Raw genomic sequence first — 89,049 nt, 5'->3', positions numbered from 1 at the left:
GTAATCCGCGGAAGACGGGCCGTAGCGATAGGCGATGGCCGCATCGGTACCCATCTTCTGCGCCATGGCCTGGTATTCGGCGTTGGAGACGGCACCGTTGACCATCACGTCGCCGGCGACGGCCAGCACGTTGGCATTGGTATTGACAGTGGGGGCCGGTGCTGCAGGTGCTGCCGGTGCAGTGACGATGGGCGTCGTCACGGCGGGTGCCGCCGCGACGGTCGTCGAGAAATAGCACTGTTTGTTGACGCCCGGAGCCGGGTCGCCGAAGAGCTGGTCGCCGCAGTTGTAGGTGCCCGCAGCGAGCAGTTTCTCGACCAGCTTCGTGCCGGTGCCGTAGACGATGTTCGCTGCCGAAGTGAGTGTGAAGGTGCCGGTCTGGCCGGTCAGCATCGAGAGTTGGGCCGTTGTCGTCACCGCGGCAGCGGGCTTGGCCACGGGTGTCGTGACGGTGGCGGTTGCGGCGCTGGTCGAGTAGCAGGCCTTCGGCTTGCCCGGAGCGGGATCTCCGAAGAGCTGGTCACCGCAGGTGTAAGTGCCGCTTGCGAGCGACTTCGTGGTCATCAGGACGCCGGAACCGTACGCAACTGCGGACGTCGACGTCAGCTTGAAGGAACCGCTCTGGCCCGTCAGCAGCGTCATGACCGTCGATGTGGAGGTCGTCGTCGTCGCGGCAGGGGCGGCAGTCGTCGCGCTCGCGGCCGGGCTCACTGGTTCCGGCACATAACAGGATTTAGGAATGCCTCGCGCCGGGTCGCCGAACAATTGATCACCGCAAACATAAGTTCCTGCGGCCAGCGTCTTGCTATTGAAAGCACCGCTGGCGCCGTAACTCACGGTAGTGGCAACCGCCAATGTGAATGATCCGCTTTGCCCGGTTAATTCTTTTGTTTGTGCGCTGGCTTCTATTGGCGCACCAATAGCCATTGCAATCAAAGCACCCAGGCCAGAGCTAATTAATACTTTTGACACAGGAAATCTCACCAAGTAAAAAGTTTAAAAAATTACGCGCAGGGCGCAGCCACGAGCTGATCCAAGCCGTTTACGTGAAACCCGGCTTTCAGGCCGGGCTTGAGGGGAGAAACGCGGGGAAAGCGCGGTCAGGTGGACCCTGACGCAGCCCCGTGATACAGAGGGCGTCTATGCGACTGCAGACGCCCTTTTTGATATTTCCGCGACAGCCAAATGACAGTATTGGTCATTTGAATCCAAATTCGTTACATGCAGAGCAACTAACGAATATTTTCTTAGTACAGACATTAGCAAACTCCTCCTATTGACAAGCCGATTCTGAGCCCAATCAATTTTCAGAGCAATAAACATTGCAGATCTTTTTAAAACTTTTTCTGCGACAACTGATTTACGTGCCTATTTAGTACTATTAAGAATGGATTTGTATTAACGCAATCAAACAACAGTTTGCGCAATCGAGAGGCTTTCTCGACACTTCAGACGAAGAACGCCCTCGACCGCGTCCGCGCTCGGTCACGCTGCCGCTGCGATCAAGGAGCCGGGAGGAACAGCAAAGAAAATGATGACGAAGTCATCTGCAGACACGAAGCGCCGAATCGCCCAAGTGAGCGCACGCTGCGTCAATAGTGGGCGGGAAAGTGAGTTCAGGCAGCAGGGGTGGCGCTGGCCCCGATCTGCTTCTGGGCATGGACTGCTTCGAAGAAGACCCGCTGGACGAAAAATCCTTCTGGCTGGGCCTGCCGAACACGGTGATGACACCCCCATCGGCGGCACCACCAACTGCGGGCTGCGAGGAATGGCCGTGGGCGCTGCGGAAAACATCCTCCGGATCACCGGCAACCGGCACTAATCCAGGTGCCCTCGCGCAGCGCATGCGAGCAGTTCATCGACGACGTAGCGCACACGGGGGCTGAGATGCGCGCGCTTCGGCCACAGCACATGCACATCGACACCTGCAGGCGCACAGGTCTGAAGCACAGCCCGCAATCGCCCTTCGGCAAGCGGCGTGCGCACCAGCGACAACGGAAACTGCGCAATGCCGAGGCCGCTGACGACGGCATCGAGCATCGCTTCGGCATCGCTCAGCTGATGGGTTGCCGGCGGGGTGATCTGGCGCTCCACGCCCTGGTCTCTGACGAACCACACCAGCGGCGGTCCCCGGGTCGCACCCATCACGCACCGATGTGCAGGAATGTCGGCAAGCGTCAGTGGTTCGCCATACGCGCTCAGGTAGGCCGGCGATGCGCAGATGACGCGCGCCTGCGTCGCGAGATGGCGAGCGACCAGATGGTGCGTGTCCTTCAGCTCTCCGAACCGGATCGCGATGTCCACATCGTCCTGCAGCAGGTCGCTGGTCGCATCGGTGAATGTCAGGTTGAGGCGCAAGTCGGGATGCGGTCGCGCGATGTCGATCAGTGCCGGGAGCAGAACGCGTCGACCGAAGGCCACCGGCATGTCGATGTGCACCAGGCCGCTCAACACGCGATTACCCGAAGAAAGCGCTGCCTGTGCAGCCTTGATCTCATCGATGGCGGTGGTGCAGGACACGAGATAAGCCTCCCCGTCCGACGTCAGACGCGTCAGGCGTGTCGTTCGATGAAACAGCTTTACGCCCATGCGCGCTTCCAGGCGAGCGATGGTTTTTCCGACGGACGACTTCGTCAGGCCCAGACGCTCGGCGGCCTGCGTGAAGTTTTCCGCTCGCGCCGCCGCGACGAAGACCGTGACTCCCGAAAATGGATCAGCTTCAGACATCGTCGAATCTTATTCAACTATCTTACGATTTTTTGTCTTCTTTGCGCCTTTATTTCTACATTAGCATCACGCTTCGGCAGCCAGCCGCCGGCCGATCCTGGCTGGTGAAAGCTGCCTTCAAGGAGCCAGGAAATGCCAGTTGTTCGAGTCAGTTGGTTCGAGGGCAAGGACCATGCGCAAAAGCAGAAGGTCGCCGCCGACATCACCGAAAGCATCGTGCGTCATACCGCCACCGACCCCGAGTACATCTACGTGATCTTCGAAGACGTCAAGCCGGCCGACTGGGCCGGCGCCGGCAAGCTCTTCGGTTCGCCACCCGAAATCAGCGCAGGCTGAGCCGGCTACTTCGCAGCCATTGCTGTCAACACCGCAACGCTCATCGCCTTGACACCCGTCTTGATCGACGGCTCCGGAACAGGCGCGAAGAACGGCGAATGATTGAAAGGAAGCGGCTTGCCTCCTGGCTTCCTGGCATCCGCGACTTCCTGAGGCGACGAGACGCCCACGAAGAAGAACATCGACGGGATTCCGGCGTTCACGAATTCCGAGAAATCTTCGCTGGCCGTAATCGGTGGCGCCGCCACGACCTGCGCATCGCCCAGCACACCCTTGAGCGCAGACACCGTACGGCCGACGAGTGCGCCGTCGTTCATGATCGCCATTCCTCCGGGCACCAGCGCCACCGACGGCTCCGCCGCGCCGCCCATCATCGCGGCGGCGGCAGCGGTGCGCCGGATGCCGGCAAGAAACCGTAAGGCGATGGCGACGTATGCAGTGCGAAGGCATAGTCCGGCATCGGGAAACGCTTGAAGAGCCCGTCGGCGATCATCGCCTTCGCTCCGCTCGTTCCCTCCTCGGCCGGCTGCGCGACGAACATCAGAGTGCCTTTCCACTGGTCTTTCACGGCCAGCAGCGCACGCGCGGTGCCGACCCAGCTCGCCATGTGGATGTCGTGGCCGCAACTGTGGGCAACGAAAGTCTCGCGGCCGTTGAATTGCGTCTTTTCCTTGCTGGCGTAGGGCAGCCCCGTCTTTTCTTCCATGGGCAACGCGTCGAGCTCGGTGCGGACCATCACGGTCGGTCCGGCGCCGTTCCTGTACAGAGCGACGACGCCGGTGCCGCCGATCTTCTCTGTCACCTCGAAACCGAGCTTGCGCATCTCGTCGGCCATCCTGGCGGCGGTCCGCACCTCCTGGAAAGCGATTTCAGGATGCGAATGCAGATCCTTGTAGAGCATTTCGAGCGAGGGATACATCCCGTTCACGACGGGTGCGAGTTGTGCCGAAAGAGGAGACGCGGTTTGCGCCAGGACACAGGTGGCGGCCGTCATTGCCAAACCAGCGAAAACCGCTCGGCACGTTGAGTCGAATCGCATGGGCATTCCTTCTTTGAATGGGTGGTCAAAGGTCATTTGACAGATTTGAAGACAATAACGGTCCCGCGGCCCGGAGTTTGACCGGTTCCCCGCCTTTTGCGCCCCCGTGGGGGCCCATAGCCCATGACCGAACCACAATCCCTTCCCTTCTTCTCCCGCCTGTCCATGGCCTTCGGCAGCTTTTTCGCGCTGCTGGGCGACGGCCAGCTGGCCGCGCGCGTTCAGACCCTCCGCAACGGCGCTCCGTTGGCCAGTGAAGTGCCGCCGCCCCAGCCTGCGCCAGCGCCGGCGCCAGCACCCGTGCCGCCGCCGCCCGTCCGCGCGACCGCCAATGTCGACGCTGCCCTCCAGTTGCTGGCCTTGCTGCAGCGCGAGTCCCGCTTCGTCGACTTCCTGCAGGAGGACATCGCGGCCTATTCCGATGCGGATGTCGGCGGTGCCGCGCGGCTGCTGCACGGCGGCGCACGCAAAGTGCTCAAGGACACCTTCGACCTCGAAGCCGTACGCTCCGAAGCCGAAGGCAGCCGCCTGACACTGCCGGCAGGCTTCGACGCCGCTGCCGTGCGCGTGACCGGCAACGTGGTCGGACAGCCGCCTTTCACGGGCACGCTGCAGCACAAGGGCTGGCGCGCCACGGCCGTGCGGCTGCCGACGCTGACGGCGGGGCACGACACGCGCGTGATCGCACCGGCGGAGGTGGAGTTTTGAGCAGCCAGAAATACGCCATCGGCATCGACCTGGGCACCACGCACAGCGCGCTGTCCTGGATCGACCTGCAGAGCGAAGACGCAGCGCCCGAGATCTTGCCGATCGCACAGCAGAGCGGCCCCGGCGCCGTGCAGGATTTCGCCCTGCTTCCCTCGTTCCTGTACCTGCCGCATACCAGCGAATTCGCCGCTGGCGACCTGGCCCTGCCGTGGAACGCGGCGCCCGATCGCATCACCGGGGAATGGGCGCGCAGCCATGGCGCGCCGACGCCGATCCGCCTGGTTTCCAGCGCCAAGAGCTGGCTCGGCCATGCGGGCGTGGACCGGCGCGCCGGCATCCTGCCGGCCGATGCACCGGCCGAGGTCGAGCGCATTTCGCCGCTGGCCGCAAGCACGCATTACCTGCAACACCTGCGCGACGCCTGGAATCACAGCCATCCCGAAGCGCCGTTCGACGAGCAGGCCGTCACCGTCACCATTCCGGCATCGTTCGACCCGGCCGCGCGCGAACTGACGGCCGAAGCCGCCAAAGCAGCCGGCTACCGGGGCATCACGCTGCTGGAAGAACCGCAGGCCGCGCTCTACAGCTGGATCGCCGGCAGTGCCGGAGACTGGCGCAAGCAGGTGCAGGTCGGCGATGTGATCCTGGTCATCGACGTGGGCGGCGGTACCAGCGACTTCTCGCTGATCGCCGTGACCGAAGAGGCCGGCAACCTGCAGCTGAACCGTGTGGCCGTCGGCGAGCACATCCTGCTGGGCGGCGACAACATGGATCTCGCGCTGGCCCACGGCGTCGCGCGCGGTCTGGCCGCCGAAGGCAAGCTACTCGACCCGTGGCAGATGCGCGCGCTGACCTACGCCTGCCGCCTTGCCAAGGAGCAGCTGCTCGGCGACGCCGATCTGCAGAGCGTGCCGCTGGTCGTGCCCAGCCGCGGCTCCAGGCTGATCGGCGGCTCGATCAAGACGGAGCTGAAGCGCGAACTGCTGACCGCCCTCCTGCTCGAAGGCTTTTTCCCGGCCGTGGAAAGCAATGCGCGGCCAGTCAGCCGCCCGCGCGCCGGCCTCACGCAGATCGGCCTGCCGTATGCGCAGGACGCTGCCGTGACGCGCCATCTGGCCGCACTGCTGGGACGCCAGGTCGGCGCGACGGCGCAGCTGGCGGGCTTCGCGCAGCCCGAAGGCGCGAGCTTCCTGCATCCCACGGCGGTGCTGTTCAACGGTGGCGTGTTCAAGTCCGAGCTTCTGGCCGAACGCGTGCTGTCCACACTGAACGCCTGGCTTGCCGCAGACGGCGCGCCCGCCGCACGATTGCTGCAGGGCGCCGACATGGACCATGCCGTGGCGCGCGGCGCCGCCTATTACGGTCTGGTGCGTCAGGGCCAGGGCATCCGCATCCGTGGCGGCACGGCGCAGGCCTACTACGTAGGCATCGAGTCGAGCATGCCGGCGGTACCAGGACTGGAGCCGCCCGTACAAGCGCTGTGCGTCGCGCCTTTCGGCATGGAGGAAGGCTCGGAAGCGACGCTGCCGCCGCAGCAGCTGGGCCTGGTGGTCGGCGAATCGGTGCGCTTCCGCTTCTTCGGTTCGTCCGTTCGGCGAGAAGACCGGCCCGGCACGCTGCTTGACTTCTGGTCGCAGGACGAACTGCAGGAACTTGCGCAGATCGAGGCCACGCTGCCGGCCGAAGGCCGTGCCGCCGGCGAGGTCGTGCCCGTGCAGCTGCGCGCCCGCGTGACCGACATCGGCACGCTGGAACTGGTTGCCGAAGCGGCGGGCGGCGCGCACTGGAAGGTGGAGTTCGACGTCCGCGACACGTGATGGTCGCAACGACCGCGATGACGCCCGTTTTCCGCATCGGCATCGACCTGGGCACGACCCACACCGTGCTGGCATTCGCGCCGGTCGGTGTGGACGAGATCCGGGTTTTCGAGGTGCCGCAGAGCATCGCGGCCGGCGAGGTCGCGCCGCGGCCGCTGCTGCCTTCGTTGCGTTTCCATGCGGCCGAAGGCGCACTGGCTACGGCCGACCTGCCCCTGCCATGGCCGTCGGACGAGCCGGCCATCCTCGGCGCGTTCGCGCGCGAACTCGGCCAGCAGACGCCGGGCCGGCTGGTGGCCAGCGCCAAGAGCTGGCTGTCCCACGCTTCTGTCGACCGCACCGCTGCCATCCTGCCCTGGGGCGCGCCGGACGAAGTGCCGAAGGTGTCCCCGCTGGAGGCCAGCGCCAGCTACCTGCGTCACCTGCGTCAGGCCTGGGACCAGGCCCACCCCGAATCGCCGCTCGCACAGCAACCCACCGTGCTCACGGTGCCGGCCTCGTTCGACGACGGTGCGCGCCAGCTGACCCTGCAGGCTGCCGCGCTGGCCGGCCTGGGCGCAATCCATCTGATCGAGGAGCCGCAGGCCGCGTTCTACGACTGGGTTTTTACTCACCGCGCCGACCTGGCACGACAGCTGGCCTGCACGCGTCGTCTGCTCGTGGTCGACGTGGGCGGCGGCACCACCGACCTGACACTGATCGATGTCACGCTCGACGCGGCCGGCCAGCCGTGGCTCGCACGCACAGGTGTCGGCGATCACCTGGTGCTGGGCGGCGACAACATGGACCTGGCGCTCGCGCGATGGATCGAGCCGCGACTGTCGGGCGGGCAGCGCGAAGGCACGCCGCTGTCGGCAGTCCAGCTGGCGCAACTCACCCAGCGATGCCGCAGCGCCAAGGAACGACTGCTCGCTCCGAACGGACCGCCGGAAACCACGGTCACGTTGCAGGGCAGCGGCAGCCGGCTGATCGGCGGTGCGCGCTCGGCGACCCTCACACGGAACGACGTGGATCAGCTGCTGGTCGACGGCTTCTTCCCGCAGGTCGCAGCCGACGCCAAACCCCAGCGCGGTCGCGGCGCCCTGGTTGAATTCGGCCTGCCCTATGCCAGCGATGCCGCCATCACGCGCCACATCGCAGCCTTCCTGCAGCGCCAGGGCGGCGACCTGCCCGACACGGTGCTGCTCAACGGCGGCGTGTTCCATGCACCGGTGCTGCGCGAGCGCCTGCTGACCGTGTTGCGCAACTGGCAGCCGGCAGGCGCACCGCCGATCCGCCTGCTGGATGCGCCCAGACTCGACGCCGCCGTCGCGCGCGGCGCAGTCGCCTATGCCATGGCCCGCGCCGGCAGCGCGCCGCGCATCCGCAGCGGTGCCGCGCGCGCCTACTACCTCGCGCTCGGGGAAGGCCAGGGCGTCTGCGTGCTGCCGCACGGCACACCCGAGGGCGAAACCGTGAGGCTCGGCTCCCGCCGTTTCAGCTTGCGTCTCGGCCGCCCGGTGCACTTCAATCTGGCCACGAGTGCCGTCGACCTGCAGCACCGCGCCGGCGACCTGGTGGCGCTGCAGGACGGAATGCAGCGTCTGCCTCCGATCGCCACCGTGCTGGAGCCCAAGGCCGGCGCGGCCGGCGAAGTGCAGGTGCTGCTCGATGCCCGGATCACCGAAGTCGGCACGCTGGAGATGCACTGCGTGGCCGTGGACGCGAACGACGCGCGCCACCAGCGCTGGAAACTGGAATTCCAGTTGCGCGGCGATGCGCTCGCGCAAGATTCCGACACCCCCGTCGTCGCCCATCCACGCTTGCCCGAGGCGCTTGCCGCCATCGGCCGTGTCTACGGCGGCAAGAAGCAGGACGTGGACGCGAAAGAAGTCCGCCAGCTTCGCGCCAGGCTGGAGCGTCTGCTGGGAGAACGCACCACCTGGCCTGCCGCATTGCTGCGCACGCTGTTCGGCGCACTGCTGCAGGGCGCCAGACGCCGGCGCCGTTCGCTGCAGCACGAGCGCAGCTGGTTCAATCTGATCGGCTTCACTCTGCGGCCAGGTTTCGGCGATCCGCTCGACGGCTGGCGCATGGAACGGATGTGGGAACTGTTCGGCCCCGGCATTGCGCACAGCGACGACAGCCAGCAATGGTCGGAATGGTGGACGCTGTGGCGCCGCATCGCGGGCGGCCTGGATGCCGCGCAGCAGCAGATGGTCTACGACGTTATTGCCTATTACCTTCAGCCACCCGGCGGCACCGACATCGCCAGGCCCGAGGGTCCGTCCATGCAGGCACTCGACGAGCTGCTGCGCATGGCGGCCTCGTTCGAACGCATTCATCTGACCGACAAAAACCAGTTCGGCAGCTGGCTGCTGCAGCGGCTGCAGCGGCTGCACCAACCACAGCAGCAAGGCGCCACGGCAGAACTCTGGTGGGCGCTGGGGCGGATTGGCGCGCGCCAGCCGCTTTACGCCAGCCTGCACCATGTGCTGCCGCCCGCCATCGCGCAGGACTGGCTCGCGCAGATCGCCACCATCGCGCCGGACTGGGCACATCACGAGGCTGCGGCCTTCGCCGTGGCGCAGATTGCGCGGGCCACAGGCGACCGCGCGCGCGATCTGCCGGAAAACCTGCGCCTGCAGATCGCAGAGCAGCTTGAAGCCGCAGATGCGGCGCCGAGCTGGGTTGCAATGGTGCGCGAAGTGACGGTACTGGATGAAGCCGACCAACGCCGGGTGTTCGGCGAGGCACTGCCGCCCGGCCTGGTGCTGCTGCGCGATTAGGACATCGCGAGCGACTGTCGCGTCGAAGTCGTCGGCGGTTCGGTCGTGGCGGCGCACGGACCGATCTGTCTACATCGGTACGCTCAATGAGTTGTCGGCCTTGAACGTCCTGGATCGGCCTGGCTTGATCCCGGCCGTGGATGTGCCCTGGACCGCCGGCAGCAGCACAGACACGACAGTGCCCCGGCCAGGCTGCGACCGGAGGCGGACCGTGGCGCCTTGCAGGTCGGCCAGCCGCTGTACCGTCGCCAGTCCGATCCCCAATCCATCGCTCTGCGCGACTGGCCCGGCCGACTCGACCCTGTAGAACTCATTGAAGACGCGCGCATGGTGCTGAGGCGCAATGCCGATGCCGGTGTCGCAGACGTCGATCCGGACACCACCCTTCTGATTGCGCGTGCCGACGATGACGCCTCCGCTGTGCGTGTGGCGCAGCGCATTGCTTACCAGGTTGTTGAGGATGCGCGTAAGCATCATGCCGTCGCCATGAACACAGGCCTGCGTGTGCCGCACCACCAGCTTCAAGCCTTTCGCCTCGGCCATTGCCTGGAAGCTTTGCCGCACTTCATCGAACAGCGGATCGAGCGGGAGATCACGGCACTTGGGCAGAATCCGGCCCTCGTCGAGTTGTGTCAGATCCAGCAGCCCGGTGAACAGCCGGTCGAGCAAGTCGATCGACTGGCGGATCTGGTTGATACGCTGCAGCCGGGTCGGGTCGACCTCGTCACCCGACAACGCATCCGAAAACAGCATCAGCGCCTGCAGCGGTTGCCTCAGATCGTGAATGGCAGCCGCGAAAAGGCGTGTCTTGGCCATGCTCGTGGCTTCGATCTGCCGGTTTTTTTGAGTGAGCGACGCGATGCGCGTCCTGAGCGCAGAACGACTCCCCGACATTCCGTACAGGTCGTCTTCGAAGGCATGAGCGGGTTCATGCGTCCAGGCCAGAGTGCCGTCTGTGGCAGCGACCGGAACACCAATCGACCGAAGCAATTGCGCAAGCGAAATCATTCGAACATCTCCGTTCTCCTAAAGCCTTCAAACCGAAATTTATTGGACTTTCTTTGGACTGATTCTGCTGCATTTTTTCACATATGTGAACTTTTGTTTGATCTCTCGGAACGCTCCTTTATGCTGGCAACTTCATCTACCGCCGGACTTCGACATGACGTCACTCGACCACCTCGGACTGATCGCCACGTGTTTCACGACTTCGTCCTTCGTGCCACAGGTCTGGCGTACCTGGAAGACGCGCGACGTCAGCGGCATTTCGCTCGCCAGCTATGCGGTGATCACCGTCGGGTTGGCGCTCTGGCTGGTCTACGGACTGCTGCGGGGTGACCTGCCGCTGGTCGTGGCGAACTCCGTGATGGTGGTGCTGACGGCTGCGATTACGCTCATGAAGATCGTCTACGGCCGGCGTCCGTCGATCGCCTAGGACGACGATGACGCGGCCGCGTATCGCCATCCTTGGAAGTTTCATGCAGGCGGTCTGCTGGCAACTCGAGCGCTTGCCACTGCCCGGAGAGACACTGGCCGCAACAGGTTTCTCGTCGGAACTTGCCGGCAAGGGCCTGGCTGTAGCCGTCGGATGCCGACGCCTGGGTGCCGAGGTCGATCTGCTGCTTTCGGTCGGCGACGATGCAGCCGGCGACGCGGTTCTGTCGCGCCTTGGGCAGGAAGGTCTACCGACGCGGCATGTCACCCGTCATCCCGGAGATTCGGGCCATGGCGCTGGCTGGCTGGCTGCCGACGGAAGCAGCGCGATCGCTGTGTTCCCCGGCGCCAACGCACGACTCGACGCATCGCAAGTTGCCCGCGCCGATGAGACTCTGGCAGCGGTGACGCTGGTTTATGCCCAGCTCGAGAGCCCCATCGAGGCCGCCCGCGAAGCCTTCGCGCGTGCGTCTCGGTACGGTGCCATTACGGTGCTCAATCCCTCGCCGTGGCAGGTTCTGGATCGCGGACTTCTGGCTTCCACGCAGGTGCTCGTCGTGAACGAATCGGAATCGGCGCTCCTGATGCCGGGCTGGCAATACGACCCGCGATCCGCACGACATACGCTCGTCGAGGCTGCCCTAGGCCAGCTGTGGGCTGCGTGGCCCGGCGGTCCGGAAAGACAGTTGGTGGTCACGCTCGGCGCCATTGGCAGTGTCTCCTTTTCCCCGGTCGCCGATGCAGTGTTCGCACCTGCCAATGCGGTAAACAATACCGGCAGCATCGGCGCCGGCGATGCCTTTTCGGCCGGCTTATGCACCGCCCTGAGCAAGGGGTACGGCGTGACGCGATCGCTGACCCTCGGCAATGCATGCGGCGCGTTCGCCGTGTCGCATTCGGGCATCCTCGACGCGTTGCCCTTCGCTGACGACGTCGCCGTCTGAAGAACGCTTTTCAGCTCTGCAACCGGAGCCGGTAGCGGTACGCATCGCCGCGAAATGTGCCTTCGGCATATTCCACGAGCTGTTTGGCTTCGGTATACGACATGCGTTTGAGCAGCAGACAGGGTCCGGGTGCGGCAAACGTGAACATGGCCGTTTCGATCTCGGAACTGGTGACCGCTTCGACCGACTGGTCGGCCCAGGACAGCACGATGCCACAATGCTCGCGCAAGAACGCGTAAGCCGATCCTTCGCCCTGCCACTCTTCCAGAGCCGGTGCCAGGGTCAGGTCGTACCAGGCAACTTCACGAGACATCGGCGTACCGTCGGCAAGGCGCAGCCGCACCAGGCGCAGGAAATTGGTGGTGAGCGGCTTGCTGCATGCCAGGGCTACCCTGCGGTCTACCCCCACCGTCCGCTCCAGCACCCTCGAGGATGGCGTCAACCCGAGTTCACGCATCTCGTCGGTGAAGCCCTTGAGCTCGCGCAGCACAGGCGAAACGTAGGGGGTGCCGTTCACCGCCGTACCGCCACGGCTGCCCTTGCTGAGCAGCAATTGCGCGCTACGCAGCTCGTCGTAGGTCCGTTTGACTGTTGCCCGACTGACCTTCAGCGCGTCGGCAAGATGCCGCTCGGACGGCATGCTGCTGCCGGCAGGAAGTTCGCCAGACTGAACAAGCGCCTTGATCTGGCGCTGCAGTTGCAGGTAATAGGGCTCGGAAATGTGATCTTCCAGACGCAACCGGCTTTGCAGCTGAGCGGTCGCGGCAGCGTTTGGCAGCTCATGGGAGCGGCGTGGCTTGTGAGGTGTACGCATGGAAGGTCGATTCGTTCGAATTTTATGTTCCAACGCCCAACTGGACAGCTCCGTACACACTTCGGCTAGCAGACGGCGGTGTGTGACACGTCATATGGCCGACAGCCTCACTCGCCGGCTTCAAAGAGCATGGGATTCTTAAATCTGAACACGTGTTCCCAGCTCGACTACGCGGTTATGCGGCAGTTGCAGAAACTCTCCCACATTCCCCGCATTGCGCGACATCATGGCGAACAGGGTTTCACGCCAATGCGTCATCCCTGCACCGCGCGTTGGAATGACGATCTCGCGAGATAGAAAATAAGAGACCGTGTCTGGTTCAATCATCAGACCTTTGTCGAGACAAAGGCGAAGTGCACTCGGTACGTCCGGGACGTCCTTGAATCCATAGTTCACCACCACTCGCCAGAACCCACTTACCAGCGGCTCAACCGTCAATCGCGCGCTGTCGGGCACCCACGGCACATCTTCGAACCGGACAGTCAGGATGATATTTTTGTCGTGGAGCACCTGATAGTGCTTGAGGTTGTGCAGCAAAGCCTGTGGAACCGTTCCGGCATTGGCCACCGCATAGACGGCGGTCCTGGATACTCGGCGGACCTCGGGGTCATTCGTCAGCGCTTCGATGAAGGGCAGGAGGTCCGGGTCGTCTCGTTGGATGTGCTGTATCAGCAGCTCGCGCCCACGCCGCCATGTCGCCATGACCGCAAAGATCACGCTGCCCATCGCGATGGGGAACCAGCCGCCCTGCCAGAATTTCAGCGAGCACGCGACGACCAGCACAAGATCGACAACGAGGAATGCGCCCGTGGCTGCCCAGGCAAGCGGCAACGGATATCCCCATGCGTGTCGAACGACGAAGAATGTCAGAAGGGTCGTGATCAGCATGGTGAGCGTGACTGCGATGCCGTAGGCTGAGGCCAGGGCCGAAGAAGAGCCGAATCCCACCATGGCGAGCAGCACCGCGACCATGATCAACCAGTTGACGAGCGGCACGTAGATTTGCCCGACCTCCTCCTCCGAGGTCTGCAGAATCCGCATTCTCGGCAGAAGACCCAGCTGGATGGCTTGCTTGGTCAGCGAGTAGGCACCTGAGATGGTTGCCTGCGAGGCGATGACGGACGCCAAGGTGGCCAGCGCCACCGCCGGAATCAGCCATGCCGTCGGAAAGAGCCGGAAGAACGGATTTGCCAGTGCGCCCGGGTCGGTCATGAGCAGTGCGCCCTGCCCCATGTAGTTGAGCGCCAAGGCAGGCAGCACAAACGAGCTCCAGGCCAGTCGTATCGGCTTTTTCCCGAAATGGCCCATGTCTGCATAAAGGGCCTCGGCACCCGTGAGCGCAAGAACGATGGAACCCATCACCAGGAACAGATGCCATCCCCGCGCCTGCAGAAACTCGACCGCGCGGAGCGGGTTCAGTGCGGCAAGGATGGCAGGGTGCGCCACGATCTGAACGACCCCGGTCAACGCAAGAACCGCGAACCATACGATCACGATCGGCCCGAAGAGCTTGCCCACCACGGCGGTACCGAAGCGCTGCCCCAGAAAAAGGCCGACGATGACGGCCATGGACAGAGGCATTACATACGGCGTCAGTGCCGGCGTGATGGTCTCCAGTCCTTCCATGGCGCTGAGGACTGAAATGGCAGGTGTGATGACTGCATCCCCGTAGAACATGGAAGCGCCCAACACTCCAACCAGAAGCAACACAGTGTGGCGTCGCGGCGTACCCCCGGCAGCCTTGGCTGCCAGTGCCGTCAGGGCCATGATGCCGCCCTCGCCACGGTTGTTCGCCCGCAGGATCAGCACCACGTACTTCAAGGTGACGACGACCATCAGCGCCCACAGGATGGTCGACACGACACCCACGATGTTGGCTGCGTCCATCGGCAGCGAGTGTGCCGGGTTGAACACTTCCTTCATGGTGTAAAGCGGGCTGGTGCCGATATCGCCGTAGACGACGCCGAGGGCACTCAGGGTCAGGACGCCCAGGTTTTTCCGGGATGGCGACATGTTTTCTTTCGGTGTTGGATTCGATGATTGGTGGAAAGACAGGCGTGGCTCAGGGCTTAAGGCCCGTCTCGAGAAGTACTTCGTTATGGTCTGAAAAGCGCTGCCGAAACTTTCCGCGCCTCCCACCCATTCCAAGTCATCAACTCTTGCCGCTCATTGCGAGAAATCACCATGTTCAAAACCACATCCTTGCGTTCCGCAGCTGCTGCAGTCATCGTCATCTCCACTGCAGCCATGACCCTACCGACCCTGGCCCATGCCAAGCGGTTCGGCAGCAAGCCAAGTGCAGCCCGACCAGCAAGCACGGCTGCGAAGCCGCCTGCCACGACGCCGGCCACCCCTGCAACCCCTGCGCCGGTTGCTGCAGCGCCAGCAGCTGCAGTCCCGCCAGCCGCTCCGGCTGCCGCGGGCTCAGGGCTGATGGGCACCATGGGTGCGGTTGCCGTGGGCGGAGTTGTAGGTTCTTTGGCTGGCAATGCGATCGCCGGCGGCATGTCGTCGGACAAGGAGGGCAAAGCCAAGGAGGCGGAAGCGCAAAAGGCCGAGAAGGAAGCGAAGGATTTGCAAAAGAAGGCCGACGAAGCAAAGGCCAAGGCGGACGCTGCTCGCGCAGCTGCAAAGTAGCAGGGGGCACGCAACGCATCGATACATCGTCCGCTCGTCGCATTCGGCATCTCGCGTGGCTTTTCGAAGAAGTTCGTCAGGCGCCAGGGATCGGACCAGAAACGCCAGCTGGCGGAGCCGTCGGACTGCTACCAGTCGACCTGGTCGTCGGTCCCGCCGAGACTGGCTGGGAAGCCAACGAAGTGAGGAAGATCGTCGTTCACGGGCGCTAGCGCGTCCTTGCACATGATGTGCAGCTTCGGCTTGAACACGCCATCCGGCAGAAGATAAGCGCTGATGCCATGTATACCCATGCCTGCCGGATCGCCGAACAGATAGGTGCCACACGTGGCGCAGCGCGTGCGCTGGTTGTCCTTCAGCGCCCACCGGAATGTCTTGCCTTCGGTCACTTCGACAGCGGCGTGCGGGTAGATGGAGTACGGCACATAGCCGCCACCGGCAATGCGCTGGCAATCGCGACAATGGCAATACAGATCGGCCACGGGTTCGCCAGTCAGCTTGATCTTCACCTGGCCGCATTGGCACGCAATGTTCATGTCGGGCATCGTTGTCTTTCTAAAGCAGGAATTATTGTCGGTTGTTGTGCTGGGCACGGTCGATCGCGCAGGCGGGCTGGTGGAGCGCCAGGTCAATCCAGCGTCGCTCCCGACTCCTTGACGATGCGTGCCCATTTCGGCAGGTCATCGCGAATGAGCATCGCGAAGTCGGCCGACGATCCTTTCAGGATCTCGCAACCCTGAACCGCCAGTTGCGCTTGAACCTCCGGGCTGTCGAGCGCCTGCGCCACGGCCGCTTGCAGCTTGTCGATCACCGGCTGCGGTGTCCCGGCCGGGGCCAGCAGACCGTACCAGGGGGTGGTGCCGAAGCCGGGGAACGATTCTCCGATCGTCGGAACGCCTGGGAGCGCCGCGATGCGTTTTTCGTTCGCTACCCCCAGCACCTTGAGCTTGCCGCCCTTGATGAAGGCGATCGACGAAGGAAGACTCTGCACCGACAGCGGCAGCTGGCCGCCGACGACGTCCGTCACAGCGGCCGCCGAAGTCTTGTACGGAACATGAACCAGGTCGAGATTGGCCGACTTCTTGAACATTTCGCCGATCAGGTGGTTCAACGTTCCGTTGCCTGCGGAAGCATAGGACAGAGAACCGGGCGGCACCGTCTTGGCGTATGCCAGGAGCTCCTTGACGTTGTTCGGTGGGAAGGCTGGATTGGCGACCAGCACGTAGCCCGCCGTGGCCACGGTGGCGATCGGCACGAAGCCCTTGACCGGATCGAAGCCGGTGTTCTTGTAGAGCGCCGGATTGATCACGTGCGCGCTGTTTGTCGTCAGCAGCAGTGTGTAACCGTCCGGCTTGGCCTTGGCGACCAACGCAGTGCCGATGTTGCCGCCGGCGCCGGGACGGTTGTCGACCAGCATGCCCTGTCCGAGGATGGACGAGAGTTTCTGCACGATGATGCGAGCGATCGCGTCGTTGGCTCCGCCGGCACCCTGCGGAACGACCACGTTCACAATCTTGTCGGGATAGCCGGTCTGGGCAAGAACGGGCGATGCGACGCACGACAGGGTGGCGGCGCAGATCATTACGTTGAAGAGTCGTTTCGAGTAATTCACAGATGTCTTTCTTAGGCTCGGATCGGGAAACGGCAGCGGGGGTCAGTCGAAAAGCCAAGGCTCGATCGCCCTGCGCTTTTCCTCATAGGTCACGATGCGATGGGTGTCGGCCAGAGTCATCGAGATATCGTCTAGGCCATTGAGCAACCGATGCTTCAGCTGACCGTCGACCCCGAACTCCAGCACCGTGCCGTCCGCGTTCGTGACGGACTGACGTTCCAGGTCGATCTCCAGCGTCAGGCCTTCCGCTGACTGGGCGCATGCGAAAAGATCGTCGATTTCGGAATGTGCGAGCACGATCGGCAGGATGCCGTTCTTGAAGCAGTTGCCGTGGAAGATGTCCGCGAAGCTCGGCGCGATCAAGGCCCGGAATCCGAAATCCCACAGGGCCCAGGGCGCATGCTCGCGACTCGATCCGCAGCCGAAGTTCTCGCGTGTGAGCAGCACCTGCGCACCCGCGTACCGGGGTTGATTCAGGGCGAAGTCGCGGTTAAGCGGTCGTGTCGAGTTATCCATGCCTGGCTCGCCGTGGTCGAGGTAGCGCCACTGGTCGAACAGGTTCTCGCCGTACCCGGTTCGACGGATCGACTTCATGAACTGCTTGGAGATGATGGCGTCGGTGTCGATATTGGCGCGGTCGATCGGCACGACCCGCGACTTCAGGTGCCTGAACGCCCTCATGCCGACACCTCATCGATGCGAACGTCGACGAAATGACCGGCGATGGCTGCGGCGGCGGCCATTGCCGGACTGACCAGATGGCTGCGCCCGCCCGCGCCCTGGCGTCCCTCGAAGTTCCGGTTCGACGTCGAAGCGCAGCGCTCGCCAGCCGCCAGACGGTCGTCGTTCATGCCCAGGCACATCGAGCAGCCGGGCTCGCGCCATTCGAAGCCCGCGGCCCTGAAGATGCGGTCCAGGCCTTCCGCCTCGGCCTGGGCCTTGACCAGCCCGGACCCCGGAACCACCAGTGCCTGCCGGATGGAGGACGCGATGCGCTGTCCCTGCACGACAGCCGCAGCCGCGCGCAGGTCTTCGATGCGGGCATTGGTGCAAGAGCCGATGAACACCTTATCGGGCCGGATGTCGACGATGCGGGTGCCGGGCGCAAGGCCCATGTAGGCCAGGGCCTGTGCCATTCCCGCGCGCCGCACCGGATCGGTTTCGACCGCCGGATCCGGGATCGAACCGTCGATGGCGACGACCATGTCCGGCGACGTGCCCCAGGTGACCATGGGCCGAAGCGCAGATGCGTCGATGTCCAGGCGGGCGTCGTAAGTCGCGCCGGCGTCGCTGACGAGCGTGCGCCAGTGCGAGACCGCCTGTTGCCAGCGCGCGTTGCGCGGCGCCATGGGCCGTCCCTGGAGATAGTCGATGGTGATGTCATCCACCGCGATCAGGCCGACGCGCGCACCACCCTCGATCGCCATGTTGCACAGCGTCATGCGGCCTTCCATCGACATGCCGCGGATCGCATCGCCGGTGAACTCGATCGCATAGCCTGCCGCGCCGCCTGCGCCGAGGCGCTGGATGATGCCCAGGATCAGGTCCTTGGGCGTCACGCCTGCATCCAGCCGACCCGACACGTGCACCTGCATGCAACGCATGCGGCGGATCGCCAGGCATTGCGTGGCCAGCACATGCTCGACCTCCGATGTCCCCACGCCGAAGGCCAATGCGGCGAACGCGCCGTGCGTGCTGGTGTGGGAGTCGCCCGCGACCACCGTCATGCCGGGCAGCGTGGCCCCTTGCTCGGGTCCGATGACATGGATGATTCCTTGCCGCGGGTCGCCAAGGCCGAACTCTCGAACGCCGAAGTCGGCACAGTTGATCGACAACTGCTCGACCTGCCGTCGTGCCAGTACATCCTTGATCCCGTCGTTGCCGCTCTCGCGATCGGTTGTGGGAACGTTGTGGTCGGCCGTGGCCAGTACCGTTTCCTTGCGCCACAGCGTGCGGCCGGCTTCGCGCAGGCCCTCGAAGGCCTGCGGGCTCGTGACCTCGTAGACAAGTTGCCGGTCGACGTACAGCAGGGCCGTGCCGTCGCCGTAGTCTTCGACGACGTGGCTGTCCCAGAGCTTGTCGAGCAATGTGCGTGGCTGAACGACGGCAGCTTCGGGCTGAGCGATGGAGGGCATGTGCATGCTTCTTCAGCGCGAAAGTGCGCGTTCCCGGATGGCGGCGAAATCGTCCGGCATTCGATGCAGGTCGAGGCGTCGACCGGCCTTGACGATCTGGCTCGGAATGTCGTGGCCGATAAGGCCCGGCAGGCGTCGGGATGCATCGAGCAGACGGTCCAGATCGACGCCGGTGTCGTAGCCGCTCAGCTGCAGCGCATGCACGATCTCCTCGCTGCACACGTTGCCGGTGGCACCGGGTGCGTAAGGGCAGCCACCGATCCCGCCGAGCGAGGCATCGAAGCGGTCGGCGCCTTCGGAGATGCCGGCGAAGACGTTCGCCAGGCCCATGCCGCGCGTGTTGTGGAAGTGCAGGGTCAGCTCGACATCCGGCCAGCGAGCGCGAAACGCGCGCGTCAGGGCCGAGACTTGGCCGGGATAAGCCATGCCCGTGGTGTCGCAGAGGGTGACGCCATGAGCGCCGAATTCGGCGATGTAGCGGTCGCACCAGTCCATTACCGTGGCTTCCGGCACGTCGCCTTCCATCGGACAGCCGAAGGCACACGACAGCGACACGTTCACCGCCACACCCGCCTCCCGCGCCAGCGCATTGACCTGGGCCAGCCCGGCAAAGGACTGATCGCGCGTCATGCGCAGGTTGGACAGGTTGTGAGATTCGCTGGCCGACATCACCAGGTTCATCTCGTCGGTGCGGGCATCGATGGCGCGTTCGGCGCCACGCAGGTTGGGTACCAGTGCGCTGTAAACCACGCCGGGATGGCGCTCGATCTCGCGCATCACGACCTCGCCATCGCGCAGCGCCGGAATGGCCTTGGGCGAGGTGAACGAGGTGACCTCGATCTTTGCCAGACCGGTGCGCGAGAGCGCGTCGACCAGGGCGATCTTGTCGGCGGTCGGCACGAAGACCGCTTCGACCTGAAGGCCGTCGCGGGTGCCGACTTCCTGCATGTGGATTCGCCGGCCGGTACCGGTCCAGAGGTTCGCGTTCATGCGATCACCTTCCTGTCGCGCAACGCGGCGATGTCCTGTGTCGAGAACCCGATCTCGGCCAGTACCGCATCGGTGTCGTCGCCGAGATGGGGCGCCGACGAACGGATGGTGCCGGGAGTGCCGAGCAGTTTGGGTACCACGCCGGGCACCTCGATCACATGGCCGTCGCGCGTGGTCTGCGCAAGGATCATGTCGCGCGCCCGATAGTGCGGGTCCTCGGCGATGTCCCTGGCGGTGAACACCTTGCCGGCCGGCACCTTCGCTTCGTTCAGGACGGCGAGCACGTCGACGATGGCACGCGTCTGTGTCCAGCCATCGATCGCTTCGTCGAGTTCCGCGACACGCGCTACCCGGCCTGCGTTGTCGGCGAGGCCGGCGTCGTTGCTCAGGTCGTCCCGCCCAATGGCCTTCATTAGGCGAGCGAAGATGCTGTCGCCGTTGCCAGCGATCAGCACGTAGCCGTCTGTGCAGCGGTACGCATTGGAAGGTGCGATGCCAGGCAGCGCACTGCCGGCGGCTTCGCGGACGGCACCGAAGGCGCTGTATTCGGGCACCAGACTCTCCATGACGTTGAACACCGCTTCGTGAAGCGCCACGTCGATCACCTGCCCCTGGCCGCCGTTGACCTTGCGGTGGTAGAGCGCGGTGAGGATGCCGATCGTGCCGTGCAGGGCAGCCAGCGTGTCGCCGATCGAGATGCCGCAGCGCACCGGCACGCGGTCCGGCTCGCCGGTCAGATGGCGCAATCCGCCCATCGCTTCGCCGATGGCGCCGAAGCCTGGCAGGTCGCGGTACGGGCCGGTCTGGCCGTAACCCGAGATCCGCAGCATCACCAGACCGGGGTTCAGCGAGCGGAGCACGTCGTAGCCCATGCCCCACCCCTCCAGCGTGCCCGGTCGAAAGTTCTCGATCAGCACGTCGGCTTCGGCGATCAGCTTGCGGGCGATGTCCTGTCCCTCAGGGCTGCGCAGGTCGAGCGCAAGCGAGCGCTTGTTGCGCGACTGCACCTGCCACCACACGGAGGTGCCGTCCTGAATCATCCGCCAGTTGCGCAAGGGATCGCCCGAACCAGGTGCCTCGATCTTGACGACGTCGGCGCCGAATTCGCCGAGCGTCTTCCCCGTGAAAGGGCCGGCGATGAGTTGACCCATTTCGACCACGCGAACGCCGTGCAGAGCGCCTTGTGCCGGGGTTGTTGCATTAGTGCTGTCCATGAACCAATTATGGAAACACGGCCGCACCGGCGAAAGATCGCAGTGGCGAGCCCAGCTTTCTCCGATCACGAAAGCAGGCACGGGATTACCCTCGCTTCATGCCGACGGTTCGGCGCCGGCGTGCCTCAAGGAGGAGATCGATGAACAGGCGACGGGACCGCCATACCCAACCCTGCGGCACGACGACGACCGTGCCATCGTCGCGGAAGTTCAAACCACTGGAAATCGAACAGACTTGCCAGCCTTTTCAAGGACTCCGGCCCTGACGTTTTCTGTGGTTCGGCCGATTCAAGTGAGCGAATCGCGGTCCTCGCAAATTTCAAACCTCGATGAACTGCTCCCAGTCGCGACGACGAAATCAGCGCAGAGGGCACGTTGGAAACTTGGCGTAGCCCTGTGTCATCAACCAGGAACACGTGATAGACCCAACATTGGCGTTCAGAGTCGTAGACGCATCGAACCTTGATCTGGAAATCCATGAAATCCGCTTCAGCGAGGACCTCATGTCCACGGTCGATCAGCTGCAGGTTTCGGACATGTTGATGCATGCAGGACTCCCTGTTTGAGTCCAAAGTATCGCTTTGCAGAACCTCACATAAGCGTCGAAACTTTTGGCCTAGGCCATATGCTTGAGAGGCGTTACCGAGGCAAGAAAGCGGTCACCTAGGCAGCCAGTCTTGCCATCTCTTCCGGACTCTCGATCACGAGCATCAACGACGGCTGCTTCACACCGAGAAGGTGATTTACAGCGTACGTCATCCCCATGTTGGCAGCGCCGATGCGTGAAGCTGTCCGAAGTTGCGACGGGTCAGGGCTGAGACGTGTCGTGGCCTTTCCTTCTTCGACGAGAAATACGTTGTATGTCCAGCACCATTGATGCTGGACATACGTGCAACGCACGCGAATGCGGTGCTGCATGAAATCGGCTTCGGCCACCAGGTCCTCGCCCAACTCGACCATGCATAAATTTTGAACTGCTGAGTTCATCCAGCTTCCTTTGTGTAGTGCTGGAGTATTCACATGACCGTAGACAAAAGGTTTCAATTTTGGTCGGCGTTTGCTGAAAGACTCGCGTTGCGGCGACTCCTTCACGAAATCTGAAAGGTCACGTAGGAGTACACCGATTGCCCGTGAAGATGCGCACCGAGGTCATGGTCGACGGCCTGGAACACGCAATCAGCCTGCACGGAATCAGGCGGATCGCAGCTCTGGCGAATGCGCAGTCCACACTCTCGAGCTAGTTGGTCCTGGCTCCAAGTCCGAAACTTCAGCGGAGTAGCTGGAAGAGCACAAAGCCGGTCACGATGACGAATGACACGGCAAGAAATCGCGGGTTCAGCAGAACACCAAGAATTTGCCGAACCCGGTCTTGCGAATGTTTGGCGCCGTTTTGACGGCGCAACTCAGCCGATTCGGTTCTCGTCTTGCCCGCGATTCGCTCGAGATCGTCGTTGTCTTCCATTGCTTTTCTCTGTTTGACAGCGCGTTGGCGTATGCGCAGCAGATCATCCATGCATCTACAGCCCGAGCTGATATAGGAATTCTGGTGCTCGGCAATCGCTGGATCAACTGAAGTTACCAACTTTGTAATGACTGTTGTCGAACGACCTACAAGTCATCGAGACGTCACCCGAAGTTCCTAGGGTGCGTGCAATCTCTTCAAAGGAATCGACATGAGCAGGCCTTGGAAAACCGCGGCACTTGCCAGCACTGTGGCTTTGCTCGCGCTCGCCGGATGCGGTGGCGGACATGGGGACGACGTCGCCTCGACGCCGCCCGCGGTGCCACCGACGACGACACCGACGACGACACCGATGCCGGTTCCTGCGGTGATGTCGATAAAACTCATCGCATTCAACGATCTGCACGGCAATCTCGAACCGCCAAAGACATCGATCTCCGCGCCCCTTGCAGCAGGTGGAACCGTCTCGGTCCCGGCGGGTGGTGCTGCGTACATGGCCTCGGCGATCGCGACCCTGAAAGCCCGAAATCCGAACTACGCCGTGGTCTCGGCAGGAGACATGATCGGAGCGTCGCCGCTCGTTTCGGCGCTGTTTCTGGACGAGCCGACCATCGAGACCGTCAATGCGATGAAGATCGATTTCAATGCCGTCGGCAATCACGAATTCGACAAGGGGCAGACCGAATTGCTCCGGATGAAGAACGGAGGCTGCGCCAAGAACACGGCGCTCGAGCCATGCCAAGTGAACAAGACCTTTCCGGGAGCCAACTTCGGCTTCCTCGCTGCGAACACGCTGAAAGCGGACGGCACGACCTTGTTTCCCGCGACCGGCATCAAGACGTTCACTCAGGATGGCGCGACCGTCAAGGTCGGATTCATCGGCATGACACTCAAGGGCACGCCCAGCATCGTGACCCCTGCCGGCGTGGCAGGGCTGACGTTCAAGGACGAAGCCGACACGGCTAACGCATTGATTCCCGCCCTGCGAGCGCAAGGTGCCGATGTGATCGTGGTGGTCGTGCACGAGGGAGGCACGACGACGGCGGGCTACAACGACAAGAGCTGTGCGGGCCTCAGTGGCGATGTGCTTCCCATCCTCAACCGTCTCGACGCCGGCGTGGACGTCGTGGTGTCCGGACATACGCACCGTGCCTACGTGTGCGACTACGCGAAGACCAACGCGAGCAAGCCGTTCCTGCTCACAAGCGCAGGGCAGTACGGCACCATCGTCACCGACATCAACCTCTCCGTGAACACGAGCACCCGCAAGGTCGTAGCGAAGTCTGCCGACAACGTGATCGTCCAGAGCGAGGCTTACGGAAGCGGTGCCGCAACAGTCGCACTGACCGATCAGTACCCGAGATTCGAGAAGAACGCCGAAATCGGCGCCCTCATCGGTCGCTACCGAGCCGTTGCGGAGCCTCTGGTCGCCCGCATCGTCGGGCAGGTCACCGCGCCCGCAACGCGTACCAACGCACTCTCGCGCGAGAACGTGATGGGCAATCTGATCGCGGACGCCCAACTTGCGGCAACAGCACCCGTTGCGAAAGGTGGTGCCCAGATCGCCTTCATGAACCCGGGCGGCGTGCGTGCCGACCTGATCCCGGGAACCAACGGCGACGTGACTTACGGACAGCTCTTCAGCGTGCAACCGTTCGGCAACAGCCTGGTGGTCAAGACCATGACCGGGGCCCAGCTTCGCGCGCTGCTCGAGCAGCAGTTCAACAGCGGCGCGAACACCACGGGCGCACCGCGCGTGCTGCTTGCGTCGACTGGCTTCAGCTACACCTACAACCTTGCAGCGGCTGCCGGATCCCGGATCACCGCGATGAAGCTGGCTGGCACGCCCGTGCTCGATGCCACCACCTACCGAGTGACGATGAACAGCTTCCTGGCAACGGGTGGAGACAACTTCACCGTGTTCAACGAAGGTACCCAGACGATCGGAGGGGATCAGGACATCGATGCACTGGAGGCCTACATCAAGGCCAACAAGCCTTTGATGCCGCCCACGCCGACACGCATCGTCAACGCGACGCCTTCCTGAGGTTGATGCGCGCCTCGGAGAACCCGTCTGCGCGTCGCTGCCGATGCCGGCCTAGAGATGCAACATGGCTGCGACACCGACGACAAGTCCAGCGCCGGCCAACACGAACATGCCGTACTCCACCCATTTCTTGCGTGTGAGCAGCGCAATGGCGGCAAGTGCGATCGACACTTGTAAAACCGTGGTGGCTTGCGCCCAGCGATGGTGTTGATGCATCTGCGCTTCAGACTGGTGGTCCCAGTCGGTGGCTTCGGATTCGAGCTTTTGTGCTGCCGCCTGGATCTCGGTTTTTTCTTTTTCGTAGCGATCGACCTTGGCTTGAAGCCCGGCTTTGCGATCCTCAGGTCCCAGATCGCGAGCGAACTCGGCCAGCGACTGCTTCGTGCTCTTCGACTGGAAGTAGTTCCACTGATTCGAAGCTTCGGTCTTCTTGATGGCGGCGTTGTTCTTGTACAGACCCGCATTGGCCTGCGTGGCACCCCCCATGTACGAGAACACCGCGCCGACCGTGGCAATGATCGCGGTGCAGACGGCAATCTGGTTGATCATGCTCTTGGTGCCAGCCCCGGCATGCGTGCTGTCGCCGTGATCCCCACTCGCAGCGTGTTCGAGTTCGTGTTCGTGCGGGCCATGCACGTGAAAGCCTTGTCCAGACATTTTTACTTTTTCTCTAGTTTTTGTAGTGGCGAAAAGTACCGCCGCGTCGCTTACTCGCAGCAGGGCATCATGACTTCGTCGCAGCAATCGCTGTCGCAGCAAGGTGAAGCCGCAAAGGCGGTGACGGACGCAAGCGCGAAAATCAGAACGGCAAAAAGTTTCTTCATACAGGTTCTCAAGGTGAGGAAGCAGGTAATTCAGCCAGTGGCATCGCTGCGATTGTCGATGACGCTGTCAGATGCCGTGCGGGTTGATCCGTTTTGACAGGGCTTCCGCGCTCTCGCATCGCTCGCTGTAGCGTTCGACCAGATAGTCCGCGCAGTCTCGCGTGAGCAACGTGAACTTCACCAGTTCTTCCATCACGTCGACCACCCGCTCGTAGTACGACGAAGGCTTCATACGCCCGTCGTCGTCGAACTCCAGGAACGCCTTGGCCACGGACGACTGGTTTGGGATCGTGATCATGCGCATCCAGCGCCCGAGCACGCGCATCTGGTTGACGGCATTGAAGGACTGCGAACCGCCCGACACTTCCATCAACGCCAGCGTCTTGCCCTGCGTCGGCCGCACCGACCCGATGGCCAATGGAATCCAGTCGATCTGTGCCTTCAGGATCGCGGTCATCGCGCCATGACGTTCCGGGGAGGTCCACACCATGCCTTCGGACCACTGCGCGAGGTCGCGCAGCTCTTGCACCTTCGGATGGCCGTCCGGTGCACCGTCCGGCAACGGCAGGTCGCGCGGATCGTAGATGCGTGTCTCGCAGCCCAGTGCCTGCAGCAGGCGAGCCGCTTCCTCGGTCAATAACCGGCTGTAGCTACGCTCGCGCAACGAGCCGTAGAGCAGCAGGATGCGTGGCGCATGCGTCGCCCGCGTCGTGGGATGAATGCGCTGAAGATCGGGCCGGTGGAACAAGCCGGAATCGATATTTGGCAGGTTCGGCGAATCAGGACCTGACGACATGCTGTCCCTTGCCATCGACGACAACTTCGCCGTCTTCCTTCGAAAACCCGCCTCGCTGCGGCGCCGGCAGGATCTCGAGAACAGCTTCCGAGGGCCGGCACAGCCGGGTCGCGAGCGGCGTGACGACGATGGGCCGATTCATGAGGATCGGATGCTGCAGCACAAAGTCGATCAGCTGGTCATCGGTCCATTTCGGGTCATTCAGGCCGAGTTCGTCGTAGGGCGTGCCCTTTTGTCGCAGCACATCGCGCACTGGCATGCCCATGGCGGCAATCAGTCGCTCCAGGGCCGCGCGATCGGGCGGGGTCTTCAGGTATTCGACGACGGTGGGTTCCTCGCCGGTGTTGCGGATCAGCGCAAGCACGTTGCGCGAAGTGCCGCAGTCGGGGTTGTGATAGATCGTGATGTAGCTCATGGATCATGGCTTCTTCGACTGGACAGGTCTCGCCCATGGCATCGATGGAGAGCACACCGATCGCGCGCGGCGGGCATCTCCGAAACGATAAGGTGGTAGGCCGTGATGGGCTTGAACCATCGACCAACGGATTATGAGTCCGCTGCTCTAACCAACTGAGCTAACGGCCCACGCGGCATTATTCTAGCGGCGCGGCTACTTGCGATGATTCAGCGCGTTGGTCAGCAGGCGCGAGGTGATGTCGACGATCTGGATCATCCGGTCGTACGGCATGCGCGTCGGGCCGATGACCCCCAGCGTGCCGACCACCTGCCCGTCGACCTCGTAGTTCGCGCTCACGATCGACAGCTCCTCGAACGGCACGACCTTGCTTTCGCCGCCGATGAAGATGCGCACACCCTCCGCCTTGCTCGACACATCCAGCAGCCGCATCAGCTGCGCTTTCTGCTCGAACAAATCGAATGCACGGCGCAGCTGGCCCATATCGCTCGAAAAATCGCTCACAGCCAGCAGATTGCGTTCGCCGGAAATCACCACCTCGTCCTGCGTCTCCGACATCGCCTCGGTGCTCGCCTGCACGGCGGCCTGCATCAGCGACGCGATCTCGCCGCGCAGCTTCTCGACCTCGGACTGCAGCCGGTCGCGCACCTGCTCGATCGACAGGCCGGCGTAGTGCGCGTTAATGTAGTTGGCAGCCTCGACGAGCTGCGACTGCGAATAGTCGGTGTCCGGAAAGATCACCCGGTTCTGCACATCGCCGTCGGGCGATACGATGATCACCAACAGGCGCCGGTCCGACAGCCGGAGAAACTCGATCTGCCGGAACACCGACGCCCGTCGCGGCGCCATCACGACGCCGACGAACTGCGACAGGCTGGACAGCAGATGCGCCGCGTTGGCAATGACCTTCTGCGGCTGGTCGGGTGCCAGGCTGGGCGTCGCGAACTGTTCACGCTCGTTCGTCGTCAACATCGTGTCGACAAAGAGCCGGTAGCCGCGTGCGGTCGGAATGCGGCCTGCGGAGGTGTGCGGGCTGGTGATCAACCCCAGCGATTCGAGGTCCGACATCACGTTGCGGATGGTCGCCGGCGACAGTTCAAGCCCCGACGCCTGGGAGAGCGTGCGCGATCCCACGGGTTGCCCCTCGGCGATGTAGCGCTCGACAAGCGTCTTGAGCAGCAACTTGGCGCGGTCATCCAGCATCGAAAGATTTTAGTGTTGTAATTTGTTGAATATGAATTCGCGCTTCCGGCATGTCGCTCTCATCGGCAAATACCAGGCGTCCGGCCACCGGGCGCAGGCCGGACCGCAGGACGGCGTGATGGCCGAAATCGGCGCTTTCCTCGAAGCCCAGGGTTGCGAAGTGGTGGTCGAGCGATCGACGGCCGACGACCCGGAAGTCAGCCGCTACGAATCGCTTACGGCCAGCGAAATCGGACAGCGCTGCGACCTCGGCCTCGTCGTCGGCGGCGACGGCACCATGCTCGGCATCGGACGCCAGCTCGCGCCGTACGGCGTTCCGCTGATCGGCATCAACCGCGGCCGCCTCGGCTTCGTGACCGACATCCCGATCGACAACTACCAGTCGACGCTGGTGCCGATGCTGGCCGGCGAATTCGAGGAAGACCACCGCAGCCTGATGCATGCGCACGTAATGCGCGACGGCGTTTGCGTGTTCGACGCGCTGGCGATGAACGACGTGGTGGTCAACCGCGGCGCGACCTCCGGCATGGTCGAACTGCGGGTGTCGGTCGGCAAGCATTTCGTGGCAAGCCAGCGCGCGGACGGCCTGATCATCGCGTCGCCGACCGGCTCCACCGCCTATGCGCTGTCTGCAGGCGGCCCTTTGATGCATCCGTCGATTCCGGGCTGGGTTCTGGTGCCCATCGCGCCACACACGCTGTCGAACCGGCCAATCCTGCTGCCCGATGTCGACGAAATAGTGATCGAACTGGTTTCCGGTCGCGGCGCGAGCGCGAATTTCGACATGCAGTCGCTGGCATCGGTGGAGATCGGAGATCGCGTCGTGGTGCGGCGCTCCGAATTCCGGGTGCGGTTCCTGCATCCGAAAGGCTGGAGCTACTTCGACACGCTGCGCAAGAAACTGCACTGGAACGAGGGAGGCTCCTGACCATGCACCATCGCTGCTCTTTCAACCTGCAGGAACGCTGATGGCTTTGCGACGTATTGCGCTGCGCGACTTCGTGATCGTGCGCGCGCTCGACATCGATCTCTCGTCCGGCTTCACCGTACTCACGGGCGAGACCGGCGCGGGCAAGTCGATCCTGATCGACGCGCTCCAGATCGCCTTGGGCAGCCGCGCCGACGCCGGCGCAGTGCGCGAAGGCGCCGAACGTCTGGACGTGAGCGCCGAATTCGACGCCGATCCGCAGTTCGCCGCCTGGCTCGATGCCGGCGGTTTCGAGACATCCGATTCCCTGCTCCTTCGCCGCACGGTCGACCTGCAGGGCCGGAGCCGCGGCTGGATCAACGGCAGCCCGGCCACTGCGACGCAGCTGCGCGAAATCGGCGACCGGCTGCTCGACATCCACGGCCAGCATGCCTGGCAGAGCCTGACCCGCCCCGATGCCATTCGCGGCCTGCTCGACGCCTACGCCGGCATCGACACCGCCGCGCTCGACGGCGCCTGGACCGGCTGGCGCCAGGCGCTCGGCGCGCTCGACCGTGCGCGGCTGGCGCAGGACACGCTGCAGCGCGAACGCGAACGGCTGCAGTGGCAGATCGGCGAAGTCGCCAAGCTCGCGCCGCTGGCCGACGAGTGGGAAGAGCTTTCGGCGAACCACACTCGGGCTTCCAATGCACAGGCGCTGATCGACGCGGCCGAGGGCGCCCGCACAGCGCTCGAGGACGACGACGCCGGCGCATTGCCGGCGCTCAACCGTGCGCTGGCGTTGCTTCAGGACGTCGAACACATCGAGCCCGAATTCAAGGCGCTTGCCGAAGTGCTGGCATCCAGCGTCGCACAGGCGTCGGATGCTGCGCATTCGCTGCACGGCTATTTGCGGCATTCGGAAGTCGATCCGCAGAGCCTCGCCGAACTCGACGAGCGCATGGGCACCTGGATGTCGCTGGCGCGCCGCTACAAGCGCCAGCCGACCGACCTTCCCGCTTTGCTCGCCAGCTGGCGGGACGAGCTCCGGGCGCTCGACGCGCAGAGCGATCTGGATGCGCTGGAGCGCGCCGAGCAGAACGCGCAGCAGTCTTATATGAAGGAAGCGAAAGCCCTGGGCAAATCTCGCAAGCTCGCGGCGCCGCGCCTGTCTCAGGCCGTCACGCAGGCGATGCAGGGGCTCGGCATGCAGGGCGGCCGCTTCGAGGTAGCGCTGCAGCCGCTGGCGCAGCCGGGTCGCGCAGGGCTGGAAGAGATTTCGTTCCTGGTCGCCGGACACACCGGTAGCACGCCGAGGCCGATCGGCAAGGTGGCGTCGGGCGGCGAGCTCTCGCGCGTGGCGCTGGCGATCGCCGTGACGACCAGCGAACTCGGCGCTGCGCAGACGCTGATCTTCGACGAGGTCGATGCCGGCGTCGGCGGTGCGGTTGCGGAGACCGTCGGGCGGTTGATGCAGCAGCTCGGACGCGACCGGCAGGTACTGGCCGTCACGCATCTGCCGCAAGTCGCGGCTTGCGCAGACCACCATTTGCTCGTCGCGAAACGCCCGACGACCGCGACCGACGCCAAAGACAGTCAGCGCACCGAAAGCAGCGTCGCTGCGCTCGACGACGAGGCACGCACTCGCGAGGTCGCGCGCATGCTCGGCGGCGAACGCGTTTCCGCGACCTCGCTGGCGCACGCGCGCGAAATGCTTGGCAACCAGAGCAACGACACGACAGCGGGAGCAACGTCATGAGCACCACGACCGCTACGACCGCAACGACCGCGGTCGGCGACGGCCGACTCGAACTGGTGCTGATCACAGGCATGTCCGGCTCCGGCAAATCGGTTGCCCTGCACGCGCTCGAAGACGCCGGCTACTACTGCGTCGACAACCTGCCGCCCGAACTGCTGGCACCGTTCATCGCGTTGCAGCGCGAGCAACAGGCGACGCGTGTCGCCATCGCAATGGACGTTCGCAGCGGCGTGTCGCTGCCACTGGTGCCGCAGCAGCTCGAAGGATTGCGGCGGGACGGCGTCGTGCTGCGCTCCCTTTTCCTCGACGCCACGACCGATGCGCTGGTGCGGCGGTTTTCCGAAACGCGCCGCCGCCATCCGCTGTCGCGCCAGGAAGGTCGCACCGACGTACCCGAGCAGCAGCGCGTGCTGGTGCATTCGATCGATCTGGAGCGCGAATTGCTGGCCGACCTGCGCGATGGCGCCGATGTGATCGACACCAGCATCATCCGGCCGTCGCAACTGCAGAGCTATGTGAAAGCGTTGATCTCGGCGCCGGAGAGTTCGCTGACGCTGGTGTTCGAATCCTTCGCGTTCAAGCGCGGTGTGCCGCTCGACGCGGATTACGTTTTCGACGTCCGCATGTTGCCGAATCCGCATTACGTTCCGGCGCTGCGGGCACTGACCGGCCGGGATGCGCCGGTCGTCGAATGGCTGCGCGAGCACGAGGACGTTGCCAAGATGTACGGCGACATCGAGCAATTCCTGAGCCGGTGGCTCGACGCGCTGGCGAGCGACCACCGCGCCTACGTGACGGTCGCCATCGGCTGCACCGGCGGGCAGCACCGGTCGGTGTTCCTGGTCGAACAGCTCGCGCATCGTTTCGGCGCGCGCTGGGCTGCGCTCAAGCGGCATCGGGAGCTGGACGGCGCCTGACCGCGGCTCGGCTCGGCTTGGCTCGCTCAGTCGAACTGAAGCAGACGCTTGCGAACCGGCGCCGGCAAGCCCAGCGGCTCCCATTCGCTGCGCGCCAGCCAACGCCCGTTGTCGGTCAACGCACGTGGCGCAAGGCCGACAAGCGCGACCGGATGCAAGTGCAGGTCCTTGTGCGTCAGCACGTGCACGAATGTGGCTTCGTCGGTCGTCCGGTTGCGCTCATCAGCAGGTATTGCGTCCAGCAGCATTTCACGGCTGTCAAATACCGGCAGCGAATGGAGGCCCGCCCAGATGCCGCGCGCCGGGCGCTTCTCGAGCCAGATCCGCCCCTGCTCGTCCTGCGCCAGCAGCATCCAGAGCGATTGCGCACTGCGCTTGAGCTTCCGGGTCTTGACCGGATAGCGTTCCGGCTGACCTTCGCGGCGACCGACGCAGACATCGGCCATCGGACAGATGATGCAGCTGGGTTTGCGCGGTAGGCAGACGGTGGCGCCGAGGTCCATCACGCCCTGCGTGTAGCGCGCGATGTCGGCGCGCTGGTCGGCGGGCGGCAGAAGGTCGGTCGCCAGATTCCACAGCGTGCGCTCCTGCGCCGTCGACGACATGTCACCGCCGAATCCCAGAACGCGCGTCAGCACCCGCTTGACGTTGCCGTCCAGGATGGCAACGCGCTCGCCGAAGCAGAACGCCGCGATCGCCGATGCGGTAGACCGACCGATGCCGGGCAGCGTCACCAGTTCGGCTGCAGTACGAGGAAAAACGCCACCGAAGCGCATCACGACATCTTGTGCGCACCGATGCATGTTGCGCGCACGGCTGTAGTAGCCGAGGCCGCTCCACAAGCCGAAAACCTCGTCCTCGGTGCCGGCAGCCAGGGCCGCGACATCCGGAAAACGCGCGAGGAAGCGCTCGAAGTAACCGAGCACCGTGCTGACCTGCGTCTGCTGGAGCATGACTTCGGACAGCCAGACACGGTAAGGGTCTTGCGTGTTCTGCCACGGCAGCGTGCTGCGCCCATGACTGCGTTGCCAGTCGACAAGGCGTTTCGCGAAATCAGGCGGGCCGACCGATTGCGAAACCGCGACTTCAGTGGACACCGGCCGCGCCGAATGTCGCAGGCGCCGACGCGGGGGTGTTCGCCCATGCATCGGGCGAGTCGTCCGACACGACCCAATCGATCGGCTCTTCGTGATCGACGGTGTACAGATGTGCAATCTGCTCGCTCAGCTGCTCATTCAGTCCGGCGATACCGCCTTCCTGCTCGGCAATTTCCGTCAGCCGTTCTTCCAGACTTCCGGCTGCGCCCTGAATGCGCTCAACCGACTCGATCCGCCGACCGAAATTACGGCGACGCTCCTTCAGCTGGGCGTCGAGCTGGGCTGCCGCGCCCTTGCTCCAGCGCTCGACCTCGGTCATCGCGGCCTCGTTCACTACCCGCAACCGGCTGGCCAGCGCCCGCACCAGCTTGTCGCAGAAGTCGGCCTGGGCAAGCTTCAGCATGTTGCCCACGCCAAGGTAATGGATGTGACTCTTCTCGATATCGCTCAGCTGCTGCTGGAAACCAACCAGATCCGGCTCGGCCGGCGCCTTGAGCGTGAAGCCGTGCTCGGCATTGAGCTGGCGGAAGGTGGCGTGCAGCATCGCCTGGATTTCGGCGGTCGTCTGCTGCACTTCGCGCAGGTTGTTGCGAAGCGCGTCGAAGGTTTCGCCGTAGATCTTGCGCACGCTCAGCTTGATGCCGGGACGCTTGAGCGCCGAAGCGAGCTTCCCCATGTCGGAACGCAACGCCGTCGTGCCGAGCACCGAATACACCTCGCGCAGGAGCTTGCCCTGCACCGAGCGGAGCGCGAGGATGCGCACGTTGCTGTTCTCGAACTCGTCCTGTTCCTGCTCGATGCGCACCCGCATGTGCTTGATGACCGACACGTTCTTGCCGCGCAGCCCCTGCAGCTCGAGCGCCTGCTCCGACAGGTCGCGCTGGCGCACGCCCAGAATCCGCGAAGCCTCGGCCCGCAACGCGTCGACGCCGGCGTCGACCGCGAGCCTGAGCATCATCTCGCGTTTGCCGAGCAGTCCCGTCCCCAGTACCGATTCCAGCGCCGACAGCCGGCTGGCCTCCAGCAAAGGCGCATCGCGACGGATCTTGGCCTGCAAGCCCTTCTGCGCCGACACCGGCAGCACATGGGCCAGCGGCACGCCGAGCAGCTTTGCGGCGCCCTTGCACTGGCGCTCGATCTGCGCATCGGTCTGCGCAGGCGTGTTGAGGGTGTCCCACATCGTGTCGATCTTGTTCAGCACGACGATGCGCGTGTCGCTGCGCCGCGCCGGATCGCCCTCGGTGATCAGGTGCTCGCGCCAGATCGAGAGATCGGAGCGCGTCACGCCTGTATCGGCACCGAGGATGAAGACGACCGCGTGCGCCTGCGGAATCAGGCTGACGGTGAGTTCGGGCTCGGCACCGATGGCGTTCAGTCCGGGCGTGTCGAGGATGACCAACCCCTGCTCGAGCAGCGGGTGCGGCATGTTCAGCACCGCATGGCGCCAACGGGGAATCTCGACGCGTCCTTCGGCGTCGGGCAGCGGATTTTCTTCAGGTGCGCCGTCGTTCCAGAAGCCCAGCGCGCGCGCCTGTTCCAGCGGCACCCAGGAAACCTCGGCGACCTTGCCCATCGCTCGCGACAGTTGCTCGGCGTCGGAGACGTCGATCGGCACATGCGTCCAGCGATCGGGCTCGTTGCGCCAGTGCACGAGCGAGCGCGGCTCGAGCCGGGTCTCGATCGGCAGCAGTTGCAGGCTCGGCGCCTTGCCAGCGTCGTAACTGAGCTCCGTCGGACACATCGTCGTGCGACCCGCGCTCGCCGGCATGATGCGGCGTCCGTAACCGGCGAAGAAGATCGCGTTGATCAGCTCGGACTTCCCGCGCGAGAACTCCGCAACGAAGGCGACCATGACCTTGCTGGTTCGCAGTTGCGATTCGAGCTCGCTCAGGCGTTCGGCGACGGCCTGGTCGAGCAGGTCGTTCGACTGCAGCCAGCCGGAAAGGCCGTTGAGGCGTTTCGCGAAACTGAGACGCCAGGCGCCGTGCTGGTCGAATTGCTGGTTGAAAGAGCTGCTCAATTGGATGTGTAAAAAAAGTTACAAAAATATAGCATTGGGTCGGCGCCTCTCGACCTTGGATGGTGCTCTTTCTTGCCAACTCTTTCAGTATTTTTGGCAATTCAGACAGAAAAATGTCGACCTCTGGCCTTGCCTGATCTGCCGTATCGGGGTCGCACACACGCGGCAAGGTTCCCCGGTACGACCGTAAACCGTAGCCTCCAGCTGAAAATAGCCGCTCTGGCCGTCGATGTTGGAGAAGTCGCGCAATGTGCTGCCGCCCCGCTCCACCGCCCGCGCCAGAATCTCCCGGATCGCCGCATGCAGCCGCAACATGCGCGGTCGGCTGAGGCGCGATGCAGCCAGTGTCGGCCGGATTCCAGCCAGAAACAACGCTTCCGATGCGTAGATGTTGCCGACGCCGACCACGATGTCGCCCGCAAGCAGCACCTGCTTGATCGGTGCCCGCCGTTGCTGCAAGCCGGCGCGGAAAGCCTCGAAATCAAAGCTGTCTTCCAGCGGCTCCATGCCCAGGCGCCCCAGCAGCTTCAGCGCCAGGGGCGAGCCTTCGTCTTCCACATAGACCACGGCCCCGAAGCGGCGCGGGTCGTTCAGGCGCAGCGTGCCGAGCGTGGTCACAAGATCGAAATGGTCGTGCGTGCCCGGCGACGGCAGCGCAGTGTCGAAACGCAGGCTGCCCGACATTCCCAGATGCATCAGCAGAACGCCTCTGTCGAGCTCGACCAGCAGGTACTTGCCGCGCCGACGCACGGTTTTCACGGTGCGCCCGATCAGTGTCTCGGGTTCGATCTCGAGCGCCCAGCGCAACGGCTTGCCGACGCGGACAGCGTCGATGCGTGCACCTGTGATGCGATCCACGAAGCCACGGCGGGTGACTTCGACTTCCGGAAGTTCTGGCATGTCTGATTGTTGGGGGTTATCGGCGGGTCGACTGGCGGCTTTGGCCTGCATGAGAACGCGCGGGGAACCCGCAACGGCGCCAACGCTCATACAAAGGCCTCGATTATTATGAGTTCGATGACCCCTATGCCCCGCCGCCTTCGCCTTGCAGCAGCCATTTCCATCATGCTGGTCGCTGCGGCGGCACAGGGGCAGACCAGCCCGAGTGCCGATCCACCGGCCGTAGCGCCAGCCGCCGAGCCGACCAGCCCCGCACCCATCGTCGATCCTGCCGCTAAGCCGCTGGTCGCGAAGGATGCGAAAGAATCCAAGGATTCGCCCCAGTCGTCCGCGTTGACCGCAACGCTTTTCTACGAAGTCCTGATCGGTGAACTGACCGCACGCGGCGGCGATCCGGGTGCCGGGTATGCGCTGGTTCTCGACGCCGCACGTCGCACGAAGGACAGCGCACTGTTCGAGCGCGCGATCGAGATCGCATTGCAGTCGCGCTCGGGCGATGCGGCATTGGCTGCGGCCCGAGCGTGGCAACAGGCCGTGCCCGACAGCCGCGACGGACGCCGCTTCGAATTGCAGATACTCGTCGCGCTCAATCGCATTGAGGAAACCGCCGAACCGCTGCGCGCCGAGATCGCCGCGACACCGCTGCCCGAGCGTCCGCTCCTGATGACGGTGATTGCGCGCAACTACAGTCGTGCCACCGATAAGAAACTGGCTGCAGCCGTCGTAGAGAAGGCACTCGTCGACGACATCGCCAACCCGCTGACCGCAGGACTCGCGTGGACGACGATCGGTCGGCTGCGCCTGATCGCTGGAGATTCATCGGGTGCGCTCGAAGCCGCCTTGAAAGCCCAGGCTGCCGATCCGAAGTTCGACGGGCCTTCCCTCATCGCGCTCGATCTGATGGGCCCCGACCAGCCGCTGGCCGAGCCCATCGTCAAGCGGTATCTGTCCGATCCGGCAGCGCTGCCCGAAATCCGCATCGCCTATGCGCGTTCGCTGATGGAAGCGCAGCGCTATGCCGAAGCCACCGTCGAATTGAACACGCTCACCACGACCCAGCCCGCCCTGCCGGGTCCGTGGATCCTGCTCGGCATTCTTCAGGTCCAGATGAAGCAGGATACGGCCGGCGAAAAGTCGGTCCTGCAGTATGTGAAGCTGGCAGAGGCTCGCGCGGAGAACGACGAGGCCCGTCGTGGGCTGCCCCAGGCCTATCTGCTGCTGTCGCAGATTGCCGAACGCCGCAAGGACTTTTCCGCAGCCGACAAGTGGTTGGCGCGCATCGACAGTTCGGAGGAACCGGCGCTGGGCCAGATACGCAGGGCGGGGCTTCTGGGACGGCAGGGAAAAATCCAGCAGGCGCGTGAAATTCTTCGGGCCTTGCCCCAGACGACGCCCGCTGAAATAAAGCAGAGGCAGTCGGCCGAACTCCAGATCCTGCGCGATGCCAAGGAATATCAGTCTGCCTATGACCTGCTGGTTCAGGCAAACATGGCAACCCCCGAAGATGCCGACCTGATCTACGACCAGGCCATGATGGCCGAGAAGCTGAGCAAGCTCGACGAGATGGAACGTCTGCTGCGTCAGATCATTGCCTTGCGGCCCGAAAACCAGAATGCCTACAACGCGCTGGGCTATTCGTTCGCCGATCGCAACATCCGCCTCGATGAAGCGCGCACGCTGATACGGAAGGCGGCTTCGCTGGCACCTCAAGACCCGTTCATCGCCGACAGCCTCGGCTGGGTCGAATTCCGGCTCGGCAACGCAGCCGAGGCTCGCAAGATTCTCGAAAGTGCCTACCAGCGCCGTCCCGATGCGGAGATCGGTGCTCACCTGGGCGAAGTTCTCTGGAATGCCGGCGACCGGGAACAGGCACTGAAGATCTGGCGCGAGTCGTCACTGGTCGATGCCGAGAACGAAACGCTGCAGGAAACCCTCAAGCGTCTGCGCATAAAGCTCTGAGATGCGTTCCAGACGCAACATCCTGGCCATGGCCGGCGCGGCTCTCGGCCTTCTTGTCGCCGGTTGCGCAACGCCCCGGCAGTCGGTAGACACCACGACGTCGATCCGCGAAAGCTGGAGCGGCCGGTTGTCGCTTCGCGTGGAGGGCGAAGCGTCGCAGAGCTTTGCCGCACTTTTCGATCTTCGCGGTGCGCCCGAGCGCGGCACGCTTACGCTCACCAGCCCGATCGGCAGCACCCTTGCCGAGTTGCGCTGGACGCCTACCGAAGCACTGCTGCTCAACGGCAGCCAGACGCGGCGCTTCGAATCTGTCGACGCACTGGTATTGGCGGCAACGGGCGCTGCGGTGCCGGTGCGCGCGCTGTTCGCGTGGCTCGATGGCCGTGACGAAGGCGTTTCAGGCTGGCGCGCAGACCTGTCGCAGCTTGCAAGCGGCAGGTTGAATGCAGTGCGCGAGACGCCGTCTCCGCGCGCCGAACTCCGCGTCATCTTCGATCGCCAATGAAAGCGCTCTACGACCTGCCTGCGCCGGCAAAACTCAACCTTTTCCTGCACATCACCGGGAGACGCAACGACGGCTACCACCTGCTCCAGTCCGTCTTCATGCTGATCGACTGGAGCGACACGCTGCACATGGAACTGCGCCATGACGGCATCGTTTCTCGAGAAGACCTCACCACGGCGCTACCGGCTGACGATCTGATCGTTCGCGCCGCGCGCGCACTCAAGGCACATGCGACGACGGACCTGGGCGTGCATATCGGCGTCGAGAAGCGCGTTCCGGCGCAGGCTGGCATGGGCGGAGGCTCATCCGATGCGGCAACCTGCCTGCTCGCGCTGAATCGGCTATGGAAACTGAACCTGCCGATTTCCACACTGGCGAAGATCGGGCTCTCGCTCGGCGCAGACGTGCCGTTTTTCCTCTGTGGACATAACGCATGGGTCGAGGGAATCGGCGAATCGATCACACCTGTCACATTGCCGCCAGCGCGCTTCGCCGTGGTCAAGCCGGAAGCCGGTCTGGACACCTCGTTAATTTTTTCTGCGCCTGATCTCGAACGCTCCACGCCGGCTGCTATAATTTCTGGCTTTGCTGCACACAGCGTAGCTGATGTAGAAGGTATCGCGAAAGCGATGGACGTGAACAAGCCCTATGGCTTCGGACACAACGACCTGCAGCCTGTTGCCCAGCGGCTTTGTCCCGCAGTGACCGACGCCATCGATTGGCTGGGTCGCGAAGGACTGAAAGCCCGGATGACCGGTTCGGGAAGTGCGGTTTTTTCGGTTCTGCCGACAATGCCGAGTTCATCCAGCAACCTTCTGCTTGCCGAGATCCCCAGGGGCTGGCAAGTTCGCGAGTGCAGCAATCTGGCTGTTCATCCTCTCGCAGGTTGGGCAGTTCAGTAGACCGATATCGGTTCGAGGCGCAAGCTTCGGACCCGTGTAGGGGAGTCGCCAAGCTGGTTAAGGCACTGGATTTTGATTCCAGCATGCAAAGGTTCGAATCCTTTCTCCCCTGCCAAAATTTCAGGTACAGCCTTCGGGCCGTACCTCCGGCTTCGCCGAACGTACCGGGCGTAGCGAAGACCACGAAAATACTGTCGACTCCCTGAAGGGTCTTTCCCATGCTGGACGCACACATGCAGGCCCAACACCCTGATTTCATGGTTTTCACCGGGAACGCCAATCCGGGTCTGGCGGCGGAGATTGCTCAAAATTTGGGCACCACGCTCGGCGCGGCCCGCGTGGGTCGTTTCTCCGATGGCGAAGTGACCGTCGAAATCAATCAGAACGTCCGGGCCCGCGATGTGTTCGTCGTCCAGTCGACCTGCGCGCCGACCAACGAAAATCTGATGGAACTGCTGATCATGGTCGATGCGCTCAAGCGCGCTTCGGCCGAGCGGATCAGCGCGGTCATCCCCTATTACGGTTACGCCCGTCAAGATCGTCGTCCGCGTTCGAGCCGCGTGCCGATTTCGGCCAAGGTCGTCGCCAACCTGCTGCAGACCGTCGGTGTTTCGCGCGTCCTCACGATGGACCTGCATGCCGACCAGATCCAGGGCTTCTTCGACATCCCGGTAGACAACATCTATGCATCGCCAGTCTTGCTCGGCGACCTCCGGGCGAAGAATTACGAAGACCTGATCGTGGTTTCGCCGGACGTCGGCGGCGTGGTTCGTGCCCGTGCACTGGCCAAGCAGCTCGGCACCGACCTCGCCATCATCGACAAGCGTCGTCCGAAAGCGAACGTGAGTGAAGTGATGAACGTGATCGGCGAGATCGACGGCCGCAACTGCGTGATCATGGACGACATGATCGACACCGCCGGCACGCTGGTGAAGGCGGCAGAAGTGCTCAAGGAGCGCGGCGCCAAGAAGGTCTACGCGTACTGCACGCACGCCATCTTCTCGGGTCCGGCCATCGAGCGCATCGCGCAGGGTCCGGCACTCGACGAAGTCGTCGTGACCAACACCATTCCCCTTTCCGACAGCGCGATGGCCTGCGGAAAGATCCGCCAGCTCTCCGTGGCACCGCTGATCGCCGAAACGATCCAGCGCATTGCCAAGGGCGAGTCGGTGATGAGTTTGTTCTCGGATCAGGACAACCTGTTCTGAGCAAAAAGCCAGCCTCTCAGCGCTCGAATGCGTGACGGGGCTATTTTGAAACCGGCGCCGCACTGGTCGCGGTCGGCGCTCAAGAAGCGATACGGCAGATCCGCCATCGCTCCAAGGAGTTAACTATGAAATTCGTCGCTTTTGAGCGCGCCAAGCAGGGCACGGGTGCGAGCCGCCGTCTCCGCATCTCGGGCAAGACCCCCGGCATCGTCTACGGTGGCGAAGCCGCACCGCAACTGATCGAAATCGATCACAACGCGCTGTGGCATGCCCTCAAGAAGGAAGCTTTCCACGCATCCGTCCTCGAGATGGACGTCGACGGCACCGTGAGCAAGGTTCTGCTGCGCGATGTGCAGTATCACCCGTTCCGCCAGCTGGTCCAGCACATCGATTTCCAGCGCGTCGATGCCCGCACCCGCATGACCATGAAGGTTCCGCTTCACTACAAGGGTGAAGAAGAGTCCGACGCCGTGAAGCTCGAACTGAACCTCGTCACGCACGTGATGACCGAACTCGAAGTGAACTGCCTGCCGTCCGAACTGCCTGAGTTCATCGAAGTCGATCTGTCCGGTCTCAAGAAGAACGGCACCGTGACGCTGAAGGACATCAAGCTGCCGCGCGGCGTGCGCTGGGTCAGCCACGGCAAGCAGAACCCGGTGCTCGCATCGGCAACGCCGCCAGCTGCCGAAGAAGTCGATCCGGCCGTCGAAGCTGCAGAAGCGGCTGCAGCTGCTGCTGCCGCACCGGCTGGCAAGGGTGGCAAGGGCGCTGCCGCGAAGACGCCAGCGGCCAAGACGCCTGCTGCCAAGACCCCGGCTGCGAAGAAGTAATTCTTCCCTCCGGTTTCTTGAACGGCCCGCCTCGTGCGGGCCGTTTTCATTGGTGCCGATAATTATTCCCATGATCAAGCTGTTTGTCGGGCTCGGTAATCCGGGCCCTGAATATGAGGCCACGCGGCATAACGCCGGTTTCTGGTGGATCGATGCGCTAGCCCGCGACCTCAAGGTTTCGCTCGTGCCCGAGCGGGCCTATCACGGCCTCGTGGCGCGCACGCAAATCGCCGGTCGCCCGGTCTGGCTGCTGGAACCGCAGACTTTCATGAATCTGTCTGGCAAGTCCGTGGCTGCGCTGGCGCGCTTCTTCAAGCTCGAACCGAGCGAGATTCTTGTCGTGCACGACGAACTCGATGTGGTGCCGGGCCAGGTCAAGCTCAAGTTCGGCGGTAGCCACGCCGGCCACAATGGCCTGCGCGATATTCACGCACAACTCGGTACGGCCGATTACTGGCGGCTGCGCGTCGGCATCGGACACCCAGGCGTCAAGTCCGAGGTCATCCATTGGGTTCTGAAGAAACCTCTCAAGGAACAGCGCGAGGCGATCGACGATGCCATCATCCGCACCCTGCACGCCGTGCCGGCGCTGCTGGCCGGCGAGATGGAGAAGGCAACGCTGCTGATCCACACGAGCAAACCGCCGAGGCCGAAACCGCCACGCCGGGAAACCGACGGTGGCGAAACACCACCGGCTGCAACATAGCCCTTCGCGACGCGACGGGGGAAAAAGAAGAATGAACCCGTCACCTCGCCTCCGCGCCGCGCTTGCCGCCTTTGTCTCCCTTGTCGCCACGACCCTGATTGCATCTCTCTGCGCTGCTTCGGCAAATGCTGCTTCCTCCAAGGAAGCTGCAAGGACCTGGCGTTGCGGCAATGCCTATTCTGATCAACCTTGCGAAGGCGGCAGACGGATCGACACTGCCGACCCGCGCAGCGCAGAGAACCAGCGCGCCGCCGAAGCAGCGACATTGCGCATCGAGCGCAAGGCAGACGCCATGGCACGCGAACGGATGCAGCTGGAGAATTCGGCGGCCGGACGCGGCAGCGTCAGCATCATTGCCGACCCGCGTGTCGCGGCACGCAAGGAGCGCCTCGCGCTGCAAGCGGCACAAAGAAAAATCGATCGGGAAGACGAAGCCCGGCGCAAGCCCCGCACCGTTCACGACAAACGAGTAAAGGTCAAGCCGGCGAGCTAGTCGCGTCGTGCGCGACGGTTTTTTCTGCCTTGAGGCGCAGGTACTTCTCGTACAGCGTCTCGCGCGTTTCCACATGGTCAGGGCTTACCGGAATACACGCCACCGGACATATCTGAACGCACTGCGGCTCATCGAAATGGCCAACGCATTCGGTGCACTTCTTCGGGTCGATCTCGTAGATTTCGACACCCATGTAGATCGCGTCGTTCGGGCATTCGGGCTCGCACACGTCGCAGTTGATGCATTCGTCGGTGATCATGAGGGCCATGCCCGATTATCGGTCCTGGGCACGGATGCTGCTTCTTCCCGGGTTATGCTGCGCTTCGCCCCATGAGCCTCTTCATTTTCAAGCGCTTTGCGACGCTGATCGGCACCCTGATTGGCGCTTCGATCATCGTTTTCCTGGTCCTCGAAATCCTGCCCGGCAATGCTGCGCAGTTGATGCTGGGGCCCGATGCCGCACCCGATGCCGTCGCCGCGCTCGCCGTCAAGCTCGGCCTCGACCAGCCGGCCTGGACGCGCTACTGGCACTGGGTCGGCGGCATGCTGACCGGCAATCTCGGCGACAGCTATGCGTACAGCTCGCCGGTGCTCGACCTGATCCTCGAGCGCCTCGCGCTCACCGTGCCGCTGGCGCTGATGGCGATGGCGCTGACCACCGTGCTGGCGCTTCTCGTCGGCGTGACGGCTGCGGCACGCCACAACAAGCTCGGTGACGTCGGACTGATGAGCATGACGCAGGTAGGCATCGCGATCCCGAATTTCTGGTTCGCGATCCTGCTGATCCTGGTGTTCTCGGTGCAGCTCAAATGGTTCTCTGCCGGCGGTTTCGATGGCTGGGGCGAAGGCATATTCGCCGGCCTCAAATCGCTGCTGCTGCCGGCGCTCTCGCTGGCAGTCGTGCAGGCGGCGATCCTCGCGCGCATCACGCGCTCTGCGGTGCTCGAGGTGATGCGAGAAGAATTCGTCCGCACTGCGCGAGCCAAGGGCGTTTCGCGGCGCGCCGTTCTGTGGACGCACGTGCTGCGCAACGCGATGATCCCGGTCATCACGGTGATGGGCATGCAGTTCTCCGAGCTGCTCGCCGGAACGATCGTGGTGGAAAACGTGTTCTATCTGCCGGGACTCGGCCGGCTGATCTTTCAGGCGATCAGCAACCGCGATCTGGTCGTGGTGCGCAATTGCGTGATGCTGCTGGCGGCAATGGTTGTCATCGTCAATTTCATCGTGGACGTGCTTTATGCCGTCATAGACCCTCGCATCAAGGCGTCCGACATATGAGCGCCCTCCCCGTCTTGGCGCCGAGCGGCGCCGCGCTCAAACTCCCTGGCTTCTGGCACCGCGCACTGCGCCACCGCAGCTTCGCCATCGGCGCCGTGCTCACGCTGTTGCTGGTGCTCGCCGCGACCGTGTCTCTGATCTGGACGCCGTGGTCGCCTTACGAAATGGACATGCCGAGCAAGATGCAGCCGCCAAGCTGGTCGCACTGGCTCGGGACCGACAGCTTCGGGCGAGATGTCGCTTCGCTGTTGCTGGTTGGCGCGCGGGCGTCGATCCTGGTCGGCGTGATCGCGGTCGGCATAGGACTGGTCGTCGGTACAGGGCTCGGCCTGCTGGCTGCGGCGCGGCGCGGCTGGGTCGAGGAAGCGATCATGCGGCTCTCGGACTTCTCGCTCGCGTTCCCGGCGATCCTGTCGGCCATCATGATGACGGCGGTCTTCGGGCCGGGCATCGTGAACGCGATCGTCGCGATCGGCATCTACAACATCCCGACCTTCGCGCGCATCACCCGCGCATCGGCCAACGCGATCTGGTCGCGCGAGTACATCGCCGCGGCGCGCGCCTGCGGCAAGGGCGCGTTCTCGATCACTTTCCAGCATGTGCTGCCGAACATTTCCGCAGTGCTGATCGTGCAGATCACGATCCGCTTCGCCATTGCTATCCTGGCCGAGGCGGCGCTGTCATACCTCGGGCTCGGCACGCAGCCGCCGCAACCGTCGTGGGGACGCATGCTGAGCGAGGCGCAGACGCTGATGTTCCAGGCGCCGCTGCTTGCCGTGTTTCCGGGCGTGGCGATCGCGCTCGCGGTGCTCGGGCTGAACCTGCTCGGCGACGGTCTGCGCGACCTGCTCGACCCGCGCCTGGCAAGGGCACGCTGAACCATGCCACTCCTCCAAGTCGAAGACCTCCACATCCGCCTGCAGACGCAGCGCGGCCCGGCCGATGCGGTGCGCGACATCGGCTTCGCGCTGGAGCGCGGCGAGACGCTGGGCATCGTCGGCGAATCGGGCTGCGGCAAGTCGATCACGGTGCAGTCGCTGATGGGGCTGCTGCCTTCGAGCGCTCAGGTGGGCGGCAGCATCCGTTTCGACGGCACAGAACTGGTCGGCCTGGACGAGCGCGCGATGTGCAAAATTCGCGGCAACCGCATCGGCATGATTTTTCAGGAGCCGATGACGGCGCTGAACCCGGTCCACACGGTGGCGCGACAGGTCGGCGAACCGCTGCGGCTGCATCGCGGGCTGACCGGCGCTGCTGCGCGCAAGGAAGTGCTGGCGCTGCTGGAGCGGGTCGGCATTCCGGATGCCGCTTCGCGCCTGGACGCCTATCCGCACCAGTTCTCCGGCGGGCAGCGGCAGCGCATCGGCATCGCGATGGCGCTGGCCTGCGGACCCGACCTGCTGATCGCAGACGAACCGACGACCGCGCTCGACGTCACGATCCAGAAGCAGATCCTCGACCTCATCAAGAACTTGGTCGCCGAGCGCGGCATGGCGCTGATCCTGATCTCGCACGACCTGGGCGTGATCGCCAACACGGTGTCGCGGATGCTGGTGATGTACGGCGGCACGGTGGTCGAGAGCGGTCCGACCGCAACGGTTTTCGCAGAGCGCGCACATCCGTACACGCAAGGGCTTTTCGCGGCCCGGCCGGTGCTGGGCGCGCCGCGCGGTGGGCGGCTCGCGACGATCCGTGGCAGCGTGCCGGAACTGATGGACATGCCGCCGGGCTGCCCGTTCGCAGGACGTTGCGCCTTCACCATCGACGCTTGCGAAACCACGCGACCGCCGGCCGTCTTGCTGCCGAACGACCACGTCGTGCGCTGCATCCGGCTCGACGACGTCGCCGCAGCGCAGAGGTCGTCAGCATGACCGCGAACATCGCGCCGCTGCTGCAGGTCACCGACCTGGTCCGCCACTATCCGATGCCTCGCGAATCGCTGTTAGGCCCGGTGAATACCGTGAAGGCGCTGAACGGCGTGAGCTTCACCGTCGAGGCAGGTCGCAGTCTGGGCATCGTCGGCGAATCGGGTTCGGGCAAATCGACCATCGCGCGCCTCGTGATGGCGCTCGACAAACCGACTTCCGGCAGTGTGCAAATGCTCGGGCGCAATCTGCACAAGATTTCGACTTCCGAACTGCGTACCGCGCGACGCGATTTCCAGATGGTGTTCCAGGACCCGTACGGCTCGCTCGATCCGCGGCAGACGGTGGCGCGCATCGTTGCCGAGCCGCTCGAAGCGCTGGCCGGAAGCAGTCGCTCCGAACAGCGCGAGCGCGCCTCCGAGTCGCTATCGGCCGTCGGGCTGCGCACCACCGATCTCGACAAATACCCGCACGAATTCTCCGGCGGCCAGCGCCAGCGCATCGCCATCGCGCGGGCATTGATCACGCGACCCAAACTGATCGTCGCCGACGAACCGGTCAGCGCACTCGACGTGTCGGTCCAGGCGCAGGTGCTCAACCTGATGCAGGATCTGCAGCAGCAGTTCGGCATCAGCTATCTTCTGATCAGCCACGATCTCGCCGTGGTGAACCATCTGTGCGACGACGTGGCCGTGGTGCTGAAGGGCAAGATCGTCGAACAAGGCCCGCCGGAGCGGCTGTTCCGAGACGCGCAGCACCCATACACGCGAAGCCTGCTCGACGCCGTGCCGCACATGCCGACGACATCGAAAACGCTGGCAATGGCGCGAACCTGAATTCCAACCTGGAGATTTTTCGAATGCTGAATCGCCGCACCCTCCTCGCCACCGGCAGCGCCGCCGTGGCGCTGGCCTCGCCGCTCGCCGCCCTGGCGCAGAACCGCAAAGACGCCATCGTGCTGGGCATGACGCTGGAGCCGACCGGGCTCGACCCTACGACCAGCGCTGCAGCGTCGATCTCCGAAGTCACGCTCTACAACATCTACGAGACGCTCACCAAGATCAACGAGAACGGCAGCGTGACGCCGCTGCTGGCCGAGAGCTGGGACGTGTCGCCCGACCTCAAGACCTACACCTTCCGCCTGCGCAAGGGGGTGAAGTTCCAGAACGGCGAGCCGTTCAATGCGCAGACCGTGAAGTTCAGCTTCGAGCGCGCCGGCAGCGACAAGAGCACCAACAAGGACAAGCGCACCTTCGCCAGCATCGGCGTGCAGGTGATCGACGACTACACCGTGGTCCTGCTGACCAAGGAAATCGACCCGGACTTCCCGTTCGCGCTCGGTCAGGCGACGGCCGTCATCGTCGAGCCCAAGAGCGCCGACACCAACGCCGCCAAGCCGGTCGGTACCGGTCCGTACAAGCTGGATGCTTACAACAAGGGCGCGTCGCTGGTGCTCGGCAAGTGGGCCGAATACCGCAACCCGGGCCAGGCGAAGATCGCCAAGGTCACCTTCCGCTTCATCTCGGACGCCGCTGCGCAGGCCGCGTCGCTGATGGCCGGCGACGTCGACGTATTCCCGCGCGCCGGCACGCGCATCGTGGCGCAGTTCAAGGGCAATCCGCAGTTCCAGGTGATCCTGGCCGGCTCGCGCGCCAAGACGATCCTGGCGATCAACAACGCGAAGAAGCCGCTCGACGACGTGCGCGTGCGCCGTGCCATCCTCGCAGCCATCGACCGCAAGGCGATCGTCGAAGGTGCGGCGGACGGCTTCGGCACGCCGATCGGCAGCCATTACGTGCCGGGCGCGGCGGGTTTCATCGACACGACCGCGATCAATCCGTTCGACGTCGAGAAGGCGAAGAAGCTTCTGGCCGAAGCCGGCGTCAAGTTGCCGCTCGAACTCACGCTGACGCTGCCGCCGCCGCCGTATGCGCGCCAGGGCGGCGAGATGATCGTCGCGCAGCTCGCCAAGATCGGCATCGTGGTGAAGGTGCAGAACGTCGAGTGGGCACAGTGGCTGAGCGGCACCTACGGCGCGAAGAATTACGACCTGTCGCTGATCTCGCACGTCGAGCCCTTCGACATCGGCAACTACGCGAAGTCCGATTACTACTGGGGCTACCAGTCGAAACCCTTCGTCGCGCTGTACGACAAGATCAAGAACACGTCGAACGCCACCGAGCGCAACAAGCTGCTCGGCGATGCGCAGAAGATGCTGGCGGAGGATGCGGCCAACGGCTTCCTGTACCAGCCTCAATTCCCGACCATCGCGAAGAAGAATGTGAAAGGTCTCTGGAAGGAGCTGCCGATCTTCGCGAACGATCTCTCGGCGCTGTCCTGGTCCTGAGCGTGGCTGGCTGACACCATGACGATCGACGCACTCGGCAATCCGGTCACGCTGGTCGATCCGGCTGCGCTGGCCGCCGTCGACGCATTTGTCGGAGGGTTCATTTCCTGCGAAGCGCGGGCCGCCGATGTGCTTGCAGCCGCCGAAGATCGCAGTCCGCTAGTGCAAGCGTACTGCGCCGCGCTGCACATGTTCTCCGAGTCGCGCGAGGGTGCGCCCGAAGCGCGACGCTTCATCGACCGCGCGCAGGTCGGCGCGTTCCGCACGACCACACGAGAACAGCGTTTCATCGCCGCCGTCTCCGCATGGATCGACGGCGACGTTGCCGGCGCCATCGCGCTGCATCAGGAACAGGCACGCGAACATCCGCGCGACCTCGTCTCGGTCAAGCTCGGCCAGTACCACTGCTTCAACACCGGCGACTGTCCCGGCATGCTGCGGCTTGCGCTGTCTGCGCTGCCCGCCGCTGCCGACGTGCCCTACATGCACGGTATGGCCGCGTTCGGCTACGAGCAATGCCACCTGATGCGCGACGCCGAGGCCAGCGCGCGCAATGCGGTCGGCATGTGCCGGAAGGAGCCGTGGGCGCATCACGCCCTGGGCCACGTGATGCTGACCGAAGGCCGGCTCGCCGAGGGCCTGGATTTCATGCGCGGCGTGAGCGACACATGGACCGGCCTGAACTCGTTCATGGTCACGCACAACTGGTGGCATGTGGCGCTGTTCCTGATCGACCTCGGCCGCGACGACGAGGCGCTCGCCGTGTACGACGACCACGTGTGGGGCGTTGCCAAGGACTATTCGCAGGACCAGATCGGCGCGGTGTCGTTGCTGGCGCGCTTCGAGCTGTCGGGCATCGATGTCGGTACGCGCTGGGACGATGTGGCGCAGCGGCTGACGAATCGGCTGGACGACCATGTGCTGCCGTTCCTCGACCTGCAATATCTCTACGGACTCGCGCGCGCCGGCCGACCCGAAGCCGACACGCTGCTGCGGAACATCGAAACCTTCGCCGCGCAGGCGCCTGCCGCGACGCGCCCCGCGTGGGAGCGCGTCTGCGTGCCGGCAGCGAACGGCCTGCTAGCACATGCGCGCGGCGATTTCGTTGCTGCCGTCGAAGGGCTCGGCACGGCGCTTCCCAGACTGATCGAAATCGGCGGCAGCCATGCGCAGCGCGATCTGTTCGATCAGGTGTATCTCGATGCGCTCGTGCGTGCCGGCACTGAGCGCACGCTGGCGGCGGCGCAGGGAATTCTTCAGCAGCAGCTCAACGGGCAGCCGGAGTCGCTGCGGTTGCGCCGGCAGACCGGGGCTGTGTACGGCGCGTTGGGGCTGGATGCACTGGCTTGAGATGCCAGGCACGACCGCACGGTGCCGCCTCTACTTCTTCTCGAGATGCCGCCGCTGGTCGTACACCGGCTGCGGCGGCAGGTCGGCCAGATGGCGCGTGTCGGCCCAATAAAGAATTTCGATCTCCGTCGGCTTTTCCGAATTCGCCAGCCGGATGCGGTTGATGCCCGCATTCGGAATGTCGCTCTGCCGCGGCCCGTTCAGGCCCAGCCCGTGCGCGGTGCGCCAGACCATGTCCAGCACGCCGCCGTGCGTGACGACCAGCAGGTTCTTCCCGGCATGCGCGGCCGCAATCGCGCCCAGCGCGCCGATCACGCGCGCATGGAACTGCCGCGCCGACTCGCCTTCGGGCATCGCGTGGTCTTCCCGAAATTCCAGCCAGTCTTCCCAGGCGCGCGGATGCAACTGCCGGATGTCCTCGGCCCGCAATCCCTCGACGACACCGAAATGCTGCTCGCGCAGTCCGGCCTGCGTCACCACCTTCAGCCCGAGCTGCTGCGCCGCCGGGGCTGCGGTCTGCTGCGCGCGCATCAGGTCGCTGCTGAACGCATGGTCGACCGCTTCGCCGGCCAGCCGGAGACCGACCCGACGCGCCTGCTCGTGGCCGGCATCGTTGAGCGGAATGTCGACGTGGCCCTGGAAGCGCAGTTCGCGGTTCCAGGCGGTTTCGCCGTGCCGGACAAGAATGATTTCAGTTGCGTTCGGTATGGACATGCTTCGGGATTGTCCTCGCTGAAAATGTAAATATGTCTTCAACGCCCCAACTCGTCTTTCTGCCCGGTCTCGCCTGCGACGCACGCATCTGGCAATCGCAGCTGGCCGCCGTCGCCGGCCTTCCCTTTCCGCTGAAAACAAGCGTCACCGACGCCCACACGCGCCACGACCGCGCCGAAGCAATGGCGACCGCCGTATTGGCCGAACACGATGGGCCACTGATCCTCTGCGGCGCGTCGATGGGCGGCATGGTCGCGATGGAAGCGGCGCGACAAGCGCCGGATCGCATCGTCGGGCTGGGCCTGTTCGGCACCAATCCGCGGCCGGAGACACCGGAGATGTTCAAGCTGCGCGAATCGGCCATCGGCCTGTTCGAGCGCGGCGACGCGCGCGAGCTGATCGAATTCAACGCCGTGTTCGCCTTTCATCCCGCGCAGGCCGCCGACAAGGCGCTGCTGCGTCGCTATGTGGAACTGGTGCTGGACGCAGGCGTCGAGCAGTTGATACGCCAGAACCGCGCCGTGATGCACCGGCCCGACGCGCGCAAGCATCTGCCGTCGCTGCGCTGTCCGGTGCTGGTCCTGTGCGGCGACGGCGACCGGCTGACGGCGCCCGACTGCTCGCAGGACATCGCCGATCTCGTGCCGCAGGCGGAACTGCACTTCCTGCCGCAATGCGGTCACATGCTGACGATGGAAAAGCCGGCGCTGGTGAACGCGGCGCTGGTCGACTGGCTGAGCCGCCTGGATGCGCTGAAGCGTTAGGCCCCGGTCGCCATGATGGCGATGCCTTCGCGCTCCAGCGTCTCGCGGATGCGGCGCGCAAAAGCCAGCGCATGGGCACCGTCGCCGTGCAGACACACGCTCTGCGCATTGACCGAAACCACGCTGCCGTCGACGGCAGTGACCCGGTGGTCGCGCACCAGCGACAGCGTCTGCGCCAGCGATTGGTCCTCGTCGACGATCAGCGCATTCGGCTGGCTGCGCGGCACCAGACTGCCGTCGGGCATGTAGCCGCGGTCGGCGAAGACTTCCTCGACCGGTTTGAGCCCAGCGCGCTCGGCGGCGCCGATCATGCCGCTGCCGGCCAGCCCGAAGAAGCGCAGGCCCGGGTCGAAACGCCGCACCGCTTCGCACAGCGCCTCGGCAAGCTCGGGCTCCTTCACCGCCTGGTTGTAGAGCGCACCGTGCGGCTTGACGTGCGCCAGCGTACCGCCCTCGGACCTGACGATGGCCGCCAGCGCGCCGATCTGATAAAGCATGCCGTCGATGACTTCCTGCACCGGCAGGTTCATGGTGCTGCGGCCGAAATTGGCGCGGTCGGGGAAACTCGGATGCGCGCCGATGGCGACGTGGTTGTCGATGGCCCAGCGCACGCACTGGCGCATGGTCGACGCGTCGCCGGCATGCCAGCCGCAGGCGATGTTGGCCGAGCTGACGAGCCCGAGCAGCGCTTCGTCGCTGCCGGCGCCTTCGCCGAGGTCGGCGTTCAGGTCAATCTGCATGGGTTGCTCCTTCGATGATCGGCCAGCCGGCCGCTTTCAAGCCTTGCAGGACTTGCGCCAGGTAGCGCTGCTGCGCTTCCCATGCCGCGAGCGCAGCGGTCGTATCGACCCGCACCATCCGCAACTGTCCGCCGAGCGGCGCCTGCGCCAGCTTCCAGAGATCGGCCCGGATCACCACGCCGATGCGCGGATAGCCGCCCGTCGTCTGCGCATCGCCCATCAGGATGATCGGCTGGCCCGACGGCGGCACCTGCACCGTGCCGGGAATGACGCCCGACGAGAGCATGTCGACCTTGTTCGTGCGCTGCAGCGAAACGCCCATGTCGACCGCCTCCAGCCGGCTTCCCATGCGGTTGCTCTGCGGCGTGATGCGCCAGGGCGCCGAATACCACGCGGTCTGCGCCTCGGGCGTGAACTGATGGAATTCCGGGCCGGGCATCACGCGCAGCGGGATTGCGTCGCCGAAGTCTTCGCCATCGTCGCCGGCACCGAACAGCGAGTCGCTTTTCTTCCTGCCCTCGATGTCCCATTCGGGTCCGCGCAGGCCGAATGCGCGGCGCGCGCGCTGCGTTGCGTCGAGCGTCGTTGCGCCCAACGGCAACCTGTCGCCTTTCTTCAGCGCGCGACCCTGATGTCCGCCGAAGCCGGCCTTCAGATCGGTACTGCGCGAGCCGAGCATCGGCGGCACGTCGATGCCGCCGGCCACGGCCAGCCAGGTGCGCAGCGAGCGTTTGTCTGCGGCAGCGCCGGCGAGCGTCAGCGTCTGGCCGGCGGAAACTGGAACGCTCCAGTTCGGGAACAGCGGCAAGCCGTCCAGCCGCGCGCCGAAATCGCCGCCGGTCAGCGCGATCCGCGTCGCGGTCTCGAAGCGCAGCGTGCAGCCGCCCATCGTGAGTTCGAGCCCTGCGGCGGACTCGGCATTGCCGACCAGCCGGTTGGCCAGCGACATCGCCAGCGCGTCCAGCGCACCGCCAGGACAGATACCGCGCTGGCGAAGTCCGTGGCGACCGAGGTCCTGCACCGAGGCCAGCAGGCCGGGTTTGGCGACGACGATCATGCGTCGATGCTCTCGATGACGAATCGCACCCGGTCGCCCGGTCGCAGCAGGGTCGGTTCAGCCGCCTGCGGATCGAACATCGCGAGCGGCGTGCGGCCGATCAGCTGCCAGCCGCCCGGCGACACCAGCGGATAGACGCCGGTCTGCGAACCGCCGATGCCGACCGAGCGCGCGGGCACCGCCGAACGCGGCTCCGCGCGGCGCGGCGTCGCGAGTTCCGGCGGCAATCCACCGAGGAAGCCGAAACCGGGCAGGAAACCGAGCAGGTAGACGACGTATTCGGCGTCCGAATGGCGACGCACAACTTCTTCGGCAGAAAGACCCGTGTGCGCGGCGACATCCGCCAGATCGGGACCGTCGACGCCGCCATAGGCGACCGGAATCTCGATGGTGCGGGCATCGCGCTCGTCCTCCGGCACTGCGAGTTGCGGCCAGGCGGTCAGCACCTGGATTTCGAGTTCGGTCGCATCGATCAGCCGCGGGTCGTACATCAGCGTGAGGTTGTTCATGCCGGGCAGGACTTCATGCACGGCCGGCCATTGCAGCGCCTCGGTGGCAAGCGCCCAGATCTGCCGCTGCTGCGCCAGCGTGGCGGGCGGCGGCAACTCGCACATCAGCGCGGCGTCGCCCAGCGAATGCAGCCGAGGTAAAAGTGCGGAAGGTGTAGAAGGTGCGCGGGGCACTATTCGCGTCCCAGGCTGCGCACCTTGGCAACTAGCTTTTCCTGCACGTAGGGCGAGACGAACTTGTCGATCTCGCCGCCGAGCATCGCGATCTCGCGCACGAAGGTGCTGGAGATGAACTGGTATTTGTCGCTCGGCGTGAGAAACACGGTCTCGACATCGGGCATCAGCGAGCGGTTCATGCCTGCGAGCTGGAATTCGTAGTCGAAGTCGGTGACCGCGCGCAGGCCGCGCACCATCGCCTTGCCGCCGCGCGACACGACGAAGTCGCGCAGCAGGCCGGAAAAGCTTTCGACAGTCACGCTCGCGCTGTAGGGCTTGACGGCCTGATTGACCATGTCGATGCGCTCGTGCAGCGGAAACAGCGCCTTTTTGTGATGACCCGCAGCCACCGCGACGATCACATGCGAGAAAAGCTGCGTTGCGCGCCGGACCACGTCTTCGTGGCCGAGCGTCATGGGATCGAATGTGCCGGGGTAAACCGCGATCACGTTGGACATCGTTCGGACTCCTCGTTGGGCCATCGCGGCCGTGCTGATTCGAATCTGTCCAATTATGCAGTTGGGCTGTCCGGCGCCGGAGCAGCTTCAGCAGCTTCGGCCGGAAGCGCCGGTGCTGCCGGTGCATCGAGCGGCCGCAGCAGATGCGCGTGCACTGCGCCGGCCTTCAGGTAACGGTAGACCTGCAGGCCCAGCGGCGCGAGTTCCTCGTCGGTCCAGACGCGCGGCGCTTCGAGATAGACGGCGCCGTCCGGATGCAGAGCGCGGGCGGCGGCACGCAATGCGGGTTCGTAGATGGCGGGCGATTCGAACGGCGGATCGAGCAGCACCAGATGCACGCTGCCTGACACCGCGCGCTCGACCGCCGTGACGCCGTTGCCGCGCTCGATGCGCACCATCTCGGCCTTGAGCTTTGTCTTGGCCTTGTGCAGTTGCACGACCAGATCGCTCTCCTGCTCGCAGAGCAGCACCGATGTCGCACCGCGCGACGCCGCTTCGAGCCCCAGCGCGCCGGTGCCGGCGAATGCATCGATGACCTGCCATCCGGGAAGTTCGCCGCCGCCGACGCCGGCGATGCTGGCAAGCCAGTTGAACAGCGTCTCGCGGACGCGGTCGGGTGTCGGGCGGAGACCGGGTTTGTCGGCGACGGCGAGGCGCGTGCGCTTCCACTGGCCACCGATGATGCGCACTTCGTGCGGGCGCTTGTCCTTGTGGGACGGCTGCTTGGCTTTGGGGGGAGAAACCTTCTTCATGCGCCCGAGCTTAGCCTGCAAGCTCAGGGCTTTCCGCCCACCACCACCGTCACCATGCGTTCGGGCTGCAGCTTGCGCGCGAAAGCCGCCTTGATGTCCGCCGCCGTGACGGCATTCATGCGCGCCGTCCAGGTGTCGAGATAGTCCAGCGGCAGGTCGTTCCAGGCGATGTTCGCGACGTTGCCCAGCAGCTTGGCATTGCTGTCGAGCAGCAGCGGAAAGCCGCCGATCAGGTTGTCCTTGGCCGCCTTGAGCTCCGCTGGCGTCGGTCCTTCGGCGACGAATTTCGCCAGCACTTCGCGCGAAACCTTCACCGCCGCCGCAGCCTGGTCGGGCCGGGTCTGAAAAGCAACGCGGAAGGCGCCGGCCTGCAACCCCGGCGAGAACCCGCTGTAGACGCTGTAGGCCAGGCCGCGCTTCTCGCGCACCTCGTTCATCAGCCGCGACACGAAACCGCCGCCGCCGAGAACGTAGTTGCCCAGCGTCATCGCGAAATGATCCGGGTCGCGCCGCACATAGCCGGGCTGGCCGACGATGACATGCGCCTGCGCCGAATCGAACGGCACGTTTTCTTCAGCCGGTGCGGTGAGCGCGGCGACTTCCGGCACGGCGGGCAACGGCTCGCAAGCGGTCGTTGCGGGCAGGCGCGACAGCAGCTGCGTGGCGATCGCCTCGGCCTGCGCCCGCGTCACGGCGCCGACGATGCTGAGCTTGGCGCGGCACGGCTGGATCAGACGCTCGTAACGCGTGCGCATCGCGGCGACGTCGATGGCCGCCAATGTCGCTTCGGTGGTTTCCTGGCCGAGCGGCTGGCTGCCGTAGACCAGCTTGGCGAATGTGCGGCCGGCGACCGTCGCAGGCCTGGTGTTCGCTTCCTTGATCGCAGCGTTGATCTGCTGGCGCTCGCGTTCCCAGATGTCGGCCGGGAACGACGGCTCGCCGATTTCGCGCGAAGCGAGCGCGACGGCCTTGCCGAGCAGCGCCGGGTCGGCCAGCGAACGCAGCGAGAAGCTGATGCGCTCCGAACCCGCCCCGGCATTGAAGCTGGCGCCGAGATCGGCCCAGGCTTCGCCGAGCGCGTTCTCGTCGAGCGCCGGCTCGCCGCCGCTGGCGCGAACGCCCTTCTCGACCATCGACGCGCTCACGCCGGCCAGACCGGCCTGCGCGGCCGGATCGCGACGGCTGCCGGCGTCGAAGTCGACCTGCACATCGACGATGGGCAGCGCATCGGTCGCTGCAAGGTAGATCCTGGCGCCGTTGGCGAGCGTCCAGTGCTGGATCGGAATGGCTGCGTGGGCGCCGAGGCCCGTCAACAAGGCCGCGCAGGCGGCGAAAGCGAGGCCGGTTTTCTTCAGGGACAACATGATGGGTCGGTTCTTTCGGTCAGCGCATGGCGCCGGCTGCGCCTTCGGACGGCGGCGGGCGGCGTTTCTTGGTCGGGTCGAGCGGAAGCGGACGAAGCGTGGCGACGGTGAGCTGGTCGTCGCCGAAATACTTGCCGGCCACCGACTTCACCTGTTCGGCCGTCACGGCTTGCAGTTTGGCGATCAGCCGCGCGCTGGCATCCAGCGGCAGGCCCTGAATCCAGTTCGCCCCCAACTCGCGCGCCTGCGACATCACCGAATCGAGCTTGTAGGTCTGGCTTGCCACCCATTGCGTCTTGACGCGCGCCAGCTCGGCAGCGCCGACGCCGTCCTTTGCCACACGGGCGACTTCCGCGCGCAATGCAGCTTCGACCGCTTCGGCCGTCTTGCCGGCAGCAGGCACGCCTTCGAGCTCGAACAGCTGAAGACCGCGCGATGCGAGACCGCCGTACGAACCGGCGGAATCGGCGACGCGATCCGGCCCCTGCGTCAGCGCGCGGTCGAGCCGGGCGCCAGGATAGCCGTCGAGCAACGCCGACAGCACGACCAGCGCGAGCGCATCGTCGCTCTCCGTATTGCCGGTGCCCGCCGCTGCGGAAAGGCTGGCCGGATCGAACTTCGGCGCGCGGAACGCCAGCGCCACATAGGCCTGCTCGGCCGGCGCCTTGAACTCGATGCGCCGGATGCCGCGCTGCTCCGGCTCCTCGCGCGGCTTGCGCGCCGGCACGGCGCCCGACGGTATGCGCCCGTAGGTCGATTCGGCCAGCGCGCGCACCTTGTCGACATCGACATCGCCGGCCACCACGACCACCGCGTTGGCGGGAACGTACCAGCGGCGATGGAAATCGCGCACGTCGTCGGGCGTCATGGCGTCGAGATCGCTCATCCAGCCGACGATCGGCCGGTGGTATGGCGAAGCGATGAACACGGCCGCGTTCTGTTGCTCGCCGAGCAGCGCGCGCGGCTGGTCTTCGGTGCGCAGGCGGCGCTCTTCCTTGATGACCTCGATCTCGCGCTTGAATTCGTCGTCCGGCCACTGGTTGTTGGCGAAACGGTCGGATTCCAGCTTCATGACGTCGGGCAGTTTCGCCGACGGAATCTGCTGGTAATAGCCGGTGTAGTCGCGGGTGGTGAAGGCGTTTTCCTGACCGCCGAGCGCCGCCACCTGGCGCGAGAACTCACCCGGCTTTAGCCGCTTGCTGCCCTTGAACATCATGTGTTCGAGCGCGTGCGCGACGCCGGAAGTGCCGTCGACCTCGTCGATCGAGCCGACGCGCACCCAGACCATGTTGACTGCGGTCGGCGAACGGCGGTCGGGCTGCACGATCAACGTCATGCCGTTGGCGAGCGTGAACTGCTGCGCACGGACCGGGCTGGCAGTGCCGGGCGGCGTAACGGCCATGGACGCCGTGGAAGGCGATGTCGGCGTCGGGGAAGTTTGCGAGAAAGCGGGCGATGCACAGAACGCCAGAAGCGCAATGGCCGTCGCTACGCCGGACGCCGTACGGCGATGCAGGGGGTGTTTCATAGAATGGGTCGGATTGTAAAAAAGCACCGATGTTCAGTTTCTTCAAGAAAAAACCACAGCCCGATACGACAGCAGCCCCGCCGGCACCGGCTGCGGATTCTGCTTCACCGGTTGTAGCCCCTGTCGCATCCCCGGCAACTCCGCCCGCCGAGCCGGCGCGGTCGAAGTTCTCGCCTGCCAGCTGGTTCCAGACGCCGGAGGTTCCACCGACACCGGTCGCGCCTGTGGCGCGCCCTCCCGCGTCGACCGTCGCCTCGACCGAGCTGGAACGCAAAGGCTGGATGGACAAGCTCAAGACCGGCCTGCGCAAGACCGGCACCGGCATCCAGGCCGTGTTCGTCAACGCGCAGATCGACGACGCGCTGTACGAAGAGCTGGAAACCGCACTGCTGATGGCCGACACCGGCGTCAAGGCAACCGAATTCCTGCTCGAGGACCTCCGCCGCCGCGTCAAGTCCCAGATGCCGCGCGATGCGCAGCAGGTGCGCGTGCTGTTGGCGGACGCCGTCGCAGATTTGCTGAAGCCGCTGGAAAAGCCGCTGGTCATCGGCAAATTCATGCCGACCGTGATCATGGTCGCGGGCGTCAACGGCGCCGGCAAGACCACCTCCATCGGCAAGCTGACCAAGCATCTGGCGACCGAAGGCGCATCGGTGCTGCTGGCCGCCGCCGACACATTCCGTGCTGCAGCCCGCGAACAGTTGCTGATCTGGGCCGACCGCAACACGGTGGAAATCGTCAGCAACGCAGGCGGCGACCCGTCCGCCGTCAGCTTCGACGCGGTGCAGGCCGGCAAGGCACGCCGCAAGGACGTGGTGCTGGTAGACACCGCCGGCCGCCTGCCGACGCAGCTGCATCTCATGGACGAGCTCAAGAAGATCAAGCGCACGGTGACCAAGGCGGACGCCACGGCGCCGCACGAGGTGCTGCTGGTGATCGACGGCAACACCGGACAAAACGCGCTGTCGCAGGTGAAGTCCTTCGACGAAGCACTCGGCCTGACCGGGCTGATCGTCACCAAGCTCGACGGCACCGCCAAGGGCGGCGTGCTCTGCGCCATCGCCCGCGAACGGCCGATTCCGGTGTATTTCATCGGCGTCGGCGAAAAGCTGGAAGATCTGGAAACCTTCAATGCGCGCGAGTTCGCGCAGGCGCTGCTGGGCTGATAGCTGGACTGTTATCTGGAGAACTTCATGTCGATCGATGCATCCCTGATTTCCGTCTTCGCGCCGACCGGCACGCTGCGCGCTTCCATCAATCGTGGCAATCCGATCCTGGTGAACAAGGATTCGGCCGGCGGTGAACCGACCGGCGTGTCGATCGACCTGGCCCGCGGTTTCGCGGAGCGTCTGGGCGTGCCGATGGAGCTGGTTGTCTTCGACTCTGCCGGCAAGTCGGTGGACGCCGTCACCGATGAAAAGGCCGACATCGGCTTCTTCGCGATCGATCCGCTGCGAGGCGCGGGCATCGCTTTCACCGCGCCCTATGTGCTCATCGAGGGCGCGTATCTGGTCCGGCAGGATTCGCCGTTGCAGGACAACGCCGAAGTCGACCGCGCAGGGCGCCGCATCGTGGTCGGCAAGGGCAGTGCGTATGACCTGTATCTGAGCCGGGAGCTGAAGAACGCGGAAATCGTGCGTGCGCCGACCTCGCCGACCGTGGTTTCGACATTCGTCGAGCAAGGCGTCGAAGTGGCCGCAGGCGTACGCCAGCAACTCGAAGCGGACATCCGCGATCTGCCCGGCATGCGACTCCTGCCGGGACGCTTCATGGTGATCCAGCAGGCGATGGGCGTGCCGAAAGGCCGTGGCGAGGCAGCTGCCCGCGCGCTGCACGCTTATGTCGAGGAAATGAAGTCCACCGGCTTCGTGTCCGACGCTCTCCGACGTCATGGCATCGAAGGCGCTGCGGTCGCACCGGCCGACACTCCGTAACAGCTTCGGGGTCTCGTCGTACGAACCGACGAACGCATATCGCGTCAATATCAGTCGATGCCATCGGGGTTTTACCCGTTGCGCGTCTCGAGGGATGCTCTTTGAGAGGGAACCCTTGGCTTAGCACTCGCTCTAACCGAGTGCTAATATGTTGAATTACGAAGGAGTTTTCCCAATGACAACGCTGTCTGGAGCCTCTACGACCCATCAGCTCGCCGTCGCCAATCCATGGTCGATGGTTCCGCCGCTCGGCAATCTCGACGCCTACATCTCGGCAGCCAATCGCCTGCCGATGCTGACGCTCGAGGAAGAACAAGGTTTTGCGCGCAAGCTGCGCAGCGATAACGATCTCGAATCGGCCGGTGCGCTGGTTCTGTCGCATCTGCGCCTCGTGGTCTCGATTTCGCGCCAGTACCTCGGCTACGGCTTGCCGCATGGCGACCTGATCCAGGAGGGCAACATCGGCCTGATGAAGGCTGTGAAGCGCTTCGATCCTGACCAGGGCGTCCGGCTGGTGAGCTACGCCATGCACTGGATCAAGGCCGAAATCCACGAGTACATCCTGAAGAACTGGCGCATGGTCAAGGTCGCGACGACCAAGGCCCAGCGCAAGCTGTTCTTCAACCTGCGCTCGATGAAGCAGGGCTTCAAGGCCGACGCGGCCGCTGCCGATGCGAGCACCCACCGCGAGACGCTGAGCCCGTCCGAAGTGAGTGCGATGGCCACGCGCCTGAACGTCAAGCGCGAGGAAGTCCTCGAGATGGAAACGCGCCTCTCGGGCGGCGACGTCATGCTCGACCCTAGCCCGTCCGACGATGGCGAAGAAGGTTTCGGCCCGATCGCCTATCTTGCCGACGCTACCCAGGAGCCGACCGCGCAGCTCGAATCGCAGCGCCACGATCGGCTGTCGAGCGAAGGCATTTCCACTGCGCTCGAAGCGCTGGACGACCGCAGCCGCCGCATCGTCGAAGAGCGCTGGCTCAAAGTGAACGACGACGGTTCGGGCGGCATGACGCTGCACGACCTGGCGGCTGTCTACGGCGTTTCGGCGGAGCGCATTCGCCAGATCGAAGTGGCGGCGATGAAGAAGATGAAGAAGGCGCTGGCGGACTTCTGATCGAGTCGCCTGTCGCCCTTTAAAAAGCCCGGCCTGTGCCGGGCTTTTTGCTTATTGACGCAGTGGAGCGTCACGCCCAATCGTCGCTTGCAGCGCAGCGATCTCGCCGGAACTCAGGGCTTGAAGTTCCTTGAGTCGAACCGGGATGTTCATTCGCTCGTGAAAGAGGCCGGCAACTATTACAGATGCATGGTCACGACGAATAAAGCACACGTAATGGTGCTCGACCAGATGCAGAGAAAAATCTGTGCCTTGTGCGATCGCTTGCCGACGTGAAGGACGCGAAGCCAGGTTGTCTTTGGCAATTCCATCAAAGCCGGCGAGCAAAGCATCTCGGTAGCTTTCAGCCTGCCGCCATCCCCATCGACGCGCCGTTTCGCGAATCACCTCTTCAAAATGGGAAAGTGCCGTTCGGGTCAAGCAATACGTTGGCTGAATCATTCCCGCGATTCGGTCTTCAGGTCCTGCAGCACCCGGTCTGAAAGATCCCTGACGGCGTTAGCCAAATGCAGCCGGCCGGCATCGATATCCGCTGCCGACTTCAACAACTCATGATGCACATGATTGCGCTCCGCTTCCTTCTCCATATCGTCACGTATCAAGGCGCGGACATATTCGCTGGGCGTAGAAAAGCGCTGTGTTCCGTCGGCACGATGATCGACGAACCGGCGCATATCGTCGGGCAGGCTGACGTGCAAGCTGCTGGTCATTGAAGTTCTCTCTCGGTGGACAGTGCTTCACAATGGGTCTTGCCGCCATCGATGTCAATAGATGACATGATTTCACGCCCACATTGCACGCCTTCATGACTGCCCTCACCACACGCCGCTCGTTTAACGCACTGACTGCTGCTCTCATCCTTTCGACGGCATCCGGCACATTCGCCGCCGCTCCGCTCGATGGCTGGCCGAGCCGCCCGCTGCGCATCGTCGTCGGCTTTCCCGGCGGATCGACGCCCGACCTGACGGCGCGCATGATCGCCGAGCCGCTCTCGAAGGCACTCGGACAACCTGTGATCGTCGAGAACCGCGTCGGCGCGGGCGGCAACATTGCCGGCGAAGTGGTGGCGCACGCGACCGACAACCACACCATCAGCGTGATGATCAACGGCAACATGACGATCGCGAAGCTGCTCAACAGCCGCCTGCCGTACGACCCGCTGGCCGACCTGCAGCCGATCACGCTGGTCGGCGTGGCGCCGCTGGTGCTGGCAGCGCCAGCGAACGCACCCGGTGCGACGGCCGGCGACTTTCTCGCGGCCGCCCGCGCTTCCGGCTCGGCCTGGAGCTACGGCACGCCGGGCGTCGGCACGGTCGGTCATCTGGGGATGGAGTTGCTCAACGGGCAGCTCAGGGCGCAATCGGTGCATGTGCCCTATCCCGGTTACCCGCAGGTCATCAACGGGATCATCGGCGGCCAGTTGCAGTGGGCGCTTCTGCCGCCGGCACTGGCGATGGCACAGGTGCGAGCCAGCAAGCTGCGGGCCATCGGCGTGACATCGGCTGTGCGAAGCACGCTGGTTCCGGAGTTGCCGAGCCTCGCCGAACTCGGTGTGCCGGGCTTTCAGCTGGAGATCTGGAATGCCGTCGCGGCGCCGAAATCGATGCCGAAACCCATTGTCGACAAGCTGGCCACGTTGATCGGCGAGATCGTCCGCAAGCCGGATGCGCGCAGCAAACTGTTCATGCAGGGCTGGCAGGCGGTCGGCTCGTCGCCGGAGGGATTGGCGAACCGGATTAAGGCCGACACCGCACTGCTCGGCGGTGTGATCAAGGCGCGCGGCATCACCGCCGACTGACGCCGGACGTCCGGTCGGTCGGTCTACGCCTGGCCGATCAGCGTCTTCACGTCCGCCACCATCGGCGCAACGCCGGCACCGTAACGCGCATACAGACGCAGCCGGCCCTGCGTGTCGTAGACGTAGCTGGCGGCGGAATGGTCCATCGTGTAGCTGGTGGGCGTGGTGCCGTCGACCTTCTTGTAATAGAACTTGAAGTCCTTGGCCATGGCGGCAAGCTGCTCGGGCGTAGGAATCAGCGCGATGAAGCTGGGGTCGAAGGCGTTGGTGTAGGCCTTCATGACCGTGGGCGTGTCCCGTGCCGGATCGACGGTGACGAACACGACCTGCAGCTTGTCGCCGTCGGCGCCCAGCTGCTGTCTGACCTGCGCCATCTCGACCATGGTCGTCGGACAGACATCCGGGCACTGCGCGTAGCCGAAGAACAGCACCACGACCTTGCCTTTGAAATCGGCCAGCGTGCGCGGCTTGCCGTCGGCATCGCTGAGCGCGAAGTCCTTGGCATAGTCGGCGCCGGTCATGTCGACCGCATTGAACGACGCTTTCGGTGGCGCCTCGGCCGAATCCTTGCATCCGGCCAAGCCAGCGCCCAGCAATGACGCGGCGCCTGTCCAGACAACGGCGCCGCCGATGCGTTTCAGAAAATATCGCTTGTCCATGAATCGGGCCCAGCTGTCGAACGGAATCAGAAAAGGTAATGATCGACCAGCAGCGCCGCGAAAAGCACGCTCAGGTGGATCAGCGAGAAACGGAAGGTCTTGCGAGCCAGCGCGTCCGAATAATTGCGCCACAGTGCGAACGCGTAGCCGCAGAAGCCGAAGCTCACGACAACCGCCACAGCCAGATAAAGCCAGCCGCTCATGCCGTAGATGAACGGCATCAGGCAGGCTGCGAACAGGATGAAGGTGTAGAGCAGCACCTGCAGCCGCGTGAATTCATTGCCGTGCGTCACCGGGAGCATCGGCAGACCGGCCTTCCGGTAATCCTCGACCCGGTAGAGCGCCAGCGCCCAGAAATGCGGCGGCGTCCACAGGAAGATGATGAGGAACAGGATCAGCGCTTCGGGGCCGACGTCGCCAGTCATCGCGGCCCAGCCCAGCACCGGCGGCATCGCGCCCGACGCGCCGCCGATCACGATGTTCTGCGGCGTCAGCGGCTTCAGGATGACGGTGTAGACCACCGCGTATCCGACGAAAGTCGCGAAGGTCAGCCACATGGTCAGCGGGTTGACCGTGAACCAGAGCAACACCGAACCGACCGTGCACAGCGCCGCCGAGAACAGCAGCGCCTGCCGGTCGCTCAGCTGGCCGCGCGCGGTCGGCCGCCAGGCGGTGCGCTTCATCTTGGCATCGATACCTTTCTCGACCAGGCAGTTGAAGGCCGCCGCGGCGCCCGCGACCAGCCAGATGCCGATGCACGCCAGCAGGCCGCGCTGCAGGTCGGCGAGCGACGGAATGCCCGGAACGGCGAGCACCATGCCGATCAGCGCGCAGAACACGATCAGCTGGACGACGCGCGGCTTGGTGAGCGCGTAGAACTGGCGCATCACGGAAGCCGTGGTTTCGACCTGCGGCGCGGGCGTGGGCAATGGCGTGCTCATGCGGCGCCTCCAGCTTGCCGGGCGAGCCGGCTCTCGCAAAGCGCCCAGACCAGCACGATCGCCAGCGCCGCGGCACCGCCGGTGTGAAGCACCGCGGCGGCGAGCGGCCAGTCAAGCAGTACGTTGCCGAGGCCGGTCGCGAGCTGTAGCAGCGCCAGTCCGGCCAGCCAGCGAGCCTGCGGACGCAGCGCCGGCACCTGACGATTCAATCGCCAGGCCAGCAAGCCGATCGCGACGAAGACGACGTAGGCCATCAGCCGGTGAACATAGTGAATGGCGGTCAGCGCCGAGAAATCGATCGGCGTTCCGCCTGCATCCACTCCGAGCTCGCGCCAGATCTGGAAGCCCTGCGCGAAGTTCATCGGCGGCCAGAAGCTGTCCTGGCAGGTCGGGAACTGGGTGCATGCGAGCACGGCGTAATTGGTGCTGACCCAGCCGCCGAGCGCGATCTGCCATACGAGCAGCCCTGTCGTGACGATCAGCAGCGTACGCAGCGACGATGCGATCACCGTCGGCAACCGACCGGTTGCAACCTGCGGATAGCGAACCGCCTGAATGCACAGCAACGCAAGCAGCACGATCGCGCCGAGCAAGTGGAGCGTGACGATGGCCGGGAACAGCTTGAGCGTTACGGTCAGCGCACCGAAGGCGCCCTGCAGGCAGACCCAGACCAGCGTCGCTGCCGGCCACCATGCGCTGAGTACGGCGCGACTGCCGCTTTGGCCGGCAGTCACCGGCAGCCGACGCTGACGGCGCCGCTCGATCCATGTCGCCACGGCAAGAACGAGGATCAGCACGCCGACGCCGGTCGCGAGATAGCGGTGGACCATCTCGACCCAGGCCTTGCCGTGCGTGACGGGGCCGGTGGGTTGCGCGGCCTGCGCCATCGCGATCTCATGACGGGCACCGACCGGGCTGGCGTTGCCGTAGCAGCCGGGCCAGTCGGGGCAGCCGAGCCCCGAATCGGTCAGTCGCGTGAAGGCGCCGAACATCGTCAGGTCGAATGTGAGGAAAAGCGTGAGTACGGTGAGCGCGTGAAGCCGTCGCGCCTGACCGGCACCTGCATTGCGGCTCCAGACCCAGATCAGCGGCCCCAGCGCGAGCAGGATGCCGACGACCATCAGCCAGGCGACCGGCTTCAGGTCGTACAGGGAAAGAGCGGAGTTCGTGTCCATGGTGTCGTTCGGCGACTGCGTCAGCGGCCGGGTTCGTCCCAGGACGACGAGGCGCGCAGCAGGCGGTCGAGGTCGCGCTTGGCCTGTCCGGCGCCGGTCGTGTCCATGCGCGCCGGAAAACGCATCATCCAGTTGCCGAGCGGATCGACGACGAAGAAATGTTCGGCCAGCGTGTGCCCGGCGGCCGGCGCCAGCCACTGCGCCAGCTCGGCCGGCGACACCCGCAGCACCGTCGCGCCATGCAGTCCGTTGGCCAGCCGCTCGGGCACCGGCGCGGCATCGCTGACCAGCCAGACGCGCTCCATGCGGTCTTTTTCGCGGCCCAGGCTTTCGCGCAGCTGGCGCTGCAGATACAGCTGCTGCTCGCACAGTGCGTCGCAAGCCGCATCGGCCACCGTGATCAGCAACCACTGCCCTTTGAGCGAGGTCAACGTGGTATTTTTGCCGTCAGGCGACAGCGCCACGGTCGCGGGCAGCGGACGTTGCGGATCGATCAGTTCGCCGTAGACGCGACGGCCTTCGGGACGAATCACGTAATAAGTGAAGTACGAGGCGATCACCGGCGCCGCGCAGCATGCCAGCACGATCAGCATCTTCCAGCGGCCGCTGACCGTGCGGCGGACGTTCTCGCTGTCGAGCGCCTGGTTCGGCGACGGCATCGAGTGCACCGTCAGGCCGAGGGGTTCGTCAGCAGGGTTCATCGGGGGTCGTTGGGCTGGGTGAAATAGACGGTTGCGCGTTCGCGGCGCCTTCTGAGCCACGGGGAGATCAGCTGGAACCACACATAAAGCACGGCTAAGAGCGCCGAGAGGCCGAACCACTGGAAGGCATAGCCGTAATGCTTCTCCACTCCCAGCGCCGGTGCCGGCCAGTTCCGCTGCAGACCTTCGGAAGCTCCGCCGGTCTGCTGCAACGACAGATCCGTGCGCAGCGGCAACCGGGTCTCGGTGCGAAATGCCTGCAGACTCAGATTCTGCCGGATGGGGTAAGACCCCACTGGGACCGCCGGGACGGTGTCGGGCGAAGACGCGGCGGCGGCGCTCGTGGATACGGTACTGGTCGGCGCGCTGGCCGTGATTTCCGACGCGGGAACGGCCGCTCCGGCAGGTCCAGCCGATGCGGCCGCCGATGCTGCGCCGCTTGCCGACTCTGCCTTACCCAGTTCCAGCAGATGTGCAGGCGGGGGCGCGATCAGTCCGGTTACCTCGACCAGCCCAGCCGGCGTGTCGATAGGCGCCAGCTGCGTGCGGTCGCTGAAATTGCGCTGTACCCAGCCACGCTGGACCATCACCGTCTGCTCGCTGCCCTCGATCGCGAACGGCGTCAGCACATAGAAACCCTGCAGGCCGTTCATCTGGCGGTTGTCGAGATAGACGGTCTGCGGCGCAAGCCACAGGCCGCGCAACTTGACCGGGCGGTACATCAGGTCGTTCAGTCCCGGGCCATCGGGCGGCGCGCGTTTCACATCGCCGAGCGCGAGGAACGCGTCCTGATCGATCGGCGGCAGAAGCTTCTGCGCATCGATTCCTGCCTGCAGCGCTTCTTTTTGCGCGGCGCGCGACAGCTGCCAGCGGCCGAGCGAAACCGTCGCATAGATCGCCAGGATCATCGCCAGCGTGATCACGGCGAAGCTGCCGCGGCGACGCCGGCGCGGGAGAGGCTGCGTCAATGCCGGGGACGGAGCTGCCGCCCGATAATCCGGAGCATGAAATACCTCATCGGCCTTGCGTTCATCGGCATCCTGGGAAGCCTCGGATGGGCCCTGTACTTCATGCTGAAGGACGGGCGCGATGGGCGGGCCAAAAGCGGCGGCATGGCGCGCGCGCTGACTGTCCGTATCGGCCTTTCGGTGCTGCTGTTTCTCTGCCTTCTGCTCGCGTGGCGGCTGGGCTACATCCAGCCCGGCGGCATCCCCGTCGGCAAGTAGGTCGTGCTCGTTCCAGGTCCAGCCGCGAGGCCATGAAAAAAGCGCCTTGCGGCGCTTTTCGACGGTGCCGTTCTCGACGCTCAAAGCCAGTACACCAGAACGTACAGACCCAGCCACACCACGTCCACGAAGTGCCAGTACCAGGCGGCACCTTCGAAGCCGAAATGGCGCTCCGCAGTGAAGTGTCCCTTCTGCAGGCGCAGCGTGATGAAGAACAGCATCAGCGTGCCGATGAACACGTGCAGGCCGTGGAAGCCGGTCAGCATGAAGAAGGTCGAACCGTAGGCGCCCGAATTCAGCTTGAGGTTCAGCTCGGTGTACAGGTGGTAGTACTCATAGCCCTGCACGCACAGGAAGATGCTGCCGAGCAGCACAGTGGCCCACATGAAGCGCACGCACTGCGCACGGTGGTCGGCGCGCAATGCGTGATGCGCGATGGTCAGCGTCACGCCGGAACTCAGCAGCAGCGCGGTATTTATCGTCGGCAGCCAGAACGGCCCGACGGTCTGGAAAGGCTCGACGGTGTCGGCCGGCGAGCCGGTGACACCGGCAGCAACGCTCGGCCACACGGCCTTGAAGTTGGGCCACAGGAGCGCGTTGTCGAGGCTGCCTAGCGCGGGCAGCGCATGGGTGCGCGCCCACCACAGCGCAGTGAAGAATGCACCGAAGAACATCACCTCCGAGAAGATGAACCAGCTCATGCTCCAGCGGAACGACAGGTCGATCTTGTTGCCGTACTTGCCGCTCTCGCTCTCCCCGATGGCTTCGCGGAACCACTGGAACAGCACGACCCACCACCACAAGAGCCCGAGCGCCAGCGAATATGCGCCCCACTCGTGGCCGTTGACCCACTGCCCTGCCCCCAGGATCACGAAGAACAGGCCGATGGCGGCCATGATCGGGTGGCGCGACGGCCCCGGCACGAAATAGTAGGGCGCGGTGCCGTGGGTGGTTGAACTCATATCAGCTCCTGGCTTTCTTCTCTCGTTGTCGTTTCTTCGGTGCAATGCTTCATGCCGTTGATCGGTGATCAGGTCGCAACCACGAACTTGACCAGCATGATCAAGCCGATCACAAACAGAATTCCACCGACCAGACCGACCGCCACGATATGCAGCGGCGTCAGCCTTGCGATGTCTTCGGCGTAGGCGCTCTCTTTGCGCACCCCGAAAAATCCCCATGCGACGGCCTTGATCGTGCGCAGCAGCGAACCCTTGCGTGGAGGCGTCGCGAAACCGTCGTCCTTCACGAGCGCTGCTCCGCCGGCGTGACCTGCGCCGCATCGGCTGTCGGGGCCGGAGGCGTCTTGCCACCGACCTCGAAGAAGGTGTACGACAGCGTGATCGTCTTCACGTCCCTGGAAATCTTCGGATCGATCACGAAGGCGACCGGCCATTGCTTCTTCTCGCCGGCTTCCAGCGTGTACTGGTTGAAGCAAAAACATTCGAGCTTGTTGAAGTACGGCGCGGCCTGCTGCGGCGCGTAGCTCGGAATCGCCTGTGCAGCCATGCGCCGGTTCTGAACGTTCTGGAACTCGTACATCACCGTGTTCAGCTGACCGGGATGCACCTGCATCGACCGCTGCGCCGGCTTGAAATCCCAAAGCCCGCGAACGTTGGCGTCGAATTCGACCGTGATCGTCCGTGTCATGTCGACCTGCGTGTTGCCAGGGACACGTACGTCCGAGCCGCCCGAAGCACCACCCGGCACCTGCAGCTCCGAGCGCGCAAGCACGTTGATGCCGGTCATCTCGCAGATCGCGCGGTACAGCGGCACCAGCCCGTAGCCGAAGGCGAACATGCCGGCCGCGACCACGACCAGCTTGCCGACCATGCGGACGTTCTCGCGACGGATGCGCATACCCAGGGCCATCTAGCGTCCGATCACGACCATGCGGACCATGAAACCGATGAAGAACAGCACGGCGATGGAAGCGAGCGTGAGCCCCATCCGTCGATTGCGCTTCTTCTGCTCGGGCGTGGTTGCCATGTCAGGTCAACCGATGATCTTCGACGCGGTCGCATCGAGGCGCGGAGGCGTCTCGAAGGTGTGGAACGGCGCCGGCGACGGCACTTCCCACTCCAGGCCTTCCGCACCTTCCCAAGGCTTCTGCGGTGCTTTTTCGCCCTTGCCGCGCATCGCAGGCAACACGACGAACAGGAAGAAGTAGACCTGCGCGAAACCGAAGAAGAACGCACCGACGCTGGCAACCGCATTGAAGTCCGCGAACTGCATCGGATAGTCGGCGTAGCGACGCGGCATGCCGGCAAGACCCAGGAAGTGCATCGGGAAGAAAGTGACGTTGAACGAGATCAGCGACCACCAGAAGTGGATCTTGCCGCGCGTTTCGCTGTACATCACACCGGTCCACTTGGGCAACCAGTAATAGACGCCGGCGAACATCGCGTAGAGCGAGCCGGCGACCAGCACGTAATGGAAGTGAGCCACCACGTAATAGGTGTCCTGCAGCTGGATGTCGATCGGTGCGACGGCCAGGATCAGGCCGGTGAAGCCGCCCATCGTGAACACGAAGATGAACCCGACGGCGAACAGCATCGGCGTCTCGAAGGTCATCGAGCCCTGCCACATCGTGGCGACCCAGTTGAAGATCTTCACGGCGGTAGGCACGGCGATCAGCATCGTCGCATACATGAAGAACAGCTGGCCCGTCACCGGCATGCCGGTGGTGAACATGTGGTGCGCCCAGACGATGAATGACAGGATCGCGATCGACGAGGTGGCGTACACCATCGACGCATAGCCGAACAGCCGCTTGCGTGCGAAGGCCGGCACGATCTGGCTGATGATGCCGAAGGCCGGCAAGATCATGATGTAGACCTCGGGATGACCGAAGAACCAGAAGATGTGCTGGTACATCACCGGGTCGCCGCCGCCGGCGGGGTTGAAGAAGCTGGTGCCGAAGTGGCGGTCGGTCAGCGTCATGGTGATGGCACCGGCAAGCACCGGCATCACGGCGATCAGCAGATAGGCGGTGATGAGCCAGGTCCAGCAGAACATCGGCATCTTCATCAGCGTCATGCCGGGCGCGCGCATGTTGAGGATGGTCACGATGATGTTGATCGAACCCATGATCGACGAGGCGCCCAGCAGGTGCATCGCGAAGATGCCGGCGTCCATCGAAGGACCCATCTGCAGCGTCAGAGGCGCATAGAGCGTCCAGCCGGCAGCCGGCGCGCCGCCGGGCATGAAGAACGATGCCACCAGCGTGACTGCGGCCGGGATCATCAGCCAGAAGCTGAAGTTGTTCATCCGCGCGAAGGCCATATCGGACGCGCCGATCTGCAGCGGAATCATCCAGTTCGCGAATCCGACGAAGGCCGGCATGATCGCGCCGAACACCATGATCAGCCCGTGCATCGTGGTGAACTGGTTGAACAGTTCGGGGTTGACCAGTTGCAGGCCAGGCTGGAACAGCTCGGCGCGGATCAGCAGCGCCAGCACGCCGCCGACCATCAGCATCGTGAAGCTGAACAGCAGGTAAAGCGTGCCGATGTCCTTGTGGTTGGTGGCGAACAGCCAGCGACGCCAGCCGGTCGGCATGTCGTGATGCTCGTCGTGCGCATGGTCGTCATGGGCACCGTGGGCGCCGTGGGCGCCGTGGCCGTGGGGGTCGAGAACTGCACTCATGTCTTTATTCCTTTTAGAGCTTCGCGCGCTCGACCTTGATTTCAGCCGGCTGCACCAGCTGGCCGGTCTTGTTCGACCAGCTGTTCTTGGTGAAGCTGATCACCGCGGCGATGTCGGTATCGCTCAACTGCTTCCACGACGGCATCGCACCGTTGGCCTGGCCCTTGAGCAGCACGTTGATCTGGTCGGTGTGGTCGGGGTCGAGCACCTTGGGCGAGCCGTCGAGCGCCTTGATCGGGCCGGCACCCTTGCCGTTGGCCTGATGGCAGGCCGCGCAATTGGCGGCATAGACCTTTTCGCCGCGCGCGAGGATCTCGGGCAGCGCCCAGACCTTGTTCGGATCGTCCTGCTTGGCGGCGGCTTCCTTGCGCTTGCCATCGACCCAGGCCGTGTAGTCGCCGGCCGAAACCACCTTCACGTGGATCGGCATGTAGGCGTGCTCCTTGCCGCACAGTTCCTGGCACTGACCGTAGTAATCGCCGACCTTTTCGGCACGGAACCAGGTGTCGCGCACGAAACCGGGAATCGCGTCCTGCTTGATGCCGAACTGCGGCACCGCGAACGCGTGGATCACGTCGTTGGCGGTGGTGATGACGCGCACCTTCTTGTCCACCGGAACGACCAGCGGGTTGTCGACCTTGAACAGGTAGTCGACCGGAATCTCGCCCTTGGCGCCGCTGTTGGACATCGCGCGATGCGAGCTGTCCAGCGTCGAGATGAAGCCCAGGCCCTCACCCTCGCCGTTGATGTAGTCGTAGCCCCATTTCCACTGGTAGCCGGTGACCTTGACGGTCAGGTCGGCGTTGGTGGTGTCTTTCTGCGCGACCAGCACCTTGGTGGCTGGGAGTGCCATCAAAATCACGATGATGAACGGAACGATGGTCCAGATCACCTCGACCACGACCGATTCATGGAAGTTGGCCGCCTTGTGGCCTGCGGCCTTTCGGTGCTTCCAGATCGAATAGAACATCACCGCGAACACGGCAACGAAGATCACGGTGCACAGGATCATCATGACCGTATGCAGGAAATGCTGCTCCTGCGCGATCTTGGTCACGCCGACCGGCATGTTGAGCTGACGCACCATCGGACCGCCGGCCAGATCCTCGACCGCGTGGGCCGCACCGGAGACGGTCGTTCCGGCCGCCAGCAGCAGATTCGCCAGACTGAACTTGTTGCGCCAAATGCTCTTCATCGTGTTCACTTCTTCATTTTTTCGTTAACCGACGGCTGACCGAGTCACTTCAGGCACCGCGCAGCGCCATGCGTATCTCGCGCGCCAGTGCCGCACGAAGCTCGGGGCGCACATAGCGCCCCACCTTGACAGACCGACCCTGTCCCGACACCTCGATCAGCGAACCGTCGCCGGCCTGAGGTTCGATCCGCACCTGATGCGGCAAAAACTCGGTGCGCTCGCGATGCCCGCCGTTCTCCAGTTCGATCACCAGCCGCCCGCCGGTCAGCGCGATTCGCTCGCCGTCGGTGGCGTGACGCGCATAGATCACGAAAGCGGCACCCACGGCCACCAGCTCCAGCCAGGCGAACGGCAACACGAGAGGTGCGCCGTTAAGCCAGAAAGCCGTGCCGATTCCGAGCGAAACCACGCACAACGACACGTAGAGCCAGCCTAGCTGGCTCGGTGCGACGGAGCAGTTGCGCTTCAGGATCCAGTCGGTGCTCTGGCCCGAAACGACGGCAAAACGAAACACGGAGTTCGACACGTATGTGTTCGCCAAATCGGAGCGGCGCGGGAAAATGCCCAGGAGTTCACGCTGTTGGGAATTGTAGCGGGTCGGTTACTCGGGTTGACCCGTATCAGGGCCGTCCGCGCAGGAGCATCTCGCGCATTTCCCTCAGAGAAACCGCGCTTTCGCCGGACAGCGCAACGCGCGGTGGCGGCTTGAAGGCATGGCCGTAGATGATCTCGAAGCTCAGCGCGATCCGGCCGTCGTTCTCTCCCGGAACGGCCAGGCCGGCCAGCGCCGCGCGCAATTCCGCGTGCCAGCGCCGCCCGCGGAGCGCCGGGAAACGGCCCGGATGCAGGTTGCGGCCGATTCCGCGGAGTTCGGCCAGCGCCGCTTCGGGGGTGGCCCAGGTGAGCACGATGCGCTCCATGTCCATGATCGGCTCGGCGAATCCGGCCCCCACCAGCATGTCGCCCCAGTCGTGCATGTCGGTAAATTGATGGCCGGCTGGCGGCCAGCCGAGACGCTCGTACAGCCCGCGAAGCTCGCGCACCGTGTCGGGGCCCAGGCAGGAGAACATCAGGAAGCCGTCGGTCGCGAGCCGGCGGTGCCAGGCCGCGATCAGCGCCTGCGGGTCGGCCGCCATGTGCAACGCCATGTTGGCCCAGAGCATGTCGACGCCCTGCTCCGGCAGCGGGTCGAAGCGCGCCTGCGCGCCCTGCCAGCGGCGAGCCGTCCACCAGGGCGCAGCCAGCGTGCTTGCCGTGCGGGCAGCCAGAGCGGCATCGGACTCGATCACGAAAGACGGCGCATCGCGGTACCGGCGGGCGACCAGCGCATGGGCTTCCAGTCCGCCCCGCAGCGGCGACCAGTCGGCCCATGTCTTCGGCTTCACGGTGATCCACTGCAGCCGGTCTTCCATCCGGCGACCGATCTCCTCGTGCAGCCAGGGCGACGCAAGGGTGTCGGATGCAGGAACGGCAGGCGGCGCCAGGCGCTCCCAGCGGGCTGCGGCCTCGGCATCGATGGTCGGCGGGCGCTGTGCGGATTCGGTAGGCATGGGAGCGCTCAGTATATTGAGCGATGTTTTCCGGCCGGGGCGTACGTCCTTTCTTCCCCTTTTCGATCTTCTCGCGCTGGATCGACCGCCTGCCGAGCCAGTGCGCGGTTTGCCGTGCCTGGCCGTCGCAACCGGTCTGCGATGCGTGCATTGCGCGCTTCGCCGCGCCGGTGCCGCGCTGCACCACCTGCGCTCTGCCGCTGTCGAATTTGGAAGCCGGCAATCGGTGCGGCGACTGCATCGTCCATCCGCCGCCGCTGGACGCCTGCCTGGCCGCCTGCGACTACGCCTGGCCGTGGTCCGAGCACATCGCCCGCTTCAAGTTTCACGGCGATGCCGGCTGGGCGATGCCGTTCGCGACGCTGATGCGCAGTGCGCCATGGGTTGAACTGCGCATCGAGCAGTGCGATCTGGTGCTGCCGATGCCGCTGTCGAAGGAAAGACTGCGGCAGCGCGGATTCAACCAGGCCCACGAACTCGCACGCCGGCTCGCGCCCGACAAGACCGACGCCAGATTGCTGCTGCGCACGCGCGACACGCCCGCACAGAGCACCTTGCTGCGCGCCGACCGCCTGCGAAATCTCCAGTCGGCGTTCGCCGTGGAGCCGTTGCGTCCCGATGCCGTGCGCGGCCGCCGGGTGATGCTGATCGACGACGTCATGACCAGCGGCGCGTCGCTCTTCACTGCGGCGACGGTGTTGCGGGCGGCCGGCGCATCGAACATCTCGGCGGTGGTGCTGGCACGAACGGCCTGACGCGACAGAGCGACGTTCGTTGGCACGAGACAATCGCCGCATGTTCCACATCGTCCTCGTCGAACCCGAAATCCCGCCGAACACCGGCAACGTCATCCGGCTGGCGGCCAACACCGGCTGCATGCTGCACTTGGTCGAGCCGCTCGGCTTCTCGATGGACGACCGCCTGCTGCGCCGCGCCGGCCTCGACTATCACGAGTACGCCGAAGTGCGGCGCCATGCGAACTGGCAGGCATTGCTGGATGCCGAAAAACCGTTGCCCGAGCGGATGTTCGCGCTCACCACACGCGGCACGCGGCGCGTGCACGACGTCGCGTTCGCAGACGGCGACTGGCTGGTGTTCGGCTCCGAAACCCGTGGTCTAGCGCCCGAACTGCGCGAAACCTTCGCACCGGCCCAATGGCTGCGGCTGCCGATGCGCGAAGGTCAGCGCAGCCTGAATCTGTCGAACGCTGTCGCCGTCACGGTGTTCGAAGCCTGGCGACAGAACGGCTTCGAATGAGCGCGGCTACTTGAACCGACGCACCACCGATTCCGCCACGCAAGCCGGCTTGGTCGCGCCTTCGAGTTCGATCGTCGCCTCCCACGTCAGCTGCAAGCCGTCGCCGGCGATCGGCTCGGCGGACAGCAGCTTCAGCCGTGCCCGCAATCGGCTGCCGACCGGCACCGGCGACATGAAACGCACACGGTTGAGTCCGTAATTGACGCCCATGCGCGATTCGGCGACCGTCAGCGCACTCTCGAAGAACTGCGGCAGCAGCGACAACGTCAGAAAGCCGTGTGCAATCGGTCCGCCGAACGGTCCGGCCTTCGCGCGCTCGACGTCGACGTGAATCCACTGCCGGTCGCCGGTGGCTTCGGCGAACTGGTCGACCTGCGCCTGAGTGATCGTGATCCAGTCGCTGATGGCGACTTCGTCCTGGCCGACGCATGCGGCAAGATTCTGAAGAGTCTGGAATGTCTTGGTCATGGCGCGCACTGTAGATCGGCGTGCGCCGCCTTCGTGTCGACGGCGCGACAAGCCGAAAGCGCGCTATGTTCGCGGGATGACGCCCATGACAACAGCGCCGGAAAACCGGCACAGCATCTACCTGATCGCCGCACATCCGCACTGGCGCGAGTCGCGCGTGACGCGCCGGCTCATGGCCGCTGCAGAATCCGCCGCGACAGCGGGCGCGCGGATCGACATCAACGATCTCTATGCCACCTATCCCGACTACGCCATCGACGCCGAGGCCGAACGGGGCCGCGTCGAAGCCGCCGACCTGCTGGTGCTGGTGCATCCGATCCAGTGGTACTCGATGCCGGCGCTGCAGAAGCTCTGGCTCGACGAGGTGCTCCGCTACGGCTGGGCCTACGGCGAAGGAGGCATCGCGCTTCGAGGCAAGGACCTGTGGCTGGTGGCGTCGACCGGCGCTGCGGAAGACAGCTACCACCCGCAAGGCTACAACCGCTATTTCTTCGATGCCTTCCTGCCGCCCTACGAGCAGACGGCGGCGCTGTGCGGCATGCGTTTCCTGCCGCCGCTGGTCCTGCACGGCGCGCGCAGCACCGACCGGGCGTCGCTCGAATCCCATGCCGACACCTTCGCCGATCGACTCTCGAGCTATCCGGCCTGGCCGGAGATGGACGAGTTCGGCGACTGCGCGACCTGCATCGTCCCGGCGCAGGACCGCCCCGGCACCGCGCCCATCGAAATGCCGGCAAGCTGAAAAGCATCGAGACACGACATGGAACACGCTCCCGCCTGGCTGATCAACAGCCTCATCTACCTGGGTGCCGCCGTGCTGGTGGTACCGCTGTCGCGCGCCCTCGGGCTCGGATCGATCATCGGCTACCTCGCGGCAGGCATCGCCATCGGTCCCTGGGGACTGGGCCTGGTCTCCAGTCCGCAGGACGTGCTGCATTTCGCCGAATTCGGCGTGGTGCTGATGCTTTTCCTCGTCGGCCTCGAACTCGAGCCCGAGCGTCTCTGGAGCCTGCGGCGTCCGATCTTCGGCTGGGGCTCGGCGCAGGTGCTCGGGTGCGCGGCGGTGCTGTTCGGCGTAGGCTACCTGGCGGGTGCCGAGTGGCGCGTGGCGCTGGTGGCTGCGCTGGGGCTGGCGCTTTCGTCGACGGCGATCGCGCTGCAGGTCTTCGGCGAGCGCAACCTGCTGCCGACGGTCAGCGGACAGGCCGGTTTCTCGATCCTGCTGTTCCAGGACGTGGCCGCGATCCCGATCCTCGCACTGCTTCCGCTGCTGGCCGGCGTGGGCGCGGATACGCACGAAGCCGTGACCGGCGCCGCACGCGCGCTGCAGGCGGCGAAGATCATCGGCGTGATCGCAGCTATCGTGCTCGGCGGCCGTCTGCTGCTGAGGCCGGTGCTTCGCTGGATCGCGCGCAGCAACACGCCCGAAATCTTCACGGCTGCCGCGCTGCTGCTGGTGGTCGCCATCGCGGCGCTGATGCAGTTCGTCGGCCTGTCGATGGCGCTCGGTGCCTTTTTGGCCGGCGTGCTGCTGGCCGAAAGCGAATACCGGCGCGAACTCGAGACCGACATCGAGCCGTTCAAGGGACTGCTGCTCGGGCTGTTCTTCATCGCCATCGGCATGAGCATCGATTTCGGCGTGCTGATGGCGAATCCGGGGTTGATGGCGCTGGTCGTTGTCGGCTTTCTGGTGCTGAAGTGCGCGGTGATCTACGGCCTTTCGGTGCTGATGAAGGTGCCCTACCAGCAGCGGCCGGTGTTCACGCTGCTGCTGGCGCAGGGCGGCGAGTTCGCCTTCGTGGTGTTCCAGGCGGCCGGGCCGGACGTGCTGGCGCCGGCCATCGCGTCTTTCTTGATCGCGGCGGTGGCGCTGTCGATGCTGGTGTCGCCGCTGCTGCTGGTGATGATCGACAAGTTCGTGCTGCCGCGCTACAGCCTGGGCGGCGGTGCGGCGATGGACGAAATCTCGGAGCAGCAGACGCCGAAGGTGCTGATCTGCGGGTTCGGGCGTTACGGCCAGATCGTCGGCCGGGTGATCGGCTCGCAAGGTATCAAGGTGACGGTGCTCGACCACGACCCGGACACGGTCGAAGGTCTGCGCGAATTCGGCTTTCGCGTTTTTTACGGCGATGCGACGCGGCTCGATCTGCTGCGCACGGCCGGTGCCGGCAGCGCTTTGGCGATCGTGGTGGCGGTGGACGACGTCGAGCAATCACTGGAGATCGTCGATCTGGTGCGCGAACACTTTCCGCAGGCGCGGATCGTCGCGCGGGCGCGCAACGTCGGCCATCTCTATCAGTTGCAGGACCGCAAGGTCGAGTTCATCGAGCGCGAGCTGTTCGAGTCATCGCTGCGCAGTGCGCGCTCGGTGCTCGAAGTACTCGGCTGGCCGGCGCACGAAGCACGCGAATCGGCAATGTCGTTCCGGCGGCGCAATCAGAAGCTCACCGCCGAAACCTACCCGCACTACAAGGATCGCGCCAAGCTGATTGCCGTCGCCAAGGAAGGGCGCCAGCAGTTCGCGGAACAGATGGCCAAAGAGCGAGAAGAAAGACAGCGGCGCGCCGGCACGGACTGGGACGCGCGCTGACGGTCGCCGGGATTGCCGGTCAGGTCGCCATAGCCGGGCGGGTCGAGACTGTCGCGCTGCGTCGCGTGTAGCCGCAGAACTCGAAATCGACCTCCGGCTGGCGGCCCGACATCAGCTCGGCCAGTGCCCGACCGGAACCGCAACCGTGCGTCCAGCCGAGCGTGCCGTGGCCGGTATTCAGGTACAGGCCTTCGAGGCGGCTCTTGCCGATGTAAGGCACGTTGCCCGGTGTCGCGGGACGCAGGCCGGCCCAGAAAGTCGCCAGTTCGGGCCGGCTCATGCCCGGGAAGACTTCCAGCGCGCGCTGGACGATCGCGCGGCAGCGGGCGGGATTCAGCGACAGGTCGTAGCCGTTGAGTTCGGCCGTGCCGGCGATGCGCATGCGGTTGCCGAAGCGCGAGAAAACCAGCTTGTATTCGTCGTCGGTCAGGCTGACGCTGGGCGCCTTGCTTTCGTCGAGCACCGGCAGCGTCGCCGAGTAGCCCTTGGCCGGATAGACGTCGAGCGACACGCCGGCGTCTTCGGCCAGTTGCTTGCTGAAGCTGCCGAGCGCCAGCACATAGGAGTCGGCGGTCAGCACTTCGTACATGCCGCTTTCGCTGGCGATCTCGACCCCGGCCATCGCGCCGCCGAGCTTGCGCAGCCGCTGGATGCGCACGCCGTAGCGGAACTGCACGCCGTGCTCGGCTGCCTTGCGCGCCAGTTCGGTCGTGAATTTATGCACATCGCCCGATTCGTCGGCACTGGTGTACGTAGCGCCGGCCAGTTGCGGCCGGATCGACTTCATCGCCGGCTCGATGCGCACGACTTCGTCGGCGTCGATCACCTGCCGCTCGCACCCGAGCTCGCGCATGATCCGCGCCGGCTCCAGCGCCGACTCGAACTCCTTGCCGCTGGTGTAGTAATGCAGGATGCCCTTGGTCAGATGGTCGTAGGCGATGTCGGTGTCGGTGCGCAGTTGCTGCAGGCTGGAGCGGCTGTAGGTGCCGAGGTTCAACAGCTGGATCATGTTGCGGGTCGAGCGCTGCTTGCCGCACTGGGCGAGAAACTTGAGCCCCCAGGCCCACTGCGCCGGATCGGCACGCAGGCGGAACAGCAGCGGCGCGTCTTCGCGACCCAGCCATTTGAGCAACTTGAACGGTGCCGACGGATTGGCCCAGGGCTCGGCATGGCTGACCGAGATCTGCCCGCCGTTGCCGAAACTCGTTTCACGCGCGGCGCCTGCGTTTCGCTCCAGTACGGTGACTTCATGGCCGGCCTGGTTCAGGTACCAGGCGGTCGCGACGCCGATCACGCCGGCGCCCATCACGATGACTTTCATGTTGTTTTCTCTCAGATTCAGGTTTCGAAAGGACAAAGAAAAGGGCCGGCCACCAAAATCGGTAGCCGGCCCCACTGTCCTTTTGCCTGAGAGATTCACCGGTCGCGACGGACCGGTTTGCACCTTCGGCGGCTGCATGATCCGTCTGAAAACGGACTGCAACACTCTCCAGTTTGATTGATTTCTCCAGTACGGGACCTGAGCGTTTCGGGTTTGCGCCTACGGTAACTGCGCCGTTCGGCACGGTTTCTCCTGGATGGTGCAATTATCGCCAGCCTTCCGGCGTCAAGTCAAAGAAATCTCTCCAGCAGTTTGCGCGACGGGCGGTCCAGCGCTTTCGGATCGGCGACGCGGAACTGCAGCCCGTGCGAGCTGGCGATCAACAGCGAGCCGCCTTCGAGCCGCCGGATGTCTTCTTCCGCCTTCAGCACGAAAGTCGTGTCGCCACGGTCGGTGCCGATCGTCCAGGTGCTCGGCACGCCAAAGCTGGACACGCTGTGCAGCTTGAGCAGTTCCGGTGCGAAATCGCGCGCGGAAAGATCGGGAGCGAGAATTTCCTGCATGGCCGGCGGCAGCGCATCGGCACGGTCGATCCACAACCGCTCGCGACCATCCGAGCCGACCAGCGAAAGCCCTTCGCCAGGCGCGCTCAGCGGAAAAGCGCGCACCGGCACGACGCCTTCATGCCGCCGCCCGCGCGCATCGATCAGCACCAGCCGGCCGAAAGCGTCGCGCTCGAGTTGAAAATCCGTCGTCATCTTGTCGGTCAAGTTCATGCGTCCCCCGCCGGATGGGCCGCGTGGCCGGTCATGGCGACGGCGACACCCGCGCGCTCGTCGGCAACGCCCTGCGCCACGCCTTCGTCGTCGGCCGTGCGCAGTTGCGCCTGATACAGCCGCCAGTAGGCGCCCTGCTTTTCCATCAGCGCGTCGTGCGGCCCGACCTCGACGATCTCGCCTCGGTCCATCACCACCAGGCGGTCGGCCTTGCGCAGCGTCGACAGCCGGTGCGCGATGGCGATGGTGGTGCGGCCCTTCACGAGATTGTCGAGCGCCTTCTGGATTTCCTTTTCGGTCTCGGTGTCGACCGCCGAAGTCGCCTCGTCGAGGATCAGGATGCGCGGATCGATCAGCAGCGCACGCGCGATGCTGATGCGCTGCCGCTCGCCGCCCGACAGGCCCTGGCCGCGCTCGCCAACCAGCGAGTCGTAGCCGTGCGGCAGGCGCAGGATGAAATCGTGGGCATGCGCCGCACGCGCCGCAGAGACGATTTCCTCGCGCGTCGCCTCCGGCTTGCCATAGGCGATGTTCTGCGCGATGGTGCCGAAGAACAGAAACGGCTCCTGAAGCACCAGCCCGACGTGGCGCCGGTAGTCGGCCACGGCGAAGCGGCGGATGTCGACGCCGTCGACCACGATCGCGCCGTCGGTCACGTCGTAGAAACGGCAGATCAGGTTGACCAGCGTGCTCTTGCCCGAACCGCTGTGGCCGACCAGCCCGATCATCTGGCCCGGCTCTATCGCCAGGTCCATGTCGCGGATCACCGCCCGCGAGCCATAGCGGAAACCGATGCCGCGCATCTCGATCCGGCCCGACAGGCGTTCCAGCTTCACCGGATTCGCAGGTTCCGGCACGTTGCTGACGTGGTCGAGGATGTCGAAGATGCGCTTGGCGCCTGCCGCCGCCTTCTGGGTCACCGAGACGATGCGGCTCATCGAATCCAGCCGCGTGTAGAAACGGCCGATGTAGGCGATGAACGCCGTCAGCACGCCGACCGTGATTCGCCCGCGCGCCACCTGCCAGATGCCGAAGCCCCAGACGATCAGCAGGCCGATCTCGGTCAGCAGCGAGACGCTGGGCGTGAACAGCGACCAGGTCTTGTTGAGCTTGTCGTTGACCTGCAGGTTGTATTTGTTGGCGTCGCGGAAGCGGTCGGCCTCGCGCTTTTCCTGCGCGAACGCCTTGACCACGCGAATGCCCGGAATCGTGTCGGCCAGCACGTTGGTCACCTCGCTCCAGACGCGGTCGATCTTCTCGAATCCGGTGCGCAACCGGTCGCGCACCACGTGGATCATCCAGCCGATGAACGGCAGCGGCACCAGCGTGACGACAGCCAGAAGCGGGTTGATCGACACCAGGATGGCGGCGGTCATGACGATCATCAGCACGTCGGTCAGGAAGTCGAGCGCATGCAGCGACAGGAAGACGTTGATGCGGTCGGTTTCGGCACCGATGCGCGACATCAGGTCACCGGTGCGCTTGCCTCCGAAGTAGTCGAGCGGCAGCGTCAGCAGGTGTTCGTAGGTGGTGGTGCGCAGGTCGGCGCCGATGCGCTCGGAAACCAGCGCCAGCAGATAGGTGCGCGCCCAGCCCAGCCCCCAGCCGGCCAGCGCCGAGATCAGCAGCGCGCCGAGGAACATCGCGACCTTCTCGATGGCGATCTGCTGGCCGTTCTGGAACGGTATCAGGATGTCGTCGATCAGCGGGATGGTCAGGTAGGGCGGCACCAGCGTCGCTGCGGTGGAGGCCAGCGTCAGCAGGAAGCCGGCAAGCAATTGCTTCCGGTACGGCTTGGCGAAACGGCCGAGGCGCAGCAGCACCCAGGTCGAGGGCACGACCTTCTTCTCGGCTTCGAGCGCTTCGCCGAGGCCCGAGCGGGTCGTGTCGGCTCCGTCTTCGGCCGCGTTGGATGCGGCGCCTTCCTGATGCCGCTCGAACTCCTTCTGCAACCGCAGCGCCGCCGGCTGTTGTGCCAGCGTGTAACGCCAGCGAGCCAACCGACCGTTGGCGTCCATGAGGTCGAAAGTTCCGACGCCTGCGTGATCGGACACCACCAAAGCCAGTCCCGGATGCGACAAGGGCCAGTCGCGCCATTTGCCGCGATCGCCATTGGTTTCGCGGGCGATCAGGCGGCGATCCGTCATCGCGAGCAAGTCGTCGGCGAAGCGCAATTGGGGGTCGAGGTCAACCGTCAGGCTCGCCAGAACGTTTTCCGCAATTGTTAGCTGGTCTTTCAAACCGTCCGGCGCCGCCGCTACCCTGCCCTCCCGGGACTCGACTGGATCGTGATGTTGCATTGTGTTTCTGTGTCTTTCGCGTCGTGCCCGCTGATTCTGATTCATCGAACGTTTACATGACCCGTTTCGACGACATCCGCTTTCTGCGCACCTCCTATTTGCGCGGCCCCAATATCTGGACCTACCGTCCGGTGCTGGAGGTCTGGCTCGATCTCGGCCGGCTGGAGGATTTCCCGTCCAACCTGATAAACGGCTTCACCGAACGCCTGACCACGCTGCTGCCGGCGCTGATCGAACACCACTGCGGCGTCGGCGAGCGCGGCGGCTTCATCCAGCGCCTGACCGAGGGCACCTGGGCCGGCCATGTGCTGGAACACGTCGTCATCGAGTTACTGAACCTTGCCGGCATGCCGACCGGTTTCGGACAAACCCGGAGCACGTCGAAGCACGGCGTCTACCGCATGGTGTTTCGCGCCCGGGACGAACAGGTCGCCCGCGTCGCGCTGACCGAAGGCCACCGCCTGCTGATGGCCGCCATCAACGACACGGCTTTCGGCGCCGCCGAGACGCAACGCGCCGTCGACGCCGTCAAGGCCAAGCTGGAAGACTGCTATCTCGGCCCGAGCACCGCCGCCATCGTCGCCGCCGCCACCGACCGCGGCATTCCCCACATGCGCCTGAACGACGGCAACCTGGTCCAGCTGGGCTACGGCGCCGAACAGCAGCGCATCTGGACCGCCGAAACCGACCACACCAGCGCCATCGGCGAATCCATCGCCAGCGACAAGGAACTCACCAAGTCCCTGCTGCAGGCCTGCGGCGTGCCGGTGCCCGAAGGCCGGATCGTGGAAACCGCCGAAGAAGCCTGGGAAGCCGCCGAAGACATCGGCCTGCCGGTGGCCGTGAAACCGTCGGACGCGAATCACGGCCGCGGCGTGTCGCTCGAACTCACCACGCGCGAGGAAGTCATGGCCGCCTTCGCCGTCGCCGAGCCCGAAGGCAGCGACGTGATGGTCGAGCGCTTCGTGCGCGGCTTCGAGCACCGGCTGCTGGTGATCGGCGGCCAGGTCGTCGCGGCGGCACGCGGCGCGGTGATCAGCGTGACCGGCGACGGCACTTCGACCGTCGCTTCGCTCATCGACAGCCAGCTCAACAGCGATCCGCGTCGCGGCGCCGAGGAAGAATTCCCGCTCGACCTGATCGATCTGCCGACCGATGCCAAGCTGCAGCTCGAACTCAGGCGCCAGTCGCTCGACGGCGCTGCCGTGCCGGACGCGGGCCGGATAGTCACGATCCAGCGCAACGGCAATCTGGGCGTCGACTGCACCGATCTGGTCCATCCCGAAGTCGCGCATGCCGCCGTGCTGGCCGCGCGCGTGGTCGGGCTCGACATCGCAGGTATCGACCTGGTGGCCGAAGACATCGGCAAACCGCTCGGCGCACAGCGCGGTGCGATCGTCGAAGTCAACGCCGGCCCCGGCCTGCTGATGCACCTGAAGCCCGCGGTCGGCTCGCCGCGCCCGGTCGGCCGCGCGATCTGCGATCACCTGTACCCCGAAACCGACGAAGGCCAGCTCGCCGGCCGCATTCCGGTCGTCGGCGTGACCGGATCGCGCGACACCGCCGTGCTGGCGCGGCTGGTGGCCTGGCTGCTCGGCCTTGGCGGTCGCTACACCGGCCTGGCCTGTCGCGACGGCCTGTTCCTGGACCGCCGTCGTGTCGACGCCCGCGACAGCGCGCACTGGGAAGCCGCCCATCGCCTGCTGGTGAACCGCGCCACCGAAGCCGTGGTGATAGAGAACGGCGCCGCGACCATCCTGCGCGACGGCCTGGCCTACGACCGCTGCCACGTCGGCATCGTGACCGACCTCGGCGGTGCGGAGGCATTGGCCGAATTCGACATCGTCGAAAGCGACCAGCTGGTGCGGGTGATGCGTACGCAGGTCGACGTGGTGCTGGCCGAAGGCACCGCCGTGCTGAATGCCGACGACCCGCGCATCGCCGCGCTGGCGCCGCTGTGCGACGGCGCGGTCGTGCTTTACGCAGCCGATGCGCATGCGCCGGCACTCGTCGCGCACCAGGGTGCGGGCGGACGGGCGGTGCTGGTGCGCCAGGACCGCGTGGTGCTGGCGAACGGCAGCAGCGAATCGTTCCTGCCGGGCCTCGGCCGGCTGACCGTCTGGCGCGCCACGCACATCGGCGTGAGCATCGAGAGCCTGCTGGCGGCGGTCGCCACCGGCTGGGCGCTGGGCATTCCGCTGAATCTGATCGGCGCCGGCGCCGAAGCTTTCGAGGCCGACCTGCAGGCCGCGCTCGCTTCGCTGCAGCTGTCGCAGACCATCCCTTCCTCCGATGCGGCCGTCCAGGACGTTCGCGAAGCACAACTCGCCTGATCGCCGATCCATGGAAGTCACCCGCATCCGCGCCCTTCGCGGCCCCAATCTCTGGAGCCGCCATACCTCGATCGAAGCCGTCGTCAGCTGCCAGGGCACCGAAAACGCCGTCGAACAGCTCCACGGTTTCGAAACCCGCCTTCGCTCGCTGTTCCCGACCATCGGCGAGCTGCATCCGATGGTCCTGGGCCAGCCGCTGGCACTGGCTCACGTACTGGAGAACGCCGCGCTGGCGCTGCAGTCGCAGGCCGGCTGCGCGGTGGTTTTCGGCAATACCTCACGCACGCTGGAGGAAGGCGTCTATCAGGTCGCGGTGCAGTATTGCGAAGAAGCAGTCGGGAGGCGCGCGGTTGCGCTGGCCGTCGAGCTGATCGAAGCCGCGCTGCAGAAAGAAGGCGCCGCATTCGACGCCAACGCCGCGTTGGCCGAACTGCGCGATCTGGACGAATCCGAGCGGCTCGGCCCGAGCACCGGCTCCATCGTCGATGCCGCGACCGCTCGCGGCATTCCGCACCGCCGCCTCACGCGCGGCAGCCTCGTGCAGTTCGGTTGGGGCGTACAGCAACGTCGCATCCAGGCGGCCGAAGTCGACAGCACCAGCGGCGTCGCCGAAGCCATCGCGCAGGACAAGGAACTGACCAAGCAGCTGCTCGACGCGGCCGGCGTGCCGGTGCCGCGCGGGCGGCCGGTCGTCAGCGCAGAAGACGGCTGGGCCGCGGCGCAGGACATCGGCCTGCCGGTGGTCGTGAAGCCGCAGGACGGCAATCAGGGCAAGGGCGTGACGGTCAACATCGTGACGCGCGAACAACTCGACGCGGCTTATGCGTCGGCAGCCGAATACGGCGAGGTGATGGTGGAAAAGTTCCTGCCGGGCTTCGACTACCGGCTGCTCGTGGTCGGCAACCGGCTGGTCGCAGCCGCCCGCCGCGACCCGCCGCAAGTGATCGGCGACGGCATATCGACGGTGCGGCAGCTGGTCGACACCGTCAACCTCGACCCGCGCCGCGGCGAAGGCCATGCGACGTCGCTGACCAAGATCCGGCTCGACGCCATCGCCGTCGGCCGGCTCGAATCGCTCGGCATGACGCCGGACAGCGTGCCGGCGCTCGGCCAGCGCGTGGTGCTGCGGAACAACGCCAACCTCTCGACCGGCGGCACCGCCACCGACGTGACCGATACCGTGCACCCGGAAGTCGCCGCGCGCGCCATCGATGCGGCGCAGATGGTCGGCCTGCACATCTGCGGCGTCGACATGGTCTGCGAGAACGTGCTGCGTCCGCTCGAAGAGCAGCACGGCGGCGTCGTCGAAGTCAATGCCGCGCCGGGACTGCGGATGCACATCTCGCCGTCGTTCGGCCGTGGCCGCGATGTCGGATCGGCGGTGATGGACACGCTTTATGCGCTCGGCGACGACGGCCGCATACCGGTCGTCGCCGTCACCGGCACCAACGGCAAGACGACCACTGCGCGCCTGATCAACCACCTGTTCATGGCCAGCGGCCTGCGCACCGGCATGACCAACACCGACGGCGTCTGGGTCGACGGACGCCAGACCGACAGCGGCGACTGCAGCGGCCCGAAAAGCGCTCGCAACGTGCTGATGCATCCGGATGTCGAAGCGGCGGTGTTCGAAGTCGCGCGCGGCGGCGTGCTGCGCGAAGGCCTGGGTTTCGACCGCTGCGAAGTGGCTGTCGTGACCAACATCGGCAGCGGCGACCATCTGGGGCTGAGCTACATCACCACGGTCGAAGATCTGGCCGTGCTCAAGCGCGTGGTGGTCCGCAACGTGTCCGAGCACGGTTTTGCGGTGCTGAACGCGGCCGACCCGAACGTCGCAGCCATGACGGCTTCGTGCCCCGGCGGCACGATCTTCTTCACCGCCGACCGCCAGCATCCGGTGATGGCCACGCATCGCGCGCAAGGCAAGCGCACCGTCTACATCGATCACGACACGCTGATCGCAGCCGAAGGCTCGTGGCGCGAGCGCGTTTCGCTGCGCGACGTGCCGATTACCCGCAACGGCTCGCTGCCGTTCCAGGTCGAAAACGTGATGGCGGCGGTGGCCGCGGCCTGGGCCGTCGGCATGGACTGGGACACGATCCGCAGCGGTCTGGCAAGCTTCAAGAACGATGCGGCGGGCGTGCCCGGGCGCTTCAACATGATGGAATACCGCGGCGCCACCGTGATCGCCGACTACGGCCACAACACCGACGCCATGAAGGCGCTGGTGGCCGCCGTCGACACGCTGCCGGCCAACCGTCGCTCGGTCGTCATCAGCGGTGCGGGCGACCGCCGCGACAGCGATATCCGCGACCAGACCGCGATCCTCGGCGAAGCTTTCGACGACGTCATCCTCTACCAGGACGCCGCCCAGCGCGGTCGTGCCGACGGCGAAGTGATGGCATTGCTGCGACAAGGCCTGCAGGGCGCCGGTCGCACCCGCCATATCGAGGAGATCCGCGGCGAATTCATCGCGATCGACTTCGCGCTGGAGCGGTTGCAGCCGGGCGATCTGGCGCTGGTGCTGGTCGATCAGGTGGAAGAAGCGCTGGCGCATCTGGCCAAACGGATCGCCGAAGCGGCCTCGGTCGCTGAAAGCGCCTGACGATCCGCTTTCAACCCGCTGCGGTGAGGTGCTCGAACAAGATGAAGGCACCGATTCCGATCAGCAACACGCCGCCGATCGCCTCCGCCCACCGGCCGGCGACGTTGCCGAGCACGCGCCCGACCATCACGCCGAGCGTGACCATCACGAAGGTCGCGAGCCCGATCGACACGGCGATCGGCAAAATGCTAACGTTCAGGAAGGCCAGCCCGACGCCGACCGCCATCGCATCGATGCTGGTTGCGAAACCCGTGACTGCCAGCAGCCAGAAGCCGTGACGCGACGGCTTTTCGGCCTCCTCCAGGTTGGGCATGCGGGAAGCGGCAAGCACCATCCGCAGACCGAGCAGGCCCAGCAGCGTGAAGGCGATCCAGTGATCCCACACCTTGACGTATTCGGCCGCCGCATAGCCGAGAGCCCAGCCGATGAGTGGCGTGATCGACTCGATGACACCGAAGATGGCGCCGGTCCGCAACGCCTCGGACCAGCGCGGCTTCTGGAGTGCAGTGCCCTTTCCGACTGCGGCAGCGAAAGCGTCGGTGGACATTGCTAGCGCTAGCAAGGCGATGGCGGCAGGATTCATGGGGATCTTTTTTGTTCGGCCGGGCATGAGCACAGAGGCACGCCATCACTGCCCGACCTTGTCGTGCTGACGTGCCAATGGTCTCGCCAACCTGAACGGCTGCCGGCGCCACAAGATGCAGGGCATCTCGAGTGTGTTGACGCAGGCGCTTCCTGGAGCGGAAGCCGGCTACTCCCCAAAGGGACCTGCAGTTTAAATGCAAAAAGTAAGAATTCGGCCATGCGCATGAGGGATTACGCCTACATCGATAGCTGCCGCACCGATGGCCCGAATGCTGTGCAGTCCCGCGTGAGGCGACCGGGCGCTGCATCAAACTGTCACAACTCAAACAAGGATCGATCCATGAACAAGAGCTTTCGCACCCTCGGCCTCGCATTTTTCGTCGCTGGCGGATTGATGAGCGGGCCGGTTTTCGCGCAACCTGCCGCTCCAGGTACGGATGCCCGCATGCAGCGCGAGCGTGCCGCTTGCGATGGAAACCTGCAGGACCGTGCAGCGTGCCTGCGGGAAGCCGGTGCGGCTCAACAGGAGGCGCGTCGCGACGGGTTGACCAATCCGAGCCCCAGTGCGGAAGACCGCAATGCGCTGGACCGCTGCAAGCAGCAGCCGCCGTCGGGTCAGGCCGAATGCGAAGCCAGGATTACCGGTGTCGGCGCCGGAAAGACGACGACGGAAGGCAGTGTGATGGGTGGAGGCGTGATCCGCGAAACCGTGACGCCGGTCGCACCGCCGGCAGCGAAGTAACCGAAGCTCAGGCCTGGGCGCCGATGGCGGCGTGCGCTATCGCGATCGACGCGTTGGTCATGGCGCGCGCTCGTGGCGCCCACATTTCCGCGATCAACTCCGCCTTGTCGATGTGCGATCCGAGCTGCGTGTCGACGCGACCGCCGGACATGATGAAGTCCATCATGTCGGCGTAATCTTCGCTGTCGGTATGAATTGTTTGCATGAGTCAATCGTAGTGCGCGACCTGTCGAACAAGGCATCGGGCGGACGGTCTAAGCAGACGAGGGACCGCAGTTTGTCACGAAAGTCTTTCCAAAACTTAACCCGATAGTGTCCGACCGTTACGGTCGACTAAGCCGCTATCGATCGGATGCCACCGTTTCGGGCAATTCCGTCAGCGTCGACTCGAGACCGAGTGCATGGCCATGCGCCGACAGCCATGCATCGGCTGTTTCCCGGCCAAGCTCCCGCAGTTCCTCGATCTGCGACCAGCGCGTGTCGACCTTGCTCGCCGATCCGCGTCGCGTCAGCTCTTCGGAAGCCTCCATCAGGTGCAGATTGGTCGACGCCAGCGCCTGCATGTCCGGATCGCAGGACTCCATCCGGCGCGCCATCGACTGAATCCTGGTCAATGCCTTGAGGTCGCGCAACAGGCAGGCGTTGAAGCCTATGTCGCTCACCCGCGCCATGATGCCGGTGAGCGACGACGAAACGTCCTCATCCGCAAAAGGCGTGATCTGCACGATCAGGACATCGGTCGAATCGACATCGCCGAGAACCAGCGGCTCCAGCGCAGGATTGGCGGAGAAGCCTCCATCCCAGTAATCCTCGCCATCGATCTTCACTGCCGCGAACAGTTCGGGCAGACAGGCCGAAGCCATGATCGCGTCGAGCGTGATCTCGTCGCCGGCGAACAGCCGCGCGGCACCGGTCGATACCCGCGTCGCCGAGACATGCAGCGGCAGTGCATTCGGCAACGCAAGCGCCGACAGATCGATACTTTGCTCGACTACCCGACGCAGTCCGCGCATGTCGCGGATATGAGGAGTGAACGGCGCGACATACCGGCTCATCAG

The 89,049-nt window shown here is 64.8% G+C and carries 89 protein-coding genes, 2 tRNA genes, 2 pseudogenes and 1 riboswitch (1 of these 94 cut by a window edge); of the genes and pseudogenes, 39 read left to right on the top strand and 54 right to left on the bottom strand.

What is annotated here, in order from left to right; translation table 11 throughout:
* A pseudogene (locus tag ACSFA3_RS20790) lies at window positions 1-855 on the bottom strand (hypothetical protein); the annotation flags it as partial.
* A 963-nt stretch (window positions 856-1,818) separates the two neighbouring features.
* Window positions 1,819-2,727 (bottom strand): LysR family transcriptional regulator, encoded by a 909-nt coding sequence (locus ACSFA3_RS20785; protein WP_435507380.1) that lies wholly within the window; start codon window positions 2,725-2,727, stop codon window positions 1,819-1,821.
* A 132-nt stretch (window positions 2,728-2,859) separates the two neighbouring features.
* Between ACSFA3_RS20785 and ACSFA3_RS20780 the strand changes: the two genes are divergently transcribed.
* The gene (locus ACSFA3_RS20780) at window positions 2,860-3,063 is read left to right on the top strand and encodes a tautomerase family protein (protein ID WP_435507379.1); all 204 of its coding nucleotides are present in this window, start codon (window positions 2,860-2,862) and stop codon (window positions 3,061-3,063) included.
* Window positions 3,064-3,068: 5 nt separating this feature from the next.
* Here the strand turns inward: ACSFA3_RS20780 and ACSFA3_RS20775 are convergent.
* A pseudogene (locus ACSFA3_RS20775) lies at window positions 3,069-4,057 on the bottom strand (M20/M25/M40 family metallo-hydrolase).
* Between the two features lie 168 nt (window positions 4,058-4,225).
* Between ACSFA3_RS20775 and ACSFA3_RS20770 the strand changes: the two are divergent.
* From ACSFA3_RS20770 to ACSFA3_RS20760, 3 genes are read left to right on the top strand one after another with little or no spacing between them, the layout of a single operon-like run.
* Entirely contained in the window at window positions 4,226-4,810 is a 585-nt protein-coding gene (locus ACSFA3_RS20770; protein WP_435507378.1) for a DUF2760 domain-containing protein, read from the top strand.
* On the top strand, window positions 4,807-6,627 hold the full coding sequence (locus ACSFA3_RS20765; protein ID WP_435507377.1) for an Hsp70 family protein: 1,821 nt from the start codon (window positions 4,807-4,809) through the stop codon (window positions 6,625-6,627). Before ACSFA3_RS20770 ends, ACSFA3_RS20765 begins: the two co-directional genes overlap by 4 nt.
* Before the next feature lie 17 nt (window positions 6,628-6,644).
* Entirely contained in the window at window positions 6,645-9,395 is a 2,751-nt protein-coding gene (locus tag ACSFA3_RS20760; protein WP_435507405.1) for an Hsp70 family protein, read from the top strand.
* 69 nt (window positions 9,396-9,464) lie between these two features.
* Here ACSFA3_RS20760 and ACSFA3_RS20755 read toward each other — a convergent pair whose 3' ends face one another.
* A complete protein-coding gene (locus tag ACSFA3_RS20755) occupies window positions 9,465-10,211 on the bottom strand; it encodes a sensor histidine kinase (RefSeq protein ID WP_435507376.1) in 747 nt (248 codons plus the stop codon).
* A gap of 346 nt (window positions 10,212-10,557) precedes the next feature.
* On the opposite strand from ACSFA3_RS20755, the gene ACSFA3_RS20750 reads away from it, so the two are divergent.
* Entirely contained in the window at window positions 10,558-10,830 is a 273-nt protein-coding gene (locus ACSFA3_RS20750) for a SemiSWEET transporter (RefSeq protein WP_435507375.1), read from the top strand.
* Window positions 10,831-10,837: 7 nt separating this feature from the next.
* A complete protein-coding gene (locus ACSFA3_RS20745) occupies window positions 10,838-11,773 on the top strand; it encodes a PfkB family carbohydrate kinase (RefSeq protein ID WP_435507374.1) in 936 nt (311 codons plus the stop codon).
* A 10-nt stretch (window positions 11,774-11,783) separates the two neighbouring features.
* On the opposite strand, the gene ACSFA3_RS20740 is transcribed toward ACSFA3_RS20745, so the two are convergent.
* Both ACSFA3_RS20740 and ACSFA3_RS20735 read right to left on the bottom strand, forming a co-directional pair.
* On the bottom strand, window positions 11,784-12,587 hold the full coding sequence (locus ACSFA3_RS20740; RefSeq protein ID WP_435507373.1) for a GntR family transcriptional regulator: 804 nt from the start codon (window positions 12,585-12,587) through the stop codon (window positions 11,784-11,786).
* Window positions 12,588-12,725: 138 nt separating this feature from the next.
* Complete coding sequence (locus tag ACSFA3_RS20735; RefSeq protein WP_435507372.1) at window positions 12,726-14,600, bottom strand: potassium transporter Kup; 1,875 nt, start codon at window positions 14,598-14,600, stop codon at window positions 12,726-12,728.
* A 171-nt stretch (window positions 14,601-14,771) separates the two neighbouring features.
* Between ACSFA3_RS20735 and ACSFA3_RS20730 the strand changes: the two genes are divergently transcribed.
* Window positions 14,772-15,224: an ABC transporter substrate-binding protein gene (locus ACSFA3_RS20730; RefSeq protein ID WP_435507371.1), complete on the top strand. Its 453-nt coding sequence runs from the start codon at window positions 14,772-14,774 to the stop codon at window positions 15,222-15,224.
* A gap of 128 nt (window positions 15,225-15,352) precedes the next feature.
* Here the strand turns inward: ACSFA3_RS20730 and ACSFA3_RS20725 are convergent, their stop codons facing one another.
* The 9 genes from ACSFA3_RS20725 to ACSFA3_RS20685 form a co-directional block, all read right to left on the bottom strand.
* The gene (locus tag ACSFA3_RS20725; protein WP_435507370.1) at window positions 15,353-15,760 is read right to left on the bottom strand and encodes a GFA family protein; all 408 of its coding nucleotides are present in this window, start codon (window positions 15,758-15,760) and stop codon (window positions 15,353-15,355) included.
* A gap of 92 nt (window positions 15,761-15,852) precedes the next feature.
* On the bottom strand, window positions 15,853-16,806 hold the full coding sequence (locus tag ACSFA3_RS20720) for a Bug family tripartite tricarboxylate transporter substrate binding protein (RefSeq protein ID WP_435507404.1): 954 nt from the start codon (window positions 16,804-16,806) through the stop codon (window positions 15,853-15,855).
* Window positions 16,807-16,878: 72 nt separating this feature from the next.
* Window positions 16,879-17,517 (bottom strand): 3-isopropylmalate dehydratase small subunit, encoded by a 639-nt coding sequence (gene leuD, locus ACSFA3_RS20715; protein ID WP_435507369.1) that lies wholly within the window; start codon window positions 17,515-17,517, stop codon window positions 16,879-16,881.
* Window positions 17,514-18,971 carry a 3-isopropylmalate dehydratase large subunit gene (gene leuC / locus ACSFA3_RS20710; protein WP_435507368.1) on the bottom strand — a complete coding sequence of 486 codons (1,458 nt, stop codon included), beginning with the start codon at window positions 18,969-18,971 and terminating at the stop codon, window positions 17,514-17,516. Before leuC ends, leuD begins: the two co-directional genes overlap by 4 nt.
* Window positions 18,972-18,983: 12 nt before the next feature.
* Window positions 18,984-19,961 (bottom strand): hydroxymethylglutaryl-CoA lyase, encoded by a 978-nt coding sequence (locus ACSFA3_RS20705; RefSeq protein ID WP_435507367.1) that lies wholly within the window; start codon window positions 19,959-19,961, stop codon window positions 18,984-18,986.
* A complete protein-coding gene (locus ACSFA3_RS20700) occupies window positions 19,958-21,175 on the bottom strand; it encodes a CaiB/BaiF CoA transferase family protein (protein ID WP_435507366.1) in 1,218 nt (405 codons plus the stop codon). The genes ACSFA3_RS20705 and ACSFA3_RS20700 overlap by 4 nt, the downstream gene beginning before the upstream one ends.
* Window positions 21,176-21,300: 125 nt before the next feature.
* A complete protein-coding gene (locus ACSFA3_RS20695; RefSeq protein ID WP_435507365.1) occupies window positions 21,301-21,723 on the bottom strand; it encodes a hypothetical protein in 423 nt (140 codons plus the stop codon).
* A 115-nt stretch (window positions 21,724-21,838) separates the two neighbouring features.
* A complete protein-coding gene (locus ACSFA3_RS20690; RefSeq protein WP_435507364.1) occupies window positions 21,839-22,267 on the bottom strand; it encodes a hypothetical protein in 429 nt (142 codons plus the stop codon).
* Between the two features lie 175 nt (window positions 22,268-22,442).
* Entirely contained in the window at window positions 22,443-22,688 is a 246-nt protein-coding gene (locus tag ACSFA3_RS20685) for a hypothetical protein (RefSeq protein ID WP_435507363.1), read from the bottom strand.
* Window positions 22,689-22,848: 160 nt separating this feature from the next.
* Between ACSFA3_RS20685 and ACSFA3_RS20680 the strand changes: the two genes are divergently transcribed.
* The gene (locus ACSFA3_RS20680) at window positions 22,849-24,684 is read left to right on the top strand and encodes a bifunctional metallophosphatase/5'-nucleotidase (RefSeq protein WP_435507362.1); all 1,836 of its coding nucleotides are present in this window, start codon (window positions 22,849-22,851) and stop codon (window positions 24,682-24,684) included.
* Window positions 24,685-24,735: 51 nt separating this feature from the next.
* Here the strand turns inward: ACSFA3_RS20680 and ACSFA3_RS20675 are convergent, their stop codons facing one another.
* On the bottom strand, window positions 24,736-25,341 hold the full coding sequence (locus tag ACSFA3_RS20675) for a DUF4337 domain-containing protein (protein ID WP_435507403.1): 606 nt from the start codon (window positions 25,339-25,341) through the stop codon (window positions 24,736-24,738).
* On the opposite strand from ACSFA3_RS20675, the gene ACSFA3_RS20670 reads away from it, so the two are divergent.
* Entirely contained in the window at window positions 25,255-25,605 is a 351-nt protein-coding gene (locus ACSFA3_RS20670; protein ID WP_435507406.1) for a hypothetical protein, read from the top strand. The genes ACSFA3_RS20675 and ACSFA3_RS20670 overlap by 87 nt on opposite strands.
* Here ACSFA3_RS20670 and arsH read toward each other — a convergent pair.
* From arsH to hrcA, 4 genes are all read right to left on the bottom strand, one after another.
* Complete coding sequence (gene arsH / locus ACSFA3_RS20665) at window positions 25,576-26,304, bottom strand: arsenical resistance protein ArsH (RefSeq protein ID WP_435507361.1); 729 nt, start codon at window positions 26,302-26,304, stop codon at window positions 25,576-25,578. The genes ACSFA3_RS20670 and arsH overlap by 30 nt on opposite strands.
* A complete protein-coding gene (gene arsC / locus ACSFA3_RS20660; protein WP_435507360.1) occupies window positions 26,288-26,719 on the bottom strand; it encodes an arsenate reductase (glutaredoxin) in 432 nt (143 codons plus the stop codon). The genes arsH and arsC overlap by 17 nt, the downstream gene beginning before the upstream one ends.
* Window positions 26,720-26,812: 93 nt before the next feature.
* Window positions 26,813-26,889: transfer RNA gene (locus ACSFA3_RS20655), tRNA-Ile, on the bottom strand.
* 25 nt (window positions 26,890-26,914) lie between these two features.
* On the bottom strand, window positions 26,915-27,922 hold the full coding sequence (gene hrcA, locus ACSFA3_RS20650; RefSeq protein WP_435507359.1) for a heat-inducible transcriptional repressor HrcA: 1,008 nt from the start codon (window positions 27,920-27,922) through the stop codon (window positions 26,915-26,917).
* A gap of 31 nt (window positions 27,923-27,953) precedes the next feature.
* On the opposite strand from hrcA, the gene ACSFA3_RS20645 reads away from it, so the two are divergent.
* The 3 genes from ACSFA3_RS20645 to rapZ are packed head-to-tail and all read left to right on the top strand — an operon-like array spanning window position 27,954 to window position 31,505.
* Entirely contained in the window at window positions 27,954-28,850 is an 897-nt protein-coding gene (locus tag ACSFA3_RS20645; RefSeq protein ID WP_435507358.1) for an NAD kinase, read from the top strand.
* A 40-nt stretch (window positions 28,851-28,890) separates the two neighbouring features.
* On the top strand, window positions 28,891-30,588 hold the full coding sequence (gene recN, locus ACSFA3_RS20640) for a DNA repair protein RecN (protein WP_435507357.1): 1,698 nt from the start codon (window positions 28,891-28,893) through the stop codon (window positions 30,586-30,588).
* Window positions 30,585-31,505, top strand: coding sequence for an RNase adapter RapZ (gene rapZ, locus ACSFA3_RS20635; protein WP_435507356.1), 921 nt, complete (start codon window positions 30,585-30,587; stop codon window positions 31,503-31,505). The genes recN and rapZ overlap by 4 nt, the downstream gene beginning before the upstream one ends.
* A gap of 26 nt (window positions 31,506-31,531) precedes the next feature.
* Here rapZ and mutY read toward each other — a convergent pair whose 3' ends face one another.
* The 3 genes from mutY to mutM all read right to left on the bottom strand — a co-directional run bounded on the left by mutY (window position 31,532) and on the right by mutM (window position 35,522).
* Window positions 31,532-32,602 (bottom strand): A/G-specific adenine glycosylase, encoded by a 1,071-nt coding sequence (mutY, locus tag ACSFA3_RS20630; RefSeq protein ID WP_435507355.1) that lies wholly within the window; start codon window positions 32,600-32,602, stop codon window positions 31,532-31,534.
* Window positions 32,592-34,622: a dynamin family protein gene (locus tag ACSFA3_RS20625; protein ID WP_435507354.1), complete on the bottom strand. Its 2,031-nt coding sequence runs from the start codon at window positions 34,620-34,622 to the stop codon at window positions 32,592-32,594. The genes mutY and ACSFA3_RS20625 overlap by 11 nt, the downstream gene beginning before the upstream one ends.
* Before the next feature lie 84 nt (window positions 34,623-34,706).
* A complete protein-coding gene (gene mutM / locus ACSFA3_RS20620; protein ID WP_435507353.1) occupies window positions 34,707-35,522 on the bottom strand; it encodes a bifunctional DNA-formamidopyrimidine glycosylase/DNA-(apurinic or apyrimidinic site) lyase in 816 nt (271 codons plus the stop codon).
* 117 nt (window positions 35,523-35,639) lie between these two features.
* Between mutM and ACSFA3_RS20615 the strand changes: the two genes are divergently transcribed.
* The 8 genes from ACSFA3_RS20615 to ACSFA3_RS20580 all read left to right on the top strand — a co-directional run bounded on the left by ACSFA3_RS20615 (window position 35,640) and on the right by ACSFA3_RS20580 (window position 42,125).
* The gene (locus tag ACSFA3_RS20615) at window positions 35,640-37,481 is read left to right on the top strand and encodes a tetratricopeptide repeat protein (protein WP_435507352.1); all 1,842 of its coding nucleotides are present in this window, start codon (window positions 35,640-35,642) and stop codon (window positions 37,479-37,481) included.
* A 1-nt stretch (window position 37,482) separates the two neighbouring features.
* On the top strand, window positions 37,483-37,986 hold the full coding sequence (locus ACSFA3_RS20610; RefSeq protein WP_435507351.1) for a lipoprotein insertase outer membrane protein LolB: 504 nt from the start codon (window positions 37,483-37,485) through the stop codon (window positions 37,984-37,986).
* Window positions 37,983-38,888 (top strand): 4-(cytidine 5'-diphospho)-2-C-methyl-D-erythritol kinase, encoded by a 906-nt coding sequence (gene ispE, locus ACSFA3_RS20605; RefSeq protein WP_435507350.1) that lies wholly within the window; start codon window positions 37,983-37,985, stop codon window positions 38,886-38,888. Before ACSFA3_RS20610 ends, ispE begins: the two co-directional genes overlap by 4 nt.
* Before the next feature lie 38 nt (window positions 38,889-38,926).
* Window positions 38,927-39,003 (top strand) — tRNA-Gln (locus ACSFA3_RS20600).
* Between the two features lie 118 nt (window positions 39,004-39,121).
* Complete coding sequence (locus ACSFA3_RS20595) at window positions 39,122-40,096, top strand: ribose-phosphate pyrophosphokinase (protein WP_435507402.1); 975 nt, start codon at window positions 39,122-39,124, stop codon at window positions 40,094-40,096.
* 125 nt (window positions 40,097-40,221) lie between these two features.
* Window positions 40,222-40,926: a 50S ribosomal protein L25/general stress protein Ctc gene (locus ACSFA3_RS20590; protein ID WP_435507349.1), complete on the top strand. Its 705-nt coding sequence runs from the start codon at window positions 40,222-40,224 to the stop codon at window positions 40,924-40,926.
* A gap of 70 nt (window positions 40,927-40,996) precedes the next feature.
* Complete coding sequence (gene pth / locus ACSFA3_RS20585) at window positions 40,997-41,632, top strand: aminoacyl-tRNA hydrolase (protein WP_435507348.1); 636 nt, start codon at window positions 40,997-40,999, stop codon at window positions 41,630-41,632.
* Window positions 41,604-42,125, top strand: coding sequence for a hypothetical protein (locus tag ACSFA3_RS20580; protein ID WP_435507347.1), 522 nt, complete (start codon window positions 41,604-41,606; stop codon window positions 42,123-42,125). Before pth ends, ACSFA3_RS20580 begins: the two co-directional genes overlap by 29 nt.
* Here the strand turns inward: ACSFA3_RS20580 and ACSFA3_RS20575 are convergent.
* Complete coding sequence (locus ACSFA3_RS20575; RefSeq protein ID WP_435507346.1) at window positions 42,109-42,393, bottom strand: YfhL family 4Fe-4S dicluster ferredoxin; 285 nt, start codon at window positions 42,391-42,393, stop codon at window positions 42,109-42,111. The two genes, ACSFA3_RS20580 and ACSFA3_RS20575, sit on opposite strands and share 17 nt — an antisense overlap.
* A gap of 62 nt (window positions 42,394-42,455) precedes the next feature.
* On the opposite strand from ACSFA3_RS20575, the gene ACSFA3_RS20570 reads away from it, so the two are divergent.
* Genes ACSFA3_RS20570 through ACSFA3_RS20545 form a run of 6 tightly spaced genes read left to right on the top strand, consistent with a single transcriptional unit; the run spans window position 42,456 to window position 48,968 of the window.
* A complete protein-coding gene (locus ACSFA3_RS20570; protein WP_435507345.1) occupies window positions 42,456-43,406 on the top strand; it encodes an ABC transporter permease in 951 nt (316 codons plus the stop codon).
* Complete coding sequence (locus ACSFA3_RS20565) at window positions 43,403-44,284, top strand: ABC transporter permease (protein ID WP_435507344.1); 882 nt, start codon at window positions 43,403-43,405, stop codon at window positions 44,282-44,284. Before ACSFA3_RS20570 ends, ACSFA3_RS20565 begins: the two co-directional genes overlap by 4 nt.
* 3 nt (window positions 44,285-44,287) lie before the next feature.
* A complete protein-coding gene (locus ACSFA3_RS20560; protein WP_435507343.1) occupies window positions 44,288-45,277 on the top strand; it encodes an ABC transporter ATP-binding protein in 990 nt (329 codons plus the stop codon).
* On the top strand, window positions 45,274-46,107 hold the full coding sequence (locus ACSFA3_RS20555; protein WP_435507342.1) for an ATP-binding cassette domain-containing protein: 834 nt from the start codon (window positions 45,274-45,276) through the stop codon (window positions 46,105-46,107). Before ACSFA3_RS20560 ends, ACSFA3_RS20555 begins: the two co-directional genes overlap by 4 nt.
* Before the next feature lie 23 nt (window positions 46,108-46,130).
* Window positions 46,131-47,618: an ABC transporter substrate-binding protein gene (locus tag ACSFA3_RS20550; protein WP_435507341.1), complete on the top strand. Its 1,488-nt coding sequence runs from the start codon at window positions 46,131-46,133 to the stop codon at window positions 47,616-47,618.
* An 18-nt stretch (window positions 47,619-47,636) separates the two neighbouring features.
* On the top strand, window positions 47,637-48,968 hold the full coding sequence (locus ACSFA3_RS20545; protein ID WP_435507340.1) for a tetratricopeptide repeat protein: 1,332 nt from the start codon (window positions 47,637-47,639) through the stop codon (window positions 48,966-48,968).
* Between the two features lie 30 nt (window positions 48,969-48,998).
* Here ACSFA3_RS20545 and ACSFA3_RS20540 read toward each other — a convergent pair whose 3' ends face one another.
* A complete protein-coding gene (locus ACSFA3_RS20540; protein WP_435507339.1) occupies window positions 48,999-49,682 on the bottom strand; it encodes a histidine phosphatase family protein in 684 nt (227 codons plus the stop codon).
* A gap of 32 nt (window positions 49,683-49,714) precedes the next feature.
* Here ACSFA3_RS20540 and ACSFA3_RS20535 point away from each other — a divergent pair, with 32 nt between their 5' ends.
* The gene (locus tag ACSFA3_RS20535; protein ID WP_435507338.1) at window positions 49,715-50,446 is read left to right on the top strand and encodes an alpha/beta fold hydrolase; all 732 of its coding nucleotides are present in this window, start codon (window positions 49,715-49,717) and stop codon (window positions 50,444-50,446) included.
* Here ACSFA3_RS20535 and pxpA read toward each other — a convergent pair.
* The 7 genes from pxpA to ACSFA3_RS20500 all read right to left on the bottom strand — a co-directional run bounded on the left by pxpA (window position 50,443) and on the right by ACSFA3_RS20500 (window position 57,070).
* Window positions 50,443-51,186 (bottom strand): 5-oxoprolinase subunit PxpA, encoded by a 744-nt coding sequence (gene pxpA / locus ACSFA3_RS20530; protein WP_435507337.1) that lies wholly within the window; start codon window positions 51,184-51,186, stop codon window positions 50,443-50,445. The genes ACSFA3_RS20535 and pxpA overlap by 4 nt on opposite strands.
* A complete protein-coding gene (locus ACSFA3_RS20525) occupies window positions 51,176-52,243 on the bottom strand; it encodes a 5-oxoprolinase subunit C family protein (protein ID WP_435507336.1) in 1,068 nt (355 codons plus the stop codon). The genes pxpA and ACSFA3_RS20525 overlap by 11 nt, the downstream gene beginning before the upstream one ends.
* Window positions 52,240-52,857, bottom strand: coding sequence for a 5-oxoprolinase subunit PxpB (gene pxpB / locus ACSFA3_RS20520; RefSeq protein WP_435507401.1), 618 nt, complete (start codon window positions 52,855-52,857; stop codon window positions 52,240-52,242). The genes ACSFA3_RS20525 and pxpB overlap by 4 nt, the downstream gene beginning before the upstream one ends.
* Before the next feature lie 68 nt (window positions 52,858-52,925).
* Complete coding sequence (gene coaD, locus ACSFA3_RS20515; RefSeq protein WP_435507335.1) at window positions 52,926-53,426, bottom strand: pantetheine-phosphate adenylyltransferase; 501 nt, start codon at window positions 53,424-53,426, stop codon at window positions 52,926-52,928.
* A 53-nt stretch (window positions 53,427-53,479) separates the two neighbouring features.
* Window positions 53,480-54,178 (bottom strand): RsmD family RNA methyltransferase, encoded by a 699-nt coding sequence (locus ACSFA3_RS20510; RefSeq protein WP_435507334.1) that lies wholly within the window; start codon window positions 54,176-54,178, stop codon window positions 53,480-53,482.
* A 23-nt stretch (window positions 54,179-54,201) separates the two neighbouring features.
* Window positions 54,202-55,542: a M16 family metallopeptidase gene (locus ACSFA3_RS20505; protein ID WP_435507333.1), complete on the bottom strand. Its 1,341-nt coding sequence runs from the start codon at window positions 55,540-55,542 to the stop codon at window positions 54,202-54,204.
* Between the two features lie 19 nt (window positions 55,543-55,561).
* On the bottom strand, window positions 55,562-57,070 hold the full coding sequence (locus tag ACSFA3_RS20500) for a M16 family metallopeptidase (RefSeq protein WP_435507332.1): 1,509 nt from the start codon (window positions 57,068-57,070) through the stop codon (window positions 55,562-55,564).
* A gap of 29 nt (window positions 57,071-57,099) precedes the next feature.
* On the opposite strand from ACSFA3_RS20500, the gene ftsY reads away from it, so the two are divergent.
* From ftsY to rpoH, 3 genes are all read left to right on the top strand, one after another.
* Complete coding sequence (ftsY, locus tag ACSFA3_RS20495; protein WP_435507331.1) at window positions 57,100-58,236, top strand: signal recognition particle-docking protein FtsY; 1,137 nt, start codon at window positions 57,100-57,102, stop codon at window positions 58,234-58,236.
* A gap of 27 nt (window positions 58,237-58,263) precedes the next feature.
* Window positions 58,264-59,004, top strand: a complete 741-nt coding sequence (locus tag ACSFA3_RS20490; protein ID WP_435507330.1) for an ABC transporter substrate-binding protein — start codon at window positions 58,264-58,266, stop codon at window positions 59,002-59,004.
* Window positions 59,005-59,179: 175 nt separating this feature from the next.
* On the top strand, window positions 59,180-60,121 hold the full coding sequence (gene rpoH / locus ACSFA3_RS20485) for an RNA polymerase sigma factor RpoH (RefSeq protein ID WP_435507329.1): 942 nt from the start codon (window positions 59,180-59,182) through the stop codon (window positions 60,119-60,121).
* A gap of 51 nt (window positions 60,122-60,172) precedes the next feature.
* Here the strand turns inward: rpoH and ACSFA3_RS20480 are convergent, their stop codons facing one another.
* Window positions 60,173-60,562, bottom strand: a complete 390-nt coding sequence (locus tag ACSFA3_RS20480; protein ID WP_435507328.1) for a type II toxin-antitoxin system RelE/ParE family toxin — start codon at window positions 60,560-60,562, stop codon at window positions 60,173-60,175.
* Window positions 60,559-60,831 (bottom strand): ribbon-helix-helix domain-containing protein, encoded by a 273-nt coding sequence (locus tag ACSFA3_RS20475; RefSeq protein ID WP_435507327.1) that lies wholly within the window; start codon window positions 60,829-60,831, stop codon window positions 60,559-60,561. The genes ACSFA3_RS20480 and ACSFA3_RS20475 overlap by 4 nt, the downstream gene beginning before the upstream one ends.
* A 95-nt stretch (window positions 60,832-60,926) precedes the next feature.
* Between ACSFA3_RS20475 and ACSFA3_RS20470 the strand changes: the two genes are divergently transcribed.
* Complete coding sequence (locus ACSFA3_RS20470; protein ID WP_435507326.1) at window positions 60,927-61,919, top strand: Bug family tripartite tricarboxylate transporter substrate binding protein; 993 nt, start codon at window positions 60,927-60,929, stop codon at window positions 61,917-61,919.
* 23 nt (window positions 61,920-61,942) lie between these two features.
* Here ACSFA3_RS20470 and ACSFA3_RS20465 read toward each other — a convergent pair whose 3' ends face one another.
* Genes ACSFA3_RS20465 through ACSFA3_RS20445 form a run of 5 tightly spaced genes read right to left on the bottom strand, consistent with a single transcriptional unit; the run spans window position 61,943 to window position 66,363 of the window.
* The gene (locus ACSFA3_RS20465) at window positions 61,943-62,578 is read right to left on the bottom strand and encodes an SCO family protein (RefSeq protein WP_435507325.1); all 636 of its coding nucleotides are present in this window, start codon (window positions 62,576-62,578) and stop codon (window positions 61,943-61,945) included.
* Window positions 62,579-62,604: 26 nt separating this feature from the next.
* On the bottom strand, window positions 62,605-63,519 hold the full coding sequence (cyoE, locus tag ACSFA3_RS20460; RefSeq protein WP_435507324.1) for a heme o synthase: 915 nt from the start codon (window positions 63,517-63,519) through the stop codon (window positions 62,605-62,607).
* A complete protein-coding gene (locus ACSFA3_RS20455) occupies window positions 63,516-64,694 on the bottom strand; it encodes a COX15/CtaA family protein (protein ID WP_435507323.1) in 1,179 nt (392 codons plus the stop codon). The genes cyoE and ACSFA3_RS20455 overlap by 4 nt, the downstream gene beginning before the upstream one ends.
* Before the next feature lie 20 nt (window positions 64,695-64,714).
* Complete coding sequence (locus tag ACSFA3_RS20450; RefSeq protein ID WP_435507322.1) at window positions 64,715-65,395, bottom strand: SCO family protein; 681 nt, start codon at window positions 65,393-65,395, stop codon at window positions 64,715-64,717.
* A complete protein-coding gene (locus tag ACSFA3_RS20445; protein WP_435507321.1) occupies window positions 65,392-66,363 on the bottom strand; it encodes an SURF1 family protein in 972 nt (323 codons plus the stop codon). Before ACSFA3_RS20445 ends, ACSFA3_RS20450 begins: the two co-directional genes overlap by 4 nt.
* A gap of 36 nt (window positions 66,364-66,399) precedes the next feature.
* On the opposite strand from ACSFA3_RS20445, the gene ACSFA3_RS20440 reads away from it, so the two are divergent.
* Complete coding sequence (locus ACSFA3_RS20440) at window positions 66,400-66,621, top strand: twin transmembrane helix small protein (RefSeq protein WP_435507320.1); 222 nt, start codon at window positions 66,400-66,402, stop codon at window positions 66,619-66,621.
* A gap of 80 nt (window positions 66,622-66,701) precedes the next feature.
* On the opposite strand, the gene ACSFA3_RS20435 is transcribed toward ACSFA3_RS20440, so the two are convergent.
* From ACSFA3_RS20435 to ACSFA3_RS20400, 8 genes are all read right to left on the bottom strand, one after another.
* Entirely contained in the window at window positions 66,702-67,583 is an 882-nt protein-coding gene (locus ACSFA3_RS20435; RefSeq protein ID WP_435507319.1) for a cytochrome c oxidase subunit 3, read from the bottom strand.
* 68 nt (window positions 67,584-67,651) lie between these two features.
* Window positions 67,652-67,870, bottom strand: coding sequence for a DUF2970 domain-containing protein (locus ACSFA3_RS20430; protein WP_435507318.1), 219 nt, complete (start codon window positions 67,868-67,870; stop codon window positions 67,652-67,654).
* Complete coding sequence (locus tag ACSFA3_RS20425; protein WP_435507317.1) at window positions 67,867-68,493, bottom strand: cytochrome c oxidase assembly protein; 627 nt, start codon at window positions 68,491-68,493, stop codon at window positions 67,867-67,869. The genes ACSFA3_RS20430 and ACSFA3_RS20425 overlap by 4 nt, the downstream gene beginning before the upstream one ends.
* Window positions 68,494-68,610, bottom strand: a complete 117-nt coding sequence (locus ACSFA3_RS20420) for a cytochrome oxidase small assembly protein (protein WP_435507316.1) — start codon at window positions 68,608-68,610, stop codon at window positions 68,494-68,496. It lies immediately after the preceding gene.
* A 6-nt stretch (window positions 68,611-68,616) separates the two neighbouring features.
* Window positions 68,617-70,269: a cytochrome c oxidase subunit I gene (gene ctaD, locus ACSFA3_RS20415; protein ID WP_435507315.1), complete on the bottom strand. Its 1,653-nt coding sequence runs from the start codon at window positions 70,267-70,269 to the stop codon at window positions 68,617-68,619.
* 13 nt (window positions 70,270-70,282) lie between these two features.
* Window positions 70,283-71,464, bottom strand: coding sequence for a cytochrome c oxidase subunit II (gene coxB, locus ACSFA3_RS20410; protein ID WP_435507314.1), 1,182 nt, complete (start codon window positions 71,462-71,464; stop codon window positions 70,283-70,285).
* A 49-nt stretch (window positions 71,465-71,513) separates the two neighbouring features.
* Window positions 71,514-71,990: a DUF2244 domain-containing protein gene (locus ACSFA3_RS20405; protein ID WP_435507400.1), complete on the bottom strand. Its 477-nt coding sequence runs from the start codon at window positions 71,988-71,990 to the stop codon at window positions 71,514-71,516.
* Window positions 71,991-72,084: 94 nt separating this feature from the next.
* Window positions 72,085-73,014, bottom strand: coding sequence for a biotin synthase (locus ACSFA3_RS20400; RefSeq protein WP_435507313.1), 930 nt, complete (start codon window positions 73,012-73,014; stop codon window positions 72,085-72,087).
* 23 nt (window positions 73,015-73,037) lie between these two features.
* Between ACSFA3_RS20400 and ACSFA3_RS20395 the strand changes: the two genes are divergently transcribed.
* Complete coding sequence (locus ACSFA3_RS20395; RefSeq protein ID WP_435507312.1) at window positions 73,038-73,769, top strand: phosphoribosyltransferase family protein; 732 nt, start codon at window positions 73,038-73,040, stop codon at window positions 73,767-73,769.
* Window positions 73,770-73,809: 40 nt separating this feature from the next.
* On the top strand, window positions 73,810-74,271 hold the full coding sequence (locus tag ACSFA3_RS20390; protein ID WP_435507311.1) for a tRNA (cytidine(34)-2'-O)-methyltransferase: 462 nt from the start codon (window positions 73,810-73,812) through the stop codon (window positions 74,269-74,271).
* Between the two features lie 6 nt (window positions 74,272-74,277).
* On the opposite strand, the gene ACSFA3_RS20385 is transcribed toward ACSFA3_RS20390, so the two are convergent.
* Window positions 74,278-74,739 carry a MaoC family dehydratase gene (locus ACSFA3_RS20385; RefSeq protein WP_435507310.1) on the bottom strand — a complete coding sequence of 154 codons (462 nt, stop codon included), beginning with the start codon at window positions 74,737-74,739 and terminating at the stop codon, window positions 74,278-74,280.
* Window positions 74,740-74,815: 76 nt separating this feature from the next.
* Here ACSFA3_RS20385 and kefF point away from each other — a divergent pair, with 76 nt between their 5' ends.
* Window positions 74,816-75,481: a glutathione-regulated potassium-efflux system oxidoreductase KefF gene (gene kefF, locus ACSFA3_RS20380; protein WP_435507309.1), complete on the top strand. Its 666-nt coding sequence runs from the start codon at window positions 74,816-74,818 to the stop codon at window positions 75,479-75,481.
* An 18-nt stretch (window positions 75,482-75,499) separates the two neighbouring features.
* Window positions 75,500-77,329, top strand: a complete 1,830-nt coding sequence (gene kefC, locus ACSFA3_RS20375; RefSeq protein ID WP_435507308.1) for a glutathione-regulated potassium-efflux system protein KefC — start codon at window positions 75,500-75,502, stop codon at window positions 77,327-77,329.
* A gap of 19 nt (window positions 77,330-77,348) precedes the next feature.
* On the opposite strand, the gene ACSFA3_RS20370 is transcribed toward kefC, so the two are convergent.
* The 3 genes from ACSFA3_RS20370 to ACSFA3_RS20360 form a co-directional block, all read right to left on the bottom strand.
* Window positions 77,349-78,671, bottom strand: a complete 1,323-nt coding sequence (locus ACSFA3_RS20370) for a D-amino acid dehydrogenase (protein ID WP_435507399.1) — start codon at window positions 78,669-78,671, stop codon at window positions 77,349-77,351.
* A gap of 43 nt (window positions 78,672-78,714) precedes the next feature.
* Window positions 78,715-78,832, bottom strand: a riboswitch (glycine riboswitch).
* A 108-nt stretch (window positions 78,833-78,940) separates the two neighbouring features.
* Window positions 78,941-79,426 carry a cyanophycin metabolism-associated DUF1854 family protein gene (locus tag ACSFA3_RS20365; RefSeq protein WP_435507307.1) on the bottom strand — a complete coding sequence of 162 codons (486 nt, stop codon included), beginning with the start codon at window positions 79,424-79,426 and terminating at the stop codon, window positions 78,941-78,943.
* Window positions 79,423-81,726 carry a cyanophycin metabolism-associated ABC transporter gene (locus tag ACSFA3_RS20360; protein WP_435507306.1) on the bottom strand — a complete coding sequence of 768 codons (2,304 nt, stop codon included), beginning with the start codon at window positions 81,724-81,726 and terminating at the stop codon, window positions 79,423-79,425. The genes ACSFA3_RS20365 and ACSFA3_RS20360 overlap by 4 nt, the downstream gene beginning before the upstream one ends.
* A gap of 56 nt (window positions 81,727-81,782) precedes the next feature.
* Between ACSFA3_RS20360 and ACSFA3_RS20355 the strand changes: the two genes are divergently transcribed.
* Complete coding sequence (locus ACSFA3_RS20355; RefSeq protein WP_435507305.1) at window positions 81,783-84,059, top strand: cyanophycin synthetase; 2,277 nt, start codon at window positions 81,783-81,785, stop codon at window positions 84,057-84,059.
* A gap of 10 nt (window positions 84,060-84,069) precedes the next feature.
* Window positions 84,070-86,664 carry a cyanophycin synthetase gene (cphA, locus tag ACSFA3_RS20350; RefSeq protein WP_435507304.1) on the top strand — a complete coding sequence of 865 codons (2,595 nt, stop codon included), beginning with the start codon at window positions 84,070-84,072 and terminating at the stop codon, window positions 86,662-86,664.
* Window positions 86,665-86,674: 10 nt separating this feature from the next.
* On the opposite strand, the gene mntP is transcribed toward cphA, so the two are convergent.
* Entirely contained in the window at window positions 86,675-87,247 is a 573-nt protein-coding gene (mntP, locus tag ACSFA3_RS20345) for a manganese efflux pump MntP (RefSeq protein WP_435507303.1), read from the bottom strand.
* Between the two features lie 342 nt (window positions 87,248-87,589).
* On the opposite strand from mntP, the gene ACSFA3_RS20340 reads away from it, so the two are divergent.
* Entirely contained in the window at window positions 87,590-87,991 is a 402-nt protein-coding gene (locus ACSFA3_RS20340) for a hypothetical protein (protein WP_435507302.1), read from the top strand.
* Between the two features lie 7 nt (window positions 87,992-87,998).
* Here ACSFA3_RS20340 and ACSFA3_RS20335 read toward each other — a convergent pair whose 3' ends face one another.
* Together ACSFA3_RS20335 and ACSFA3_RS20330 are read right to left on the bottom strand one after the other, a co-directional pair.
* Window positions 87,999-88,196 carry a hypothetical protein gene (locus ACSFA3_RS20335; protein ID WP_435507301.1) on the bottom strand — a complete coding sequence of 66 codons (198 nt, stop codon included), beginning with the start codon at window positions 88,194-88,196 and terminating at the stop codon, window positions 87,999-88,001.
* A gap of 136 nt (window positions 88,197-88,332) precedes the next feature.
* A protein-coding gene (locus ACSFA3_RS20330; RefSeq protein WP_435507300.1) for a patatin-like phospholipase family protein crosses the window boundary here: on the bottom strand, window positions 88,333-89,049 show its 3' portion. It continues 333 nt past the right edge of the window; the window shows 717 of its 1,050 coding nt (coding positions 334-1,050); its start codon lies off the right edge, out of view; its stop codon occupies window positions 88,333-88,335.

The sequence above is a fragment of the Variovorax glucosi genome (assembly GCF_051216695.1).
Lineage (GTDB): Bacteria > Pseudomonadota > Gammaproteobacteria > Burkholderiales > Burkholderiaceae_C > Variovorax.
The sequence above is the reverse complement of the archived record's forward strand: the minus strand, read 5'-3'. Positions and strand labels throughout refer to the sequence as shown.

Excerpts from the sequence above, each read along its gene's own strand:
- ACSFA3_RS20360 (WP_435507306.1), bottom strand. The coding sequence starts at position 81,726 with ATGCAACATCACGATCCAGTCGAGTCCCGGGAGGGCAGGGTAGCGGCG.
- ACSFA3_RS20705 (WP_435507367.1), bottom strand. The coding sequence starts at position 19,961 with ATGAACGCGAACCTCTGGACCGGTACCGGCCGGCGAATCCACATGCAG.
- ACSFA3_RS20505 (WP_435507333.1), bottom strand. The coding sequence starts at position 55,542 with ATGTTGTCCCTGAAGAAAACCGGCCTCGCTTTCGCCGCCTGCGCGGCC.
- ACSFA3_RS20455 (WP_435507323.1), bottom strand. The coding sequence starts at position 64,694 with ATGGACACGAACTCCGCTCTTTCCCTGTACGACCTGAAGCCGGTCGCC.
- ACSFA3_RS20770 (WP_435507378.1), top strand. The coding sequence starts at position 4,226 with ATGACCGAACCACAATCCCTTCCCTTCTTCTCCCGCCTGTCCATGGCC.
- cyoE (WP_435507324.1), bottom strand. The coding sequence starts at position 63,519 with ATGAGCACGCCATTGCCCACGCCCGCGCCGCAGGTCGAAACCACGGCT.
- ACSFA3_RS20425 (WP_435507317.1), bottom strand. The coding sequence starts at position 68,493 with ATGGCCCTGGGTATGCGCATCCGTCGCGAGAACGTCCGCATGGTCGGC.
- ACSFA3_RS20340 (WP_435507302.1), top strand. The coding sequence starts at position 87,590 with ATGAACAAGAGCTTTCGCACCCTCGGCCTCGCATTTTTCGTCGCTGGC.
- pxpB (WP_435507401.1), bottom strand. The coding sequence starts at position 52,857 with ATGTGCGAGTTGCCGCCGCCCGCCACGCTGGCGCAGCAGCGGCAGATC.
- kefC (WP_435507308.1), top strand. The coding sequence starts at position 75,500 with ATGGAACACGCTCCCGCCTGGCTGATCAACAGCCTCATCTACCTGGGT.
- ACSFA3_RS20525 (WP_435507336.1), bottom strand. The coding sequence starts at position 52,243 with ATGATCGTCGTCGCCAAACCCGGCCTGCTGGCCTCGGTGCAGGACCTC.
- ACSFA3_RS20480 (WP_435507328.1), bottom strand. The coding sequence starts at position 60,562 with ATGATTCAGCCAACGTATTGCTTGACCCGAACGGCACTTTCCCATTTT.
- ACSFA3_RS20365 (WP_435507307.1), bottom strand. The coding sequence starts at position 79,426 with ATGAACTTGACCGACAAGATGACGACGGATTTTCAACTCGAGCGCGAC.
- ACSFA3_RS20465 (WP_435507325.1), bottom strand. The coding sequence starts at position 62,578 with ATGGACAAGCGATATTTTCTGAAACGCATCGGCGGCGCCGTTGTCTGG.
- ACSFA3_RS20450 (WP_435507322.1), bottom strand. The coding sequence starts at position 65,395 with ATGAACCCTGCTGACGAACCCCTCGGCCTGACGGTGCACTCGATGCCG.
- pth (WP_435507348.1), top strand. The coding sequence starts at position 40,997 with ATGATCAAGCTGTTTGTCGGGCTCGGTAATCCGGGCCCTGAATATGAG.
- ACSFA3_RS20575 (WP_435507346.1), bottom strand. The coding sequence starts at position 42,393 with ATGGCCCTCATGATCACCGACGAATGCATCAACTGCGACGTGTGCGAG.
- coxB (WP_435507314.1), bottom strand. The coding sequence starts at position 71,464 with ATGAAGAGCATTTGGCGCAACAAGTTCAGTCTGGCGAATCTGCTGCTG.
- ispE (WP_435507350.1), top strand. The coding sequence starts at position 37,983 with ATGAAAGCGCTCTACGACCTGCCTGCGCCGGCAAAACTCAACCTTTTC.
- ACSFA3_RS20420 (WP_435507316.1), bottom strand. The coding sequence starts at position 68,610 with ATGGCAACCACGCCCGAGCAGAAGAAGCGCAATCGACGGATGGGGCTC.
- ACSFA3_RS20785 (WP_435507380.1), bottom strand. The coding sequence starts at position 2,727 with ATGTCTGAAGCTGATCCATTTTCGGGAGTCACGGTCTTCGTCGCGGCG.
- ACSFA3_RS20730 (WP_435507371.1), top strand. The coding sequence starts at position 14,772 with ATGTTCAAAACCACATCCTTGCGTTCCGCAGCTGCTGCAGTCATCGTC.
- mntP (WP_435507303.1), bottom strand. The coding sequence starts at position 87,247 with ATGAATCCTGCCGCCATCGCCTTGCTAGCGCTAGCAATGTCCACCGAC.
- ACSFA3_RS20590 (WP_435507349.1), top strand. The coding sequence starts at position 40,222 with ATGAAATTCGTCGCTTTTGAGCGCGCCAAGCAGGGCACGGGTGCGAGC.
- ACSFA3_RS20735 (WP_435507372.1), bottom strand. The coding sequence starts at position 14,600 with ATGTCGCCATCCCGGAAAAACCTGGGCGTCCTGACCCTGAGTGCCCTC.
- ACSFA3_RS20475 (WP_435507327.1), bottom strand. The coding sequence starts at position 60,831 with ATGACCAGCAGCTTGCACGTCAGCCTGCCCGACGATATGCGCCGGTTC.
- ACSFA3_RS20335 (WP_435507301.1), bottom strand. The coding sequence starts at position 88,196 with ATGCAAACAATTCATACCGACAGCGAAGATTACGCCGACATGATGGAC.
- kefF (WP_435507309.1), top strand. The coding sequence starts at position 74,816 with ATGACGCCCATGACAACAGCGCCGGAAAACCGGCACAGCATCTACCTG.
- ACSFA3_RS20695 (WP_435507365.1), bottom strand. The coding sequence starts at position 21,723 with ATGCATCAACATGTCCGAAACCTGCAGCTGATCGACCGTGGACATGAG.
- ACSFA3_RS20355 (WP_435507305.1), top strand. The coding sequence starts at position 81,783 with ATGACCCGTTTCGACGACATCCGCTTTCTGCGCACCTCCTATTTGCGC.
- ACSFA3_RS20780 (WP_435507379.1), top strand. The coding sequence starts at position 2,860 with ATGCCAGTTGTTCGAGTCAGTTGGTTCGAGGGCAAGGACCATGCGCAA.
- hrcA (WP_435507359.1), bottom strand. The coding sequence starts at position 27,922 with ATGCTGGATGACCGCGCCAAGTTGCTGCTCAAGACGCTTGTCGAGCGC.
- ACSFA3_RS20400 (WP_435507313.1), bottom strand. The coding sequence starts at position 73,014 with ATGCCTACCGAATCCGCACAGCGCCCGCCGACCATCGATGCCGAGGCC.
- pxpA (WP_435507337.1), bottom strand. The coding sequence starts at position 51,186 with ATGCAGATTGACCTGAACGCCGACCTCGGCGAAGGCGCCGGCAGCGAC.
- ACSFA3_RS20560 (WP_435507343.1), top strand. The coding sequence starts at position 44,288 with ATGCCACTCCTCCAAGTCGAAGACCTCCACATCCGCCTGCAGACGCAG.
- ACSFA3_RS20500 (WP_435507332.1), bottom strand. The coding sequence starts at position 57,070 with ATGAAACACCCCCTGCATCGCCGTACGGCGTCCGGCGTAGCGACGGCC.
- rapZ (WP_435507356.1), top strand. The coding sequence starts at position 30,585 with ATGAGCACCACGACCGCTACGACCGCAACGACCGCGGTCGGCGACGGC.
- ACSFA3_RS20555 (WP_435507342.1), top strand. The coding sequence starts at position 45,274 with ATGACCGCGAACATCGCGCCGCTGCTGCAGGTCACCGACCTGGTCCGC.
- ACSFA3_RS20545 (WP_435507340.1), top strand. The coding sequence starts at position 47,637 with ATGACGATCGACGCACTCGGCAATCCGGTCACGCTGGTCGATCCGGCT.
- ACSFA3_RS20700 (WP_435507366.1), bottom strand. The coding sequence starts at position 21,175 with ATGGACAGCACTAATGCAACAACCCCGGCACAAGGCGCTCTGCACGGC.
- ACSFA3_RS20755 (WP_435507376.1), bottom strand. The coding sequence starts at position 10,211 with ATGGCCAAGACACGCCTTTTCGCGGCTGCCATTCACGATCTGAGGCAA.
- ACSFA3_RS20550 (WP_435507341.1), top strand. The coding sequence starts at position 46,131 with ATGCTGAATCGCCGCACCCTCCTCGCCACCGGCAGCGCCGCCGTGGCG.
- ACSFA3_RS20685 (WP_435507363.1), bottom strand. The coding sequence starts at position 22,688 with ATGGATGATCTGCTGCGCATACGCCAACGCGCTGTCAAACAGAGAAAA.
- ACSFA3_RS20595 (WP_435507402.1), top strand. The coding sequence starts at position 39,122 with ATGCAGGCCCAACACCCTGATTTCATGGTTTTCACCGGGAACGCCAAT.
- rpoH (WP_435507329.1), top strand. The coding sequence starts at position 59,180 with ATGACAACGCTGTCTGGAGCCTCTACGACCCATCAGCTCGCCGTCGCC.
- ACSFA3_RS20470 (WP_435507326.1), top strand. The coding sequence starts at position 60,927 with ATGACTGCCCTCACCACACGCCGCTCGTTTAACGCACTGACTGCTGCT.
- ACSFA3_RS20535 (WP_435507338.1), top strand. The coding sequence starts at position 49,715 with ATGTCTTCAACGCCCCAACTCGTCTTTCTGCCCGGTCTCGCCTGCGAC.
- ACSFA3_RS20510 (WP_435507334.1), bottom strand. The coding sequence starts at position 54,178 with ATGAAGAAGGTTTCTCCCCCCAAAGCCAAGCAGCCGTCCCACAAGGAC.
- ACSFA3_RS20720 (WP_435507404.1), bottom strand. The coding sequence starts at position 16,806 with ATGATCTGCGCCGCCACCCTGTCGTGCGTCGCATCGCCCGTTCTTGCC.
- ACSFA3_RS20680 (WP_435507362.1), top strand. The coding sequence starts at position 22,849 with ATGAGCAGGCCTTGGAAAACCGCGGCACTTGCCAGCACTGTGGCTTTG.
- leuD (WP_435507369.1), bottom strand. The coding sequence starts at position 17,517 with ATGAGGGCGTTCAGGCACCTGAAGTCGCGGGTCGTGCCGATCGACCGC.
- ACSFA3_RS20760 (WP_435507405.1), top strand. The coding sequence starts at position 6,645 with ATGACGCCCGTTTTCCGCATCGGCATCGACCTGGGCACGACCCACACC.
- ACSFA3_RS20675 (WP_435507403.1), bottom strand. The coding sequence starts at position 25,341 with ATGTCTGGACAAGGCTTTCACGTGCATGGCCCGCACGAACACGAACTC.
- leuC (WP_435507368.1), bottom strand. The coding sequence starts at position 18,971 with ATGCCCTCCATCGCTCAGCCCGAAGCTGCCGTCGTTCAGCCACGCACA.
- ACSFA3_RS20540 (WP_435507339.1), bottom strand. The coding sequence starts at position 49,682 with ATGTCCATACCGAACGCAACTGAAATCATTCTTGTCCGGCACGGCGAA.
- cphA (WP_435507304.1), top strand. The coding sequence starts at position 84,070 with ATGGAAGTCACCCGCATCCGCGCCCTTCGCGGCCCCAATCTCTGGAGC.
- ACSFA3_RS20725 (WP_435507370.1), bottom strand. The coding sequence starts at position 15,760 with ATGAACATTGCGTGCCAATGCGGCCAGGTGAAGATCAAGCTGACTGGC.
- ACSFA3_RS20740 (WP_435507373.1), bottom strand. The coding sequence starts at position 12,587 with ATGCGTACACCTCACAAGCCACGCCGCTCCCATGAGCTGCCAAACGCT.
- ACSFA3_RS20435 (WP_435507319.1), bottom strand. The coding sequence starts at position 67,583 with ATGAGTTCAACCACCCACGGCACCGCGCCCTACTATTTCGTGCCGGGG.
- ACSFA3_RS20610 (WP_435507351.1), top strand. The coding sequence starts at position 37,483 with ATGCGTTCCAGACGCAACATCCTGGCCATGGCCGGCGCGGCTCTCGGC.
- ACSFA3_RS20670 (WP_435507406.1), top strand. The coding sequence starts at position 25,255 with ATGCGTGCTGTCGCCGTGATCCCCACTCGCAGCGTGTTCGAGTTCGTG.
- recN (WP_435507357.1), top strand. The coding sequence starts at position 28,891 with ATGGCTTTGCGACGTATTGCGCTGCGCGACTTCGTGATCGTGCGCGCG.
- ACSFA3_RS20615 (WP_435507352.1), top strand. The coding sequence starts at position 35,640 with ATGACCCCTATGCCCCGCCGCCTTCGCCTTGCAGCAGCCATTTCCATC.
- arsH (WP_435507361.1), bottom strand. The coding sequence starts at position 26,304 with ATGTCGTCAGGTCCTGATTCGCCGAACCTGCCAAATATCGATTCCGGC.
- ACSFA3_RS20645 (WP_435507358.1), top strand. The coding sequence starts at position 27,954 with ATGAATTCGCGCTTCCGGCATGTCGCTCTCATCGGCAAATACCAGGCG.
- ACSFA3_RS20385 (WP_435507310.1), bottom strand. The coding sequence starts at position 74,739 with ATGACCAAGACATTCCAGACTCTTCAGAATCTTGCCGCATGCGTCGGC.
- ACSFA3_RS20745 (WP_435507374.1), top strand. The coding sequence starts at position 10,838 with ATGACGCGGCCGCGTATCGCCATCCTTGGAAGTTTCATGCAGGCGGTC.
- ACSFA3_RS20490 (WP_435507330.1), top strand. The coding sequence starts at position 58,264 with ATGTCGATCGATGCATCCCTGATTTCCGTCTTCGCGCCGACCGGCACG.
- coaD (WP_435507335.1), bottom strand. The coding sequence starts at position 53,426 with ATGTCCAACGTGATCGCGGTTTACCCCGGCACATTCGATCCCATGACG.
- ACSFA3_RS20440 (WP_435507320.1), top strand. The coding sequence starts at position 66,400 with ATGAAATACCTCATCGGCCTTGCGTTCATCGGCATCCTGGGAAGCCTC.
- ACSFA3_RS20565 (WP_435507344.1), top strand. The coding sequence starts at position 43,403 with ATGAGCGCCCTCCCCGTCTTGGCGCCGAGCGGCGCCGCGCTCAAACTC.
- mutM (WP_435507353.1), bottom strand. The coding sequence starts at position 35,522 with ATGCCAGAACTTCCGGAAGTCGAAGTCACCCGCCGTGGCTTCGTGGAT.
- ctaD (WP_435507315.1), bottom strand. The coding sequence starts at position 70,269 with ATGAGTGCAGTTCTCGACCCCCACGGCCACGGCGCCCACGGCGCCCAC.
- ACSFA3_RS20395 (WP_435507312.1), top strand. The coding sequence starts at position 73,038 with ATGTTTTCCGGCCGGGGCGTACGTCCTTTCTTCCCCTTTTCGATCTTC.
- arsC (WP_435507360.1), bottom strand. The coding sequence starts at position 26,719 with ATGAGCTACATCACGATCTATCACAACCCCGACTGCGGCACTTCGCGC.
- ACSFA3_RS20570 (WP_435507345.1), top strand. The coding sequence starts at position 42,456 with ATGAGCCTCTTCATTTTCAAGCGCTTTGCGACGCTGATCGGCACCCTG.
- ACSFA3_RS20750 (WP_435507375.1), top strand. The coding sequence starts at position 10,558 with ATGACGTCACTCGACCACCTCGGACTGATCGCCACGTGTTTCACGACT.
- ACSFA3_RS20390 (WP_435507311.1), top strand. The coding sequence starts at position 73,810 with ATGTTCCACATCGTCCTCGTCGAACCCGAAATCCCGCCGAACACCGGC.
- ftsY (WP_435507331.1), top strand. The coding sequence starts at position 57,100 with ATGTTCAGTTTCTTCAAGAAAAAACCACAGCCCGATACGACAGCAGCC.